Source organism: Prevotella sp. Rep29 (genome assembly GCF_019551475.1).
Classification (GTDB): Bacteria; Bacteroidota; Bacteroidia; order Bacteroidales; family Bacteroidaceae; genus Prevotella.
This window is the reverse complement of sequence record NZ_CP047159.1, coordinates 1,268,280-1,383,622: the sequence shown is the minus strand read 5'-3', so window position 1 is coordinate 1,383,622 and position 115,343 is coordinate 1,268,280. Positions and strand designations below refer to the sequence as shown.

98 protein-coding genes, 1 tRNA gene and 2 pseudogenes (2 of these 101 cut by a window edge) are annotated in these 115,343 nt (G+C 46.6%); 48 read left to right on the top strand and 53 right to left on the bottom strand.

Features of this window, described 5'->3' with window-relative positions:
• The 3 genes in view from nth to GRF55_RS05830 are tightly spaced (at most 47 nt apart) and all read right to left on the bottom strand, a layout consistent with a single transcriptional unit that may run on beyond the window.
• Positions 1-631, bottom strand: partial view of an endonuclease III gene (gene nth, locus GRF55_RS05840; protein WP_220367529.1) — the 5' portion only. 17 nt of this gene lie to the left of the window's left edge; 631 of the gene's 648 nt are visible here — the first part of the coding sequence; its start codon is at positions 629-631; its stop codon lies beyond the left edge, outside the window.
• 47 nt (positions 632-678) lie between these two features.
• Positions 679-1,311: an OmpH family outer membrane protein gene (locus tag GRF55_RS05835; RefSeq protein ID WP_220367528.1), complete on the bottom strand. Its 633-nt coding sequence runs from the start codon at positions 1,309-1,311 to the stop codon at positions 679-681.
• A gap of 12 nt (positions 1,312-1,323) precedes the next feature.
• The gene (locus GRF55_RS05830; RefSeq protein WP_220367527.1) at positions 1,324-1,539 is read right to left on the bottom strand and encodes a hypothetical protein; all 216 of its coding nucleotides are present in this window, start codon (positions 1,537-1,539) and stop codon (positions 1,324-1,326) included.
• Positions 1,540-1,662: 123 nt separating this feature from the next.
• Here GRF55_RS05830 and GRF55_RS05825 point away from each other — a divergent pair, with 123 nt between their 5' ends.
• Positions 1,663-3,120 carry an aminoacyl-histidine dipeptidase gene (locus tag GRF55_RS05825; protein ID WP_220367526.1) on the top strand — a complete coding sequence of 486 codons (1,458 nt, stop codon included), beginning with the start codon at positions 1,663-1,665 and terminating at the stop codon, positions 3,118-3,120.
• A gap of 141 nt (positions 3,121-3,261) precedes the next feature.
• Here the strand turns inward: GRF55_RS05825 and GRF55_RS05820 are convergent, their stop codons facing one another.
• Together GRF55_RS05820 and GRF55_RS05815 are read right to left on the bottom strand one after the other, a co-directional pair.
• Positions 3,262-3,933: a YggS family pyridoxal phosphate-dependent enzyme gene (locus tag GRF55_RS05820; RefSeq protein ID WP_220367525.1), complete on the bottom strand. Its 672-nt coding sequence runs from the start codon at positions 3,931-3,933 to the stop codon at positions 3,262-3,264.
• Positions 3,934-3,960: 27 nt separating this feature from the next.
• Positions 3,961-4,434, bottom strand: coding sequence for a DUF4494 domain-containing protein (locus GRF55_RS05815; RefSeq protein WP_220367524.1), 474 nt, complete (start codon positions 4,432-4,434; stop codon positions 3,961-3,963).
• A gap of 236 nt (positions 4,435-4,670) precedes the next feature.
• Here GRF55_RS05815 and GRF55_RS05810 point away from each other — a divergent pair, with 236 nt between their 5' ends.
• The 7 genes from GRF55_RS05810 (at position 4,671) to GRF55_RS05780 (ending at position 14,331) form a co-directional block, all read left to right on the top strand.
• Positions 4,671-5,273, top strand: coding sequence for a hypothetical protein (locus tag GRF55_RS05810; RefSeq protein WP_220367523.1), 603 nt, complete (start codon positions 4,671-4,673; stop codon positions 5,271-5,273).
• 111 nt (positions 5,274-5,384) lie between these two features.
• Positions 5,385-5,810: a GxxExxY protein gene (locus GRF55_RS05805; protein ID WP_220367522.1), complete on the top strand. Its 426-nt coding sequence runs from the start codon at positions 5,385-5,387 to the stop codon at positions 5,808-5,810.
• Between the two features lie 922 nt (positions 5,811-6,732).
• On the top strand, positions 6,733-7,980 hold the full coding sequence (locus GRF55_RS05800; protein WP_220367521.1) for an FtsX-like permease family protein: 1,248 nt from the start codon (positions 6,733-6,735) through the stop codon (positions 7,978-7,980).
• 105 nt (positions 7,981-8,085) lie between these two features.
• Positions 8,086-10,551: a leucine-rich repeat domain-containing protein gene (locus GRF55_RS05795; protein WP_220367520.1), complete on the top strand. Its 2,466-nt coding sequence runs from the start codon at positions 8,086-8,088 to the stop codon at positions 10,549-10,551.
• A gap of 13 nt (positions 10,552-10,564) precedes the next feature.
• Positions 10,565-10,801 (top strand): hypothetical protein, encoded by a 237-nt coding sequence (locus GRF55_RS05790; protein WP_220367519.1) that lies wholly within the window; start codon positions 10,565-10,567, stop codon positions 10,799-10,801.
• Positions 10,802-10,971: 170 nt separating this feature from the next.
• Positions 10,972-12,633, top strand: coding sequence for an AMP-binding protein (locus GRF55_RS05785; protein WP_220367518.1), 1,662 nt, complete (start codon positions 10,972-10,974; stop codon positions 12,631-12,633).
• Positions 12,634-12,654: 21 nt separating this feature from the next.
• Positions 12,655-14,331, top strand: a complete 1,677-nt coding sequence (locus GRF55_RS05780; RefSeq protein WP_220369638.1) for an AMP-binding protein — start codon at positions 12,655-12,657, stop codon at positions 14,329-14,331.
• Between the two features lie 80 nt (positions 14,332-14,411).
• Here GRF55_RS05780 and GRF55_RS05775 read toward each other — a convergent pair whose 3' ends face one another.
• Together GRF55_RS05775 and lepA are read right to left on the bottom strand one after the other, a co-directional pair.
• A complete protein-coding gene (locus GRF55_RS05775; RefSeq protein WP_220367517.1) occupies positions 14,412-15,008 on the bottom strand; it encodes a Crp/Fnr family transcriptional regulator in 597 nt (198 codons plus the stop codon).
• Between the two features lie 23 nt (positions 15,009-15,031).
• The gene (gene lepA / locus GRF55_RS05770) at positions 15,032-16,825 is read right to left on the bottom strand and encodes a translation elongation factor 4 (protein ID WP_220367516.1); all 1,794 of its coding nucleotides are present in this window, start codon (positions 16,823-16,825) and stop codon (positions 15,032-15,034) included.
• 221 nt (positions 16,826-17,046) lie between these two features.
• Here lepA and glyA point away from each other — a divergent pair, with 221 nt between their 5' ends.
• The 3 genes from glyA (at position 17,047) to GRF55_RS05755 (ending at position 20,528) form a co-directional block, all read left to right on the top strand.
• Positions 17,047-18,327, top strand: a complete 1,281-nt coding sequence (gene glyA / locus GRF55_RS05765) for a serine hydroxymethyltransferase (RefSeq protein WP_220367515.1) — start codon at positions 17,047-17,049, stop codon at positions 18,325-18,327.
• A gap of 472 nt (positions 18,328-18,799) precedes the next feature.
• Positions 18,800-19,297, top strand: a complete 498-nt coding sequence (locus GRF55_RS05760) for a cyclophilin-like fold protein (protein ID WP_220369560.1) — start codon at positions 18,800-18,802, stop codon at positions 19,295-19,297.
• A 100-nt stretch (positions 19,298-19,397) separates the two neighbouring features.
• On the top strand, positions 19,398-20,528 hold the full coding sequence (locus GRF55_RS05755; protein ID WP_220369559.1) for an alpha/beta hydrolase: 1,131 nt from the start codon (positions 19,398-19,400) through the stop codon (positions 20,526-20,528).
• 60 nt (positions 20,529-20,588) lie between these two features.
• Here GRF55_RS05755 and GRF55_RS05750 read toward each other — a convergent pair whose 3' ends face one another.
• Positions 20,589-23,003, bottom strand: a complete 2,415-nt coding sequence (locus tag GRF55_RS05750; protein WP_220369558.1) for a TonB-dependent receptor — start codon at positions 23,001-23,003, stop codon at positions 20,589-20,591.
• Positions 23,004-23,108: 105 nt separating this feature from the next.
• Positions 23,109-23,660: a dTDP-4-dehydrorhamnose 3,5-epimerase gene (rfbC, locus tag GRF55_RS05745; protein WP_220369557.1), complete on the bottom strand. Its 552-nt coding sequence runs from the start codon at positions 23,658-23,660 to the stop codon at positions 23,109-23,111.
• 163 nt (positions 23,661-23,823) lie between these two features.
• Here rfbC and GRF55_RS05740 point away from each other — a divergent pair, with 163 nt between their 5' ends.
• Both GRF55_RS05740 and GRF55_RS05735 read left to right on the top strand, forming a co-directional pair.
• Complete coding sequence (locus tag GRF55_RS05740) at positions 23,824-24,780, top strand: SPOR domain-containing protein (protein ID WP_220369556.1); 957 nt, start codon at positions 23,824-23,826, stop codon at positions 24,778-24,780.
• A 32-nt stretch (positions 24,781-24,812) separates the two neighbouring features.
• On the top strand, positions 24,813-25,346 hold the full coding sequence (locus GRF55_RS05735) for an FHA domain-containing protein (protein ID WP_220369555.1): 534 nt from the start codon (positions 24,813-24,815) through the stop codon (positions 25,344-25,346).
• 41 nt (positions 25,347-25,387) lie between these two features.
• On the opposite strand, the gene GRF55_RS05730 is transcribed toward GRF55_RS05735, so the two are convergent.
• The 8 genes from GRF55_RS05730 to GRF55_RS05695 form a co-directional block, all read right to left on the bottom strand.
• On the bottom strand, positions 25,388-26,593 hold the full coding sequence (locus tag GRF55_RS05730; RefSeq protein WP_220369553.1) for an HU family DNA-binding protein: 1,206 nt from the start codon (positions 26,591-26,593) through the stop codon (positions 25,388-25,390).
• Positions 26,586-26,879, bottom strand: coding sequence for an HU family DNA-binding protein (locus tag GRF55_RS05725; RefSeq protein ID WP_220369637.1), 294 nt, complete (start codon positions 26,877-26,879; stop codon positions 26,586-26,588). Before GRF55_RS05725 ends, GRF55_RS05730 begins: the two co-directional genes overlap by 8 nt.
• The gene (gene rimO, locus GRF55_RS05720; RefSeq protein WP_220369552.1) at positions 26,879-28,177 is read right to left on the bottom strand and encodes a 30S ribosomal protein S12 methylthiotransferase RimO; all 1,299 of its coding nucleotides are present in this window, start codon (positions 28,175-28,177) and stop codon (positions 26,879-26,881) included. The genes GRF55_RS05725 and rimO overlap by 1 nt, the downstream gene beginning before the upstream one ends.
• A gap of 3 nt (positions 28,178-28,180) precedes the next feature.
• Positions 28,181-29,134 (bottom strand): signal recognition particle-docking protein FtsY, encoded by a 954-nt coding sequence (gene ftsY, locus GRF55_RS05715; protein ID WP_220369551.1) that lies wholly within the window; start codon positions 29,132-29,134, stop codon positions 28,181-28,183.
• A gap of 464 nt (positions 29,135-29,598) precedes the next feature.
• Positions 29,599-29,988: a VOC family protein gene (locus tag GRF55_RS05710; RefSeq protein ID WP_220369550.1), complete on the bottom strand. Its 390-nt coding sequence runs from the start codon at positions 29,986-29,988 to the stop codon at positions 29,599-29,601.
• Between the two features lie 10 nt (positions 29,989-29,998).
• On the bottom strand, positions 29,999-30,196 hold the full coding sequence (locus GRF55_RS05705; protein WP_220369548.1) for a hypothetical protein: 198 nt from the start codon (positions 30,194-30,196) through the stop codon (positions 29,999-30,001).
• A gap of 44 nt (positions 30,197-30,240) precedes the next feature.
• The gene (locus GRF55_RS05700; protein WP_255563847.1) at positions 30,241-30,528 is read right to left on the bottom strand and encodes a hypothetical protein; all 288 of its coding nucleotides are present in this window, start codon (positions 30,526-30,528) and stop codon (positions 30,241-30,243) included.
• A gap of 6 nt (positions 30,529-30,534) precedes the next feature.
• Complete coding sequence (locus GRF55_RS05695; RefSeq protein WP_220369547.1) at positions 30,535-31,035, bottom strand: NimIJ family nitroimidazole resistance protein; 501 nt, start codon at positions 31,033-31,035, stop codon at positions 30,535-30,537.
• A gap of 457 nt (positions 31,036-31,492) precedes the next feature.
• Between GRF55_RS05695 and GRF55_RS05690 the strand changes: the two genes are divergently transcribed.
• From GRF55_RS05690 to GRF55_RS05680, 3 genes are read left to right on the top strand one after another with little or no spacing between them, the layout of a single operon-like run.
• Positions 31,493-32,473 carry a hypothetical protein gene (locus tag GRF55_RS05690; RefSeq protein ID WP_220369546.1) on the top strand — a complete coding sequence of 327 codons (981 nt, stop codon included), beginning with the start codon at positions 31,493-31,495 and terminating at the stop codon, positions 32,471-32,473.
• Between the two features lie 42 nt (positions 32,474-32,515).
• Positions 32,516-35,281 (top strand): hypothetical protein, encoded by a 2,766-nt coding sequence (locus GRF55_RS05685; protein WP_220369545.1) that lies wholly within the window; start codon positions 32,516-32,518, stop codon positions 35,279-35,281.
• Between the two features lie 4 nt (positions 35,282-35,285).
• Positions 35,286-36,485, top strand: coding sequence for a leucine-rich repeat domain-containing protein (locus tag GRF55_RS05680; RefSeq protein WP_220369543.1), 1,200 nt, complete (start codon positions 35,286-35,288; stop codon positions 36,483-36,485).
• A 103-nt stretch (positions 36,486-36,588) separates the two neighbouring features.
• Here GRF55_RS05680 and GRF55_RS05675 read toward each other — a convergent pair whose 3' ends face one another.
• Positions 36,589-37,779, bottom strand: coding sequence for a BPL-N domain-containing protein (locus GRF55_RS05675; RefSeq protein WP_255563846.1), 1,191 nt, complete (start codon positions 37,777-37,779; stop codon positions 36,589-36,591).
• A 91-nt stretch (positions 37,780-37,870) separates the two neighbouring features.
• On the opposite strand from GRF55_RS05675, the gene GRF55_RS05670 reads away from it, so the two are divergent.
• The 6 genes from GRF55_RS05670 (at position 37,871) to GRF55_RS05645 (ending at position 49,740) form a co-directional block, all read left to right on the top strand.
• Positions 37,871-38,824, top strand: coding sequence for a glycerophosphodiester phosphodiesterase family protein (locus GRF55_RS05670; protein ID WP_220369542.1), 954 nt, complete (start codon positions 37,871-37,873; stop codon positions 38,822-38,824).
• 7 nt (positions 38,825-38,831) lie between these two features.
• Complete coding sequence (locus GRF55_RS05665; protein WP_220369541.1) at positions 38,832-41,447, top strand: family 78 glycoside hydrolase catalytic domain; 2,616 nt, start codon at positions 38,832-38,834, stop codon at positions 41,445-41,447.
• Positions 41,444-44,437, top strand: coding sequence for a glycosyl hydrolase (locus GRF55_RS05660; protein ID WP_220369540.1), 2,994 nt, complete (start codon positions 41,444-41,446; stop codon positions 44,435-44,437). The genes GRF55_RS05665 and GRF55_RS05660 overlap by 4 nt, the downstream gene beginning before the upstream one ends.
• 106 nt (positions 44,438-44,543) lie before the next feature.
• Positions 44,544-46,760: a glycoside hydrolase family 97 protein gene (locus tag GRF55_RS05655; protein ID WP_255563863.1), complete on the top strand. Its 2,217-nt coding sequence runs from the start codon at positions 44,544-44,546 to the stop codon at positions 46,758-46,760.
• 861 nt (positions 46,761-47,621) lie between these two features.
• Positions 47,622-49,076, top strand: coding sequence for an N-6 DNA methylase (locus GRF55_RS05650; RefSeq protein ID WP_220369539.1), 1,455 nt, complete (start codon positions 47,622-47,624; stop codon positions 49,074-49,076).
• Positions 49,033-49,740, top strand: coding sequence for a hypothetical protein (locus GRF55_RS05645; RefSeq protein ID WP_220369538.1), 708 nt, complete (start codon positions 49,033-49,035; stop codon positions 49,738-49,740). Before GRF55_RS05650 ends, GRF55_RS05645 begins: the two co-directional genes overlap by 44 nt.
• Positions 49,741-49,778: 38 nt before the next feature.
• Here the strand turns inward: GRF55_RS05645 and GRF55_RS05640 are convergent, their stop codons facing one another.
• The 5 genes from GRF55_RS05640 to GRF55_RS05620 form a co-directional block, all read right to left on the bottom strand.
• Positions 49,779-50,483, bottom strand: coding sequence for an acyl-[acyl-carrier-protein] thioesterase (locus GRF55_RS05640; RefSeq protein WP_220369537.1), 705 nt, complete (start codon positions 50,481-50,483; stop codon positions 49,779-49,781).
• A 41-nt stretch (positions 50,484-50,524) separates the two neighbouring features.
• Positions 50,525-51,034: a DUF255 domain-containing protein gene (locus GRF55_RS05635; protein WP_220369536.1), complete on the bottom strand. Its 510-nt coding sequence runs from the start codon at positions 51,032-51,034 to the stop codon at positions 50,525-50,527.
• Between the two features lie 290 nt (positions 51,035-51,324).
• Positions 51,325-51,498 carry a transcriptional regulator gene (locus GRF55_RS05630; RefSeq protein WP_220369535.1) on the bottom strand — a complete coding sequence of 58 codons (174 nt, stop codon included), beginning with the start codon at positions 51,496-51,498 and terminating at the stop codon, positions 51,325-51,327.
• 14 nt (positions 51,499-51,512) lie between these two features.
• On the bottom strand, positions 51,513-51,914 hold the full coding sequence (locus GRF55_RS05625; protein ID WP_220369534.1) for a pyridoxamine 5'-phosphate oxidase family protein: 402 nt from the start codon (positions 51,912-51,914) through the stop codon (positions 51,513-51,515).
• Positions 51,915-51,929: 15 nt separating this feature from the next.
• Complete coding sequence (locus tag GRF55_RS05620) at positions 51,930-52,385, bottom strand: bacterioferritin (RefSeq protein WP_220369533.1); 456 nt, start codon at positions 52,383-52,385, stop codon at positions 51,930-51,932.
• A gap of 182 nt (positions 52,386-52,567) precedes the next feature.
• On the opposite strand from GRF55_RS05620, the gene GRF55_RS05615 reads away from it, so the two are divergent.
• Together GRF55_RS05615 and GRF55_RS05610 are read left to right on the top strand one after the other, a co-directional pair.
• Positions 52,568-53,245, top strand: coding sequence for a hypothetical protein (locus tag GRF55_RS05615; protein ID WP_220369532.1), 678 nt, complete (start codon positions 52,568-52,570; stop codon positions 53,243-53,245).
• 12 nt (positions 53,246-53,257) lie between these two features.
• Positions 53,258-53,437 (top strand): annotated as a pseudogene (locus GRF55_RS05610) (helix-turn-helix domain-containing protein); the annotation flags it as partial.
• Between the two features lie 23 nt (positions 53,438-53,460).
• On the opposite strand, the gene GRF55_RS05605 reads toward GRF55_RS05610, so the two are convergent.
• Positions 53,461-55,356 carry an amidophosphoribosyltransferase gene (locus tag GRF55_RS05605; RefSeq protein ID WP_220369530.1) on the bottom strand — a complete coding sequence of 632 codons (1,896 nt, stop codon included), beginning with the start codon at positions 55,354-55,356 and terminating at the stop codon, positions 53,461-53,463.
• A 102-nt stretch (positions 55,357-55,458) separates the two neighbouring features.
• Complete coding sequence (locus GRF55_RS05600; RefSeq protein WP_220369529.1) at positions 55,459-56,256, bottom strand: polysaccharide biosynthesis/export family protein; 798 nt, start codon at positions 56,254-56,256, stop codon at positions 55,459-55,461.
• Positions 56,257-56,436: 180 nt separating this feature from the next.
• On the opposite strand from GRF55_RS05600, the gene GRF55_RS05595 reads away from it, so the two are divergent.
• Both GRF55_RS05595 and rbr read left to right on the top strand, forming a co-directional pair.
• Complete coding sequence (locus tag GRF55_RS05595; protein WP_220369528.1) at positions 56,437-57,471, top strand: asparaginase; 1,035 nt, start codon at positions 56,437-56,439, stop codon at positions 57,469-57,471.
• A gap of 24 nt (positions 57,472-57,495) precedes the next feature.
• Positions 57,496-58,038, top strand: coding sequence for a rubrerythrin (rbr, locus tag GRF55_RS05590; RefSeq protein ID WP_220369527.1), 543 nt, complete (start codon positions 57,496-57,498; stop codon positions 58,036-58,038).
• 62 nt (positions 58,039-58,100) lie between these two features.
• Here rbr and dapA read toward each other — a convergent pair whose 3' ends face one another.
• The 6 genes from dapA to nrdD all read right to left on the bottom strand — a co-directional run bounded on the left by dapA (position 58,101) and on the right by nrdD (position 67,014).
• Entirely contained in the window at positions 58,101-59,003 is a 903-nt protein-coding gene (gene dapA, locus GRF55_RS05585; protein WP_220369526.1) for a 4-hydroxy-tetrahydrodipicolinate synthase, read from the bottom strand.
• A 68-nt stretch (positions 59,004-59,071) separates the two neighbouring features.
• Positions 59,072-59,806 (bottom strand): tRNA pseudouridine(38-40) synthase TruA, encoded by a 735-nt coding sequence (truA, locus tag GRF55_RS05580; RefSeq protein ID WP_220369525.1) that lies wholly within the window; start codon positions 59,804-59,806, stop codon positions 59,072-59,074.
• Between the two features lie 158 nt (positions 59,807-59,964).
• Entirely contained in the window at positions 59,965-62,127 is a 2,163-nt protein-coding gene (gene scpA, locus GRF55_RS05575; RefSeq protein WP_220369524.1) for a methylmalonyl-CoA mutase, read from the bottom strand.
• 19 nt (positions 62,128-62,146) lie between these two features.
• Complete coding sequence (gene mutA, locus GRF55_RS05570; RefSeq protein WP_220369523.1) at positions 62,147-63,997, bottom strand: methylmalonyl-CoA mutase small subunit; 1,851 nt, start codon at positions 63,995-63,997, stop codon at positions 62,147-62,149.
• Positions 63,998-64,439: 442 nt separating this feature from the next.
• The gene (gene nrdG, locus GRF55_RS05565) at positions 64,440-64,904 is read right to left on the bottom strand and encodes an anaerobic ribonucleoside-triphosphate reductase activating protein (RefSeq protein WP_220369522.1); all 465 of its coding nucleotides are present in this window, start codon (positions 64,902-64,904) and stop codon (positions 64,440-64,442) included.
• Between the two features lie 10 nt (positions 64,905-64,914).
• On the bottom strand, positions 64,915-67,014 hold the full coding sequence (gene nrdD, locus GRF55_RS05560; RefSeq protein WP_220369635.1) for an anaerobic ribonucleoside-triphosphate reductase: 2,100 nt from the start codon (positions 67,012-67,014) through the stop codon (positions 64,915-64,917).
• Positions 67,015-67,389: 375 nt separating this feature from the next.
• On the opposite strand from nrdD, the gene GRF55_RS05555 reads away from it, so the two are divergent.
• The 6 genes from GRF55_RS05555 to GRF55_RS05530 all read left to right on the top strand — a co-directional run bounded on the left by GRF55_RS05555 (position 67,390) and on the right by GRF55_RS05530 (position 72,136).
• Entirely contained in the window at positions 67,390-68,844 is a 1,455-nt protein-coding gene (locus GRF55_RS05555) for a Do family serine endopeptidase (protein WP_220369521.1), read from the top strand.
• 153 nt (positions 68,845-68,997) lie between these two features.
• A complete protein-coding gene (locus GRF55_RS05550) occupies positions 68,998-69,861 on the top strand; it encodes an RNA polymerase sigma factor RpoD/SigA (protein ID WP_220369520.1) in 864 nt (287 codons plus the stop codon).
• Positions 69,862-69,891: 30 nt separating this feature from the next.
• The gene (locus tag GRF55_RS05545; RefSeq protein WP_220369519.1) at positions 69,892-70,407 is read left to right on the top strand and encodes a hypothetical protein; all 516 of its coding nucleotides are present in this window, start codon (positions 69,892-69,894) and stop codon (positions 70,405-70,407) included.
• 32 nt (positions 70,408-70,439) lie between these two features.
• Positions 70,440-71,354: a hypothetical protein gene (locus tag GRF55_RS05540; protein ID WP_220369518.1), complete on the top strand. Its 915-nt coding sequence runs from the start codon at positions 70,440-70,442 to the stop codon at positions 71,352-71,354.
• A gap of 53 nt (positions 71,355-71,407) precedes the next feature.
• The gene (locus GRF55_RS05535; RefSeq protein ID WP_370626761.1) at positions 71,408-71,863 is read left to right on the top strand and encodes a S24/S26 family peptidase; all 456 of its coding nucleotides are present in this window, start codon (positions 71,408-71,410) and stop codon (positions 71,861-71,863) included.
• A gap of 3 nt (positions 71,864-71,866) precedes the next feature.
• Complete coding sequence (locus tag GRF55_RS05530; RefSeq protein ID WP_220369516.1) at positions 71,867-72,136, top strand: PqqD family protein; 270 nt, start codon at positions 71,867-71,869, stop codon at positions 72,134-72,136.
• Between the two features lies 1 nt (position 72,137).
• Here the strand turns inward: GRF55_RS05530 and coaW are convergent, their stop codons facing one another.
• Positions 72,138-72,965 carry a type II pantothenate kinase gene (coaW, locus tag GRF55_RS05525; protein WP_220369515.1) on the bottom strand — a complete coding sequence of 276 codons (828 nt, stop codon included), beginning with the start codon at positions 72,963-72,965 and terminating at the stop codon, positions 72,138-72,140.
• Between the two features lie 140 nt (positions 72,966-73,105).
• On the opposite strand from coaW, the gene sppA reads away from it, so the two are divergent.
• Genes sppA through thiL form a run of 4 tightly spaced genes read left to right on the top strand, consistent with a single transcriptional unit; the run spans position 73,106 to position 77,876 of the window.
• Positions 73,106-74,878 carry a signal peptide peptidase SppA gene (gene sppA, locus GRF55_RS05520; RefSeq protein WP_220369514.1) on the top strand — a complete coding sequence of 591 codons (1,773 nt, stop codon included), beginning with the start codon at positions 73,106-73,108 and terminating at the stop codon, positions 74,876-74,878.
• Between the two features lie 22 nt (positions 74,879-74,900).
• Positions 74,901-76,073, top strand: a complete 1,173-nt coding sequence (lpxK, locus tag GRF55_RS05515) for a tetraacyldisaccharide 4'-kinase (RefSeq protein WP_220369513.1) — start codon at positions 74,901-74,903, stop codon at positions 76,071-76,073.
• Positions 76,003-76,767 carry a purine-nucleoside phosphorylase gene (locus GRF55_RS05510; protein ID WP_255563845.1) on the top strand — a complete coding sequence of 255 codons (765 nt, stop codon included), beginning with the start codon at positions 76,003-76,005 and terminating at the stop codon, positions 76,765-76,767. The genes lpxK and GRF55_RS05510 overlap by 71 nt, the downstream gene beginning before the upstream one ends.
• A gap of 44 nt (positions 76,768-76,811) precedes the next feature.
• Positions 76,812-77,876 (top strand): thiamine-phosphate kinase, encoded by a 1,065-nt coding sequence (thiL, locus tag GRF55_RS05505; RefSeq protein ID WP_220369511.1) that lies wholly within the window; start codon positions 76,812-76,814, stop codon positions 77,874-77,876.
• A 371-nt stretch (positions 77,877-78,247) separates the two neighbouring features.
• Here thiL and tsaA read toward each other — a convergent pair whose 3' ends face one another.
• Both tsaA and glgP read right to left on the bottom strand, forming a co-directional pair.
• Complete coding sequence (tsaA, locus tag GRF55_RS05500; protein WP_220369510.1) at positions 78,248-78,943, bottom strand: tRNA (N6-threonylcarbamoyladenosine(37)-N6)-methyltransferase TrmO; 696 nt, start codon at positions 78,941-78,943, stop codon at positions 78,248-78,250.
• Positions 78,944-78,999: 56 nt separating this feature from the next.
• Positions 79,000-81,558, bottom strand: coding sequence for an alpha-glucan family phosphorylase (gene glgP, locus GRF55_RS05495; protein WP_220369509.1), 2,559 nt, complete (start codon positions 81,556-81,558; stop codon positions 79,000-79,002).
• A 179-nt stretch (positions 81,559-81,737) separates the two neighbouring features.
• Here glgP and GRF55_RS05490 point away from each other — a divergent pair, with 179 nt between their 5' ends.
• Positions 81,738-82,172 (top strand): hypothetical protein, encoded by a 435-nt coding sequence (locus GRF55_RS05490; RefSeq protein ID WP_220369508.1) that lies wholly within the window; start codon positions 81,738-81,740, stop codon positions 82,170-82,172.
• Between the two features lie 43 nt (positions 82,173-82,215).
• Here the strand turns inward: GRF55_RS05490 and GRF55_RS05485 are convergent.
• A tRNA-Ser gene (locus GRF55_RS05485) sits at positions 82,216-82,300 on the bottom strand.
• Positions 82,301-82,409: 109 nt separating this feature from the next.
• Between GRF55_RS05485 and GRF55_RS05480 the strand changes: the two genes are divergently transcribed.
• The gene (locus GRF55_RS05480) at positions 82,410-84,926 is read left to right on the top strand and encodes an endonuclease MutS2 (protein WP_220369507.1); all 2,517 of its coding nucleotides are present in this window, start codon (positions 82,410-82,412) and stop codon (positions 84,924-84,926) included.
• Positions 84,927-84,933: 7 nt separating this feature from the next.
• Positions 84,934-86,112, top strand: coding sequence for an aminoacetone oxidase family FAD-binding enzyme (locus GRF55_RS05475; protein ID WP_220369506.1), 1,179 nt, complete (start codon positions 84,934-84,936; stop codon positions 86,110-86,112).
• Between the two features lie 619 nt (positions 86,113-86,731).
• Here the strand turns inward: GRF55_RS05475 and serC are convergent.
• The 5 genes from serC to GRF55_RS05450 all read right to left on the bottom strand — a co-directional run bounded on the left by serC (position 86,732) and on the right by GRF55_RS05450 (position 93,990).
• Positions 86,732-87,799: a 3-phosphoserine/phosphohydroxythreonine transaminase gene (gene serC, locus GRF55_RS05470; protein WP_220369505.1), complete on the bottom strand. Its 1,068-nt coding sequence runs from the start codon at positions 87,797-87,799 to the stop codon at positions 86,732-86,734.
• Between the two features lie 205 nt (positions 87,800-88,004).
• Positions 88,005-89,204: a hypothetical protein gene (locus tag GRF55_RS05465; protein ID WP_220369504.1), complete on the bottom strand. Its 1,200-nt coding sequence runs from the start codon at positions 89,202-89,204 to the stop codon at positions 88,005-88,007.
• Positions 89,205-89,274: 70 nt separating this feature from the next.
• The gene (locus GRF55_RS05460) at positions 89,275-90,504 is read right to left on the bottom strand and encodes a hypothetical protein (RefSeq protein ID WP_220369503.1); all 1,230 of its coding nucleotides are present in this window, start codon (positions 90,502-90,504) and stop codon (positions 89,275-89,277) included.
• A gap of 42 nt (positions 90,505-90,546) precedes the next feature.
• Positions 90,547-93,147, bottom strand: coding sequence for a DNA gyrase subunit A (gene gyrA / locus GRF55_RS05455; protein ID WP_220369502.1), 2,601 nt, complete (start codon positions 93,145-93,147; stop codon positions 90,547-90,549).
• Between the two features lie 198 nt (positions 93,148-93,345).
• Positions 93,346-93,990, bottom strand: a complete 645-nt coding sequence (locus GRF55_RS05450; RefSeq protein ID WP_220369501.1) for a DUF3256 family protein — start codon at positions 93,988-93,990, stop codon at positions 93,346-93,348.
• A gap of 105 nt (positions 93,991-94,095) precedes the next feature.
• Here GRF55_RS05450 and GRF55_RS05445 point away from each other — a divergent pair, with 105 nt between their 5' ends.
• Positions 94,096-94,878: an EFR1 family ferrodoxin gene (locus GRF55_RS05445; RefSeq protein ID WP_220369500.1), complete on the top strand. Its 783-nt coding sequence runs from the start codon at positions 94,096-94,098 to the stop codon at positions 94,876-94,878.
• A 5-nt stretch (positions 94,879-94,883) separates the two neighbouring features.
• Complete coding sequence (locus GRF55_RS05440) at positions 94,884-96,704, top strand: M6 family metalloprotease domain-containing protein (protein WP_255563844.1); 1,821 nt, start codon at positions 94,884-94,886, stop codon at positions 96,702-96,704.
• Between the two features lie 73 nt (positions 96,705-96,777).
• Here GRF55_RS05440 and GRF55_RS05435 read toward each other — a convergent pair whose 3' ends face one another.
• The 11 genes from GRF55_RS05435 to GRF55_RS05385 form a co-directional block, all read right to left on the bottom strand.
• A complete protein-coding gene (locus GRF55_RS05435) occupies positions 96,778-97,422 on the bottom strand; it encodes an HAD family hydrolase (RefSeq protein WP_220369498.1) in 645 nt (214 codons plus the stop codon).
• A gap of 41 nt (positions 97,423-97,463) precedes the next feature.
• Positions 97,464-98,636: a GDP-L-fucose synthase gene (locus tag GRF55_RS05430; protein ID WP_220369497.1), complete on the bottom strand. Its 1,173-nt coding sequence runs from the start codon at positions 98,634-98,636 to the stop codon at positions 97,464-97,466.
• Positions 98,636-99,721, bottom strand: a complete 1,086-nt coding sequence (gene gmd / locus GRF55_RS05425) for a GDP-mannose 4,6-dehydratase (RefSeq protein WP_220369496.1) — start codon at positions 99,719-99,721, stop codon at positions 98,636-98,638. Before gmd ends, GRF55_RS05430 begins: the two co-directional genes overlap by 1 nt.
• A gap of 13 nt (positions 99,722-99,734) precedes the next feature.
• Positions 99,735-100,805 (bottom strand): mannose-1-phosphate guanylyltransferase, encoded by a 1,071-nt coding sequence (locus tag GRF55_RS05420; protein WP_220369495.1) that lies wholly within the window; start codon positions 100,803-100,805, stop codon positions 99,735-99,737.
• Between the two features lie 129 nt (positions 100,806-100,934).
• Entirely contained in the window at positions 100,935-101,225 is a 291-nt protein-coding gene (locus GRF55_RS05415; protein WP_220369494.1) for a hypothetical protein, read from the bottom strand.
• 72 nt (positions 101,226-101,297) lie between these two features.
• Positions 101,298-101,609 (bottom strand): winged helix-turn-helix domain-containing protein, encoded by a 312-nt coding sequence (locus GRF55_RS05410; RefSeq protein WP_220369493.1) that lies wholly within the window; start codon positions 101,607-101,609, stop codon positions 101,298-101,300.
• 113 nt (positions 101,610-101,722) lie between these two features.
• Positions 101,723-103,489 (bottom strand): aspartate--tRNA ligase, encoded by a 1,767-nt coding sequence (aspS, locus tag GRF55_RS05405; RefSeq protein WP_220369492.1) that lies wholly within the window; start codon positions 103,487-103,489, stop codon positions 101,723-101,725.
• A 464-nt stretch (positions 103,490-103,953) separates the two neighbouring features.
• The gene (locus GRF55_RS05400; RefSeq protein ID WP_220369491.1) at positions 103,954-104,382 is read right to left on the bottom strand and encodes a PIN domain-containing protein; all 429 of its coding nucleotides are present in this window, start codon (positions 104,380-104,382) and stop codon (positions 103,954-103,956) included.
• A complete protein-coding gene (locus GRF55_RS05395) occupies positions 104,379-104,666 on the bottom strand; it encodes a hypothetical protein (RefSeq protein WP_220369490.1) in 288 nt (95 codons plus the stop codon). Before GRF55_RS05395 ends, GRF55_RS05400 begins: the two co-directional genes overlap by 4 nt.
• Before the next feature lie 306 nt (positions 104,667-104,972).
• Positions 104,973-105,521 carry a hypothetical protein gene (locus tag GRF55_RS11710; protein WP_255563884.1) on the bottom strand — a complete coding sequence of 183 codons (549 nt, stop codon included), beginning with the start codon at positions 105,519-105,521 and terminating at the stop codon, positions 104,973-104,975.
• Positions 105,522-105,878: 357 nt separating this feature from the next.
• Positions 105,879-107,954 (bottom strand): TonB-dependent siderophore receptor, encoded by a 2,076-nt coding sequence (locus GRF55_RS05385; RefSeq protein ID WP_220369489.1) that lies wholly within the window; start codon positions 107,952-107,954, stop codon positions 105,879-105,881.
• A gap of 539 nt (positions 107,955-108,493) precedes the next feature.
• Here GRF55_RS05385 and GRF55_RS05380 point away from each other — a divergent pair.
• The 7 genes and pseudogenes from GRF55_RS05380 (at position 108,494) to argR (ending at position 114,181) form a co-directional block, all read left to right on the top strand.
• Positions 108,494-110,062 (top strand): DUF3943 domain-containing protein, encoded by a 1,569-nt coding sequence (locus GRF55_RS05380; RefSeq protein WP_220369488.1) that lies wholly within the window; start codon positions 108,494-108,496, stop codon positions 110,060-110,062.
• Between the two features lie 12 nt (positions 110,063-110,074).
• A complete protein-coding gene (locus GRF55_RS05375; protein WP_220369487.1) occupies positions 110,075-110,704 on the top strand; it encodes a YiiX/YebB-like N1pC/P60 family cysteine hydrolase in 630 nt (209 codons plus the stop codon).
• 328 nt (positions 110,705-111,032) lie between these two features.
• Positions 111,033-111,641 carry a riboflavin synthase gene (locus GRF55_RS05370; RefSeq protein WP_220369486.1) on the top strand — a complete coding sequence of 203 codons (609 nt, stop codon included), beginning with the start codon at positions 111,033-111,035 and terminating at the stop codon, positions 111,639-111,641.
• Positions 111,642-111,764: 123 nt separating this feature from the next.
• Positions 111,765-112,289, top strand: a pseudogene (locus tag GRF55_RS11705) (TlpA family protein disulfide reductase); the annotation flags it as partial.
• Complete coding sequence (locus GRF55_RS11700; protein WP_370626760.1) at positions 112,275-112,616, top strand: rhodanese-like domain-containing protein; 342 nt, start codon at positions 112,275-112,277, stop codon at positions 112,614-112,616. The pseudogene GRF55_RS11705 and the gene GRF55_RS11700, both read left to right, overlap by 15 nt.
• Before the next feature lie 101 nt (positions 112,617-112,717).
• Entirely contained in the window at positions 112,718-113,452 is a 735-nt protein-coding gene (locus GRF55_RS05360; protein ID WP_220369484.1) for a Bax inhibitor-1/YccA family protein, read from the top strand.
• A gap of 252 nt (positions 113,453-113,704) precedes the next feature.
• On the top strand, positions 113,705-114,181 hold the full coding sequence (argR, locus tag GRF55_RS05355) for an arginine repressor (RefSeq protein ID WP_220369483.1): 477 nt from the start codon (positions 113,705-113,707) through the stop codon (positions 114,179-114,181).
• 88 nt (positions 114,182-114,269) lie between these two features.
• On the opposite strand, the gene GRF55_RS05350 is transcribed toward argR, so the two are convergent.
• Together GRF55_RS05350 and gldN are read right to left on the bottom strand one after the other, a co-directional pair.
• Positions 114,270-114,878: a porin family protein gene (locus GRF55_RS05350; protein WP_220369482.1), complete on the bottom strand. Its 609-nt coding sequence runs from the start codon at positions 114,876-114,878 to the stop codon at positions 114,270-114,272.
• A 36-nt stretch (positions 114,879-114,914) separates the two neighbouring features.
• Positions 114,915-115,343, bottom strand: partial view of a gliding motility protein GldN gene (gene gldN, locus GRF55_RS05345; RefSeq protein ID WP_220369481.1) — the end only. Its footprint extends 606 nt past the window's final position; only the last 429 of its 1,035 coding nucleotides appear in the window; the start codon falls outside the window, past its right edge; it ends in the stop codon at positions 114,915-114,917.

Sequence of the window (115,343 nt, the reverse complement as noted above, 5' to 3'; positions counted from 1 at the left end):
CTAAAAGTTTCGGGCAAATCTTGTCAAATTCACATTCCTTGCATTTCGGTCGCTGGCTGGTGCATACATATCTGCCGTGTAACAGCAGCCAATGATGGGCTTTCGGAATGATTTCCGGGGGAATGTTTTTCACCAGTTCCTGTTCCACTTTATAAGGTGTGTTGGCTGTTTTTGCAACCAATCCGAGTCTGTGACTGACTCTATATACATGCGTATCGACTGCCATCGTCTGTTTTCCGAAAGCCACTGCCTGTATGACGTTGGCGGTCTTCCGCCCCACACCGGGCAAAAGCATCAGGTCGTCCAGATTGTCAGGCACCTCACCCTTGAAATCTTTCACAATCATTTGCGCCATTCTCATCAAGTGGCGTGCTTTCGAGTGTGGATAGGAAACGCTTTTGATATATTCGTACAACTCGTCTTCCTCCACTTCTGCCATTGCCTTTGCATCGGGAAAGCGGCGGAACAGTTCCGGTGTCACTTGGTTGATGCGCTTATCCGTACATTGCGCACTCAGCACGACAGCCACCAATAGCTGGAACACGTTTCCGAATTCCAGTTCCGTCGTCACCTCCGGCAGCTGTGTGTGGAAGTATTCCAGAATGTATTTGTATCGTTCTTTCTTTGTCATCAATAAAAAAGGGCAGGCTCATCACCTGCCCCAATTCTTTTTCTGATTTATTTCTTTGCAGCTTTTTCAGTCTTCGCTGCAGTCTCTTCTTTCTTTATAGTTGATTTGTAGCTCTTGTTCAGTCCTGCAATCACATCATCCGTGATGTCATACGACTTGTCTGCGTAGAGCAGGTTTTCTCCTTGCTTACTGAAGATGATGCTGTATTTCTTATCCTTATTATATTGGTCTAGGAAATGGCGGATAGAATCGCGGAGCGCTTCGTTGAACTTTTCCGTTTCTGCCTGGAACTCATTTCCCAGTCGCTGTGAGAGTGCATCAAGGTCGGCTGCCTGTTTCTGCAGGCTGGCTTGGATTCCTTCTGCCTGCTCACGGGTGTAAGCATTCTGCTGCAGTTTCTGCTGGAAGTTGACACCGGCATTCTGCAAAGCCTGCTGTTTCTGTGCCAGTGTGCTCTGGATATTCTGTCCTTTCTTCTCCAGAACCTTCGAATATTCCTTGCAGAAATTATATTGTGTCATGATTGAGTCGATTTCCACATAAGCCAATTTCAACTCTGTCGGTTTTCCGTTCGCCTGCGATTTGTTGTCTGCCTTTGAGTTTGCATTGTCGCATGATGACACGGCAATTGCTGCCACTGCCGTAAGGATCATTGTCCTAAAAAGATTTTTCTTATTCATTTTATTCTGATTTTAATGTTTTACACTTTGCTCTGCCACTCCCTTACTCTTCGTGCGCATCTTGCGGTCTTGCTCCAATACGCAGTCTATACCTCTCTCGCGCATAGCCGGATTGTCGTGAATGTGTTGCGAAGAGAAACTCCCGTTCTTCTTCAGAAGCACTTTCACCAACAATAAAATGAGCGCAATAGCAATTATTAACACGCTTAATAAAAGAGTTTCAAACATTTTTTATTAATTTTGCGCTTGCAAAGATAGTGCAAATCAAGGGAAGAACAAAATAAATTCATTTATTTTTTACTCCAATGAAGAACATCATACATTAATTATTAATTGATAAAACAACCATTTATGAACAAAAATGAATTGACACCTCGTTGCGTCTTCGAGCAATTCGAGCGCATCAATGAGATTCCCCGTCCTTCCAAGCACGAGGAGAAAATGATTGAGTTCCTGAAGGAATTCGGTACGAGTCGCGGACTTGAAACCAAAGTTGACGAAACAGGCAATGTGCTTATCCGCAAGCCGGCTACACCTGGATACGAGAATCGCAAGACGGTCATCTTGCAGAGCCACATGGACATGGTGTGCGAGAAGTTGGTTGACCTCGATTTCGACTTCCAGAAAGATGCCATTCAGACCTATGTTGACGGCGAATGGCTGACAGCCAAGGGCACAACGCTCGGTGCTGACGACGGTATCGGAGTGGCTATCGAACTTGCTATCCTCGACTCTAACGACATCGAGCACGGACCCATCGAGTGTGTATTCACCGTAGATGAGGAAACCGGACTCACCGGAGCTGAAGGGATGAAGGCTGGCTTTATGGGCGGCGACATGCTCATCAACCTCGACTCTGAGGATGAGGGACAGATTTTCGTGAGCTGCGCAGGCGGTATGACGACGGAAGCGAAGTTCCATTTCACGAAAGAGGCTGCACCGGCTGGCTATTTCTTCATCAAGATTTCCCTGAAAGGACTTGTGGGCGGACACTCTGGTGACGACATCAACAAGAAGCGCGCCAATGCCATCAAGGTGCTCACACGCTTCGTTTACAAGGAGATGAGCAAGTTCGACGTGCGCGTGGCTAACTTCAATGCGGGCAAGCTCCACAACGCTATTCCGCGCGATGGTATTGTCGTGTTTGCTGTTCCTGCCGACAAGAAGGAAGAGGTTCGTGCCGACTGGAACGTGTTCATCAGCAATGTGGAAGAGGAATTCCACGTGACGGAAAAGAACATGGACTTCGGAATGGAGAGCGCAGAGGCAGAGAATGTGCTTCCGAAAGACATCTCCACTACCCTCATCCGCACCTTGCAGGCTGTTGACAATGGCATCTTCACCATGTGTCAGGACGAGGCAATCGCATGGCTGGTTGAAACTTCCAACAACGTGGCAAGCGTCGTGACCACCGACGATGAAATCAAGATTGTCTGCAGTCAGCGTTCTAACGTGATGAGCAACCTTGAGAACCAAGCCAATACTATCCGTGCAACGTTCGAACTGGCTGGTGCGGAAATCAAGCAGAAGGATCCATATCCGGCATGGAAGATGAATCCGAACAGCGAGTTGACAAAAACGGTAGTAGAGACTTACAAGAAACTGTTTAATAAAGAGCCGAAGGTGCTGGGCATCCACGCTGGATTGGAGTGTGGTCTCTTCTCCGAGCGCTATCCGAACCTCGACATGGTGTCGTTCGGTCCGACATTGCGCGGCGTGCACTCACCCGACGAGCGTCTGCACATTCCGACCGTGCAGATGGTATGGGATCACTTGCTCGAGATTCTGAAGAACATCCCGCAGCAATAGATGCTTGCACAACAGGCGGATTCCTAATGTTGGAATCCGCCTATATATAATATGTTAATGTACGTGCGCGAGGCTATACCTGTCACATGGGCAGATATAGCCTCGCTTCTTTTATGGGGGCGGTATGATACGACCTTTGCCTCAATACTTGCGCTCGCCGAAAATCGTAGTGCCGACACGGACAATGGTGCTGCGACACTCCACGGCTATCGGATAATCGTGGCTCATGCCCCAGCTGCGTTCGCAGAATTCAGGTGAATCGCCAAAATACTGTTCCTTCACTTCGTCGAAGAAGTCGGCAGCCGCCATCAATTCGGAGCGTATCTGCTCTTCATCGTCCACGTTCGATGCCATCGTCATCAATCCGCAAATCTGCACATGCTGCAACGCTCTCCACGAGCCTTCTTCCAGCAAGTTGCGGCAAGCATCGAGCGAGAGCCCGTATTTCGTATCTTCCTGAGCAACATGAAGTTCGAGAAGCACTTTCACCACCCGGTCGTGCTTCGCTGCTTGGCGGTCAATCTCACGAAGCAGCTTCAGCGAATCCACCGCTTCAATCATCGAGATGTATGATGCGATATATTTCACCTTGTTGGTCTGCAGATGTCCGATGAAGTGCCACTCAATGTCCTGCGGCAGCACAGGCTGTTTCTTCGCCAGTTCCTGCACATGGTTTTCGCCAAAGATGCGTTGCCCGGCATCGTATGCTGCCATAATGTCTTCGCATGGGTGATACTTCCCCACAGCCACCAGCCGCACCCCGTCGGGCAGACTGGCAAGCACTTCGTGCAGATGTCCTTTTATGTCGTGCATGACTTTCCCCTTAGATTATTCTGTCCACTACCCTTCCAAGTCTTCCTTTTTCTGGATTTCCCGATGTTCAAACACATCCATCACTTTCGTCTCGGCTATGCTAACAATCGTCTCGTCTGCCAGCGAGCCGCGCATGTCGTCCTCCACATATTTCACGGCGAGCATGAGCGTCTGTGCCTGCACGAGCGAATATCGGTTCACGCGTGTTTCCTTCTCGGTCTTCTCGTTGATGGAAATAGCCTGTACCTTCACTTTGTACCACTTGTCATCAGTAGCCTTGTCGCTGAAAAGGATTTCCTTGTAAGTAGCTTTTTTGATGTCCTTCACTTCAAAATCGCCGCTGATGTACGACGACATTTCTTCGGTAATGATTGCCTCTGCCTCGGTGAACGTCAGTGCGTCAACCACATACAGCTCGTCGGTAGCCTTCTGCTGTCCGTCGTCCATCGTCTTGTCATAGCGGATTTTTACTTCAAACCAAGTTGCATCTTTTCTTATCATAGTATCTGTTGTTTTTATTTGTTGTGCAAAATTACGCAATTATTCCGAAACTGCAAAAGTGTGGTGTGATTTTAACGATGATACAGAAAATAACTGAAAAAGGGATGGCGCCATGAGAGGAAAAAACGATGTGATTATGCTCACTTCTTTTCTTTTCCTTCCAAAAAGTGTGGCTGTTTCCGATAAAATTATTAGTTTTGCACTAACAGATAAATCGGAATTTAACTAACGGCAAAATGAAGAAGATAAGAATATGTGGCATGGCAATTATTGCCTTGGTGCTTTTGGCTATTACCTTTGTGCCGACATTGTTCCTCAAAAATGGTGACAGGTTGATTTGGCAATTGAGCAATTGGACATGGATTTTCGCTTCGCTGCTGATTGCCATCATTGGCATCTTATCAACAATCCATTATTCGAAAGGAAAACATATCCTGAAGAAAATAATTTCTTGTATAGGTTGTTTCGTATTGATCATGGCATGTTTTATTAGCATGTATATTGCAATGGTCAAGCATGATGAAAAAATATGGAGTAACAAAGAATATGTCATTTATTCGCAATACTACGACTTTTTTGACCCCAACATGTTTGTCCTATACAAAAGAGATGGGCTGATCGACAGGCATATGTACCGTATGAATAACATCGGTTTCGGTGAACTGAGGGAATCCTATTTTTCTATATACAAAGAATTTGACCTGATTAAAGAAGAACTTGATGTGACGGAATTTGAAAGTGACAGCATCTATCACTGTACTGTCTTTTATAGATTAAATGATGGCTATCAATTTGAACAAGAAAAGAACGATTCGCTTTTGGAGGTCATAAGGCATTAAATGTGATTGTGACGAAGAAAAAAAATGAAAATTCCAATTTAGCGAACTAATGGAGTGTCCTTCGGACAGAAATCTTACAAATCTTTACAAATCTAACAAATATGTTTGAAGATGGACTTGATAGCAGAGTATAACAAGAAATATGAATTCTTCCGAGAAATAACAGGAATGGCAATGAAGGTACATAGAAAATACCGTTATGGACTTTTGGAATCAGCTTATGAAGCTGCCTTGAAATATCTTTTGGAACAAAAGGGACATAAGGTTGAACGTCAGGTATGCCTTCCGATTTACTGGGATGATGTGCAACTTGACCAGACTTATAGAATGGACTTAGTGATTGACGGTGACATTATTGTGGAACTGAAAGCCATCGCACATATAGATACGCCCCACCGGCGGCAGCTTTGGAACTATATGAATCTAACGCACTTGCCGTTCGGCATGCTTATCAATTTCAGTCCCGAAGGGCTTTATTCCGAATGGTATCACCGTGACCCAAAGACTGGTATCATTGACAAAGTGAAGTTGCTTTAAGAGGGATTTGTATGATTTGAATAGATTTGTAAGATTTCTCGCGAAGCGATTCTAAAAGATAAATTCCAATTTAAATTTCTGATTAAGAATCTGAGGAAGATTAATTATTGCAGAAAAACAATCTTCTCTTAGACATTTTTCGAGAGGTATTTTAGGTTTCTTTACAAAAATTAACACGCCAGAAGGCTGTATATTTCTGTCGGTGGGCTGTAATGAGGGCGGAAGCATTTTAAGCGCTCCTGCGAAAAGTTTTCTGAAAATCAACGTGTTAGAAAGCGAAAAAGCGGGGTTTATACGGAATATTTGCGCTGTCGGTTTGTGAAAGTTGAACTTTCACGTTGCGAAAGTGCCACTTTCGCATTCCAATAGTTGCCCTTTTGAACGCTAAAAGTGGCACTTTTGGAAGCAATTTTCACCGTTTTTCGATGAAAGATATGCATGTTTCGCATAATTATTCGGAAACTGCCGTATGTTTATACAAAAACTTCCGTCTCGTTTGTAAGCATTTTTCGGGTGAAATCTTTACATTTTAACAATTCGGGGAGGAGCCCCTAAACCCACCCCTACCCCTCCCAAAGGGAGGGATGAAGAATAATAAGATACTCACGCTCGATAATCCCTGCATTATAGCCGTCCCTTATCAAGGGACTCTAAATGTGTTGTTCTCACTTAATCGTATCTTTGACTGACGTCCAAGATAGGCGGCGTCTCGGAGAAATGCAAATATATTTGCTTTTTCTCTCAACTTGCACTATCTTTTCATAAGATACTCACGCTCGACAACAAAAATAAAAACAGGCTTTTATTTTGTGTTGTTCTCACTTAATCGTATCTTTGACTGACGTCCAAGATAGGCGGCGTCTCGGAAAAATGCAAATATATTTGCTTTTTCTCTCAACTTGCACTATCTTTGTCCCCGAAAATGAACCTACCTTTATTTATTGCACGGCATATCTATTCGGATGACAACGGGAAAAGGAAAATCAGCCGCCCCGCTGTCCGCATCGCCATGGCAGGTGTTGCCATCGGACTGGCAGTCATGATTATCTCCGTGGGTGTGGTGGTAGGATTCAAGCATACCGTTCGCGACAAGGTGGTGGGCTTCGGAAGCCATCTCGTCGTGGCTGACTTCATGACGCTTCAGAGCGGAGAGCAATATCCCGTCTGCATGGACGACAGCATGGTGAACGTGCTGCGCAGCATCAAGGGCGTGGAACATGTGCAGCGATATGCCTACAAGCAGGGTATGCTGAAGACCGACAGCGATTTTCTCGGCGTCATGTTCAAAGGCGTGGGACCCGATTTCGACCCGTCGTTCCTCAAAGACAACCTCGTGGAGGGCGAAGTGCCGGTGTTCAGCGACGAAAAGAGTACCAACCAGTTGCTCATTTCCAAGCCTATTGCTGACAAACTCCGGCTGAAGGCGGGTGAGAGAATATTTGCCTACTTCATCGGCGACAATGATGTGCGCACACGGCGGTTCACCATCGCCGGCATCTACGAGACCAACATGAAGCGATTCGATGAGGCGCTCTGCTTCACCGATATCTATACGACCGTGCGACTGAACAGTTGGGAGAAAGACCAAGCCACCGGAGCGGAGATGACCATCAGCGACTTTGAGCGGCTCGACGAGATGGGAACGGCAGTAGCCGCACAGGTGAACCGCACCATTGACAAGTACGGGGAAACCTATTCGTCGACGACCGTCAAGCAAGCGAATCCGCAAATCTTTGCCTGGCTCGACCTGCTCGATCTCAACGTGTGGATTATTCTCGCACTGATGACTGCCGTTGCCGGTGTGACGATGATTTCCGGGCTGCTCATCATCATTCTCGAGCGTACCCAGATGATTGGCACGATGAAGGCGCTCGGTGCGAAAAACAGCACCATCCGCCACACCTTTCTGTGGTTTGCCGTATTCATCATCGGCAAGGGAATGCTTATCGGCAACCTGCTGGGCATCGGACTGTGTTTGCTGCAGCAATTCACGGGACTCGTCAAGCTCGACCCTTCAAGCTATTACGTCAGCACCGTGCCCATCGAACTGAATCCGCTTTGGATTCTCCTGCTCAACGCAGCAACGCTGCTCGTGAGCATCTTTATCCTCATCGCGCCCAGCTATCTCATATCGCACATCCATCCCGCACGCTCCATCCGGTATGAATAAACTGGATTTTTGATTTTTTAACACGCCTGTATGCTGTATGTGAGGAAAAATACCTACATTTGCACGCTTATTTTTGAGAGTAATCATTATAAACTAGATAAACTTATGAGAAAACTTCTACTTGCAGTGAGTGTTGCCTTGCTGTCGGCATTGACCGCAACGGCACAAACAACATCATGGGATGATGGCAATTTCACATTTACCAATTCAGCGGGGTCACCAATTGTGAGCGTCAGAGCATCTTCAACTGGCATCAGTGGAGACATTGTGATTCCCTCTCAAGTCAGTCACGGAGGGAACACCTATTCTGTCGCGGAAATAGAAATGCAGGGATTTGCAGAATGCAGGGACATCACTTCCGTAAAAATACCCAGCTCTGTTACCGACATCTATGGGGGGGCTTTTTATGATTGCCAGGGTCTTGTCAGTGCAGATTTGTCAGAATGCAGTATTACAGAGGTGCTAGGTGAAATGTTTATGAATTGTTACAGACTGACTTCTGTCTCTTTACCCGAAACGGTGACGACTATTCAGATGAACGCTTTTGAAAGTTGCGGCATCACGTCTTTAGATTTTCTCCCCGTCAATGTTACAAACATTTCAGATGAAGCATTTGCTAATTGCAAGATTGGCTATATCAAGGTAGCCAACTGGACAACGATTGGCTACAATGCCTTTGCGGGACAGAGAAGCGAACTTACCGTTGATTTCAGCGATTTCCAAGACGTGCCGGATTTTGTGCAAGACCTTTGGGAATCTCCCTTTAGCTCCAGCCCCCATACAGACAGCGAGGGGCAGAGTCGGTTGGGATGCCTGCGCGTTATTGTTCCGGTAGGTTGTGTCTCCAAGTACCTTTCCAACCTGGCAATGGGGACGATTCCTTATCACAACTATCGCGTGAAATTCAAGCTCGGCACCCATTCGGGTGACACACCGGCTGCGGTGGATTACACCTTATATAATATAACACCACAGCAGCGGCTCATTGCCACCAGTTCGTGGAAGAATGACTATCTTTGTTTCCGTCCTGAAGTAATCATTGATGAAGCAACCGTGAGTTATCCTGTACCTCTTGTATCGGCGAAGCCCACTGTTTTCGAAGATGAAGGAAGCACGTCTGCCTCAGCGAAAAGCAAGCGGATTGTCAATATCTCTCCAAGTGCAGCTCCTCCAGGCGAATTTGAAGAGGAGGCATCATACGTATATAGCAACACGGTAGATGTCTGGGACGAGACTTCCCATGCAGCCACGCCCATTCTTGTGTCAAGCAAAGAAGAGGAAGTGCGAGGTGTGATGGGAGATGAAGTGGCGATAGAAAACCCGAACGCGTTCTTCACCGGCTACAGCTTCAGCGGAACCGATCCTGCCAACTATCCGCAGTCGCTCATGCCCTACTCCATCCACTCGTTCCACGCCAATGCAGGAAGTTCTGAAGTGGAACAGATCGGACGACGCCCTGTCGGTGACGGCATCGTGCCGTGTAACACGGGCATCATTATCGATTTCCCGAAACCGGCAACCTATCTCGTTCCGCCAGCCCTCTATGTAGGAGACGAAGGACCGATTATCGCAAGATACAACATGAGTTTGTCTGAAACAGAATTCGAGAATGTACTAACCAATAAGACGTGGGAACGGGTCGAGAATGCAGCAGCTGTTTACGGTGGCGATTGGAATGTCTATTATTGGGCAGACTTGCGCCATCCCGTATCAACAAATCCCCTCAAGTTCAAATTCTATGAGTGGGGAGACGGAGTACGGGTCGATCATATTCGTGACAGCATCAATAATCATCAATATCTCTCTTGCAAGGAATTGACATGGGAAGATTTAAAGAATGATAATATAACTTGGTACGCCTCTGAAGAGTACTGGCCCGATGTAGATCAGCTTTATCAAGACCAAGCTACCATCTCCGCGCATTTCAATGCAAACCACAATTCGGCAACCGACCACAACGTGATTATCGGAACGCCCGACCGCTATCCGCTGTTCCCTTATTGGGCAGCCAGCCCGTATCCTTCTGATGCGGCGCACGATGACCCGAATCATCCGGATGTGTCAGAGCGCTTCAGCGGTGACACGAGCGACCCGCTCAATTTCAAGTACGCAGAATATGGTCGCATGGGTACGGGATATACCGCAAGCAGCAATGGCAATTACGGACGGTTTTTCAATTTTGCCACTCAGAAAGATATTAACGGAAACGATGCTACCCTGGACAGCGATATAGAATACATCAACTTTGGTGTTTCGAAAGGTTATTTCGTTCAAGTGAAATCAGAGCCGGCGCTGGACGGCAGCCAATCAAAATGGACGCAGCCCAACCGCGCCTATTTCTCTATTAGTCGCTTCCACATGCCTCACCTCTTTGATAACACATCAGACGGTAAACTTGCTATCTTCATAGAAGGCACAGACAGCGAACCGACAGGCATCAGAACTATTGACGAAGTGACTCCGGCGACACATGCTGACGCATGGTACACGTTGCAAGGTGTCAGACTGGCAAAGAAGCCAACGACCAACGGTATCTATATACACAACGGAAAGAAAATAGTCATCAAATAATCACGCAAAAACTATGGACAAGAAATCATATATCAAACCAGAATCGGAGGTCATCAACATGGAAGACCTCATGGAGGGTAACGGTCCCGTGAAGAACTCCGGCACGGGATACAAATTCAATAACGACCCAGCTGATGCCGACGACCTTGAAGGAAAAGGTGTTTCTTGGGATGATGACGATGAGACGGGAGTATGGAACTACACACTCCCAAGATGGAAGAACAAAGGATGGGACAATTTTGATAAGTAAATAACCATCATGTCAGACAAAGAACCTCTTCATCGCGAGATGAGGAGGTTTTTTCTTTCTCTTTTAGCCAATATTGACAAAAAATACATTTATATTAAAAATATTGCACAGAAAATTTGGTTTTGTGCAAATAAGAGTGTATCTTTGCACAAACTTTTGAACTTTGTGCAATGCAAAACACGCAGAGCTTTAATGCTTATATACAAAAAAGCATCATAGACAATTGGGATCATGATGCGCTGACCGATTATAAAGGAGTCACGTTACAGTATAAAGACGTGGCGCGTAAGATTGAGAAACTGCATATTCTTTTTGAGAAAAGCGGTGTGGAGAAAGGCGACAAGATTGCCATGTGCGGAAGAAACAGTGCCCACTGGGCTGTTTCGTTCCTTGCCACGCTGACTTATGGTGCCGTAGCAGTGCCTATTCTCCATGAATTCAATGCAGAGCAGATTCATAACATCGTCAATCACAGTGATGCGAAGTTGCTGTTTGTGGGCGATGTTGTCGCTACGACAATCGTGCCCGACGAGATGCCTGCCCTTGAGGGTATCGTCTATAACCCCGATTTCTCGCTGCTTGTCTCCCGCTCCGAGCAACTCTCTTATGCCCGGGAGCATCTGAACGAACTCTTCGGAAGGAAATATCCTAAGATGTTTTCGAAGGAGGATGTGAGTTATCATAAGGACGAGGCGGAAGAGTTGGCACTGATTAACTATACCAGCGGAACGACAGGATTCTCGAAAGGTGTGATGCTTCCTTACAGGGCACTGTGGGGAAATACCGAATTCTGTCTGAACAGATTAGGACAGCATCTGCCGAAAGGCTGCAACACGCTGAGCATTCTGCCGATGGCACACATGTACGGAATGGCAATCGAGTTTCTGTTCCCATTCTGCTTCGGAAGCCATCTGTTCTTCCTGACACGTCTCCCCTCACCTGCTATCATTGCGCAGGCGTTTGATGATGTCAAGCCAGCAATCGTTATCTCAGTGCCGCTGATTATCGAAAAGATTATCCGCAAGAAAGTGTTCCCGAGGATTCAGACCAATGCCGTGCGCTTGATGCTGAACATGCCGGTGGTAAACAAAAAAGTGAAGCAGAAAATCTGTGAACAGGTTATCAAGGCGTTTGGCGGCAACATGTACGAGGTGATTGTCGGTGGTGCCGCGCTGAACAAGGAAGTGGAGCATTTCCTGAAGAGCATTGATTTTCCTCTGACCGTCGGTTATGGCGCAACGGAATGTGCACCGCTTATATCCTACAGCGACTATAAAGACTTCCATGTGGGCAGTTGCGGAACGCCCGTTGACCGCATGGAAGTGCGGATATTGAGCAATGATCCGGAGAATGTGCCTGGCGAGATTATTACAAGAGGTGCGAATGTGATGCTGGGATATTACAAGAACGAGGAAGCGACGCAACAGGCACTCGACGAAGAGGGCTGGTATCATACGGGAGACTTGGGAACAATGGCTGCCGACGGACACATATTCATACGTGGACGCATCAAGAACATGCTGCTCGGCTCCAACGGACAGAACGTATATCCCGAAGAAATCGAAGACAAGCTCAATTCGATGGCAATGGTCATGGAAAGCGTCATCATACAGCGGGGCGACAAACTCATCGCATTGGTTCATCCCGATTTCGACGAAGCCAGTGCAATGGGATTCTCCAACGACGACCTGAAGAATATCATGGAACAGAACAGGCAAACGCTGAACAGCAAACTGCCCGCATACTGCAAGTTGAGTTCAATAGAACTTCATGCTACCGAATTTGAAAAGACGCCCAAAAAGAGCATCAAGCGTTACCTATACCAAAACTAACAGGCAAAAAAAACAATGAACATGGAACAAATACCTTGCTTCAACTCGATCATAGAACAGAGCATCATCAGCAACTGGGACAGAGACGCACTGACCGATTACAAAGGGGCAACCCTGCAGTTTCACGACGTGGCACGCAAGATAGAGAAACTGCATATCCTGTTTGAGAACAGCGGTGTCGAGCGTGGCGACAAGATAGCACTCTGCGGACGGAACAGTTCACAATGGGCGGTAGCGTTCCTCGCCACACTGACTTACGGAGCAGTTGCCGTGCCCATCCTACACGAATTCACGCCAGACCAAGTGCATAACATCGTCAACCACAGCGATGCCAAACTGCTTTTCGTGGGCGATGTCGTTGCGACAGTTGTTGACCCGACCAAAATGCCGGGACTCGAAGGCATCATCAACAATCCCGACTACTCGCTGCTACTCTCCCGCTCCGACAAACTAACCTATGCGAGAGAACACCTCAATGAGATGTTCGGCAAGAAATTTCCTAAATATTTTAGAAAGGAACACGTACATTATTATAAAGAAGAGTCGCCCGATGAGATGGCGATGATTAACTATACCAGTGGAACGACAGGCTTTTCGAAAGGAGTGATGATTCCTTATCGCGCCCTTTGGAGCAATTACGATTTTGCGGAGCATGTGTTGGGCGACAAGATTAAATGTGGCGATAACGTGCTGAGCATCCTTCCGATGGCACACATGTACGGAATGGCGTTCGAGTTTATCTTCGAATTCCTGCACGGATGCCATGTGTTCTATCTCAACCGCATCCCCTCGCCAGCCATCATCGCACAGGCATTTGCCGAAGTGCGCCCGGCAATCATCATTGCCGTACCGCTTGTGATTGAGAAAATCATTCGAAAGAAAGTTTTCCCGAAGATTCAGAACAATCGTATGCGCCTGTTGCTCGGAATGCCTGTCGTCAACAAGAAAGTCAACCAGAAAATCTGTGACCAGGTGGTTGCAGCTTTTGGCGGCAACTTCCACGAAGTCATCATTGGCGGCGCGGCATTCAATCAAGAGGTGGAACAGTTCATGCACCGCATAGAATTCCCCTACACTGTGGGCTATGGTGCTACGGAATGTGCACCGATTATTTGCTATAGCGGATGGAAAGACTTTGTTCCCGGCTCATGTGGGCGGGCAGCCTTGCACATGGAGGTGAAGATTGTGAGCCCTGATCCGAAGAACATTCCCGGAGAAATCCTTGCGAGAGGACTCAACGTGATGCTCGGTTATTACAAAAACGAAGAAGCAACGCGTGAGGCTCTTGACAGTGAAGGATGGTATCACACGGGAGATTTGGGAACGATGGATGCCAATGGAAACGTCTTTATAAAGGGACGTTCAAAGAATATGCTGTTGGGCGCCAACGGACAGAATATTTACCCGGAAGAGATTGAAGACAAACTCAACTCCATGACAATGGTTGCGGAAAGCGTGGTCATACAGGAAGGTGAAAAGCTGGTAGGACTGGTGCATCCCGACTATGACGAGGCAAAGAACCTGGGACTGAACGATGAAGACCTGCAGAACATCATGGAGCAGAACCGGCAGGAGCTTAACGAAGTGTTGCCGTCTTACAGCAAACTTTCAGCCATCCGCCTGCGCCAAGAAGAGTTCGAAAAGACACCGAAGAAGAGCATCAAGCGCTTCCTCTATCAGAAAGCAAGCCTTTTCTAAGAGCTATAAGAAACACAAATGAAAAGTCCGTACAGACCTTGGATAGGTTTGTACGGACTTTTTTCGTGTCTGCATACTTCTTACTCCGGAGCCTTGCTTGCCCTGACGCGGCTGAGTGTCTCGGGAGTCATCTGCAGATAGCTGGCAATATAAATCAGCGGTGCACGCAAGACGACCTGCGGCATCAGCCGGCACATTTTCATATATCGGTCGTAGGCAGTCTCGAAACGCACAAGGTCGGCATGTACCTGGGAGAGAATCAGCGACTCCTCCAATATCTTACGATATAGAATCTGGATGTTCACATTGTGCAGGGCTACCTCTTCCAAACGCTTTTTAGGAAGTGCATAGATAACCGTCGGTTCCAAAGCCTCAATCTGCAGGTAGGTTGGTTCCTCGCGGAAAAGACTTTCGATACACATCACGATGGAATTGTCGATGCCGATATGTTCGGTCAACTCCTTATCCGCCTTATAATAAAATTGCCGTACAAGTCCTCTGTCAATGTGATAGATGTGCTTGCACACCTCACCTTCACGGAGAATCATCTCGCCTTTTGCAAATTTCATGGGCACGAGAATCTGCTCGAGAATGTCGAGTTCTTCATGCGTCATCGTACTGTACTTACGTGCCAGTTCGCGCGCAACATCCCGTGTATTTCTTGGCAATCTTCTCATGGTTCCCACAAAAGACTCTTGTTTTAGTCGAGTTTCAGAACGGCGAGGAAGGCTTTTTGCGGCACTTCCACATTACCAATCTGCTTCATGCGCTTCTTTCCCCGTTTCTGTTTCTCAAGTAGTTTGCGCTTACGAGACACGTCACCGCCATAACACTTCGCCGTGACGTCCTTTCTCACCTGCTTGACCGTTTCACGCGCAATAATCTTTGCACCGATGGCAGCCTGTATCGCAATATCAAACTGCTGGCGCGGAATCAGTTCCTTCAGTTTCTCACACATCCGTCTGCCGAAAGCGACGGCATTGTCGTGGTGCGTCAGCGTTGACAGTGCATCGACGGGCTCGCCGTTGAGCAGAATGTCGAGTTTGGCAAGATGCGACGGACGGAATCCCGATATATGGTAGTCAAATGATGCGTAGCCCTTTGATATGGATTTCAGTTTATCGTAGAAATCAATCACAATCTCGCCCAGCGGCAGATAGAAATGCAATTCTACCCGATTGCCGCTTACATATTCTTGCTTGATGAGTTCCCCGCGTTTATCCAGACACAGTTTCATGATAGGTCCGATATAGTTGGCATCGGAGATGACGGTCGCTTTGATGTAGGGCTCTTCGATATGGTCGATGAGTGTCTGGTCGGGAAGTCCGGAAGGATTGTGCACTTCCTTTACCCCACCCTGCTTGTCATAAACCATATATGACACGTTAGGAACCGTCGTAATCACATCCATGTCGAATTCGCGGTCGAGCCGTTCCTGGATAATCTCCATGTGCAGCAATCCGAGGAATCCGCAGCGGAAACCGAAGCCTAATGCCACGGACGATTCGGGCATGAATGAGAGCGATGCATCGTTGAGCTGCAGTTTTTCGAGTGAAGCCCGCAGGTTTTCGTAGTCAGTAGGGTCTATCGGATACACACCTGCAAAGACCATTGGCTTCACTTCCTGGAATCCCTCAATAGCTTTTTCGCAAGGGCGTGCCACATGGGTGATGGTGTCACCGACCTGTACTTCCTTTGCGTTTTTTATACCACTGATGATATACCCCACTTCGCCTGCTGACATCTCTTTGCGGGGAATCATATCCATCTTCAGAACTCCCACTTCGTCAGCATCGTATTCCATTCCCGTGTTGAAGAATTTCACCTTGTCACCTTTCCTGATGACGCCGTTTTCTATTTTGAAATAGGCGATGATGCCCCGAAACGAGTTGAACACCGAGTCGAATATCAGCGCCTGCAGGGGCGCTTCTGCGTTTCCATCTGGATGCGGCACGCGTTCGACCACAGCGTTAAGGATGTCTTCCACTCCTTCGCCAGTCTTGCCCGAAGCACGGATAATCTCGGAGCGGTCGCAACCTATCAGGTCAATGATTTCATCCTCTACCTCATCGGGCATGGCGCTTGGCATGTCTATCTTGTTGATGACGGGGATGATTTCCAAATCCTGGTCGATTGCCATGTAGAGGTTGGAGATGGTCTGCGCCTGAACGCCCTGTGTGGCATCGACCACCAGCAATGCTCCCTCACACGCAGCAATGCTTCGCGACACTTCGTAGGAAAAATCCACATGTCCCGGAGTGTCAATCAGATTCAGAATATAGGGCTCTGTCTTCCCGTCTTTTGTATAGGCATATTCCATCTGAATGGCATGGCTCTTGATGGTGATGCCACGCTCTTTCTCCAGATCCATGTCGTCGAGCATCTGTCCCTCGGTAATCTGAATCGTGTTGGTGTACTCCAGCAAGCGGTCAGCCAGGGTCGATTTGCCATGGTCAATATGCGCAATGATACAGAAATTCCTTATGTTATTCATGAGTAACTCTTGTTTTCAACACGCAAAGATAAGAATTTTTTCCGAGAATACACACCGTTGGGCGGAAATTTAGAGCAAACGGCTGTGTCTTGTGTGGCGAAAAATAAAAATAAGCCTAAATTTTAATGCTTTTCCTGCTTTATGTTAAAAATAATATGTACCTTCGCAGGCGAATTGAATCGTATATAATCATATTAAAATTGTATAACACTCAAATCACTATGAAAAGAGACAACCAGATTTTTGAACTGATTGAAAAAGAGCATCAGCGCCAGTTGAAAGGCATTGAGCTGATTGCCAGTGAGAATTTTGTAAGCGATCAGGTAATGGAAGCTATGGGTTCCTACCTGACCAATAAGTATGCTGAGGGCTATCCTGGCAAGCGTTATTATGGCGGTTGTCAAGTAGTTGACCAGGTTGAGCAACTCGCTATCGACCGCGTTTGTGAGTTGTTTGGTGCTGAGTATGCTAACGTTCAGCCACACTCCGGCGCACAAGCCAATGCGGCTGTTCTCCTCGCCGTACTGAAGCCCGGCGATACGTTCATGGGTATGAACCTCGACCACGGCGGTCACCTCTCACACGGTTCGCACGTGAACACCAGCGGTATCCTCTACAAGCCCGTGGGTTACAATCTGAAAAAGGAAACAGGACGCGTGGACTATGACGAGATGGAGCAGCTTGCCATCGAGCACAAGCCCAAACTGATTATTGGTGGTGGCTCGGCATACAGCCGCGAATGGGATTACAAACGCATGCGCGAAATAGCCGACAAGGTGGGAGCATTGCTCATGATTGACATGGCTCACCCTGCCGGACTCATTGCTGCCGGACTGTTGGAAAACCCCGTTAAATATGCACACATCGTGACATCTACGACTCATAAGACTTTGCGTGGACCACGCGGAGGTATCATCCTGATGGGCAAAGACTTTGAGAACCCATGGGGACTGACCACTCCGAAGGGACAGGTGAAGATGATGAGCCAGATACTCAATTCTGCCGTATTCCCAGGTCAGCAAGGCGGACCGCTGGAGCATGTTATCGCTGCAAAGGCAGTTGCTTTCGGCGAGGCACTGCAGCCTGAGTTCAAGGAATGGGCTAAACAGGTGCAGAAGAATGCGCAGGTATTGGCAGAGGAACTCGTAAAGCGCGGATTCGGTATCGTCAGCGGTGGTACAGACAACCACTCCATGCTGGTTGACCTCCGTTCGAAATATCCCGAACTGACTGGTAAGGTGGCTGAGAATGCACTCGTTGCTGCCGACATCACGGTCAACAAAAACATGGTTCCGTTCGATACGCGCTCTGCATTCCAGACCAGCGGTATTCGTCTCGGTACTCCTGCCATCACCACTCGTGGCGTGAAGGAAGACATGATGCCAGTCATTGCCGACCTCATTGAGGAAGTGCTCAACGCTCCTGAGAATGAAGAGGTAATTGCAAGCGTTCGCGCACGTGTCAATGAGATGATGAAAGACTATCCCCTGTTCGCTTATTAAGAAATAGGAGGTCAAAAAAAGAAAAGCCGGATTTGCTGTTGCGAATCCGGCTTTTTTGTGTTATATGGAATGTGAATCCGGCGAAAATAATCACCCAAACACACCCTGTATAAACATACGGAAAAGGTAGTATAAATATGCAGTTGAACTTTCACTTTCCAAAAGTTGAACTTTTGCACGCTGAAAGTTGAACTTTTGCGTCCTCAAAGTTGAACTTTTGCAAGCTAAAAGTTCAACTTTTGGAAAGCTCTACTTAATGTATTGAAATTCAGGAGTTTACAAAACGCGCCTTAATACCCTACCCTCTGCATAAATATACAAAAGCTGCAAGTCGCTGAACGAGTGAGATGAGAGATGTCGCATCAAACTTTCACCTATTCTTATCTTATATGAACCTACGTTATATAGGAATTTCTGCTTAAATGTCGAAAAAAAATTGTATCTTTGCATCGGGTAACAGAGATTGATTTATATGGAAACGAAGGAAATGACGAAAACAGCATTCATTCATCGCCTGATAATGTTGGTTACGGCTCTGGTTATCATCTCGTGCAGCAGTGACGAGACACAGGCGCAGACCCCAAACGATGAGACTATGACACAAAAAATGTATATTACAATCGGCGGCAAGACGGCGTCAGTGACGCTTGCCGACAACAGTGCCACGCAAGCACTTGTGGAAAAACTTCAGCAAGCTCCTGTCACGGTGACGCTCAATTCGAGCGGTGGCTTTGAAATCTGGGGTCCCCTGGGGTTCTCGTTGCCAACGAGCAACGAACGGATAAATGCCCAGCCAGGTGATGTCATCCTTTACAGCGGCGATAACATCTGTATCTTCTATGGCACAAACTCATGGACTTATACTCGCTTAGGAAAGATTGACAATCTGACAGCAAGCGAACTGACGACATTCCTCAAAGCAGGCGAGAACAACATCAGCGTCACCTTGTCGTTGAGTAGAACAACGTGAGTGCCGACAAACTTTCCTCAAATGCCTATACCCTGCAAGGCACATTGGCACAGGCGAGACAGAAAGGAATTATCATTCAAAACGGAAAGAAAATAATAAGATGAAGAAAGTATTATTTGCAGCATTGCTTACCGCCGGAATACTGACGGCTTGCACAGAAAAAGCAACAAACAAAAAAGAAAATGACAGTATGGCAAAGATTGAGTTAACACAGGAGTGGGACAAGGTGTTCCCGCTGAGTGAGAAAGTGAAGCACCAGAAGGTGACCTTTGAAACACAGTATGGTCTGACGTTGGCAGCTGACCTCTACACACCTAAAGACGGACAAGGAAAGATGGCGGCAATTGCCGTCAGCGGTCCGTTTGGAGCCACCAAGGAACAGTCGAGCGGACTCTATGCCATGCGGATGGCAGAGCGCGGATTTGTGGCGCTGGCTTTCGACCCTTCCTACACCGGAGAGAGCAGCGGAGAGCCCCGGCGTACAGCCTCGCCCGACATCAACACCGAAGACTTCATGGCAGCTGTTGACTTCCTCTCGAAGCAGGAGAACGTGGATGCCGGAAAGATAGGCATCATCGGTATCTGTGGCTGGGGAGGCATCGCCCTCAATGCCGCCGCTGCCGACACACGCATCAAGGCTACCGTAGCCAGCACGATGTACGACATGACTCGCGTCAGTGGCAATGGCTATTACGATGCTGACGACAAGGAGGATGCCCGCCATGCAGCCCGCGAGGCAATCGCCAAGCAGCGACTGGATGACCCGGCGGCGATGGCTGGCGGTGTGGTGAATCCGCTGCCAGAGGATGCACCTCAGTTTGTGAAAGATTACTACGACTACTACATCACACCGCGTGGCTACCATAAGCGTAGCGGCAACTCAAATGATGGCTGGCGCGTGATAGGAACACAGGCATACGCAAATGCCCGTTTCCTCTATTATATCAATGAGATTCGCTCTGCCGTCCTCGTGATGCATGGAGAGAAGGCTCACTCACGCTACTTCGGCGAAGCTGCCTATCACTATATGGTGGATGGCAAGGCTGAGGGATATCATTTCGTGACCAAACCTAATCCCAACCCCGAGAACAAACAACTGATTATCATACCCGGTGCCTCACATTGCGATCTCTACGATGGTGGCTGGACAAAAGCTGAAGGTAAAGGGGAGTCGAAAAACCTCATCCCTTGGGACAAACTGGCAGAGTTCTTCAATAAGAATCTGAAATAATTCCTTTATTCAAAAAAATCGGTCATTAGACTTTCGCTGGAGTCTAATGACCGATTTTGCTTAGAAATGCAATTTCAGATCTACACCGAACTGAATTGGATTTCCTCTTTGCGCAAAGCTATAGGCAGTTCCCGATATCGCGCTTTGAACAACGAATGTGCTATACTTGTTGTCAGTGAGATTCTTGACCCATGCCGACAGGACGATATTCCCAAAGTCAGCATCGGCATGCGCACCGAGAACCGCATAGAACGGTTGCGACAAGTCGTTGATTTCGTTCCAGTAAATCTTTCCCTGCGCATAGACATTGGCACCCAGCGTAAGTGATTTCAGGGCTCCGCTCAGGAAATCAAAGCGATAGTCTGCATTGGCGCTGAACGTGTGTTCAGGAACGTATGGCACCCGCTTGTCCTTGTAGTCCACAACCTCTTTCGTGAAAGATACTCCTTCTATAGTGTCTGTGTATTCCTTAAAGACCGCGTGAGTGTATGCGTAGTTCATTCCCCACGACAGATGATTGTCGAAGGCTTTGCCGCGCAATGCAAGTTCAACACCGCAGGAATAGCTCTTTCCTGCGTTTACCATCATGCGGCCATAGCCATAATTGTCTGCCATGACAGACAACTGCTGGTTGCGTATCTGCACATAGAATCCTGAGAAATCAAGTTTTACGGCATCTCCGAAAAGATTCAGATGGGTACCGAACTCATAGTTCCAACTGACTTCCGGTTTGTAGGATATCGTCTTTGCGATACGCTCATAGTCTTCGTCTGTATGGGGAACGTCGTAATCTCCGCTCATCGCATTCCGTGAGTTGGCGTTCAGCTCCGTTTGGAGAATGTCCGAGAACATCTGCATGTTGAAACCGCCGGCACGATAGCCTTTGCTCACAAGGGCATAAATATTGTTGCCGTTGTTAAAACGATAGGTCAACCCCATTTTCGGAAGTAACTGATTGTAGTGTTCTTTTTCCGTGTTCTTCAAGACGGATGTCAGTATGTATGTTGCTTCCGTTCCCATCACGTTTGCAGTCATGGCCATGCGGGCTTCCGTATCATAATCGATTTTCGTCTGCATGTAGTCATAGCGCAAACCGAGCGTGGCAATCAGGTTGGGTGTAATCTCAATATTTGATTCATGAAAAAGTCCCAAGTTGAACTGCGGTGTGCGGAATATTCCCGGCACTTCCATCTTCACGTCCATCGTTATGCCGCCACGTTGGGCAATAAATGCCGCCGCTGCTTCCCTCGCCTGCTCGGGCGTCATACCCTGAGCGATGAATCTTCCCATGAAAGAGCCAATCATAGCGTTGTACATCGCAGAATGAATACCTTTTCCGATAGGACCGGTAATGCCGTCTCCGAAATATATTGGCGCTTCAGTCTTCAGCCACTGGTAAGACCCGTATGCGCCTGCCGTCCAATGCCAAATGCCCGAGCTGTTGTTCTTGAACACAAATTCCTGTGTCAGTGCGTTCTGAAGCTGGCGCTGTGACAGGTGCATATAGTCTTCAGGCAAATAGTCCTGGTCCATCAGCATGTAGTCTCTGAGCAGTTGATAACTGGTCGTGGAATAAAAGTCAAATCCGCGTCCAGCCACTTTCATGTTGAGTGCGTTGTGGAAAATGTTGCGGCGATAGTTGTTCTGATAGGTTGTCGAAGGACTCTCAATTGTTCCGTTAGCGTCCATCACTCCGTATGGGAACGCATTCTGGCGAACATATTGGTAGTCTGCCAGATAGTCCATCCGGAAAACGTCGGACGGCTGATACACCATACGCAGCCTTCCGCCTGCTTCGTTGAAACAATCCGCTCGCTCGCCTGTTTGTTGATTGCGGAAGAATCCGTTCTGACCATTATAGAAACCTGCCAACGAGAAAGCCAACCGCTCGTTCACCTTATTATAATGTGCTACCTCTGCATTGCGATAGAAATGGGAGCCCAGCCCTAACCGCACATCGGTTCCCTGATAGGTCATAGGATTCTTGGTATAGATACGCACCAATCCACCCTCTGTGTTCTGTCCGTACAATGTTCCTTGCGGACCTCGCAGGACATCGACGCGCTCAATGTCATACAAATGGAAATTGAAGGCGCTTTTACTGATTATTGGCACGCCATCTACGTAAATACCGACCGCAGGATTGTTGACGCGCGAGCCTATGCCACGAATATACATCGAAGATGTGAGGCGCGAGCCGTAATTAGGCATAGCGAAAGAAGGAACATAGGATGAAAGTTCGCGTAGGTCGCCGATGCTCAGGCTGTTAAGTTGCTCTTCATCATACATTGACGAACTTAACGGTTGCATTCGCATGCGGTAACTTTCTTTCGGCTGTGATATCACAGTGACCTCGTCCAGGTCGAACACGCGTGATGTGTCAGGAAGAATCGGACGCGCGCCCTCATCATCCACGCCAAAAGCTGACAGCGTCATGACAACAGCTGACACTAAGAGTAATGATCGTCTATTCATAATAAATATAATAATGTGTAATCGTCTGCAAATGTAAGCAGAATCATCAGAATCCGCCATCCTCATTTCTTAGGATTTTTCGAATCCAGATGTTGACAGACGGTCTCAGTCGTCAAAAAGAACCGCCTCACTCAATGGTTTGGCGTTCTTGTCCTTCTCGCTCAAAATCAGTTGATCTTCGTCTATCGGCCATTCAATGCCAATCGCCGAATCATTCCATTTCACTGACGCCTCATGTTGGGGAGCATACACATTATCTACTTTATAGGTGAAAATGGCTTCGTCGCTCAATACGAGGAAACCATGCGCAAAGCCTCGCGGAATAAAGAATTGAAGTTTGTTGTCTTCACTCAACTCAACCATCTCATACTGACCGAAAGTTGGTGAGTTTCGGCGAAGATCTACCGCAACATCAAGCACGCGCCCCTTGATGACACGCACCAATTTTGCCTGAGCAAACTCGCCTTTCTGGTAGTGAAGCCCTCGCAAAACACCTTTTGAAGACTTCGACTCGTTTTCTTGAATAAAGTCAATCGAGCAAACATTTTCTTCAAACTCCTGTTGTTTGAAGGACTCCATGAAATAACCGCGATTATCTGTAAAGACCTTTGGCTCAATTACATAAACGCCTTTTATTTTAGTTTCTCTATAATCCATACGTACGTTTTATTAAGATTTTCTGCAAAAGTAATGATAAAAACGGAACTGAACAAATAAAAAAGAAGGGGATTACGAGGGAATTCACACTTTTTCAACATTTCTTCTCATTTTTTGTTGGAAGAGATTTGTGGATTAAGAAAAAAATCGTAATTTTGCAAACATGAAAGATTTAGCAAAACATATTGAAGTATTACTGCTTGAAAATGATTGCGTCATAGTTCCTGAGTTGGGGGGCTTTGTCGCTCACTATGTATCTGCTAAATACGACGAGCGCGACGGTTTGTTTTTGCCACCAATGCGAACGATAGGATTCAACCCGCAACTGACCATCAACGATTCTCTTTTGGCACAATCCTATGCGAAGGTTTATAATATCAGCATGACTGAGGCGACAGAGCGCATTGAGAAAACCGTGCAATGTATCAAGAGTCAGTTGAATAATGAGGGCAGATATGAGATTCACCACGTCGGACTTCTTTCAGTCAACGCCGATGGAAAGATGGAGTTTGCGCCCAATGATGCGGGAATCCTCTCCCCTTGCCTATATGCTTTGGACAGCTTCAGAATGAGCCCTGTTGCTCCGGATAAGAAGGAAGAACAAAATCTGACCGAAGATATGGGTGATGAAAAAGTTGTGGCAAAAACCATTACGATAAAACTCAGCACGCTGAGAAAAGCGGCAGTGGCTGCCGTGGCATTATTGGCACTCATCTTATTCCTCAACCCGATAGATACTACTAAACAGGAAGTCTTGATGTCAGGAGGCATCCAGAACATGATGCCCAAGAACATAACAACGGGCGAGCCAAAACTCGTATCTTCCAAGACCGTTGCCACGGTAAGTCACACTCAAGCTCAGCAGCAGGTTGTTGCCAAGAGCGAAGAACCTGCCTATTGTATTGTTCTTGCCAGTGGAACCCAACGGAAAAATGCGGAATATTTTAAGGACCACATGCACAAGAATGGTTTTAAGGAAACCCGCCTTCTGCAAGACAAAAAAGACTTGAAGGTGGTTTACGGCAGTTATAAAACCGACAGTGATGCCTATGCGGCATTGAAACAGCTTCGTTCCGACAAGAACTTCAAGCAGGCGTGGGTCATGAAGGTTAGCGATTAAATCATTTTTCTTTTTTTTGAAATAATTGCCACATGAAAAGAGTAAGATGTCCGAAATGCGATTATTTCATTACGTTTGATGAACAGAAATACACTTCTGGGCAGTCGCTCATATTCCAATGTCCGCAATGCAACAAGCAGTTTGGGATAAGAATCGGAGCGTCTAAACTCCACAACCTGAGAAAAGAAGAGCAACAGACTATCGATCAGTCAGAAAATACCTACGGACATCTGGTTGTCATCGAAAATGTGTTCCATTACAAGCAGCTCATACCATTGCGACTGGGTGAGAATGTGATTGGCAGATATATGAAGGGAAGTAAAATCAACACCCCCATTGAGACTGTTGACCCAAGCATTGACATGACCCATTGCGTCATCACCGTTGAAAAGCAGAAAGATGGAAGTCTGAAATATATTTTAAGGGACGGACCGAGCAATACGGGTACGTTTGTAGATAATCAGATTCTTGGTGACAGAGAACGCCGCATCATCTCCGATGGCACCTTATTTACTATCGGGGCTACAAGCATCATACTTCATAGCCCCGACAGCAAAGACGAATAGCATTATGCCGCATCCGGCGCAATGCTACAAAACAGTTTTTCTTATTTCGCAGATTTCTTTTTCAATTCCACCTTCGGAATGCGTATTTTCTGTCCTTCCGAAACGGTTGATACGCCATCGTTTAGCGCCTTGACATAGGCTTCTGCACCAGGACCGAGGTTAGCATCCGAGATAGCTTTCAGGGTTTGTCCGGCGCGTGCGGTAACAACCCTCTCTACTCCCACAATTCGATAGGCGCCATAAGCAACTTTCTCGTTGGCACGTTCCAATTCTTCGCTTGTAACCTGCGACATGTCATCAGAAACCTTTGCTTTTTGCGTTTCTTCTTTTGCTTCTGTCTGATTGGTTGTTGTTTGTCCTTCTTTCAATGAATCCGGTGTTTCCTCCACGACCGTTTTCGCTTTTGGAGTCTCCGTTAAGGTGGAAGTACCGGCTTTCTGACCTACGGCATATCCCAATGCAAAAGCTGCCGCTGCTATCAATAGGGCTGACAGCAATAGTTTTGTCCAACTAATCTTTTTCATATCCTCTTCGTTTTCTTCTGTATCTAATTCATTTTCTGTCTGTTCTTCTTCTGTAACCTGCGGAAGCGGTTCACTCTCTTCTTGACGTGTTTCAGCGAGCGCCTCCTCTTGAGAATCAGCCTCCTCTGTCACGGTTTCTGTTACACTCTCCGTCTCTGTTACGTTCTCGGTTTCCGTTACATCCTCTTCCGTTGTTACGTCAACATCGTCCGGCTCGTTTTCAGCCACAGGAACCTCATTCTCATTCTCGCTCTCAGGTTGAGCTGCCGGTTCGTTTTCTGAAAGCCCGACTAATGCAACGGCTTGCGGAGCTTCGTGCGTTTCTACGTCTATGATTGCCTCGCCCGTTTCCTCAACATTCTGCGTGTCTTCCACGTCAACGCTTGTTTCGATGTCCTCAAACTCTACGCCGTCGTTCACGGGCACGGTCTCGAACTGAGAGAAAGGTTTATTGACCAAGTCGCGCATGGATGTGTCTGGGAGGAAGGAGATTTTGTCGTGTCCTTCTATCACGACCGGCTCTCCGCTGTTCACATTGATGCTTGCACGCTCTTTGACCGTAGTCACCTTGAACGTTCCAAGTCCCTTGATTTTCACGACCTTTTCTTGATGAAGTCCGTCGAGCAGCACATCAACCAGCGCATCCAGGAACGTCGTCACTTCCTCTTCAGACTTATTGTGGCGCTCAGCAACAATCTTTGCCAAATCCTGAATCTTAATCATTCTTCTTCCCTCCTTTCTTCAGCTTCTCTTTGATAGCAGCAATAGGTTTGAAGCCCAATACGAGTTTTGGGGGAACCAACAGGCGCTGATGTGTTGTCGGATTTACGATGATGCGCTCAAGTCGTTTCTTCACCTCAAAGGTGCCGAGGTTGTTGATTACAACAGACTCTCCTTCCTGGAAGCTGTCTCCCATCGCACTGACAAACGACGACACCATCCGCTGTGTTTCCGCATTGGTGTAGCCGGTGCGACGAGCTAATTCTTGAATAAAATTCTTGTTGTTCATCATATTGCTTTACCATATAAATCAAACTCATCTGAAGCGGTGATTTGAACCTGGCAGAATGCTCCTATGTCGAGCGTCTTGTCTCCTGCAGGAATCAACACTTCGGGATCTACTTCCGGCGAACTGCTTTCCGTGCGTCCTACGTAGAAGTCGCCTTCTTTTCTATCGACCATTACCCGCACTGTCTTTCCGACCTCTTTGGCAGCCAGCTGCTCACTGATTTCCTGCTGAACAGCCATCAGGCGGTCGAGTCGTGACTGCTTCACATCGTCGGGCACGTCGTCCGCGTAATGCAGGGCTGCATACGTTCCGTCTTCCTCAGAGTAGGCAAATGCTCCCATCCGCTCAAAGCGTGCCCACTTCACGAACTCAACCAGTTCTTCAAAATCGTCATCCGTCTCGCCAGGGAATCCCACCATGAGTGTGGTGCGGAGTGTAATGCCGGGAACAGTTTTTCTTAAGTTTTCAATGAATTGATATGTTTCTGATTTACTGAAGTTTCTGCGCATTCGTTGAAGAATGTTGTCAGATATGTGCTGCAACGCGATGTCCAGATATTTGCAGACGTTCGGTTTGTTCTTGATTACCTCCAGCAGGTCTTTGGGGAATTGCGTCGGATAGGCATAATGCAGACGTATCCATTCCACACCCTCGATGTCTGCCATGCGCGAAATGAGCTCGGCGATGTGTCGCTTGCCGTCGATGTCAATGCCGTAATACGTCAGTTCCTGCGCAATCACCTGAAACTCCTTCACGCCTTCCGACACGAGCCATCGCACCTCACTCAGGATTTCTTCCATTGGGCGGCTCACATGGTTGCCGGTAATCAGCGGGATGGCACAATAGGCACAGTGGCGGTCGCACCCCTCTGCTATTTTCAGGTAGGCATAGTGCGGAGGAGTCGTCAGGTGGCGCTGGCCCGCACAGGCAGCCACTTCCGCCTTTCCCAAGTCTGTCAGCAGTTGTTTGTAGTCGAACTTGCCATAATACTTATCGACTTGTGGAATTTCTTTCTGCAACTCTTCGCGATAGCGTTGCGAAAGGCATCCCATTACATAGAGCCGTGCGATTCGTCCTTCCTCCTTAGCCTGTGCCAGCTCGAGAATGGTGTTGATGCTCTCCTCCTTTGCATCGGAGATGAATCCACAGGTGTTCACCACAACAATCTCCCCTTGCGGCTGACTGCTGTCGTGGGTGCATGTATATCCGTTGGCTTCGAGCTGTTTCATAATCAGTTCGCTGTCAACGAGGTTTTTCGAACACCCCAGGCTGATGATGTCTATCTGGTTGCGTATCAAGGCTTAATGGTCGAAAAGAGAGTCCACGAATCGGCGTTTGTTGAAGAGCTGCAGGTCTTCCATCCCCTCGCCCAGCCCGATGTATTTCACGGGCACTTTCAGCTGGTCGCTGATGCCGATGACGACACCGCCTTTTGCCGTGCCGTCGAGCTTGGTGATGGCGAGACTTGTTATCTGTGTGACGGCAGCAAACTGCCGTGCCTGTTCAAAAGCGTTCTGTCCCGTACTTCCGTCCAGCACGAGCATCACCTCGTCGGGCGCATCGGGCAGCACTTTCTTCATGACATCCTTGATTTTCTTCAATTCATTCATGAGTCCCACTTTGTTATGCAGACGTCCGGCAGTATCGATGATGACGACATCCGCTCCGTTGGCTTTTGCCGAACTCAGTGTGTCGAATGCCACCGATGCCGGGTCGGAGCCCATCTGCTGCTTGATGACGGGCACTCCTACCCGCTCGCCCCAGATGCTCAGTTGCTCAATGGCTGCTGCGCGGAACGTGTCGGCAGCTCCGAGATACACTTTCTTTCCTGCGTTCTTGAACTGGTATGCCAGTTTGCCGATGGTGGTGGTCTTGCCCACGCCGTTGACACCGACTATCAGGATGACATACGGACGGTGGTCGGTTGGCAAGTCCCAGTCCTCGTTGTCTTCCGTATTGTTCTCGGAGAGCAGCGTGGCAATCTCGTCGCGCAGGATGCCGTTCAGCTCTGAAGTGGAAACATATTTATCGCGCGCTACACGCTCCTCTATGCGCCGGATGATTTTCACGGTCGTATCCACACCGACATCCGATGTGATAAGCACCTCCTCCAGGTCGTCCAGCACCTCGTCGTCCACCTTGGATTTACCGGCGACGGCGCGTGTCAGCTTGTCGAATACACTTTGTTTGGTTTTTTCCAAACCTTTGTCGAGTGTCTCTTGCTTCTTTTTATTGAATAAACCAAATAATCCCATAACGCTTTTATACTTTTTGTCAAGGCGTCTCCTGCCCCGATTTTTTCTTTGCAAAGATAGCAAAAAAAATGATAAGGGCGACTAAATAGCAGAAATTATTTGCCCGAATCACACCTTGGAATAATTAAGAATTAAAAATTAAGAGTTAAGAATTATGATTAGAGATTGTTTATCGTAATTATATTTATCATTTTTCATTTGTCATTTATCGAAGCGTTTTCGCAAGCGTATAAACATACGGAAAAGGGCGTATAAATATGCAGTTGAACTTTCACTTTCCAAAAGTGCCACTTTTAGCTTGCAAAAGTTCCCCTTTCAGCTCCTGAAAGTGCCACTTTTGGAGTGCGAAAGTGCCACTTTTGGAAAGCCAATTCTAACGCATTGAAATTCAATAGTTTACAAGACCTGCTAAAGACAGCCTGCTATTGCATAAATATACAATCCGAGAATGTGGGTGTAGGCTGTTATCGTTCATACAACTCGATGGGCAGTCCGTCGGGATCTTGCAGGAAGAGGAATCGCTTGCCGGTGAATTCGTCGGTCCTCACCTCTTCGTGGGCAATACCCAGTCGGTTAAGTTCGCGCACCTCCCCTTCCAGGTTTTCCACCTCAAAGGCAAGGTGGCGAAGTCCGGTTGCTTCGGGGTGAGTTGCTCGCCGAGGCGACGACGGGAAGGAGAATAATTCTATCACATACTCATCGCCCAGGGCAAGGTCGGTCTTGTACGACTGACGCTCCTTCCGATAGTGTTCTGCGAGGATGCGGAAACCGAGCACTTGGGTATAGAAGTCGAGACTTCGCTGGTAGTCAGAGCAGATGACTGCGATATGGTGTACCTTGTTCAGATGTAACATGTCATTGTGTTTATAGTGGGTCTTGTTCTACGAGTTCCAGCCTTCTCACCGCCGTCTTGTGGATAGCCACGCCATCGCGTATGTCATAATCATCATCTAGGGCAAGAATCAGTTTCTCAATCGTCTCCTGGAGACACTTAATCTGATTCCACGGCAGTTCGCCATTCAACGGGAATGCCGTCGGTTGCGTGATATATTTGTCCGTCATGCGGTTAGGTGTCCTTGTTGTTCATATTTAGTGCCTTGTGTGGCTTATTTGTCAACCTCTCTGATGACCTTTGCCGGTATGCCGCCGACGACCGTATTCTTTCCGCAGTCGGTATGGAACGGTGGAAACAGTCCCACGCTCTTCGGCACCTCACGCCCCCAGAGTTCTTCCAACAAACCGTGAAGCTCCTCAGGCGTATGATACTTGCCGTTGATTTCAGCCGTGATGCGCAGCGCTTCCTGCGACAGCTGATGAAACATCAGGTGGACATCCGAGTCGCCGATGACGGGCTTGCCCGATGCCATGTACTCCCTAAACTCTTGTATCGTCATCTTCTTTTATTCTTTTGATTCGTTGTGTCTTACCAGTTCGATGGCTTCCTTTCCCGTCAGATGCTCGATGTCGAAACGGAGCATCTGCATGCGCGACAGACCTTTTTCCAGTTCTTTCTGCAAGCTTTCATCATCGCCGGGATTATACCGATTGCCAAGCATGCGGGCTGTTTTCAACTTCTCCTGCTCGTCGTCAATGATGTGAATCCGTCCGAAAGCAATCACGCTGCGGAAATACGTCGTGTACTCCTTCGGTTGCACGGCATCTTGGGCTACCACGCAAAACGAAGCCTTGTCGCATGCCCTGATGGCATCGACCTTATGCCCTGCCAGTGCGCTATGAAAATAGATACACCCGTCGGCATAGACATAACTGAGTGGCACGGTGTATGGATAGCCGTTGTCTCCCAACAGTCCCAACGTTCCCGAAGTGCCGTTCCGCAGTATGGCGATACTCTCCTCGTCTGAAAGTTGCTGTCGCCGCCGTCTCATTTCCCTGAAATTCATAGTCCTTCCGTTATATATATAATAATGTACGCGTTGTGAAAATGTTTAAAGCCCAAGATGATGTTCATTTTGCATGAACCTTTCTGCTTCCAGAATCTTCTGCAAAGATACGACTTTATTCTTATCTGTGCAAGTATTGTCTTTTGTACTTGTCAGTGCAAAGAATTGTTACCACTTTTTGCGGATTACAAAAAATATTCATATCTTTGTAGCGTGCTTTTCAAAGCATGGAATTTTGCTCAATCACTTCTCGAACTACCACCTCGAAAAAAAGAAAGAGCAGTATTAAGCACCTATAAGAATCGTGCACAATTTATTTGTGCAGGCTTCCCATAAGGTGTTTAGGCTGTGGTAGGCCTGAGAAGTGTATGGCGACAGTCTGCACTTTTTCTGTTTATATAGGTTAGTGCGGATATTCTCAAACGGAATAGAATATTAATTTATTAACTTTATAAACATGAAAAAGAAAATAATTACCTTATTGGTTGCCCTGATGGCAACAGTAGCGAGTGTTCATGCACAGCAAATTTCTGTAGTAGCACCGAATGGTGCAACAACCCTTTATCGCACGCTCCCAGATGCCATTAAGGGTGCAACGGCTGGAAGTGTGGTCTATCTTCCGGGAGGAGGTTTCTCCATTCCCGACAGCGTGAAAATCACTAAGAAACTCACTATCATCGGCATTGGACATAAGGCTAAGAACGACAATGTGGATGGAAATACCATAATTAATGGTAACCTTTGGTTTAACGAAGGAAGTAGTGGTAGCGCTGTGATGGGATGTTATCTCACTGGACGAGTGATAATTGGAGAAAATGGAATCGTTGATAATGTTTTGGTAAAATTATGTTTTCTTAATGGTGTTGATGTTAGGAATAGTAATTGTGTCGAAACTGTTGTGAACCAAAATTATGTTGTTGATCAGTTGCGAATGGGCAATAGTGATGTCATTATAAAAAATAATATTGTGAGATTTACAAATACAGGATATGGACCATGTATAGTAGATGTAGGCTCTGGCGTAATCCAACATAATATGCTTTTACATGGCACCCATTCTCTTATTAACGTTAATGCGACAGTCACAAACAATGTTATTACGGCGTCGGACGGTTTGAGCAATTGGAGCAGCACTATAATCTCTTCTGGAAATATGGGCACTATAGCACTCGGAGAAGATGCAATAGTTATTCAGCCAGAAAAAGGTTGGGATGATGTTTTTGTGAATTATAACGGAGGAGCCGTCTCTACCGCATCTAATTTCCATTTCAAAGACGAATACAAGGAATATGAAAACCAAGTCGGCATCTATGCCGGTGATGGCTTTAGCGATGGTGCATTACCTCCTGTGCCTTATATCGTTGCGAAAAAAATAGATGACAAGACCGACGCTGCAGGCAAGTTGAATATCAAAGTGCGTGTGAAAGCCAGCGAGTAATCTTTCAGAATACACATTATTAATATATTAGGAACAAAAACTATGAGTAGGAAATATTTATATGGTCTATTGCTCGGGTTGCTGTTTCTGCTTCCTCCGACGTTGTTCGCACAGTCGCTGAGCCGATATGAATACTGGTTCGACGACGATTTCGCCAATCGGAAGACAGGAAGCCTGAGCGGTAAAGTTGCCACGATAGACACCAGTATCGAAACGGAATCGTTGGAACTGGGGATGCACAGGCTGAACCTGCGCGTGCTACAGTCCGACGGAAAATATTCTGCTGTCACCATGTCGCATTTCATAAAACTTTTCTCCGGCGAAGCCAAATGGCTGGAATACTGGTTTGACGGCAACATTCAGAACAGTAAACGAATTGCCGGGACAAAGGCATCTACTGGCAACGACTATGTTTTTGTGAGTGAGCTGGATATTGACAGCCTGTCGCCCGGGCATCACCGTCTGTATTATCGCGCCGTAAGCGACGACGGACAACTGAGCTCTGCAGTCTTGAGCGAAGCTGTGATAGTGAAGTCACAATACAACATCGCCCCTGAAAATGTGAAGATGAAAGCATTTACGATAGCCGTAGATAACGAGGAGCCACTAACTATCCAAGTGAACAAGGAAGACGAAGTGATTCTGAATCCTTACACATTGAATCTGCGTGACCTGAAAGCTGGTAACCATACTTTGAAAGCACACTTTTGGAATACAGCCAATGCTGGTGTAGCACTGGAGCAAGCGTTCACAGTCAGCCCATCAACAACACCTTCTATCACCCTCTCTGCTCAGGAAAACGATGGTCAAGTGAGATTGAAATTCAACTCCATCCCTAATGATGTGAATTGGAAAATAGCGAGGACAGATGCAAATGGTGTTAATGTCAAAATTGACGGAAAAGAGCAAAGTTGCTATCCTTCAGAGATTACCTCTATAGACAACCCACCGGCAGGTTCGTACACATATAAAGCACGTGGTTACTATATAGATGCCAATGGTGAAAGAAAGTCTGTAACTTCTAATGAAGTAAAAGTCAACGTGGCAACTTCCAAGAATGGTCCGTTTGGAAAAATCTGTGGCGACATACGCGTTGGTGGAAATCCTCTTTGGGGAGAAAGGTGGATTGTAATATTCTCAGATGGAGACACCCTCAAATCTGACGGTTATGGCTTATACTATCGTGATAAGATACCCGTAGGTACAGTTTTGGAAATTAGAGCTCAAGCACGAGACTATCACTGTGATCCTGTTACCGTGACTATCAAAGAGGGAACAAACACAGTGCGACACAGAGGCATTTTCGATAAAGAACTGGTAAAATCGCGTTATACCAATGATTTAGTATTCGACTCACATGTGGAGTTTGAACCAAGGTCACATATGAAGTTTAAGGTAAGAAACCGAACTCGTCTGCCATGGAGAGGAAAGCTACGCATCGTTACCGGTAGAAAAGATTATGTGGACAATCCTCCACAAAACCCACTTGAACAGACGAATTGGACGCAAGGGGCTCAACAACTGGCTGGTAGCGTGGCACCGTTTGCAATCAATGATTACCTTCAATACGATTATTCTGAGGAAATTCATCTATTGGCAGACGAATCAAAAGAAGTGTATATTAAGCACAATATTCCCCTGACCTCTCCACCGACGGTTAAAGATGAACTTTACTACTTCTTTGTAGAAAGCCAAGATGAGTATGGTACCAAGCTGGTAGCTACCAATGATGACTATAACATTAAGGAAAATCCTTTGGTTCAATTGGTTAATAATGGACAATATGATGCCGAAAAACAAGGCGAAGAAGATGTGGAGACATGTATTGCGATGATCATGGGATTATGTAGCACAGTCAAAGAGTTTGACGGCAGACTGGGCGACATGTCCAGATGTATGGAAGAGTTGCAAGAGTCACTGGGCGATGCTCTGACATACGATGACTTGGCAGGAGTGATACAACGCAGCGGTAGTTATGTTTATATACGAGATAGGGTACCGTCTTGGCGATTTATGAGAAATCTTTATGGAGAAGACCGCCGTTATCTTGGCATGGTTAATTCCGTACGTGACAACATCTCAAAAGAAGTCCGTGCTTGTAAAAACACCCTGACTTATCTCAAGAAAGTCCAGGAATGTATCGACATGGTAAAATCATATAATCAGTGGGCGGACATGACTGAATTGGAACGCACAGGAGCAATAGCAGAGAAAATTATCAACTTGTATGAAAATCAATTAAATCAATTCCCGTTTGCTAAGATACTTAAAATGTACCTTGATGTAACAAGGACCACCATCCATAACATCAACAACCTGGCTGAAAAATGGTACGCAAACCATGATTACGATACGTTCTTCAATGGACGTGGCGAAATCTATGCGGGAAGCGACTTTAAATTTGACATTAAGGTAAAAAAGAAGACATGGATAACAACCTATTTTTCTGCAGAAGATATAAAAGAACGTATCTCGTCTGTAGAAATTAATTGTATTGGACACATTACTGGTAATGCACCTTTAAAATGTACAGCAACTTATATACCTGAAGTCGAAAATAAAACGCTGAGGCTGCGACGTACCAAAATAATAGGAGAATCCTCTAATGTCGGTGGTGTAGTGCCTATTGAAGATATGTGGATGACTATCTGGTGGTCTAATGGACGTGTGTCACACGTTCCCATCAGGAACGGTAAAGACATGAAAGGAAATGGAGTGAAGCATGACAAGAACCATTACACAATCACATTCCAATCAGCAACATGTGAGACAGAACACATGGCAGACATTATTTTCTTAGATGATTAATATTATGAAACGGATAATACAAATAATAACATTGTTGCTGATAACAATACCAATATCGGCACAGAACGTAACTTTTTTCTCACCAGAATTTGAGGAAGGAATAAAACGACATCTATGTATAGACGAGAATACTCCCGTGATACAACTGCAAACTGATACAATAACCGATGTGGACCTCTCAGGGTTAGGTATCAAAGATATTCGTGATGTTATTTATCTTCCCAATGTCAGGACATTGGATTTGAGCTTCAATGAAATCAGTGATGTGAGCCCGCTACTGTCATTAGACTCTTTGCACAATGTTGACCTACGTAACAATATGTTGGAAGATGTCAGTGAACTTTCTTTTGCAAGCTCGGATAGCATGATAGTGAATATAGCCTACAACTATATCACGGATTTTAGTCGATTTTATCTTCCTTCAAATTGCAATATTCGCATGATTGGTATGCCTGTTCAGAAATCCAAAGATGTCAGATACATGGACATTTATCTGTTGTATGCAGATGTGGAAAATGGACAAAATGTTATTAATTATCGTGGTTATTCTGACTCTACAGAAAGTGCTTCTTTGAATTGTGCTGGTACGCATGTTAATGCTGTGCTAGATGGAAACCATAACACAGTGAGAATTGCAGAAAACCCGATTGAAACATCACTGGCGATTCTTTCAAACGGAGAATATGGCGATACAACATACGTTATACCGCCCACAACATTGATTGCAGATAGTGGTGATGAAATTGCAATTGACACGAAACTACCAGGGAGTTATCGCATTGGTTACCTTCGTGCTTTACATGGAACGGTGAAAGAGGAAGGGGGAATTCTGCATTATACAGCTCCCTCTCCTATTGTTACAGACACACTCTATATGAGCTATTATGAAGGTAGTCGTATTAGAGGATTTGGACAACTCTATGTCATGTCGCAGGATTTATACAATGACATAAAAACTCTTCAGACGGATTCACTTCTGAAGGTATCGCTTCACAATGGCATACTTAATGTCACATGTACAACAAGTACAGGAAAAGGTATGACTGACGTTAAAGTTTATGACGCTATGGGGCGCATCCTTACAACGCAGACACCTGACAACCAGCAAAGAATTAGCATTCAAGTGCCGAAAACTTCTCACATAGTCATCGTGGAAATTACGTATGCAGGGCAACAATTTGTAAAGAAAGTGATTGCCAAATAACAGAGACTCAATAATAAAAGAAGGGGATGTACTCACGATGGTACATCCCCTTCTTGGATGTTATAGCATTTTATTGAAAATCGTAGTATATTGACATATTCATCTATCGCAAGTTCTCCAGCCGTTCAACACTCGCTTTGATGCGCTGCTGTGCCTTCTCGTCGGTCTCTTGTTGGAGTGCGGCACGCATGTCTTTGAGGAACGTGAGGTAATGGATGTCTGCGATGTATTCAGCGGCAGCAGCCCGCACTGCGGGACTGGCATCGAAGAGCGCACCTTGTATCCAGCGTTTGGCATCCCATGAGTGGTGTTGCTTGAGCCAGTCAAGTGCTTTCAGCTTCTCGTCGTCTGTTCCATAGACCAGCTTCTTGAAGCAGTCGGACTCAACTTTCAGGTCGTCGGTGCTCATCAGGATTTCCCTGTCAGCCAGTGCTGCGTTCTTCACATCAGGGCTTTCGCTGAAGCGTTGATTCTTTACGAGGCGTTGCTGTTCGGCGTCGCTGTCGTCGGTCACGGTCCAACGCACCATCCGTGCTATCATCCACATCTTGCCGGGCGTGGATTCCGGATGGGCTATAACGGAAAACACTTTACCCTTTCCGTAACGATTGCCGATGGCGAAGGGCTTGTTGTTGGTCATATTGGCGGGCGCCCCACCCTCCTCGTGTACGTCGCTGAGCATGGTGGCAAACTCCACATATTTAATGCTGTCGTCTGCAGCAGGCACAAAGACGGGACCTTCGTAATACATACAAAAGAGTGTGTCTTGGTCGGCATACTCTCCGAAGACTTTCTTTCCTTCTTCCGTCAATGAGAAGCCTACCACTCCATGTCCGCGGTTGTCATGCTCAATGTCTATCGCTTGGGCACCGTTGATTGCCATGCAGGAATATTCGGGCGTGTTGGAGAAGAGGTAGGCTCCTGCACAGATGCCGACGGCACCGCCTCCCCGAGCTATGAATTCCTTGATTCGCTGCAGATTTTCCTGCCCGAGGTTCTGATACTGACGTGTTCCCCCTCCGCCTGGAACCACAATGACATCGAGGGAGTCGAGAACGCCAGCCGCAATGTCTGATGTCGTAATATACCTGACACGCATATCGCGGTCGAGCGTGCATGCTGCATAGGCTTCCCAGATGCACGTCTGTGCTCCTCCGTTGCCGTTGAACACACCCACGCGGATTTCTGTCATCTGCCCTCCCTCTGTCTCTTGTTTCTGACTACATGACGAATGCATGGCGAGCATGACTAACATTAATAATAAGGTGGTGGATGAATAGATTTTTCTCATCATACATTTCATTTTTTTGATATCTTCTGCAAAGATACGACTTTTTTTCGTAACTTTGCAAAAATCAAGCTAACATCACTAGACATTTCTATATATGAAGTATTCAGATAACACGATAAGGAGATTGCTTCTGTTGGCAGTGTTGTCCGTGCTGTTGCTGCCGGCTTACGGTCAATATGCAAGTGGCGCATTGAACAGGGCTAAGCGTGTGGTAAGGGAGTTGCACGACCCTCGTTCGGATTATGTCGTGGTTGTAGCTCATCGTGGTGACTGGCGCAACTACCCAGAGAATTCCCTCCCCGCCATTGAATCGGTTATTCGCATGGGTGTCGATGTGGTGGAGTTGGACGTAAAGATGACGAAAGACAGCGTGTTGGTGCTTTGCCATGACCAGACGATTGACCGCACAACTACAGGAAGTGGGTATATACGTGATTACACGTATGAGGAACTGCTCGCTTTCGACCTGAAGCGAGGGCACGGCATTGCCATTCCCGGCATGAAGATTCCCACCTTGCGTCAAGCGCTTGAGGTGTGTAAGGACCGCATTGTGGTGAATGTTGACCATGGGTATGGCTATTACGACGAGGTGCTTGCCATGACGGAGGAATTGGATATGACCGACCAAGTGTTGATTAAAAGTGGTAAGCCACTGAGCGAGGTGCGGAAGAACTTTTCGGAGCATGCACGCAACATGATGTATATGCCTATCATCAGCGTCGGGAGTAGTAACGGGTGGCAGTTGTTTAAGGAATATCTGACTGCACCTCCATTGGCGTTTGAAATCTGTTTCGACACGTTGGACGAACGCGTGGAATCGATGGCGTGGGACGTGAATGCTGCTGGCTCGAAACTGTGGGTGAATACCATCTGGGCGTCTCTCTGCGGAGGCTATGACGATGACCGTGCCTTCGATACGGATGCTGCGACAGTATATGGCAGGATTCTTGCACTCGGAACGTCAATCATACAGACTGACCGCCCTGAATTCCTGATTAGGTATCTGGAGAAAGCTGGACGGAGAAAGGAAAAGACAAATAATAATTGATAAGTATATGAGGAGATATTGGAAGTATTTTGGTTTGGTTATTGCCACCTTGCTGTTCGGTAGCGTAGGAACATTGGCTCAGGTAAGTGTGGGAACACGTGTACAGGCGTTGGAGTCGTCAGCATGGAGCGTGTCGGAATGGATTTCGGTTGTGAATGCACCGATAGCCAAAGGTCGTGCCGATCAGGTGAAACGTGCAGCTGACGGTTCAAGTTGGTTTGTACTCTCTTTGAAGAATGAGAAGAAGGTGAAGTCTGCAAAATGGATGACTGCTGGCTTGGGGGTGTATGAATTGTATGTGAATGGGCAGCGTGTCGGTGAAGAAGTGCTCAAGCCCGGATTCACACATCCTGCGAAAACAAAGCGCTCGTTCACATACGACGTTACGGATGCTTTCAACAAGAAGAAAGGCAAGGAGAATATTCTTTCCGCACAAGTGACTCCGGGCTGGTGGGCAGACAAGATTGTCACACCAGGTCACTATGAAGGAACACGCGGAAAGAAATGCGCTTTCCGTGCCGTACTTGAGTTGACGTTCTCGGACGGAACGAAACGACTTTACGGTACCAACTGCGATGACTGGAAGGCTGGCATTGCAGGTCCAGTGAAACACGCCGGCATCTTCGACGGTGAAGAATATGATGCGCGTGAACCATTGGGACACAACTGCATAGAACGCCTTTCAAGACCGGAAATCAACAAAGAATTCAACGGCGAAATCCTTCCGTCTGAGGGCGCTGAAATATATCAGCGTACCGACTTGACGCTGCATCCCGTTAAGGCATATGTCTGGGAAGAGGTGAAAGGAGCAAAGAGTGCTGCGGAGAAGAAGGATGTGGAATATGGAACGGTTGTCATCAAACGCGAATATCAATCGGGAGAACCCATCGTGCTGCATGCCGGCGAGACGTTGGTTGTGGATTTCGGTCAGAACTGTTCTGCCGTTCCGTCTTTCGTGTTCAATGCCAAGGAAGGCACCAAACTGTCATGCCTTCCAGGTGAGATACTGAACGACGGCAACGGTGCGGAGCGCAGGGGAATGGACGGTCCCGAAGGCAGTGTGCATCGGAGAAACCTTCGCGCAGCCAATTGCTTTCAAATGCACTATACCTTCGGAAACAGCAATAAGTTTGTTTCTTACACCCCGCGCACCACATTCTTTGGATACAGATTTGCATCGATTACTGCAACCGACGAGGTGACTATACGTGAGATAACATCTATCCCCATCACATCGATTACAAAGCAAATGGATGCGGGAAAGATTACTACCGGCAACGCGTCGATCAATCAGCTTATTTCGAATACGATATGGGGACAGCGCTCCAACTATCTATCCGTTCCGACCGACTGCCCGCAGCGCGACGAACGACTTGGATGGATGGCAGACACGCAGGTGTTTGCCGAGACGGGAGCGTTCTTTGCCAATACGCGTAGCTTTTTCCACAAATGGATGCGGGATGTGCGTGACACGCAAGGCGAGCATAAAGGATTCCCCGGTGTCGCTCCAGAAGCAGAATACGGTTCGGAGCCAAACTCCATGATGCGTTTGGGATGGTCGGATGCCGGTATCATTGTTCCGTGGACCATTTGGAAACACTATGACGACAAGGGGATTATAAATGAGAACTGGGAGGCGATGGACCGTTTTATCCAGCACGTCAACGAGACGAAATACTGCCATGACTCCTTGCATGCAGAAAACGGCAATTACCAATGGGCGGACTGGCTGAGCTATGAGGCACTTGAGAGTTGTATCAATTTGGCTTTCAAAGATGCTCAGTCGCGCAAAGATGCTGCCCATTATTGGAATTATCTGGGAGCGTCTTATTGGGCGATAGATGCACAGATGATGGCAGACATGGCTGCAGCAACAGGTCGTGATGCCGCTCCATATCGGGCAATGGCAGCAAATGCAATAGCACACTTGAAGGAGAATTTCATAGACGAGAACGGAAGGTTTAAGAACGAGGTGCTCAACACAATGCAGACCCCTGCCCTGTTTGCCTTGAAGAACAACCTGACGGAAGGGGCAGCACGGGAAAATCTGATTGCCCGCCTCAAGCAGAACTTTGCCGACCACGGCAACTGCCTGCAAACGGGATTCTTGGGAACATCCATCCTGATGACGACATTGACCGAAAACGGAATGGTTGACCTTGCTTACGAATTGCTCTTCCAGCGCAAAGACCCCAGTTGGCTCTACTCTATCGACAACGGTGCCACGACCATCTGGGAACGCTGGAACAGCTACACCAAAGAAAAAGGGTTAGGTCCTGTTGACATGAACAGCTTCAACCATTATGCGTATGGTTCCGTCTGTGCATGGATATGGAGGACTGTTGCCGGCATCGCTTCCGATACTTCTGCGCCCGGTTTCCGCCATATTATCATGCGCCCGATACCCGACAAGCGACTCGGTTCGGTGAGTGCAGAATACCCTTCTGCAGCAGGAATAATCAAGAGCTCTTGGAAGTATGAGGGTGACAAGTGGATATGGGAGTTTACAATCCCTGAAGGGGCAAAGGCTTCCGTCACGTTGCCAGGCGAGAAAGTGTCGAAGGAATATGGAAGCGGCACATACACGGTAACAAAAGATACTAGGCTGGAAAGTTTTTTTTGAATCCACCCGAGGAGGCTCGTCCTCGGGTGTGGTGGCACTGGATGAATGGTAACATCACTAAAGATGGTATCCGCAAAGACCTTGAATGGATGAAGCGGGTCGGCATTGGCGGATTCCATCATTTCGATGCTGCCCTTGACACCACATCCGTCGTGAAAGAACGTCTTGTTTACATGTCGCCGAAATGGAAAGATGCCTTCCATTATGCTGTCCAACTCGCCGATTCTCTGGGAATGGATATGGCAATAGCCAGTTGTCCCGGTTGGAGCAACACCGGTGGTCCGTGGGTGAAACCCGAGCAAGCCATGAAGAAACTTGTCTGGACAACGCATGCCGTGAAAGGCAATCGCAAGGTGTCGCTCAAACTTCCCCACCCCGATGCAACCACCTATCCTGCGAAAGGTGGGAAACCATGGTATCAGGATATTTGTGTGGTAGCGATGAAAAATGCAGAAAAGGGAACTGCGATGAGTCTTACTGCCGAGAAAAACGGGGAATCTTCTCATGTGGTTTTTCCCATTCCCTCTTCTTATCCAAGCGGTATCAAAGCGCTTTCCATTAACGACGGGTTTTACCGCAGCATCTGGGCAGCGCAGCCAGCCCCTGTCAGCAAATGGCTTGAGGGCAGCGATGACGGCAAAACTTACCGCCGAATCTGCGACATTCCTCATGGGAGTATATCATGGCAGACCATCAATATACCGACAACGACGGCAACCTACTTTCGGATTGTATATGACAAGCAGCCGCCACGCACTCCACAGATAAGGCTTTTTACCGCCGCACGCATCAATCATGTAGAGGAGAAAGCCGGTTTCGCTACACCATCGGACATGATGGACCATCCGACGATGGCTTCTATGGAAGATGCCGTGCCACTGACAGATGTCGTTGACCTGACGGACAAGATGGGACCTGACGGAAAACTCACATGGAATGCGCCTGAAGGAGATTGGCTGATTCTGCGTTTCGGCTATACCCTGACGGGAAAGGAAAATCATCCTGCGCCTCGCGAGGCAACGGGACTGGAGGTGTCGAAGATTGACAAAGATGCGTTCACCGCATTCCTGGAACATTATTTAAATATGTATAGGGACGCTACTGCTGACAATATCGGGAAGAAAGGTATTCGTGCGCTGCTCATCGACAGTTACGAAGCTGGTTGGGAGACATGGACTCCACGCATGGCAGAAGAGTTTGAGCGCCGACGTGGCTATCCGTTACTGCCGTGGATGCCTGTACTCACGGGGCAAATCATCGGGAGCGCTGAGCGGAGCGAGAATTTTCTCTTTGACTGGCGGACGACTATTGGCGAACTCATAGACGAGTGTATGTATGAGAATGCTGCTGACATAGCTCATAAAAAAGGGTTGGAAACCTATTTCGAAGCCCATGAAAACGGCAGACTTTATTTGGTTGACGGGATGGCAGCGAAAAGTCATTCGGACATTCCCATGGCTGCCATGTGGACGATTATTACAGACAAAAAACTCGACAACTCATCGGCAACTATGGCTGAGAGCGATATCCGCGAGTCGGCATCCGTCGCTCATCTGTACGGAAAGAAATTCGTTGCCGTTGAATCGATGACTGTCAACGGGCAAGCCGGGGGCGCATACTCTTACTATCCAGGCAGCCTGAAGCCTACTGCCGACATGGAATTGGCGTGCGGAGCCAATCGGTTTGTGATACATGAGAGCTCACACCAGCCGGTTGACGACAAGCGGCCTGGCTTAGGACTGGGCATCTACGGGCAGTGGTTTAACCGACACGAGACGTGGGCGGAACAGGCTAAGCCATGGCTTGACTATCTCGCACGGAGCAGTTATATGATGCAGCAGGGACGGAATGTTGCCGACATCCTGTTCTATTATGGCGAGGACGATGTTGTGACAAGCCTCTACGGGCGGCAGCATCCCGATATTCCTTTCGGTTTTCAGTTTGACTATCTGAATAAGAAGGCATTGCTCGACTTGATTACTTTTGACGGAAAACATTTTGTCACGCCTTCGGGAAACCAATATAAAATACTCATTATCGGCAAAGGCTGCCAACACTTCAGCCCTGCCGTCGAGCAAAAGCTCAAGGCTTTGAAGGAACAAGGCGCTCCCGTCTTTTACGAAGAGAGGCAACCTATAGCGCAAATGACGGCTCAAATCCAGCCAGACTTTCGTGCCGACGATGCGCGAAATCTGCGATTTGTGCACCGGCAAACGGACGATACGGAAATCTATTGGGTGAACAATCGGGAAAATGCTCCCCGCACACTGAACGCAACCTTCCGTGTCAGCGGAAAGAAACCTATGCTTTGGAGGGCGGAAACGGCACAAATAGAAGACGTATCCTACGACATTAGCGCGGACGAAACGCACGTTGTCTTGCCATTGCTTGAAAATGACGCCGTCTTCGTCGTGTTTAAGGGGGAGGCAGAATCACCCAAAGTGACGTTAGAGAAGCAGAAAGAATCCCTTCTGTGCACCATCAATACCCCATGGACGGTGGCGTTCGATGAAGAATGGGGAGGACCGAAAGAGGCGGTTTTCCCGCAACTCATCTCCTACACGGAATCGGCTGACAACGGCATCAAGTACTATTCGGGAACCGCTTGCTACACAAACCACGTGACCATTGACCAAATCAATCCTCAGCAAGAACGCTTCTTGCTTGATTTAGGCGCCGTGGGATGTATTGCCGAAGTGACAGTCAATGGCAAACAGGTGGGCACGCTTTGGAAGACACCTTATAAAATAGACGTCACCGACGCAATGAGAAAAGGACGGAATGAATTGGAAATACGTGTCACCAACCAATGGGCAAACCGCATTATTGGCGACCAACAGCCTGATTGTAAGAAGCAATATACCTACACACCCGTCAAATTCTACAAGGCAGACGACGCTCTCCTGCCTGCAGGATTGATGGGGCCTGTAAGGATTTGGGTGAAAGAGACTGAGTATTCACAAACAATTATAAACCATAAATCAAAGTAACATGAACAAGAAAAAATCAATCCTGACAACAATTACCGCATTGCTGATGTGTGTTGGCAGTCATGCTTCAATGCTTTCAATAGAGACGAAAGAGAGGATTGTCGTGATGCCGGAAGATGCCATCGTGCTGCAAAGTCCTGACAAGACCATGGAAATGAGGTTTGCACTCATTCACGGCTACCCCTATTATGAGCTGAAGTGTTCGGGTAAATACGCCGTCCTTCCTTCACGACTGGGCTTTGAACTTGCCGAGATGGACGATCTTGACACAGGATTCGTGCTGGCAGGCACTCAGACCGACACGTTTGATGAGACCTGGCAACCCGTTTGGGGAGAGGAATCCAGCATCCGGAACCATTACAACGAACTGCTCGTGCAGCTCCGTCAGCAACCCTCCGACGACCAGCACAAGAGTGCCGTGATGCATATCCGTTTCCGTCTCTACGACGACGGCTTGGGATTCCGCTATGAATTTCCTTTGGAGAACAAGCTGACCTACTTCAAAATCAAGGAAGAACTGACCGAATTTGCCATGACAGGCGACCATACGGCATGGTGGATTCCAGGTGATTACAGCACGCAGGAGTTCAATCCTACGGAGTCGCACTTGTCGGAAATACGCCATCTGTCGGATGCTCCGAGAAAGCGTGGCGGATGGCCTCACCAGGGCTTCTCGCCTACTGGTGTTCAGACAGCCCTGCAGATGAAGACGGCAGACGGACTTTACATCAACATCCACGAGGCAGCCGTCTTGGATTATCCGACGACCAACCTCAATCTTAACGACCGCACTTTCGTCTTCCGCACATGGCTCACTCCTGACGCGGAGGGCTTCAAGGGACGCATGCAGGCACCTTGCAAGACACCTTGGCGCACGGTCATGGTATGTAAGAGCGCTACCGACGTGCTCGCATCACGACTTGTGCTCAATCTCAACGACCCCTGCAAGATTGAAGACACCTCATGGATTCATCCCGTCAAGTATATGGGCGTGTGGTGGGAAATGATTTCCGGAAAGAGCCAATGGTCATATACGAATGAATATCCTTCCGTGCAACTGGGCGTGACCGACTATGCGCACTCCAAGCCACACGGACAGCATGGAGCGAACAATGAGAATGTGCGCCGATACATTGACTTTGCCGCCGAAAACGGCTTCGATGCCATCCTCGTGGAGGGATGGAACGAAGGATGGGAAGACTGGTACGGCAAGCAGAAAGACTTCGTTTTTGACTTCATCACTCCCTACCCCGACTTCGACCTGCCCGCACTCAACAAATATGCTCACGAGAAAGGCATCCGGATCATCATGCACCACGAGACCTCTTCGTCAACCGTCAATTACGAGCGGTGGATGAAACAGGCTTACGACCTGATGAACCAATATGGGTACAACGCCGTGAAGAGCGGATATGTGGGAAAGATTATTCCTTACGGGGAATACCACTACAGCCAGCCGCTCATCAATCACTACCATTACGCCATCACCGAGGCTGCCAAACACCGCATCATGGTCAACGCACACGAGGCGGTACGCCCGACAGGTTTGTGCCGCACTTGGCCCAACATGATTGGCAACGAGAGTGCGATGGGTACAGAATTCAGGGAGACCATCAAGCCCGGACACACCACCATATTCCCATTCACGCGCCTGCAAGGAGGACCGATGGACTACACGCCGGGTATCTTCGAGCAGGACATGTCAGTCACAGCGCCGGGCTCATCGGGAAAGATGAACCACACAATATGCAATCAGCTTGGACTCTACGTCACATTCTACTCACCGCTGCAGATGGCTGCCGACCTCCCCGAGAACTACGCGCGCTTCATGGATGCCTTCCAATTCATCAAGGACGTGGCTGTTGACTGGGAGAAGACCATCTACATCGATGCCGAGCCCAACTCGCATATCATCACGGCACGCAAACCGAAACTCTCGACGCTGAACAAAGCATCGGAGAGCACCGGGACTCTGAAAGACGGCAAGAAAGGCGTGGTGAACAATGCCACGAAATTTGTCTATGCCCTGCCTGACGATGCGACCGCCAGCGACCTTGCAAAGGCAACGCCGCGCGATGTGTGGTATGTCGGTGGTGTCACGGGAAAGAACGCCCGTAACGTGTCAGTCAAGCTCGATTTCCTCAAGCCGGGCATCAAATACGAAGCCACGATTTATGCCGATGCGCCCGACGCCGATTACGAAACCAATCCGCAGGCATATACCATCACGCGGAAAACCGTTAACTCGAAAAGCGTCTTGAAACTGCGCATGGCACGTGCCGGCGGATTTGCCATCTCGCTGAGAGAGATTAAATCCAAGTAAGACATCGGGAAAAAAGACGACAGTCAACGCACCAAAAATCCGCCCCGGAATCACCAACGAAAGAGTTGCATAAACATACAGTAAGGGGCGCATAAATATACCGTTGAACTTTCGTTTTCCAAAAGTTGAACTTTTGCGCTCTAAAAGTTCAACTTTCACCTCCTAAAAGTTCAACTTTTGCAAGCCAAAAGTTGAACTTTTAGAATGGTACATGTAAAGGGTTGAAAAACAAACATTTACGAATTGACGAACAAAACCTATAGTGTTGAATAAATATTCATTCATGCGGTTCTCATTGATTGGTGCATTTGCTGTAAAAAAACAGTCATAGGATTCATAAAAAATGCTTTTTTATATTCTGATATTTTAAGGATATTTACATGAAAAAGGATGTCCATTTTTTGTTCTACCCTCATTTTTCTACCAAAAAATATTCTGAATAAGCAAATTATTATTATTTTTGCATTTGTGTTTAGTTATGAACACAAATATATTTTTGCGTTTGCTATCGTTCGGATCTGTCAGGAATGTGAGAAGTTTCTAAACAATATACACCGAAAGAAGTTAGCAGATGCCACGTTTAAGCGTGGGTCTGACTTCGGTGTATTGGCACTTCTCACAGCCTCTGGCAAAAGTTAAGACTTGCGCTTAATTTTTTTCCAACGATTACTAAATACCGGAAAGTCTCCACACATAAAGTCTGGTAAACAAATATGTACAAGGAGATAGACCAAAAAAAGTTCGCACCTATTGGCGTGGGCTGTTCGGTTTGTCAGTTGTACGCGGTTTACCAGAGCCATTGTGTCTGTCATATCGGCAGTCTTGCCATAGGTGTTTTTGAGGAAACAAAAGCACTAAAATATGGAAAAGGCACGCAAACAGCATGGACGGGTTTACACCCCCGATTATTTAGTAAAACTTATTCTTGATTTTGGAGGATATGATAACCCGAACATTTTACGAAAGCATGTCATTGACAATAGTTGTGGTGATGGTGCTTTCCTTAAAGAAATTGTACGGCGTTATTGTTTACAGTACCTTAAAGTAAAAAAGAATCTGCATGACTTAAAGCATGAATTGGAAACATTTATACATGGAGTTGAATTAGATACTTGTGAGTGTAAGTCATGCATCAGTAATCTAAACGCCATAGCAGAGATGCATGGAATTACAGATATTCAATGGGACATCATTAACGCTGACACTCTGAAGATAAACTACTTCGATGGAAAGATGGACTATGTTTTTGGAAATCCTCCGTATGTCCGTGTACATAATCTTGAAGACAATTATGAAGCAGTTAAAAAGTTTTCATTCGCAGAGAGTGGTATGACCGATTTGTTTATTGTATTTTTTGAGATTGGTTTTAACATGCTATCCGAGAATGGAACAATGTGTCTTATAACGCCAAACTCTTGGTTATGTAGTAAAGCAGGAAGTAAACTTCGGAAGTATATTAGAATATATAACAATTTGTCAGGCATAATAGATCTTGAACATTTTCAACCTTTTTCTGCAACGACATATACTCTGATTTCCAGATTTCAAAAAACAAAATCCCTTAATAAAATAGAATATTGCAATTTTGACAAAGAAATACAGACAAAAGTATTCAAACATTCTCTTTCGTTAAAAGAAATGAGTATTAGGGATAACTTCTATTTGGCAAGCAGTAAGAAGCTTAATGATTTAAGGGCAATAAAAACAGAACGTTCACATCCTTATGTATCTGTAAAAAATGGCTTTGCAACTTTAGCTGATAAAGTCTTTATTGGTGACTTTCATTTCAAGAGTGGTACAATAGACATTTTGAAAGCCTCAACTGGGAAATGGAGCAAGTGCATATATCCCTATGACTCTAATGGAAAACCCATACCATTTGATATGTTTATGCGAAATAAATCTGCATATAAACATCTGTTAGCGCATGTAGATAAATTAGCCAACAACAGAAATATAGAAAACAATAAAGGATGGTATTTGTTCGGCAGAACACAAGCATTGAATGATGTTTCAAAAAAGAAATATGCTATCAATACAATTATTAAAGACAAGGACAGCATCAAACTCGAAATAGTACCTGAAGGTAAAGGTTTGTATAGTGGATTATATATACTCACAGAAATAGAATTTGAAGAAATACAAAAGCTAATTGTTTCAGAAGATTTCATCAACTATATCAAATTGTTGAGAAACTATAAAAGCGGTGGGTATTATACATTTTCATCCAAAGATATAGAACAATACTTAAATTATAAATTAAGCAAAAAATATGGACAATCAAGACTTCCTAACAGTAGTAGGGAACTCTTTTAAGAAGTTCCTAGAAACAGGCTCACGGAGCAATGAAAAGTTAAAAATCCTGCATGGAGCAATTGCTAAAGACATGAAAGAACGATTGGGAGATCACTATCAAGTACAATCATTAGGTATTGGAAATGGCAAGGAGATGAAATTAGACGGGCGCTATATTGATAAAGCCGTTGATATTACTATCTTGCACAATTATAAGCCTATCGCAGGTATCGGCGTAAAATTCGTCATGCAAAATTACTCCCAAAACTCTAATAATTATTTTGAAAACATGTTGGGAGAAACTGCGAATATACGTTGTGCAAATATACCGTATTTCCAAATATTTATCATCCCCGACAAACTCCCATATTATAAAAATGACGGGACTTTCCAAAAGTGGGAGGAATTTACGGCTCATAATTCGGAAAAGTACCTAATGCTCTCCAAAGATGATATCCAAACGTCAATACATACCCCTACTAAAACATTATTATTTGTCGTGCATTTACCTGATATTGAAAAAAAAGTTCACGACAAACATGAATACGCACAGTATTATGAAGAACAGAAAGACTTCCAAGTGTGTGAATCTATAACTGAATATGGTGATTTTTCCTCCGCTGTCATTCATAACGATTACGAAAAATTTGCAGAGAAAGTAGTCCATTACATTCGTTTTTTATAAAGTCTTTATTTGGATGTGACAGGCAGATGGACCACCCACTATTCCGTGAACTCTACAAGCATGGCGATGTCGTTGCCGACCGACAATGCTACAAGAAAAGTGTTCCCCTGATGGTAGAGCGTAGGCATGAGTGTGTCGCCATATCTTGCTGGCACGCGATACTCCATGCGCAAATGATGGGGCTCAAATGTGTCGGGCAGTAATTCTGTTGCCATGCGGATGTAGTTGGCATTGTTCACATGTCGGTTGTAGTCGATGTCGCTGCGCTGCACCTTCACGGGTTCTGCCGCCACTCCACCCTCCTTCGGCAGGATGATGCGGCGGTCGCCATAAACCATTTCAAGCTGTGGTTCAATCTTCATGGAGGCGATGACAGGCTCCTCTACCCGCTTCAACTTGCCCGTTGCCTTATCGACGAAGGCTCCCATGCTCCACGTCTTATAGCACGGACGTCCCTCCGCATCATAGATGAACGTGTTACGGAATCCGAACATGGGTTTCATGCCATAAACGGAGGTCGTCACGGTCAGCTCCTCTTTGAAGGTGGGCACCCGTATAATCTCCACTTGTCGCGACGCCAACAGCTGCGCCATGTTTTGCTCTTCGAAATAGGCTTTTACGCATGGCTCGCTGTCTATCCACATTTCCGAACAGTCTTGCATCATCTGCAATGCGGAATAGAGCTTCAGCCGTCCTTCACTGTCACATGTACTTGTCGTTACTTTATAGTTGAGTGTGAACATTTTTTATTAAATTACTTGTATTCCACTTTTCCTGACAAATGCTATTTCGCCCCATTCACCGCCTTGGGTGTCCAGTTGCGGAAGAAGCTGAGCACTTTTTTCTTGTTATAACTCTGCCCTTCTTCCAGATAACCGGAATCCTGCGTGTGAACAACTTTGCCGTCAGCATCGAGCACGACGAAAACGGGGAAGCCGAATCGTGCGGGATTGCCGATGCGTGCCATCATTTCTTTCGCGAGCTTGGCTTTCTCCGGGTTGGCTGAGCGGCGCGGATTGTAGTTGACGTGGATATAGACGAAGTTGTCGTTGATGAGTTGCATGATTTCGTCGTCCTTTGTGATGTAATCGGCAAAGCGGAGACACCACGGGCACCAATTGCCTCCCACCTGTGCGATGACAAATTTGTCTTCAGCCTTAGCCTTTGCCAATGCCTCGTCAATCTGTGTCATGGGATTGATATTGGCATCATACACTTTCTTCAACGCTTCTTGGGCGTTTGCCATTACTGCCATCATCATGGCGAGCAATGCTACTGTCATTCTCTTTTTCATAGTCGTTTTCGTTAATAATGTGTTTGCAAAGATATGAAAAATCCCAGACAATGAGCAGATTGTCTGGGACTTTTTCGATGATATTTTATTAATATTTCGCAAATTGATATTTCTCTCTCAGTTCAGTTTTCTTTTCTTCTGACTGCGAAGTGAAATATGCTTTCCAACCTGGGCAGAAGTTGATGTGCCACCGCCAGAAGCGACCTAACACGGAGTGAGGCTTCGCATCATAGTGCGCACGAAATCTGCAGTTCTCACAGTTGTGTGCCATACTCAGTGGGAACTTAATGTTACTTGGCGGGTTCCCACTTGCAGCGAACAGGAGAGACAATGGCGCCTTCCTTCTTCAATTCGGCGAATGCCTTATCTACTTCCTTGCGGTCGGCACCCAGTGCTTTCGTCACGTCACCAGCCGAAACAGGCTTTCCTGCCTCTTTCATTGCCTTTAATACTTGTTCTTTCATAAATCTTTCTGTTTTTAAAATGTTATTGTCTCTACCAGTTCCATCATCTTGAAGAAGTCAGCCTTGGCATCCTTCAGATAATACATCACGCCGTTCTCGCCGTTCTCGCCGAGACCGAGATTCTTCAGTACGGGCATCTTGTCCACCAGCGCCTTGCCCACCTCGGGACGGTTGTCCTCCACGAGTGTGCACGCAATGCGTAGCGTCTGGCCCTTGAAGGCGCAAATCTCCGCTTTCTGATTGGCTGCAATCTGGCGGGTGGCATTAGTCTTGCCAAATGCCATGATATAGATTTTGTCCTCGAAATAGAGCATAGCTCCGTAGGGACGTACACGTGGCTGATCGCCTTCTACTGTTGCCAGATAGAATGTTCCTGCTTTCTCCAGGAAATCATATACTTTTTTTACGTTTTCCATTGTAGTCTTAGTTTTTTATACCTGTGTAAACAACCAGTTCTGAGCACCGATGCACTCAATCATATCCAGTGCGCCCTGACTCCAGTAGAGGTCTTCTTCCTCGTCAGCCAGATAAGCCTTCATGATGTCGTAAGTGGTAGGATCGTTGATAAGACTCTCGCAGCACTTGTACAGAAGGTCAACACCAGCCTTCTGGATGTCGAGGTCAGCCTTGATATAGTCAATGGGGTTGCTGATGAGTTCGCGGCTCTTCGCTCCGTCGAACTTCACCTCTCCACCGAGATCAAGAATGCGCTCAACGAATTTCTCTACCCATTCCATTTCTTCAGTGAAATGGTTGATGTACTTCTCGCCGAGTTTTGTGAAACCTTGTGATTTGAAAATCTGACCTTGCATTTTGTGAACCAATGCACCTTCAGTCAGTCCTGTTGCAAAGAACTGCAACGCTTCGATTGATTTTTTTGTGTCCATAATTTCTGAATTTGATAATTAACTTTTTACAATTAAAGGTTGATTCTAATAACCTATTTTGCTTTTGACACTGCAAAAATACGAAAAACCGACAATTCCATAAAATCTCAAACGACACAAAACTTGTCTGAAACGATACAGGTGTGAAATAAAATATGTATCTTTGTCCCGTTATGTACAATATGACAGAAGCATGGATGGTCATGCATGGAGACTTGCCTGACAAAGGTTGGAACGGAAAGATATATTGCACGGAGACTGACGCTGCAATGACTTTACGCTCCAATGAGACGCATGGCTTCATGGCAGTCTATGCGTTTACACTGGTTACAGAAGGCTGGGTGACCATTGTTTATAATGGAGAAGAGATGACCCTCCACCCCAACGACCTATATATTTATTCGCCCGGACTCGCTGTCACGATTATTGCTGCGTCCGAAAATTATCGGGGACTCTGCCTGCTGGCTGACGAGAATGTGACTATCGAATCGCCTGTCGTTCACGACCTCGTGTACATCGCTTACCTGCCAATTGTTCAACTGCACGCACCGAAACAAGCGCTGCCACACGATACAGCCTTGCAGCTTGCTGAGAAAATGCGTGAAATTATCGGATATCTTCACTCTGACCATATTTATAAAGAACAAATCCTGCACATGCTTTACGCAGTATTTCTACTTGACCTGCAGAATGCTCAAAACCAAGCTATCACACACCGGCAAGTACCCCAGCGTGTAGAAGAGATATTTATGGGATTCATTCGCTTGTTACCGCAATATTTTACCGAACACCACGACATTTCTTTCTACGCATCCTCCCTGAACATCAGTCCTGTCTATCTCTCCCGTATCGTGCGCTAGGTCACAGGAAGAACAGTGGTCGATTACATCAACCAGATGTTGCTGATGGAGGCATCGTTCCTGTTGCGTACCTCACAGCTTAGCATCAGTCAGATTGCAGACCGTTTGCATTTTGCAGACACTCCGTCGTTCAGTAAATTCTTTTCCCGACTGAAGGGCGTATCCCCCAAAACGTATCGGCAAGAAATCTGAATACGTCGCAGAAAGCTTCTTTCCTAAAATTTCCGCTCGTGCTGATAGTAGGTCTCCACGTAGTTGATGAAAGCCTGATTACAGAGACGCGTTCCTCCAGGGGTGGGGAAATTACCAGTAAAGTACCAGTCCCCCTGATGGTTGGGAATAGCTTCATGAAGACCTTCAATGGATTGGAATACCAACTCTATTGGCGTCTTCACACCTTCTGGTCGAAGCATTTCTACAATCTTTTCGTTTATCTCACTGATTGTAAAATGCTTATATAACTCCCGAACGGCATTACTAATCTCTGCGTTAGGTTTCAATAACTCCTGTTTGCAATGGTGATAGACGTCGTCTATGACGTGGTGCAGACCACGGTCTTTCAGTAGTTCAATGGCTGCACGGAACACGCAAAACTCTTCCAAACGCGGCATATCAATACCATAATAATCGGGATAGCGTATCTGCGGTGCACTGCTCACAATGACAATCTTCTTCGGGTGGAGCCTATCCAATATTTTAAGGATACTTTCCTTTAAAGTGGTTCCGCGAACAATGCTGTCATCAATCACAACCAGATTATCCACATGAGGTCTGATACTCTCATATGTAATATCATATACGTGGGATGCCAAATCATTTCTGGAATTTCCCTCTGTTATGAATGTCCTGAGCTTGATATCCTTCCATGCCACCTTCTCACACCGGATATGCTGGGAAAGTATGCGTTGCAAATCTTCATGCGTCGGCGTATGTCCTAACTGCTCAATATCGCGAATCTTCTTCTTGTTGATATAGTCCTTAAATCCTTCCAACATGCCATAGAATGCGACTTCGGAGGTGTTCGGGATGAAAGAGAACACGGTATGTTCAACATCGTTGTCAACTGTTTTTAAGATGCTTTCAACCAATTGTTCACCAAGTTTTTTCCGCTCTTTATAGATGTCTCGGTCATTTCCACGGCTGAAATAGATACGTTCAAACACACATGGGGCATCGCCACGCTGCTCTATGATTTTATCAATACTGATTGTTCCATCCTTTTTTACAATCAAGGCATGTCCCGGCTGCAGTTCCTGAACATCATCGCTGCTCAAGTCGAATGTCGTCTGCAAGACAGGACGTTCACTTGCCAACACGACGATTTCCTCGTTCTGATACCAAAACGCAGGGCGGATACCCCACGGGTCGCGCATGGAGAACATCTCGCCGCTTCCTGTAATGCCACAAACCACGTAGCCTCCATCGAAATCTGTCATTGTCGTCTTCAAGACATTACTCATGAGAACGTGCTCTTCAATGTACTCTGTGATAGCTTGATTTGTCAATCCTAATGCCTGAGCATCCCTAAAGTTCCGTTCCACTTCGCGGTCAAGCCGATGCCCCATAAATTCCAACATGATATAACTGTCGCTGTATGCTCTCGGAACCTGTCCTTGCAGAGTGAGCTTTTGGAAAATCTCATCAATGTTAGTCATGTTGAAATTGCCACATAGGCATAGGTTCTTTGCCTTCCAGTTGTTGCGGCGCAAGAAGGGATGAACGTAGGATATGCCTTGTTTCCCAGTTGTAGAATAGCGGAGGTGCCCCATATATAGTTCTCCGGCAAAGGGCAGGTGCTTTCGTGCGTATGACACGTCGGCAAGTTGCTCTGGCGAAACACCCTTGAAGTTTTTCTGAACATTGCTGAATATCTCTGTGATGGCTGACTTCCCTTCTGCCCTCTCACGAAACATGTATTCGGTTCCCGGTTCAGTCATTGACTTCACGCAGGCAAGTCCAGCACCCTCCTGTCCGCGATTATGCTCTTTCTCCATCATCAGATAGAGTTTGTTCAGCCCATACATCCATGTACCATACTTCTGCTGGTAATACTCCAATGGTTTGAGCAGCCTGATCATCGCTACTCCGCATTCATGCTTTAATGGTTCCATAAATTTATTTTTGTACAAAAAAATAGGGACGTGCTTTCATGCACATCCCTTTGATATCATGCTTGTCGTATGTTAGATAATTGCTGCATAGTGTCTGTAATCTTAGTTGCGCAAAACACTAACGAGCAATGATGCTACTGACGTTACGATTCCAATGAATGAGAACCACAAAGAAGTAGAAGCTCCCAAGTCAGCACCTTTTGTTTTAACAACACTGGGCTCAACGTAGATAATATCGTTCTGCTGGAGGTAGTAATAAGGTGAATTGAACAGGTTAGCATCTGTCATGTCAAGACGAACATGGTGTTTCTGACCACTCGCATCCTCACGGATAAGAAGAATGTTCTTACGCTTACCATGAATACCCAAGTCACCGGCTGAAGCCAATGCCTCTACGACACTCATTTGTTCTGTTGCCACAGGAATAACCTTTGACCCACCAACTTCACCGATTACCGTCACACGGAAGCTAGCCATTCGCACAGAAACAACGGGATTCTCCGTAGCTGACATGTATGGTTTCACTTTCTCGCGTATCAAATCTTGACATTCGCTTTTTGTCAAACCTTGAACATGAATCTTTCCAATTATCGGGAAGTCTATATTTCCACTATTATCGACCAAATACGTCAGCAGACTGGAACCAGTGGACAGATTTCCTGCAGTTCCTGTTGTGTTCGAAACAGAAAGGTTGAATGGCTGTGCCGCTTTGGGATCACTTGTACTAACCGTGATGGTCAGAAGGTCTTTCGGCATAATGTGTACTTCATAATGTCCTTTTGACTGTGACAAATCAACAGTATCAATGTTCTGCCAATAAGGAACCTGCTTATATGCTGTACAACCGGTAAAAGCAATAAGCACTACACTAACAATAAAGGGGATAAATAATTTTCTCATTTTATACATTTTATTTTAATCTTCTGCAAAATTAAGTCTATTTTTTTAATTTGACAAATATTTAGGAAAATAATTGCATCGAAACTGATACTTTCATGCATTTATTTTGTCAAAAGCAAAAAATAAAGTATATTTGCAATGTTATTTAGAATTATCATTCACTATTTGAAAGATACTATAATGAAACGAACCGACAAGGTACTTCTTATTTATACGGGCGGAACTATAGGTATGGGATGTAATCCTATGACAGGAGCGCTTGAACCGCTGGATTTCATCCACCTGATTGATAATGTTCCGGAATTTGCGTATCTGAAAACAGAAGTAGATACTTACCAGTTTAGCCCGCCGATAGATTCGAGCGACATGTCTCCGGAGATGTGGGTAAAGATTGTCAAACTTATTTCTGAGCGATACGATCAATATGATGGATTTGTTGTCCTTCATGGAACGGACACTATGGCATATACGGCGTCTGCCTTGTCATTTATGCTTGAAAATCTTACAAAGCCTGTGATATTGACAGGAAGTCAGTTGCCTATTGGACAACCACGCACCGACGGGAAAGAAAATCTGGTTACCAGCATAGAACTTGCCGCAGCACATCATGAGGACGGAACGGCAATGGTTCCTGAAGTGTGTATCTATTTTAGCGGAAAGCTGTTGAGAGGCAATCGGGCAACAAAGCAGAATGCTGAGATGTTCAATGCGTTCAACTCATTCAATTATCCCTGTCTGTGTGATGCCGGTGTCAATTTTGTTTTCCATGAGCACAACATCCTTAAGCCCGATTTCAGTAAACCGATGATTCCGCATCTGGAAATTGACCCGAGTGTTTTTGTATTTTCACTATTCCCGGGAATTGAAGAGAATATCGTTCGCCACATGTTGCAAATGCCTGATGTGCGTTCTGTCGTCATGCGTTCTTATGGAAGCGGCAATGCTCCTCATGCGCCGTGGTTGGTCAAGCATTTGAAAGAGGCATGTGAACGTGGCGTGGTTATCGTCAACATCAGTCAATGTATGGCAGGTACTGTGGAGATGAGCCGTTATGATGCTGGCTACCAGATGAAAGAGACTGGTATCTTGAGCGGATATGACAGCACTGCGGAATGTGCTGTTACCAAACTGATGTTCTTGCAAGCGAAATATGACAATCCGGAAATCATCAGAGAATATATGAAACGTCCACTTTGTGGGGAAATTACTATTTAATCATACATTTAAAACATTAGCATTATGAAATCACTGAAAGGAACTAAGACGGAGAAAAACCTGCAGGAAGCATTTGCAGGAGAATCCATGGCGCGTAATAAATACACTTATTATGCGTCAAAAGCAAAGAAAGACGGTTATGTACAGATTGCAGCCCTTTTCGAGGAAACGGCTAACAACGAGAAGGAACATGCAAAACTATGGTTCAAACTTTTGCAAGGCGGTAGCATAAAGACAACGACAGAGAATCTTGCAGATGCAGCTGCCGGTGAAAACTTTGAATGGACAGACATGTATGAGCGCATGGCACGTGAGGCTGACGAAGAAGGATTTCCTGAAATCGCGGCGAAATTCCGTGGCGTCGGTGCTATCGAAAAAGAACATGAGAAACGTTATCGCAAATTGTTGAAGAACATTGAAGACAAAGTCGTGTTCTCACGTGATGGCGACTGCGTTTGGCAGTGTCGCAACTGCGGACATATTGTTGTTGGCAAAAATGCTCCCGAAGTATGCCCTGTATGCGATCATCCGCAGAGTTATTTCGAACTCCATGCAGAGAACTATTGATTGCCTGGTGCTTATATGACGAAAAAAGGACGTGGTTTGCTCTTAAACCACGTCCTTTTTATTTAATTGTTATCAAGGGATAACCTTAATTTTCGTAGTGCAAGCGATATCCGTTCTATTGTTGTCAAACGGGTTGACACTAATGGGAGGCGAAGTACATTCTCAATATATCCCATTTCGTGAAGCAAGGCTTTCACACCTGCCGGGTTTCCGTCCACAAAGAGCAAATCGTATAAATCGGTAAAACGGTGATGGAGCTTGCGGGCACTTTCGTAATCGCCATCCAGTTCAAGATGCACCATGCGTGAAAATTCCTTCGGCAAGGCATTGCCTATCACCGAAATGACTCCTACCCCACCATTGGCAAGTATCTGATAGGTCAGACTGTCGTCACCGCTAAGGACATCAAACGTATCGGGCTTGTGTTTGATAATCTCATCCACTTGTTCCAACATGCCACTTGCCTCTTTTATGGCAACGATGTTTTCGCAATCATTTGCCAGTCGCACTACCGTTGCAGGGAGCATGTTTACGCCCGTACGTCCCGGCACGTTATACAACACTACAGGCAATTCTGTCGCTGCGGCAATGGTCTTGAAGTGCTGATACAATCCTTCCTGTGATGGTTTGTTGTAATATGGACAAACGCTTAATATCCCGTCAATTCCCTCCAAGTCGGTAGTTTTCAGTTCTTCAACGACAGTCGCGGTATTGTTCCCCCCCAGTCCCATCAATATGGGGATACGGCCTTTTGTCAATTCAACGACCGTGTTCTTGATGTAGTTTTTTTCTTCGGACGAAAGGCATGGAGTTTCGCCTGTCGTTGCAAGAATGCAGAAAAAATCCGCTCCATTGTCTTGCTGATAACATACCAAGCGTCGCAAGGCATTCTCGTCTATTGTTCCGTCTTTCTTGAATGGTGTAGCAAGGGCGACGCCCATTCCCTTAAAGATGTTGTTTGCCATATCTGTAGATCTTTGTTTTGCAAATATAATTGTTTTTGGGCAATGCACAAAAAAATATTGAAATAGAGTCAATATCTGACGTCTTCCAAAAAGAGTGCGTGTGCCGGCATACTTTCCCCTGCATCTGTGCGCCGTCCGCCTTCTATAACCTGGCAAAACTCTTCCAACGTGATGCGATGGCGCCCTACCTCAACAAGTGTTCCGACTATCGCGCGTACCATGTTACGAAGGAAGCGGTTTGCCGTGATGCGGAAATGATATGTCGTGTCGCCATCTTTCGACCAATAGGCTTCCGTAATACGGCAGAGGGTCGTCGCCACGTCAGAACCGCTTTTGCAGAATGCACCGAAATCCTCATATTCCATGAGTAGTTTACAGGCTTCGTTCATCAGTTCGTAATCAAGGTCGTAGTGTATCTCGAACGAATACTTATCCCGGAATGGGTCTTTGCGCGTATGTATATAATAATGGTACGTGCGCGCGAGGGCGCTGAATCGTGCATGCATATCTTCCTCTACCGGTTCCACTTGAAATACAGAGATGTCACGCGGCAACAGTCGGTTGAGCTTGTATGTCAGTTGCTCTCCGTCCAGCGGGCCCTCTATTTCGAAGTGAGCAACCATCTTTCTGGCATGTACTCCCGTATCCGTTCTTCCGGCACCTACCACCGATACTTCCTGTCGGAGTATGGTTGAAAGGGCTTTTTGCAGCTCTTCCTGAACCGTATTGGCGTTGGGTTGAACCTGCCAACCATGATAGGCAGTGCCGTCGTAAGCGAATGTGATAAAATAGCGTTGTTTCATCGTGCTACAAAGATACAAATAAACTGGCAACTGGCAAATTTTCTCTCTCCATTTAACTTGAATTGGTCATTAGATGGACTTAGTCTGCCTGTCAACAAAAAACCCTTCACGACAGGAACACTGTCATAAAGGGTTTTCTTACTGAAGTTTTGGATATATTATTTATCCAAAAGGATGTTCATCATTTCAACGGCTGCTTTAGCAACGCTGGTTCCAGGACCGAAGATTGCAGCCACACCTGCTTTATAGAGGAAGTCGTAGTCTTGTGCGGGAATCACACCACCGGCAATGACCATGATGTCTTCACGTCCAAGTTTCTTCAATTCCTCAATCAGTTGTGGAATCAACGTCTTGTGTCCAGCTGCAAGTGAAGATGCTCCGACGATGTGCACGTCGTTCTCCACAGCCTCGCGTGCTGCTTCTTCAGGAGTCTGGAACAATGGTCCCATATCCACGTCGAAACCGCAATCGGCGTAGCCGGTCGCTACTACTTTTGCACCGCGGTCATGTCCGTCCTGTCCCATCTTCGCAACGAAGATACGTGGGCGGCGACCTTCTTTCTTTGCAAATTCGTCGGTCAGCTTGCAAGCCAATTCGAATTCGTTGTCGTTTTTACTTTCTGATGAATACACGCCTGAAATTGTTCTGATTACTGCTTTGTAACGTCCTACGATTTCTTCGCAGGCATCACTGATTTCACCTAACGTACAGCGGAGTCCTGCTGCTTTAACGGCAAGTGCCAAGAGGTTGTTCTTCGATTTCTTACCCTCGTTGAACTCACGTACGCATTCTGTGATTTCTGCCAATGCAGCCTTGCATGCGGCTTCATCGCGGTTAGCGCGAAGTTCTTTGAGGCTTTCTTCCTGCTGCAGACGTACGGCTGTGTTGTCCACTTCGAGGATATCGATAGGATCTTCATGCTCGAGGCGGTATTTGTTTGTACCGACGATGGTCTGTACGCCAGAGTCAATACGTGCCTGAGTGCGGGCTGCTGCCTCTTCGATACGCATCTTTGGAAGTCCAGTCTCGATAGCTTTAGCCATACCGCCGAGCTTCTCGATTTCCTGAATGTGCTCCCACGCCTTGTGCATGAGTTCATTGGTCAGTGTCTCCACGTAGTAAGAACCTGCCCATGGGTCGATTTCCTTGCAGACTTTTGTCTCGTTCTGGATGTAAATCTGCGTGTTACGTGCGATACGTGCAGAGAAATCGGTCGGCAAAGCAATTGCTTCGTCAAGCGCATTGGTGTGCAATGACTGTGTGTGACCGAGTACGGCTGCCATTGCTTCGATACATGTACGTCCGACGTTGTTGAACGGGTCTTGCTCTGTGAGCGACCATCCTGATGTCTGTGAGTGGGTACGCAGAGCGAGTGATTTCGGGTCTTTTGCACCGAAACTCTTGACAATCTTCGCCCAGAGCAGACGTCCGGCACGCATCTTCGCAATCTCCATGAAGTGGTTCATGCCGATTGCCCAGAAGAATGAGAGGCGCGGCGCGAATTTATCGACAGGGATTCCTGCGTCAACACCCGTGCGGAGATAGTCCATACCATCGGCAAGTGTGTATGCCAACTCGATGTCTGCCGTTGCTCCTGCTTCCTGCATGTGGTAGCCGGAGATGGAGATAGAGTTGAATTTCGGCATGAACTGCGATGTATATTCGAAGATGTCAGCAATAATCTTCATTGAGAATGCTGGCGGATAGATATAGGTGTTGCGCACCATGAACTCTTTCAGAATGTCGTTCTGAATGGTTCCTGCCATCTCTTCGAGTTTGGCACCCTGCTCAAGTCCGGCGTTGATGTAGAATGCGAGTACAGGGAGTACGCCGCCGTTCATGGTCATCGACACCGACATCTTGTTCAAAGGAATACCTGCGAAGAGCACTTTCATGTTTTCAAGTGAGCAGATGGAAACGCCAGCCTTACCCACATCGCCTACCACACGTGCATTGTCCGGGTCATAGCCGCGGTGTGTGGGAAGGTCGAACGCTACGGAAAGACCTTTCTGTCCGCTGGCGAGGTTACGACGATAGAACGCGTTTGACTCTTCTGCGGTAGAGAATCCGGCATACTGACGGATAGTCCACGGACGGAAGGGGTACATCATTGAGTACGGGCCACGAAGGAAAGGAGGAATACCTGCTGCAAAGTCGAGATGTTCCATTCCCTCGAGGTCTTCTTTTGTATATACCGGACGCACGTCGATTTGCTCGGGTGTCTTCCAGTTGTTCTCTATGTGATTGTCTTTAATCCACTTAGCACCATCTTGAGCCTTGATGCCTGCATAGATGTCAATATTCTTAAATTGTTTACGCATAATTCAAGTCCTCCTTTGTTTAGATACCAAGTTTCTGATTGTATTCTTTCAAAGTCTCAAGCACATTGCACTTCACGTGGATGAAGTTCTCAATGCCTGCAGCTTTCAGGTCGTCCATGCATGCCGGAGCACCTGCCACAACAAACATTGCGCGGTTGTCAAGGTACTTGAATGCAGGAACGGCATATTCTGCATATTCGTCATCGCTTGAGCAGAGAACGACGATGTCGGCTCCAGCTTTCAGAGCAGCATCTACACCCTCTTCCACTGTTTTGAAACCGAGATTGTCGATTACCTTATAGCCTGCACATGCGAGGAAGTTGCAAGAGAACTGTGCACGTGCCTGGCGCATAGCCAGATTGCCGATGGTCAGCATGAAAGCAGTAGGTGTCTTTGCACCTTCTGTGTGGATGCGAAGGTCTTCAAAGTCGGCAGCCAGACGTGTGCTGTTGATGGCTTTGAATTCAGCAGCTTCAGCCTGTCCACAGCCACATGCGCATGTGAGAGGTTTCTTTCCTTCCGACACTTCCGTGAAGTTGGGGAACTGGTTGGTTCCGAGAAGGAACTCTTTGCGCTTGGCAGCATCGCCATGACGCTTGGCATTGGTGGCGTTGATATCATCCTGAATGCTTCCTGCCTTGACAGCTGCGAGGAATCCACCCTCATCTTCCACCTTGAGGAATATCTTCCAGGCTTCAACTGCCAGACTGTCAGTGAGATATTCAATATAATATGAACCTGCTCCCGGGTCAACAATCTGTCCGAAATGGCACTCTTCCTTGAGGAGGAGCTGCTGGTTGCGGGCGATACGCTCAGAGAAGTCGGTCGGAACTTCATAGGTCGCATCGAACGGAACGACTACCATCGAGTGAACTCCGCCAAGGGCTGCACTCATTGCTTCGGTCTGTGAACGCAGAAGGTTGACATAGCTGTCGAAGAGTGTCTGGTTGTAGCATGAGGTTGTTGCATTGACAATCATTTGACATGCACAGTCGCACTTCGGTTCGTATTGCTTAACGATTTGTGCCCAGAGCATACGTGCTGCACGGAACTTGGCGAGCTCCATGAAGTAGTTCTCAGACACACCCATGTTAAATTTGATTTTCTTTGCTGCAAGGTCAACGTCCACGCCAGCATCTACAAGTTGCTGCAGGTATTCGTTACCCCATGCAAGTGCATATCCGAGTTCCTGCACGATGTATGCGCCGGCGTTGTTGAGCGCCTCGCTGTTGACCGTGATGCAACGGAAGTTAGGATAATCTTTCAGTGTCTCGATGAGTTGCGGTGCGGTGGCAAGAATCGGTGTCACGTCTTTGCCCTTCATCACCATCTTCTCCATCGGGTCGAAGTCAACAGAGCCTACGACCTTTTCTTTGTCATAGCCTTTCTTCTCGAAATAAGCAACAAGCAGTTGTGCGAGTTCGAGGGTGTGGCGCTTGCAGGTGTTGAAGTTGACTTCGACGATGTCGCAGCAGATTCCGTCGAGCAGTGTCTCAACGAATTCAGCATTGACCTTGTCGCCCGGGATGCGGAATCCCAGCGAGTCGATACCCTTGTTCAACACGTCTTTTGCCTTGGCATTGGCAGCCTTGGCATCATCAGCAACAATGTCCTGGCGGATATACCAGATGTTGTTGTCTTTTTTGTTACCACGCACGAAGGGGAATTCACCCGGAAGTGCTTCTGGAGTCTTCAGTTTCAGCACGTCTTCCCTACGATAGAAAGGCTGAACCGTAAAACCTTCATTTGTTCTCCATACGAGTCGTTTCTCAAAGTCGGCACCTTTCAAGTCAACCTGAATCTTGTCAAGCCATTCTTGTGTGGTTGGTGCCTGAAACTCGGTAAGGAGCTTTTCTCTTTTGTTTGACATAGTTTTGTTACGCTTTATTATATAAGTTGTTTAAACATCTTTTGACGTGCAAAGATACTTCTTTTTTCTGATATGTGAAACAAATTGATGAAAAAAAGCTTTTTTCGATAAAAAAAGATGTCGGAAAAGGGGCGAAAAAGATGCCAAAATAGTACTGCATAAATATGCGCATATTGATGCATAAAAATGAAAGCCCAACTATCGTTTTTCAAAAGTGCCACTTTTGCGTTCCAAAAGTTGCCCTTTCAGCTCCTAAAAGTTCCCCTTTTGCAAGCTAAAAGTGGCACTTTTGGAAAGTCGTACTTAACACGCTAATATTCAACTGTTTACAAACAATGAAGAAAAACGGCAGGAATGGTATAAATATACAGTTTCCGAAGCGCCAGTAACTGCCCGCTTGTTAATTATCTTTACAAAAAGATGAACACGAATCACCCCATCTTCATTTCCAAAAACGAGAGGTGATGTCTTCAAATGTATTGTCTGCCTTCCTGCGGTATAGACGTTGGTTGGTTGTGGGCTCCCGCAAACTGCCAAGATGTCGTAGGTATGGTCCCACCTTGATGTAGTCGAAATCAGCCTTTTTCACCTCTTTCGGAATGCGGATGCGCCCGCTATACCACGCCACTTTGTACTTGGGAAAGGCATCGTGCAGAAATCGTGCCAATTCGTCCACGCGCTCCGGTTCTGCATCGCCTCCCATGAAAGCGATGCAGGTCATGTCGTCACCATATTCGTCAATGAAGTGTGTGAGCGCATCTTCCGTCAGCGGTTCACCGATATCTCCCCAGAGAAACTGGCTGTGGCAACCCGGGCAGCGACACGGACAGCCGGATATGTTGATGGCAAGCGTCACTTCATCGGGTATTTCCTGAAAGACGATGCCCGTGTTTACGTATTTCAGCATATCCCGTGCCCTACTCCGTCAGTCGCGTTGATTCAGCGTAATAGCGGCGATGCTCCTCTTGCTGACGGGCTTCGGAGAAGTTGCTGACACGTTTCAGGTAGCCGATAATACGCGTCATATAGTCGATGTTTTTTGAATGGCAATGGGGACACTCTTTCAGATAGCGCTTGTCGATGTGTCCGCAGTCGTTGCAGATGGTGTTCGGGATGTTGAACGTGAAGTAGTTGCACCCTTCCTGAGCTGCCACTCTCAGCAACTGGCGGTATTGCTCCTTCGAAAGATGCTCCTCAAGGTTCATGTGGAGCGCCGAGCCGCCCGTCAGGTGCTCGATATAGGGCGCGCCATGCAACTTGAACTTGTCGATAATGTTCAGCGAATCGTCCTCCACGACATAGAAATAGCTGTTATAGCAGTCGCGTGGCACGAAATAGCCATCTTCCCTGTCCCACTTCGCATGCTTCACGCCTACGTTCTCTGCAGGAATCATCTCACAGTTGAACAACACATCCTTTGTCCTGTACTCCTTATTATATTTCTCGATAAGTCCCAAAATCTCCTGTACGAATGCGAGGTATTCGGGATTGTCGTTGATTTTCAGCCCCATAAACTCTGCGGCTTCCACCATTCCGTTCACACCGATGGTCAGATATTGTCTGCCGATGTTGATATATCCGGCATCGAACAGTGGCAACATGCCGTTCTTCTGCAACTCTTTCAGGTTTTCGTTGTATGCAAGTTGCACCTTGTGGCACAAGTCGATGACGTGTGAGAGGTATTCCTTGTAGTCCTGTCCTTTGTTGACTGCATATTGAATGCAGCGGTTCAGGTTGATGGTCAGCACGCTCTTCGAGCCCGTTGACACGCCTCCCGCACCGAGCGTATAGCTGAATCCGTTGTCTTGAATCTCGTTTCTCAGGCGGCAGCAGCTTGAAAGCGAATCGGCATTGTCGCTCATATAAGTGAAGAACGAATGACCTTCGGCGTACATCTCCGCCGTGAAATCGCCCCACTCTTTATCCATCACGTCGCCATTTTTCGTCAGCAGTGCCATTGTTTCCACTGGGAAAGTGAGCACCGTCTTGGTGCGCTCGGCGTTAAACCACTTCATAAACCGCTTCTGCAACCAGGAAAGTCCCTCCCAATCGGGTTGTGAGCCGTCGGGGAAATAGAAACTTCCGAAGATGCTCTCGAAATAATAGCGGTCATAGTAAGCCACGTTCCAGAATACAGCCTGGTAATTGCGCGCACCGGTCGGTTGATTCAGCGTATAGACGATTTGCTCGAAACAGTCGGTAATCATTTTGTCTATCGTCCGCTGTTTTACCGACAGATCGACAACCTTATCGGGTTCTTTCCAATAATCCTTGCCATATTCCATTCCGATGAAATAGTTCAGATACATCAGGAATTCAGGTGTGGCACAAGCTCCGCTCAACATGCTCGAAACCATGAACACCATATTGACAAAGCCACCACAGAAACTCTTCAGGTTAGTGGGTGCCGTGGAATTGCCACCAATCGAAGTCGTTCCGCCAATGAGCCACGGATACATGGTGATGGAAGCGCAATAATTGGCAAGACTCGTCTCGTCGTTCTTATATATAAAATGATGTGTAAGCATGTCAATATACTCATCGGCAAGTGCCTTTCCATACATTTTCTTGATTCTATTGGTCAGAAGCCGACGATTCAATCTGATGAAGTTTGACTTGGGTAACTCACCTATCAGTGTTGCAATATTTTTATGTTCGACATTTGCATTCGCATCATACTTCGAACCGGAGGCTGCATTCTTTGCATCGCAATAGTCTGCCAAAAAGTTCAACTTCTCCATCGTCTCCCTGTCCTCCGTGTGGCGCTGACGATAGAGCATGAATGACTTGGCTACGTCATAATAGCCTTCCTTCATCAAAGCCACTTCGACTTGGTTCTGTATATCTTCAACCTTTATGTCATTGAAAATATCCAAATGACTGATTATCTTAGATATAGAACCCAAATCAATGGGCACGTCAACAGACTTGAATGCCTTCAGGATGGCATTCATAATTTTGTCCAGAGAGAACTGGTCGCGCGAACCGTCACGCTTCGTAATGGAGAAGTTTTTCATCATAATAATATTTCTTTTTGGGAAAACTTTTTCAAGAAATAGTTTGTAAAAGTTTTCCATTTTGGACAACCTCGACTAATATTTCCGGAAATAAAATTTTCTATTTTGTTTATTTGATTCGTTTGCAAAGATAAGAAGTTTTCCATAAACGGCAAAAGAAAATATCTACTTTTTTATGATTTCAACGAAAACAGCTGAAAAATAAACGAATGTAAATTTGTCTCGTCTATGGTTTAAGAGCCGTTAATATGTTAAAATCGAGTGTTAAAATGGAATAAAGATGACCGACAAAATGTCATAATAATGATTTTTGACCTTATATTTGCAGAGGTTTTCAAGAACAAAACAAAGTTGAACTTTTAAATAAGAACGAAAATGAAAAGAATTTCAAAGTATTTGGGAATTGCATTGAGCGTTATTGCCATTGCAGTTGCAACAGGAGCCTTCATTAAAGCAAACGCATCTTCTCCGGTGGTTGCCGGTCAGCCTGTTGATTTAACTTATGCTGCGGAGAAATCATTGCCCGCCGTTGTTCATATTAAATATGTACAGAACTCGAAAACTCAGACTGTAGAAGTGCAAAGTGATCCGTTCAGCGATTTCTTCGACCCGTTTGGATTTTTCGGTAATCCGCGAGGGAATGGAGGTACACAAAAACGCCAGATTCAAACACCGAAGCGCACAGCCATGGGTTCAGGTGTCATCATCTCTTCTGACGGCTACATTGTTACAAACAACCATGTCGTTGCAGGAGCAGACGAACTGACCGTCACGCTAAATGACAACCGCGAGTTCTCGGCACGTATCATAGGCAACGATGAGACGACCGACCTTGCCCTGATTAAGATTGACGGCAAAAACCTCCCCACCCTTCCCGTTGGAGACTCTGACAAGTTGAAGGTCGGAGAATGGGTCATTGCCGTAGGTAACCCCTTCGGTTTGAACAACACCGTCACTGCAGGCATCGTCAGTGCAAAGGCCCGTTCTATCGGAGCGAACGGCGTCGAGTCGTTTATTCAGACAGACGCTGCCATCAACCAAGGAAATTCGGGAGGTGCGTTGGTGAATACACGTGGTGAACTCGTCGGTATCAATGCCATGATCTATTCGCAGACAGGTTCATACGCCGGATACGGTTTTGCCATTCCGACCACTATTATGAATAAGGTGGTAGATGACTTGAAGAAATATGGAACCGTGCAACGTGCCATTCTCGGTATCATGGGTAATGATGTTCACGCCTACATCGACAGACAAAAGGAAGAAGGAAAAGAAGTTGATCTGGGCACGCATGAAGGTGCATACGTGGACAAAGTGGAAGACAACAGCGCTGCTGCTGATGCCGGAATTGAAAAAGGTGACGTGATAATCGCCCTCGACGGCAAAAAGATATCAAAATGGGCAGAACTTACTGAAGCCATCGCAGGAAAACGTCCTGGAGACAAGGTTACGGTAACCTTCCTGCACAACAAGAAAAAGACAGAAAAGACCGTCACACTCAAGAATACGCAAGGCAATACGAAGGTAGTGAAAGGTGCCGACCTCGACTTGCTGGGTGCAAACTTCCGTGAGATTACCAACGCCCAGAAAGAACAGCTCGACATCAGACATGGACTTGAAGTTATCAAGGTGAACAACGGTGCCATGAAAAATGCCGGAATTACCAAGGGCTTCATTATCCAGACCGTGAACAATCAGGCTGTACGTACGATAGAAGAACTGCAGAAAGCCGTCAAAGAGGCTTCGGTAAGCAAAGAGCCCGTGCTCTATATACAGGGTATTTATCCTACGGGAAAGAAGGCTTACTTTGCCGTTTCTTTGGAAAATTAGTCCAACCTGTCGGTTAATCAAGATAAAGGCTGAGGGTTTTGTCCCCCAGCCTTTTTTCGACCTCTACCATTATCAGTGGCGAAATAAATTCTATTTTATTTGTGAATACACTAAAAATATCGTATTTTTGCATTTGCTAAAAAATAATCGTGCATGAGACAACTGAAAATAACAAAGTCGATTACAAACCGCGACAGCGCAGCACTGGAGAAGTATCTCCAGGAAATCGGCCACGAAGAACTTCTCACTGTTGAAGAGGAAGTGGAGCTGGCTCAGCGCATCCGCCGTGGTGACCATGAAGCATTAGAACGTCTGACCAAAGCCAACTTACGTTTTGTCGTGTCAGTTGCCAAACAATATCAAAATCAAGGATTAAGCCTTGCAGACCTGATTAATGAAGGGAATTTGGGACTGATTAAGGCAGCCGAGAAATTTGACGAGACACGCGGTTTTAAATTTATTTCCTACGCAGTTTGGTGGATCAGGCAAAGCATATTGCAAGCGATAGCAGAACAAAGCCGCATCGTACGCCTCCCGCTTAACCAAGTGGGTTCCGTCAACAAAATCAACAGGGAATTGCATCGCTTCGAACAAGAGAACGAACGGCGACCAAGTGTCAACGAGATAGCAGACAGGGTCGATATTCCTGAGGATAAAATCAAGGAAGTTCTTAAGGTTCCCAATCGTCACACATCAATCGATGCACCATTCTCCGAAAGTGATGAAAGCAGCTTGCTGGACATCCTCCCTAATGACGATTCGCCAATGGCGGACAACGAGCTCGTTGCGGAATCTTTACGCAATGAAATCACCCGCACGCTTCAAGTGTTGAATGACAGGGAACGCCATATTATTGAGGCATTCTTCGGAATCAACCAGCCAGAGATGACATTGGAAGAAATCGGAGAGAAATTTGGATTGACGAGAGAGAGAGTGCGGCAGATCAAAGAAAAAGCAATCCGCCGTCTGCGAAACAGCACGAAAAACAAATTGCTGAAATCCTATTTGGGACAATAATTATATATGTAAATAAACAAAGAAAAAGAAATGAAACGGTTATATCAGATATTACTCCTTGCATCTTTGTTTGCCTTCATGGGGACAACACAGATTCATGCGAAGAAGAAATGCGTCGGTAAGATGTACATTTGTGGCGTGTCCTATTCATTCACGGATACAGTCGTGTATATCACCTCTGTTCAGGAAATAGACAGTGCATGGGTAGATGCAAAAACAGATTTCCTGTCCGATCGCAATTATTACAGCTATCAACTGAAAGACTATTTCATCAAAAAAGGTGAAGACAAGCGCGTTTGCACCGTGTTTTTTGCTCAAAAGCGTAAAGACTTGAACAAAAAATACGTCAAGATGATGAAAAGGTTTTCAAAGAAAGGTAATGTTGAAATCAAGCAGATTCCTGATGCTGAATTTAGATTTAAGACAGAGATCCCGGATCCGGAAAGTTTGATAGAACAACCCGAATTGACGAAAGCGGAACGGAAAGCGTTAAAAGCCGCTGCAAAAAAGAAGAAAAAGCAGTCTTCTGAGAAATCAAAGGAATAAACAGCTGCATTACAAACACTGATACATCATTCATGCAAGAGCAGAGTAAAGCCCATATCAGCAATTTTCGCATTGCTGATTTTGACATACGAATCATTTTTGAGGATGCGCATGTCAATAACATCAGCCTTATTCCCTCGTTCATCCCATTCATCTCAAACGAAACAAGCGAAAACCTTTTCTTTCAGATGACGGTGGACGACACCCTCTCCCCTGTTCCAAAAGACCAGCGCGAACGCATTCGCAAATTTGACACAGGGAATGGCGAGACGATTGTTGATCTCTTGTCTGATGGCGGTTATCAGTTTATCATAAAAGACATCACAAACGCAGAATGTTGCCTCCTGATAACAGACAAGGATTTTTCAACATGCCGATGTGCTTTGAACGGAACAATGAACATGCGCCGCTATGGACTTAACAGTGCACTTATGTTGACATTTGCATTTGCAGGATGTACTCATGACACACTACTTATCCATGCCTCACTTGTCCGTCACAACGGATATGGCTATGCCTTTATTGCAAAAAGTGGAACGGGAAAATCCACCCAGGTGTCAATGTGGTTGAGACATATTCCGAACTGCGACCTGATGAATGACGACAATCCCATCATACGAATTATCGATGGTAAACCATACATTTATGGTGGTCCTTGGAGTGGAAAGACGCCATGCTATCGCAACGTGAAAGCTCCTTTGGGAGCAATTACCCGAATCGACCGGGCAAAGAGCAACAGCATAGAAAAACTTTCGGCTATTGAAGCCTTTGCGTCAGTATTGCCTGCCTGCTCGTCGATGAAATGGGATGTAGATATTTTCGAGCACATTTGCGATTCCGTCACAAAGATTGTTGAGACGACAAACATCTATACCCTGCATTGTCTTCCCAACAAGGAATCTGCCTTATTGTGTAAAAACCATATTACTGTTAATAATAAAGAATAAAATTGAGTCAAGTCCGTGAGAAAAGTAGCGAAAAAAGACAGTATCTAAAAGAAATCAAATTAGAGAATGCTGTTTTCCTTCCAGAGGTTGTAAAACTACTGGAGGAAGGACATACTGTAACGCTGCGGCTACGAGGATTCAGTATGCGTCCATTCCTTGAAGACAATCGGGACAAGGCTCTATTAACGAAACCAGTCAATCCAAAAGTTGGAGACCCAGTCCTTGCTGAAATAGAGCCCAAGCATTTTGTGCTCCACCGCATCATCAGGATAGAAGGAGAAAACGTGACGCTCAAAGGAGATGGTAATCTGGGGGTAGAACATTGCAAGTTGAAAGACGTGCAAGGTGCCGTTATCGGATTTTATCGAAAAGGCAGGAAAACATTAGACCGCACAGACGGATGGAAATGGCGTCTTTATTCCTGGATTTGGATGCGCCTCTCTCCCATTCGCCGCTATCTGCTTGGCTTCTATCGACGCATTTGGCTGAAATATTTTAAACCAATATAACTTATGAAAACAAAAGAAGGATTTAATCTTCGCTCCGTTTGCGGCGAATCAATCATTGTTGCAGAAGGAAGAGAGAATATCGACTTCAGCAACATCATCAGCATGAACGAAAGTTCTGCTTATTTGTGGACAAATGTCGTGGGAAAGGAGTTCTCCGCAAATGATCTTGTCGTGCTTTTGACCGAACAATATGACGTCGATGAAGAAACCGCCTTTAACGATGCTCAGGTGCTCATCCAACAATGGCTTGAAGCAGGAATTATTGAAGAATAACTTATTGCTTCGACTTCAGATGGAACAGCGCCGCACCTATTGCCGTGCAGAACTCCGAATATTTCGGTATGCGGAAATGAACATTATATAGCCTTTCCAACAGCGGAAAGACATCACGGCATTGCGGTAATAATGTCATATTGCCAATCAACACAAACTCTCGGACGTCACTGTTAAGCGCGGAGAGAACAGACGCACTTCCTATGCTTTGAAGCACCATGTGTATCAGTCCCAGCGCAATATCCTCTTTCGAGGCATCAGCCGCTGCATTTCCGAATAGCGAGGCAGTCGCATTCATCGGGAGTCCTGGTAAGGGATTAGCGCTGATGTCACCGATAAGCAAATTGATATTCTTGATATCTCCATTCATGGCAAGTGCTGCAACTTGTTTGATATCAGATGTTTTCAACAGGACACGGGAGAGACCTGCCAACGTGCCTCCCCCAATTCCAATACCTCCGATGTGTCGAATATCATCACCATCACAACGGACCAATGAAGTACCCGTCCCCATGCTGACAACAATGATGTGGTCTAATTTTGATTCAAACCTTGCTCCCAAACCATCAGCAACAAACTCATCCGCCTTATGCGTAGGAAGACCGTAAATAGGTTTGTCAATATATGCACTGCCTACTCCCGTCAGCATCACACAATCAATGTCCTTTAAGTCAATCTTGTTGTCGTGAAGATATTTCCCGAATGCCCCATAAAGTGACGTAACGGGGTCTATTGCGGATATACGCAAAGGCGAGAACACCTTCATTTCCCTGATGCCGACAATCTTAGTCGTGCTGATACCAACATCAATGCCTATTACAATTCCCATGCTTTTTGTTTTTCAAGTTTAGGCTGCAAATTTACTTATTTTTTCAGACGTGAGAAAGAAAAACAAGAAAAAAACTCAAATCTTTGGTATTTATCCCTTTTTTCTTTATATTTGCAACATAAATAAATAATATTCCAAACATGAAAAGTTTCTTTAAAACAGTGTTAGCAACCATGGTAGGAATGATTTTGTTCAGCATTCTTGCATGCTTTATCGGAATCATGTGTGTCGTTGGAATGGTTGCCTCATCGAGTTCAACAAAAAATGTAAAAGACAATTCTGTCCTCGTTCTTAATTTGTCGGGAAGCCTTGAAGAGCGCTGCGAGACAAGTGTCATGGACAAGTTCAAGGGCACTGCTGGCAACATTATAGGATTGGACGACATCCTGAATGCAATAAAGAAAGCAGAAGAGAACGAGAACATAAAAGGTATTTATATTGAGGCGGGAATGTTTGTTCCCAATTCATATGCCTCGCTGCAAGCCATACGCCGTGCTTTGACTGATTTCAAAAAAACAGGAAAGTGGATTATTGCCTATGGCGATACGTACACGCAGGGCACTTACTATTTAGCTTCCGTTGCCGACAAGATTTATTTGAACCCACAGGGACAAATCGACTGGCATGGCGTTGCTGCCCAGACATTCTACCTGAAAGACCTTATGGCGAAGTTTGGTGTGAAAATGCAGTTGGCAAAAGTCGGAGCCTATAAGAGTGCACCGGAAATATTCACGGCTGACAAGATGAGTGATCCCAATCGCGAGCAAATGACTGCATATATCAATGGCATCTGGGAAAATGTGTGCAAGGACGTTGCTTCAAGCAGAAAGATCAGCGTGGATTCGCTAAACGCATATGCTGACAATCTCATCACTTTTGATGCGACTGAAAACTATAAAAAGTACAAGTTGGTTGATGGGTTACTATATACTGACGAAGTCAAGAAAGAAGTAAAGAAGCTGTTGAAGATTGATGAAGACGAGCGCATCAATCAGCTGAGCATCGCTGATATGGAAAACGTAAAAGGCAAAAAACACAAAGGTGAGGAAATTGCTATCTATTATGCATACGGGGACATCGTTGATGGAGATGCCCAGGGGATGCTTAGTGACGGACATGTCATTGATGCGCAAACAGTCTGCAAGGATATAGAAAGACTCATGAATGATGATGATGTCAAGGCGGTCGTTCTGCGTGTTAATTCTGGCGGTGGTAGCGCCTATGCATCGGAGCAGATTTGGCATCAAATAGAAATGCTGAAAAGGAAGAAGCCTGTCGTTGTCTCTATGGGTGGAGCGGCAGCATCGGGAGGCTATTACATCAGTTGCATAGCCAACTGGATTGTTGCAGAACCGACAACACTGACCGGAAGTATCGGAATCTTTGGCATGTTTCCTGACATGAGTGGACTCTTGACAGAGAAACTCGGCGTGAAATTCGATGAAGTCAAGACCAATAAACATGGAACATTCGGAACGAACGCACGTCCGTTCAGCTCGGAAGAAATGGCTTACCTCGAGAAATACATCGACAGAGGATATAAGCTCTTCCGCAGCCGGGTTGCCATGGGGCGTAAAATGTCTGAGGACGATGTTGAAAAGATTGCCCAAGGACACGTTTGGTTAGGCCAGGATGCCCTGAAGCACAAGCTCGTTGACCAGTTGGGCGGATTGGACGACGCTGTAAAGAAGGCTGCACAGCTGGCAAAACTTGACGAGTATTACACCTATAGCTATCCTGCCGTTAAAGGCTGGTGGGAACAGCTGACTGCCGAAATGGCTGGAGGCAATTACCTTGACGAGCAAATGACCATGTTCCTAGGCGAATATTACAAGACTTTCATGCTGCTCAAGACGATGAATCGCCAGAATGCCATCCAAGCACGCTTGCCTTTTAATATAAGTGTCAAATAGACAACAATGTAACAAGACAACAATGAACGAGGGGTTCGTTAAAATCAACAAATGGCTATTGCCGTTCAGCTGGCTTTACGGAGTCGGTGTGCGTATCCGAAACAAGCTTTTCGATTTCAATATCTTGAAGAGCAAGGTTTACGACATACCCGTCATTGCTGTCGGAAACATTTCGGTTGGTGGAACAGGAAAAACCCCTCATGTCGAATACCTCATACGATTATTAAAAAGCCAAGCCAAGGTTGCTGTTCTTAGTCGGGGATACAAGCGCAAGACGAAAGGGTTTGTGCTTGCCGACGAGAATTCTACAGTCAGAGATATCGGGGATGAACCTTTTCAGATGAAGCGGAAATTCCCGGACATTTATGTGGCTGTTGATGAAAAAAGATGTGACGGCATTGAACGATTGATTACTGACGAGCAGACGAAAGAAACTGACGTGATATTGCTTGATGATGCTTTCCAACATCGGTATGTAAAACCAGGAATCAATATTCTGCTTGTTGACTACCATCGTCAACTTATTCACGACAAACTCTTGCCTGCTGGCAGCATGCGGGAACACAAGGAAGGGAAAAACCGTGCAGACATCGTGATTATCACAAAATGCCCGGAAAGCCTTCGCCCCATGGATTTCAGAGTCATCACAAAGGCGATGAACCTTTATCCGTATCAGACACTACTGTTTACGACCATTGAATACGACAACCTTCAACCGATGTATTGCGGAGAAAGCCGTCCGTTGGATGGCATTGAACGAAACGAACACGTTCTTTTGCTCACAGGTATTGCATCTCCACAACATCTTATGAGTGATTTGGAGAAATACAGCAACCATATCACTCCCCTCTCGTTTGGAGACCACCATCAGTTCACGCCAAAGGACATCGAAAAAATCAATCAACAATTCGACGAACTGCCTTCTCCGAAACTCATTATCACAACGGAGAAAGACTCGGCAAGGCTCTTGGGCATGGAAGGATTAAGCGACCAAGTTCGCCACCACATCTACACATTGCCGGTGCGCGTGAAATTCTTATTGGAACAAGAAGAAACATTTAACAATAAAATTACAAGTTATGTACACAAAAATTCAAGACACAGCATCCTGGTTAAAGCAAAGGATGACCACAAACCCAAAAATAGGAATCATTCTGGGGACGGGACTCGGACAATTAGCTTCAGAAATAACTGATACCTATGAGTTTGCATACGAAGAAATCCCCAACTTCCCACTCTCCACGGTAGAGGGACATGCGGGAAAGCTTATTTTTGGAAAGCTCGGCGATGTCGATGTACTTGCCATGCAGGGACGTTTCCATTTCTATGAAGGGTATGGAATGCGAACCGTGACATTCCCCGTACGCGTAATGTATGAGCTGGGCATAGACACATTGTTCGTTTCCAATGCAGCCGGAGGTATGAATCCCAATTTCAAGATTGGCGACATCATGATTATTGAAGACCATATCAACTTATTCCCGGAACACCCACTGACAGGAAAGAATTTCCCGACAGGCCCGCGTTTCCCCGATATGCACGAGACTTACGACAAGCAACTGATTGAAAAGGCTAAAGAGGTTGCGAAAGAAAAAGGCATACGGGTGGTTCAAGGCGTATATGTGGGAGTACAGGGACCAACGTTTGAGACACCTGCCGAATACAGGATGTATCGCATACTTGGTGGAGATGCCATCGGAATGAGTACCGTACCGGAGGTCATTGTTGCACATCACTGCGGAATCAAGACTTTCGGCATTAGCGTCATTACCGACTTGGGCGGTTTCGATCCTCCTGTAGAGGTAAGCCATGAAGAGGTGCAGATTGCTGCCAACAAGGCACAACCCATTATGGCTGAACTCATTCGTGAGCTGGTTCAGCGCACATAATCGCAGTTTGCATGATACACCTCTTAAATAATTAAATGTAAGATATGGAGATTGCAAAACTCGGCGAATTCGGACTGATTGAGCACCTGACCAAAGACATAAAACCAAAGAATCAGGAGACGGTGTATGGTGTCGGCGATGATTGTGCTGTAATGCACTTCCCCGACAGGCAGGTTCTCGTTACTTCAGACATGCTTGTCGAAGGCATTCATTTTGACTTGACATATATCGGTCTTCAGCACCTCGGCTATAAAGCTGCCATGGTGAATATCAGCGATATCTTTGCCATGAATGGGACACCAAGTCAGATGCTCGTCAGCATTGCCTTGGGGAAACGTTTCACTGTTGAAGACATGGAAATGTTTTATGCGGGAATTAAACTTGCATGCGACAAATGGAACGTTGACTTGGTTGGAGGAGACACGACAAGCTCCTTGACAGGCATGACAATCAGCATCACCTGCATCGGACACGCAGAAAAAGATGCCATCGTCTATCGGAATGGCGCAAAAGATACTGACCTGATTTGCGTTTCCGGTGATCTCGGTGCATCGTATCTCGGACTTCAACTGCTTGAACGAGAGAAAAGAGTGTACTACATGCAAGTGGATGAGGCAAAGCAAAAGAATGACGAAAAGGCATTGAAGCTGTTAGAAAACTTCCAGCCTGACTTTGCAGGAAAGGAATATCTTCTTCAGCGCCAGCTGAAACCTGAAGCGCGTGGCGACATCATCCAACAGCTGCGCGATGCTGAAATCGTACCGACTTCAATGATTGACATCAGCGACGGACTGAGCAGTGAGATTCTACACATCTGCAAACAGAGCGGATGCGGCTGTCGTCTCTATGAAAAGAATCTCCCCATCGATTATCAGGCTGCTGCCATGGCTGAAGAACTCAACCTGAACGTTACGACCTGCGCACTGAATGGCGGCGAAGACTACGAGTTGCTTTTCACCGTTCCTATCGGCGATTACGAGAAGGTAGAGGGCATGAACGACGTCAGGGTTATCGGACACATCACCAAAAAGGAATTAGGCGCAATGCTCATAGCCAGAGACGGTAATGAGTTTGAACTGAAAGCGCAAGGATGGAATCCATTGCAATGACAATATGAACGAGATGAACGGGAGGCTTCAATATAAGAAGTCTCCCGTTTTTTATGTTCATGAACAACATCAACGTGGTGCTGACTTTTTTCCACCTTGACACCCCACCTGTCATCTCGTCGTGACTGTATATTTATGCAATAGCAGGTTGTCTTTAGTGTGTTTTATAAACTCCTGAATTTCAATACGTTAGAATAGGCTTTCCAAAAGTGCCACTTTTAGCTTGCAAAAGTGGCACTTTTGGAAAACGAAAGTTCAACTGCATATTTATACGCCCGTTTCTGTATGTTTATGCAAGTGATTTCTCGTTGTTTCAAGAACCTTGATTGCACTAAATCCTTTCATCCGAAAACACTTGCGTTGACAGTGCTTTATGACGAACGCGCACTGTCATTTTTTACCACATCTACAACATGCAGGGTTCCGTCTTCAACATAAAAACGCACGTCATAGCCGAATATGGGCATGCCATAGTTCTTTTTCAAGTCATGTTGGTAAGTCGGACGCGGATCTTGTGCGAGAACCTGAATCACGACATCCAGTTCATCGGGCGTGAAAAAACGCCGCAATGATTCGGGAAAATCCACTTCCACTTCTTTCCATTCATGCGTGTCAACGAAGCCACTGCGCACTCCGTCGTGACAATCTGTGTAGGCGATATAGGGTTTGATGTCGTAAATCGGCGTCCCATCCATCAGGTCGGCACCCTTCACATAGATGACGGGAGCGTTCTTTCCGTCGAGCACAATCTTCTCTATGCGAACGGAAGACAAGCCTAAAGCATTCGGACGGAAAGGGGAACGCGTGGCAAAGACACCAAGCCGCTTATTGCCTCCCAACCGAGGTGGGCGGACAACAGGACTGCTCACTTCATGAGGATTGGCAGAAAATCCCCATATCAGCCAAAGATAGTCGAAATCTTCCAAGCCACGAATATAGTCGGCATTCCGAAACTTATCCTCAAATACTATTTGTCCGGGCAAATTCTCAACCACCCCACTCTGCTTTGGTATTCCAAACTTTGAACTGAAAGGCGATTTGAACGTAGCAATTTTTTGTAAAAGCATATTGTATTATAAATGAAAATGGAGTATGCCCTTTTGAAGACATACTCCATTTTTTCTTAGTCAAGCCATTTCACGTAACAGAAATCCTGGCGATGTGGCAGTTTTTCATTCTTCGGATACATGCGCACAGCAGTCTTGAATGTTCCGGCATCGTCTGGTTCTATCTTACATTCAAACGTATAGAGATTTCCGTTCTTCCCAATCTTCTTGAACGGATGAACGCTATAGATGTGATTCGTACCGTCATTATCGGTATGCAACACGACATATTCCAAACCGATAGCATCATCCAGTCCCTGTTCGTCTATCACATATCTTAGGACATATTGGATTCCCATTTCTGCTCCGGTTTCGGGTATAGTAGTTTCTTTCGACACCACATGTATGCCATCCCACTTTTCTGCCACGCTCTCTTTCCATGCTGCAATTTCTTTTGCCAGCTGATTGTTGTTTGCAGAAAGTTCCTTGAAACGTGCAGCTTCTTTTACATAGAACTTGGAGAAATAGTCATCCAGTTGGCGTTTCATGGTATAATGCGGGGCAATCGTTGCTATTGAGTTCTTGATGACTTGAATCCATCCTTCACTGTAGCCTTTTTTGTTTTGGGCATAGTAAAGCGGGATTATCTCGTTTTCGAGCAGTCCATAGATGGTCGCAGCGTCTAACTGGTCTTGATATCCTTGGTTTTCATAGGTACGCTTTTCCGTCAAAGCCCAGCCGGCACCTTCACGATAGCCTTCCAGCCACCAACCGTCGAGCACCGAGAGGTTCACCACTCCGTTCATCTCTGCCTTCTCGCCTGACGTTCCTGATGCTTCAAGCGGGCGAGTCGGAGTGTTCATCCAGATATCAACTCCGGAAACCAACCTGCGCGCCAAGAGGAAATCATAATCTTCGAGGAAAATGATTTTGCCCAAGAACTCCGGGCGCTGGCTTATTTCGAATATTTTCTTAATCAATCCCTGTCCAGCCCCGTCGGCAGGATGCGCTTTCCCTGAGAATATAAACTGTACGGGATGCTCCGGGTTGTTGACTATCCTTGACAAGCGTTCAAGGTCGGTAAACAGAAGGTGCGCACGCTTATAGGTGGCAAAACGACGGCAGAAGCCTATCATCAACGCATTCGGATTTATCTTTTCCAAGAGCGAAACCACTCGCGACGGGTCGCCCTGATTCTTCAGCCATGTCTCACGGAACTTGTCACGTATGTATTTGACGAGCTTCTCTTTTAGCGTCATGCGCGTAGCCCATATCTCTTCGTCAGGAACTTCATAGATGGCATGCCAAATCTTCTCATTACTTTGGTCATTCATGAAGTTCTCATCGAAGTATTTACCATACAGCTGTCGCCATTCTGTTGCTGCCCAACTGGGGAAATGCACGCCGTTGGTCACATATCCCACATGATTCTCCTCCGGATAATATCCACTCCAAATGGGGGCAAACATCTTCTGGCTGACCCACCCATGCAGCTTGCTCACACCGTTCACTTCCTGACAGGTGTTGCATGCGAAGGTTGACATACAGAAGCGCTCTGTCTTGTCTTCAGGATTCTCGCGTCCCATACCGACAAACTCATCCCAAGTAATGCCGAGCATTGCCGGATAACCACCCATGTATTTCCCAAAGAGTGATTCGTCAAAATAGTCATGACCGGCAGGAACCGGCGTGTGACAGGTGTAAAGCGAAGAGGCACGTACGAGCTCCATTGCCTGATTGAACGTAAGCCCCTCCTTCACATAATCACAGAGGCGCTGCAGATTGCATAACGCAGCATGTCCCTCATTGCAATGATATATTTCTTTTTCAATACCGAGTTTCTTCAGTGTCAGCATACCTCCTATGCCTAAAAGAATCTCCTGCTTCAACCGGTTCTCCCAGTCACCTCCGTAAAGTGTGTGCGTGATAGGACGGTCATATTCAGAATTCATCTCGTTGTCAGTATCGAGCAGATAGAGCGAGATGCGTCCGACATTCACCCTCCACACGTTGGCGTGTACATAATAGTTCATGTAAGGCACGTCCACCACCATCGGATTACCGTCAGAATCCATCTGTCGGACGATGGGCAAAGAGTTGAAATGCTGTGCCTCGTAGTTTGCTATCTGTTCGCCATCCATGCTCAACGATTGCTTGAAATAGCCGAAGCGATACATAAAGCCGACGGCACACATATCCACATTGCTGTCGGATGCTTCCTTCAGATAGTCGCCTGCCAGCATACCTAAGCCGCCAGAGTATATCTTCAAAACATGATTAAGTCCATATTCCATGCTGAAATAAGCTACCGACGGACGTTTCTTGTTAGGCTTCACGGACATATATTTCTCAAATCGTCCATATACGTCTTTCACCTTTTTCATGATAGCCTTATCCTTAACGATTGCTTCCTTACGGTCGTAGTTCAAACGCTCCAGCAACAACACGGGATTATGATTCACCTCTTCGTATAGCTTTTCATCAAGGCTCTTCCACAAATTACGAGCTTCATAGTTCCAAGCCCACCACACATTATGCGCCAACTCATCCAGGCACTTCAACTCCTCAGGAAGACGCGACTTCACTGTCAGCTCCTTCCATTGAGGCAAATTACTGCAATCTGTCTTAATTTTCATAACAATCTATTACCTATGTTTATATATCGGAAAGAATTCTCTCACACAAATCTGTGCCCAATTCTTTTCCCTCACGTTGTTAAAACGATGCAAAGTTACAAAAAAATCTATATTCTGAATGCTAATTACCTATCTTTTACTTATCTTTGCAGACATAAATACGTTTTAGCTTGACACCCATGAAAAGACTTCATACCCTACTGATTGCAGTGTTAGTAGCATGTTGCGTGCATGCGCAGCATGATCAGAATCCGTTCCAGGCATCTCTTTACAATGAGCAAAATGAGATTAGCATGGAAATTGATTTAGTGAAAAAGAACATTCTTGTGCCTCAGCAGGAAGTGCTTGGTGAGGTTGCAGGATATATTTCCATAAAGAAAGATTTCCGCAAGTGGATTGTCATTGATGCAGAAATGATTCGTCCCAACACTGCCCAGCTTTCGGTTGTCAACGACTATGGAAGCGAAGATTTCGTTGCCCTTCTTACTTTCAACCCCGACGGCTCTTACACGTGGAAGCACCAATCAGGCAGTCCCATGAAATTTGTCATCAACAAGAAGTGGAATAAGATGCCAGGCACCTTGTCATTCAAAAGGCAAGAGCCGAAAAAATAGGCACAAAAAAAGAGAAATCCCAAGCAGGATTTCTCTTTTTTAGCGGAGAGAGAGGGATTCGAACCCCCGGTGCCTCTCAGCACGACGGTTTTCAAGACCGTTGTAATCGACCACTCTACCATCTCTCCTTGCTTAAATGGTCTAAAAGCGGTTGCAAAGTTAATGTCTTTTTTGTTATCCCGCAAATTTTTCTTTTATTTTTTTGCTTGTTTGCTGATTTTAGTTTAATTTCGCAACATGATTTATCCGCATGATTTCGAGGAAAAGATAGGCTTTAGGGAGATTAAGCTCCTGCTGAAAGAGAATTGCCTCTCTTCGTTAGGGAGTGAATTGGTTGACAGCATAGCGATGTCGAAAGATGAGCGCATGATCAACGAGCAGTTGAGTCAGATTGTCGAGTTCCGGCGCATCGAAGCGGGCATGGACAGTTTCCCGTTGCAGTATCTTTTTGATGTTCGTGAGGGTGTCAGCCGACTGCGCGTGGAAGGCACTTACATGGAAGCCGAAGAAGTTTTTAACCTCCGGCGCTCATTAGATACGATCAATCAATGTGTTACTTTTCTGAACCGGCGCGAAGATGCTGACGACGGTCCCTTTTCCTATCCTACGCTGCAACGGCTCACAGAGGGCATCCGTTCCTTCTCGGGCATCGTGAAGCGATGCGACCAGATTGTGGACAGATTTGGAAAGATTCACGACAACGCATCTCCCGAACTATTGACGATTCGGAGAAATCTGTCTAAGGCTGAAAGTTCCGTCGCACGTACATTATATAAGATATTACATGCCGCGCAGAGTGAGGGTGTCGTGGAGAAAGATGTCTCTCCCACCCTTCGTGACGGTCGCCTGGTTATTCCCGTTGCCTCTGCTTTGAAGCGGAAAATCGGCGGTATTGTTTACGACGAGTCGGCAACGGGAAAGACCGTTTATGTGGAGCCGACCGAAGTGGTGGAGGCAAACAACCGCATACGGGAGTTAGAGAATGAGGAGCGTCGCGAAATCATGCGCATATTGATTGAGTTCTCTTCAGACATACGCCCGCATGTTGATGAAATCCTGTCTGCCTACCACTTCCTTGCTGCGATTGATTTTATACGGGCGAAAGCGCATTTGGCTTCGGCGATGGATGCTTACGAACCCACTGTGGGACAGACTCCGGAGATTGACTGGATAGAGGCTCGCCACCCGCTCCTCGAACGCTCGCTGAAAAGGCAAAACAAAAAGATAGTTCCACTCGAAATCACTCTAAAGAAAGAACAGCATATCCTTATCATAAGCGGTCCTAACGCCGGAGGAAAATCTGTTTGCCTGAAGACGGTCGGACTGCTGCAATACATGCTGCAATGCGGATTGTCCATTCCTGTCAGCTATCGCTCAAAGACGGGCGTGTTCGACGAGATCATGATTGACATTGGCGACGAACAGAATATCGAAAACGACCTGAGTACCTATTCCAGCCATTTGCTCAACATGAAAAACATGCTCAAGCGTGGCAACAGTCGCACGCTCTTGCTGATTGACGAGTTTGGCGGTGGCACTGAGCCGCGCATCGGAGCGGCTATAGCGGAAAGTATATTGAAGCAGTTCTGCCTGAAAAAAGTCTTTGCCGTGATAACGACCCACTACCAGAACCTTAAGCAATACGCTGATATTCAGGATGGTGTTACGAACGGCGCCATGCTCTACGACCGACACGAGATGCGCCCCTTGTTCCAACTTGAAATCGGAAAACCAGGAAGTTCGTTCGCCGTCGAGATAGCCCGAAAGATTGGCATTCCGGAAGAGGTCATCAAAGATGCTTCGGACATCGTCGGGTCGGAATATATCCAAAGCGACAAATATCTTCAGGACATCGTTCGTGACAAGCGCTATTGGGAAAACAAGCGAAAGAACATCCATCTGCGCGAAAAGGAACTTGAGGGCATCATCAGCCAGTATGAGAAAGCGATGACTGAGCTGAAAGAAAACCGAAAGGACGTGTTGAGAAAAGCCAAGGAACAGGCGGAAGAACTGCTTACTGAAAGCAACCGAAAGATAGAGAACACCATTCGTGAGATACGCGAAAAGCAAGCGGAAAAGGAAAACACGCAACGGCTGAGACAGGAGCTTGAGACGTTCAAACAGGAAGTGGCTTCTTTCGAGAAAGACGATGGCGACAAGTCCATCGAGCGTAAGATGCGGCAGATTGTTGAGCGTCAGGAACGACGCAGCAAACGGAAAGAAAACAAGAAAAAGGAGCAAGCGGCAATGTCGCAGAAAGCACCGAAAGAGAATGCGGAAAAACGGGAACTGGCGGTCGGCGACTACGTTCGTATCAAAGGAAATCAGACGGTCGGCATCATCGAAAGTATGGACCGCAACATGGCGGTGATTGTTTTTGGCAACATGCGCACAAAGATGGAGGTCGGGCGACTGGAACTTGCAAAGGAGAACAAGCAGCAACAGCTCAGCACAGCGCCGCAAACGATTCGGAAGACGCTGGAAGATATCAACAAACGGAAACTGAATTTCAAGCAAGACATCGATGTGCGGGGCATGCGCGGCGAGGAAGCCGTCACGGCTGTCACCTATTTCATAGACGATGCCATCATCATCGGGATGCCACGCGTGCGTATCCTGCATGGAACGGGCAATGGTATCTTGCGGCAACTGATTCGCGACTATCTTGCCACGGTGCCCAACGTTTCCGGCTTCCGCGACGAGCATGTGCAGTTCGGAGGCGCTGGCATCACGGTGGTAGATATAAAAGTTTGAGTGTAGCATGAAACGGATAGCTGTCATCGGAGGCGGAGCAGCAGGCTTCTTCTTTGCCATCAACCTCAAGGAAATGGCTCCTGACGCCCACGTCACCATCTTTGAGAAGGGTAAACGGGTCTTGAGAAAAGTGGAGATTTCCGGCGGCGGACGCTGCAACTGCACCAACACATTCGCACACGTGAAAGACCTCTCTGCCGTTTATCCACGTGGACACCGCCTCATGAAACGCCTGTTTAACGTCTTTAATCAACACGATGCTATGCAGTGGTTCGAGAGACACGGCGTGAAACTGACCATACAGCCTGACGACTGTGTGTTTCCTGCCTCGCAAGACGCGCACACCATCATCGATTGCTTTCTCCGCCTGGCACGCCAACACGACATCAACATCGTCTGCAACAGCAAGATTTCTTCACTCGACGAGCTGGACGGGTTCGACGATGTGCTTGTCACGACGGGCGGTGCGGCACAGCCAAAAAGCCTTGAATGGCTGCAAAGAGAGGGAATTGAGACACAACCGTCACTCCCATCACTCTACACACTGAAAATCGACGATGACGCCCTACACGAGCTGATGGGAACGGTCGCAAACAGTGTGACTGCATTCATTCCCGGAACGCGCATCAAGTCGGAAGACACACTCCTCATCACGCACTGGGGAATGAGCGGACCTGCCATCCTCAAACTGTCAAGCCATGCCGCCCCACTCCTTCATAGCAGGAATTTTCAATCCCCACTCGGAGTCAATTGGTGCAACCTGCCAGACATGGAAGTGATGCGCCTGTTAAAGGAAACGGCTGCGCAAAATCCGAAGAAGAGCATCGCGTCATTCTGCCCCATCAACATTCCGCAGCGCCTCTGGCGATATTTAGTGGGAAAGACATTGAACGACAGCGACCGCAGGTGGTGCGACATCGGGAAGAAAGATTTATCCCGACTTGTCAACACGCTGACGAACGACCACTATCAGGTGACAGGGAGAGGCACACACAAAGACGAATTCGTGACCTGCGGAGGAATTGCCCTGTCGGCTGTTCACCCGAATACGCTCGAAAGCCGCGTGCGTCCACACCTGTATTTCGCAGGAGAGGTGCTCGACATCGACGGTATCACTGGCGGCTTCAACTTCCAGGCGGCATGGACAACGGCATACGTCGTGGCGAAGCACCTCGCATCAGAATGACCCGTATCGGGCTTTTTTGAGTCACTCCCCTATCCATTTCCAGAGCAAACGGTTTTAACATTTCGCATCATTTTAGTTGCATGACGACAACTAAAACGGATGTTTGGGAAATGTGAGTTGAACGAAAATTTCGCCAAACTTACCAAATTTGAGTCTCCGAGTGAAAAAAATGAGTTTTTTGAGCAAAATTTTAAAACATTGAAAATGAAGTATTTAGAAAAAGTTCCTGTTTTTCCGTTTTCCAAAAGGGGAACTTTTGCATGCTGAAAGTGGCACTTTTGGAGTCCAAAAGTACCACTTTTATCGGGCAAAAGTGCAAGTTTTTTAGAAGGATGCGGAATATTCGTCGGTTAAAAATGCAACTTTTGGGCAACAAACGTATATTTTTCTCATACTCATTCGATTTATCCGACAAGACGCTTCCTGAACGAACACGACCTTTGTAAAGTTTTCTGCCTTAAAATTCTTTTCCTTTTAACTTAATTGCCGGCTAAATGTGAAAACCGTTTTTTTGATATTTTGAGAGGACAAAAAAAATCCGATTTAAGACCTCTGCGCAAGTGAAAACCTGCAAGCAGCGTCTTAAATCGGACGGTTAGTCAATCAGCTGACAGCAATTTTAGTGCTGAGCTTCGAAGTCTTTCATGCACTGAACGAGTGCCTCGCAGCCTTCGATGGTCATGGCGTTGTAGGTACTTGCACGGAATCCGCCTACGCTGCGGTGTCCCTTGATACCAACCATGCCACGCTCTGTAGCGAAGTCGAAGAACGGTTTCTCGAGTTCAGCATATTCGTCGTTCATCACGAAGCAGATGTTCATCAGTGAACGGTCTTCCTTCTCAACTGTTCCGCGGAAGAGTTTGTTGCGGTCGATTTCGTTGTAAACGATTTCTGCACGCTGCTGAGCCAGCTTGTCCATAGCCTTCAAGCCACCCTGCTCCTTGATCCAGCGCAGGTTCTGCATAGCGCAATAGATAGGAACAACAGGAGGTGTGTTGAACATAGAGCCTTTATCTACATGTGTGCGGTAGTCGAGCATCGTAGGAATCTCACGCGGAGCACGTCCGAGAACATCGTTCTTCACGATGACAACAGTCACACCTGCCATAGAGAGGTTCTTCTGTGCACCTGCATAGATAGCGTCATACTTAGACACGTCAACCGGACGGCTGAAGATGTCTGACGACATATCGGCGATGAGACGCACGGGAACGTCGAGGTCTTTGCGGATTTCAGTTCCGTAGATGGTGTTGTTGGTTGTGATGTGCAGATAGTCAACGTCTGTCGGGCATGTCCAATCCTTCGGGATGAATGTGTAGTTGGCGTCAGCTGAAGAAGCGACTTCCACTACCTCGCCGAAGAGTTTTGCCTCTTTCATGGCTTTCTTAGCCCACACACCCGTGTTGAGATAAGCGGCTTTCTTGATGAGGAAGTTGTAAGGAATCATGCAGAATTCCAGAGAGGCACCACCACCCAGGAAGAGTACAGAGTATCCTTCAGGAACTTCGAGCAGCTCTTTTACCAAAGCTTCTGCTTCGTCAATAACAGCCTGAAAGTCTTTTGAACGATGGCTGATTTCTGCAATTGACAATCCCATACCGTTGAAATCGAGAATTGCCTCAGCTGTTTTCTCAATGACCGTGCGATTCAAGATGCAAGGTCCTGCTGTAAAATTGTACTTTTTCATAAAACTAAATTAAGATTTTATTAATAATGTGTTTTCATACTCTTCTAAAACGCTGCGAAATTACATTTTTATTTCCAAACCCACAAATATTTAGCGGTTATTTTATCGATTCACCGCAAAAAACGCCTTTGCCCGTGTCTCCTACTTACATTTTGTCACGCATTTGTTAAAAAGACGTGTGGAAACATTCCGCACAGCGTGTCGGTCAGCGCATCCGCAGCTTGTTGATTTCATCAAACTCCTCACCCATGTTCAGGTTCAGGTATATCGTATATAGCACCGGGCGCCACTTTCTCTGTCGCTGAGGCGCCAAAGTGCGGTAGCGCTCCATGTAAGGGCGGCTCTTTTCGTAGAGTTCACGTATCTTTCGATGCACGGCACGGGAGTGTTGGGACTTCTTGTCCAGCTCGATTGCCTGTGTGAAATATGCCAATCCCAGATTGTAATAGGCGTCGGCAAGACTGTCGTTCTCAGCTATCAACTCCTTGCAGATAGCGATGCACTCATTGAATTTTCCCGTATTGAGCAGCACCGTGCTCTTGGCAAAACGATAGATGGAGTTCAGGCTGTCTATGGACAGCGCCTTGTCGATGATTTTCATTGCCTCATCCATTTCCCCTCTCCTGTTGTAATAATCTGTCAGACGGGGGAAGAAATAGGGGAATTCAGGGCTGTGCTCAAAACCCTTCAGCAAGGTGGCGACATAGTTGGCTGTATCTTTCTGTGAGAGATAAGTCTCGGCAACGTATTGATAGACGAAATCGATGTGCACCGTATCTTGCAAAGCGAGTTCCTCGTGTGCAAAGACGAGTTCCGGTTTCTCCAGTTTGTATCCACAATACAGTGCCCCATAAGCTGCTTTGGGCATGATGCTGTCGCTATTTTGATAATCATAGCCCTCAAATAGCGGCTGCGTGGCACAATCGAGGTAGGTTTTATAGAACTGATAAGCCCGCGAAAAGTCCTGTTTCTGGATGTAATATCCACCGCCATTATACAAATTCGGGCGATAGATATTGAGGAATTCTGCATGTTTGGCACGATATTTCGGCTTGACCTCCCCTTTCTTGTCAGGCAGCATGTCCAAACTGTCTATTGCCTCCAAGATGTGAAACATTTTGTAGGTATGGGTGAACAACGCCGCCGTATCGTATTTCTGTTTGAGATAGAGTTTTTCGTTTCCTTGTTCATACTGTTTTTTCACCGCCTCAAACTGTATCAGACGAATCTTCATGTTGCCACGGTTGGCAGAATCAGCCAACAGGTCGTTCATCAGTTTTTCCGCCTTGTCGAAATCTTTTCCACTTTTAAGGTAGGTGCGTGCCTGTGCCATCACTTTTTTCTGTGCCGACAGACACGTAGGAAAAAGTAAGCCCAAACAGAGAAAAAGTATGATCCGTCTCATTGTCTCTACCTATAAATGATAGGGGAATCCTGTTGCAAGAGACTCCCCTATCATCTGTTCAAAATAGTTTTTATTTAGTATATGTCTCTGCTTCTTTCGTGCGCTCATCATTTGCACCATACAGACGATAGTAGCATCTGTAGAGCGGATAAGCCCACTTTGACTTCTCGCGTGCAGGATCTACGCGACGTGCATTTTCCAAATGCGTCTTAGCCTCTTCGAAGAGAGGAAGAATCTGTGCTTCAGCTGCAGGAGCCAGACGACCGGTCTTGCCCAAAGCGCGCTCCTCTGCCTGTGTGGCACGGTCAAGGAGACAAGCACCAATCCAAGTAAGAATCTGTGCGTTCTCCGGCTGCTTCTTCAGCGCCTTGTGGAAGTGACCGATAGCTTCGTCCAGTTTCTGGTCAATCATGGCACTCTGACCACGCATCGCCCATACGGTGAAGTTGTCAGGATCTGCTGCAAGTTTCTCAGCGAAAATAGCATCCTGCTTATCGTTCATACCCATCTGCGAATACATAATGGCGAGGCTCTCGAAAACGATATCGTTGTTTTTGTCGGTTGCGTAGAGTCCTTCCAATGTATTGATATAGTTCAGAGAGTCTTCCTTTGTCTTCAGATTCTCCTGTGCCACAGCAATCTTCAGGTTCAGAGCATCCTTACCGCGCTCAGGGTCATTAAGTGCGATAGTCGCATATTTGTCCACGTTTGCCATATCCTTGAGCTGATAAGCGAACACGGCTGCGTAGAATGCAATCTGTGTCAGGTTGGCGTCCTGAGCCTTGTCGAATGACTTGAACAGGGGTGCATCTGCAGAATCCACATAACGTGCGAGATACTCAAATCCTTTCTTCAAATCATCTTTTTCCTGATAATAGATTCCACCATTGATGAGGTTCATTCGCTGCGGATAGAGTCTGTCCTTATTGGCATCGAACTTAGGCTTAATCTTTCCCTTAGCGTTTGGCATGTTGTCGAATTGGTTGCAGAGCAAACCTGCTTCGATTGCAGCGTTGGTTGCATCATAGAGTCCCAACGTGTCGAAAGGAACATTTTCCTTCTTCACATCGTTAGATGCCATAATGTTTTGCTCTTCCTGAATCTTCTCAAGAGCAAGGTCAACCACCTTGTTGTAACATTTCGCTTTCTGCTCAGCATCCATTCCGTTCAGGTTTGAATTCAGAAGATTAAGAGCCTGCTTGTAGTCTTTCAGCTTGAGAATCTGCTTTACTACATCGTCTTGTGCAAAGGCTGTTGAGGCGGTTACCGCCATCAAGAGCATCATCAGTAATTTTTTCATAATCATTATTTTTAAAAGGTTTATAATCTAATTAACGAACACTTATTCTTTTTCTGATATTTCACTATCATTATTTTCGGTGTCTGATTCATCCGTTGCCGGTGTAGCGGTCGTGTCGCGCTGGATATCTTCTTTCTTTTGAGTCCATTGTGCACGGCTCTCTTCCTCGACCATCGCTTCCAGCTCGGAACTCATCACCTTGCATACACTAGCTATGACGTCGTTTTTCTTAGAAAGATTAATCAGGCGCACACCTTGCGTGGCACGTCCCATCACACGACAGTCGGAGACGGCAAGACGGATGGTGATACCACTCTTGTTGATAATCATCAAGTCATTGTCGTCTGTCACGTTCTTGATAGAAACGAGTCGTCCGGTCTTTTCGGTGATGTTCAATGTCTTCACACCCTTAGCTCCACGGTTGGTCTTCCGGTAATCCTCAACCTGAGAGCGTTTACCATAACCGTTCTCACTGACTACCATGATGGTTTCATTCTCCGTGTTTCCGGCTACAATCATGCCTACCACCTCATCGTCGCCTCCGTCAATCTTCATACCGCGGACACCTGTTGACGCGCGTCCCATCGTGCGAACGGCATTCTCGTCGAAACGAACGGCACGACCGTTACGGTTGGCAAGAATCAGTTCATTCTTACCATTGGTGAGGCGAACATCAACAACTTCGTCTCCTTCCAGCACGTTAATGGCGTTTACACCATTCGTGCGCGGACGGCTATATGCTTCCAGACAGGTCTTCTTCACAACACCTTTCTTGGTTGCGAATACCACGTAATGGGTGTTGAGGAATTCCTTATCGTTCAATCCACGCAGACGGAGGAAGGCATTCACGGCATCGTCCGGTGCGATGTTGAGCAGATTCTGTATCGCACGGCCTTTCGATGACTTGTCGCCTTCAGGGATTTCATAGCACTTGAGCCAATAGCAACGTCCCTTTTTCGTGAAGAACAGCATCGTCTGATGCATCGTTGCCGGATAGATATATTCCGTGAAATCCTGGTCACGCGTCTTAGCTCCAGTAGAACCGACACCACCACGTGCCTGCTCACGGAACTCGCTCAGCGGTGTACGCTTGATATATCCGAGATGACTCACCGTGATAACGACAGGATCATTGGGATAGAAGTCCTCAGGATTGAATTCCTCGCTCGAATATTTGATTTCCGTGCGACGGGGATCTCCATATTTCTCCTTCACCTCCTGCAATTCGTCTTTCATCACTTTCTTGCAAAGTTCCGGATCGTCAAGAATCGACTGCAAGTAAGCTATCAACTTCTCCAGTTCCTCAAATTCCTCATGCAACTGATCGATGCGGAGTCCTGTCAACTGCGCAAGGCGCATGTCAACGATAGCTTTCGACTGCAATTCGTCAAGGTCGAAACGTTTTTCCAGATTGCGCTGGGCATCGGACGGTGTCTTCGACGCACGAATGATGCGCACCACTTCGTCAATATTGTCGCAAGCAATAATCAGACCTTCCAGAATATGTGCACGCTCCTGCGCTTTCTTCAGGTCGAACTTGGTACGACGGATGGTTACATCATGACGATGTTCAACGAAATATTTAACACATTCTTTCAATGTAAGAAGGCGCGGACGACCTTTTACCAAAGCAATGCAATTCACTGAGAACGAGCTTTGTAGGGCGGTCATCTTGAAGAGTTTGTTCAGGATTACGTTGGCGTTGGCGTCGCGTTTCACGTCCACAACGATTCGCATACCCTGACGCCCTGTTTCATCGTTCACATTGGAAATACCGTCAATCTTGCCATCTTTCACAAGTTCGGCGATATATTCTATCAACTGCTGTTTGTTGACTCCATAAGGAATTTCCGTAACAACAATCTTGTCGTGTGTCTCATGACTTTCAATTTCAGCCTTGGCACGCATTACAATCCTGCCACGACCTGTCTCATAAGCGTCTTTTACGCCCTGTATTCCATAGATATATGCACCTGTCGGGAAATCCGGAGCAGGGATGTATTGCATCAGTCCGTCTGTATCAATGTCGGGATTGTCAATATAAGCACAGCAACCGTCAATCACTTCGCCCAAATTGTGAGTGGGAATGTTGGTTGCCATTCCGACGGCAATACCATTACCGCCATTCACCAGCAGATTTGGCACTTTTGTGGGCATCACGCTCGGCTCCGTCAACGTGTCGTCGAAGTTGCTCACCATATCGACGGTGTCTTTCTCCAAGTCGTCCATGATATGCTCACCCATTCTCGACAAGCGGCACTCTGTGTAACGCATAGCTGCAGGTGAGTCACCATCGACTGAACCAAAGTTTCCTTGTCCGTCAACCAGTGTGTAGCGCATATTCCACTCTTGTGCCATACGCACCAGTGCTCCATACACCGATGAATCGCCGTGTGGGTGATACTTACCTAACACATCACCAACGACACGTGCACACTTCTTATAAGGCTTGTCGCTCGTATTGCCCAAACCGTTCATTCCGTAAAGAATACGGCGGTGAACCGGCTTGAATCCGTCACGCACATCAGGAAGTGCACGAGCCACAATCACCGACATACTATAGTCGATGTATGACGACTTCATTTCTTCCTCGATGTTGATCTTAATAATTCGATCTTGATCAAATGTCTGATTTTCGTCCATTATTTTTTTATTGTTTAATACATTCGTTTTTCAGGAAAATCGCCAGAAATGCCATTTATTTTCATTCTGAGCGATTTTAGGTCTGATTTCAAGGGTCAAAATTACAACAAAAAATCGATTCCTAAAAGCAAAACAGAGAAAATATTCGAAAATTTAAAGTTTATTAGAAATCAAATATGGAAAATGGCAGGAATACCATCATTTTTCTGAAGGAAGCAACTCCGAAAGCGTCCGCCTCCGCGTTGTCAGCAGGTTGGTCAGCCACTGCTTGTCTTCCTTGGACATTTCCGGCAGACTCACCTGCTCCACAAACACAGAATCCTGTTCTGACAGATTGACTGTGGTCGCTATGGGAAACGCGAGAAGGGCAGCCTTCTCCTGCATCTCTTGTGACAACGTATCTGGCAGAAAAGCCTGGAGGTTATCTGTCAATGTCAGTGTCTTCATCTCTGTCCAGTTGGGAAGACCTATCTGTACAATGCTTTCAGAGACACCTGCCACCAAAGTTTTGACGGCACACAATCGCGTTTCACCCGCATCGGTCTTGAAAAGTTTCAACTCCACGCGCGTCGTCTTCCCCATGACCGCCCGCAAATAGTCATCCGTGATTCTTTCCAATTGGCAAGTTCCCTTCAGCAGGTTGTCCGTCTTCTCGGGCAATCCTTCCTCTACTGCTTCCAACATCCTGACACGCATGCTTTCGGTCAGGTAGGGAGCATATTGCTCTGGCATGGACAGCCACACGTCACGCATGGTCTTTTGTGCGTAAAGACTCATCATGCCCGACAGCAGGCATAACATTATTAATATATATCGTCTGGTCATGTTACTCTCTTTTTCCATGCAATATTAACCATTTTCTTTGACATTGACAACATTTTCCCTGTTTTTTATCCCACGATAACTGGAAAAGTTTGGTAAATAGAAAAATTGTATTAATTTTGCAGCATGATATTCTATTTCTCCGGAACGGGAAATACACGTTGGGCTGCGCAGAAAATCAGCGAGGCAACCGGCGAAAGACTGTTTTTCATACCTGATATGGAAAAGGAAAGTTGTGTATGGTCGCCCGAGAAGGATGAACGCATCGGCTTTTGCTTTCCCGTACACGGATGGCGACCGCCGAAAAATGTCCGCAGTTTCATTGAGAGACTGACGATTGAGCATGCCGACAAGCATTACTGCTATGCACTATGCACCGCCGGCGACAACATCGGGGAGACAATGCGGATTTTCGAACAGGATCTGGCTGAGCGGAACATCCATTTAGATGCCAAGTTCTCACTCATCATGCCAGAGTCATACGTGGGACTGCCATTCATGGATGTGGACACACCGCAAAAAGAAGCAGCGAAGAAAGCTACAGCCAGTGTTGAACTGGAGAGATGTATCCAAGAGATTATCGGAAGAAAGAGAAGTGCAGAGCGGCTTGTCATTGGCAATTGGCCTCGCATCAACAGCCGTGTGCTGGGAGGATTTTTCATTAAACATCTCATCACGGACAAGAAGTTCCGTGTGGAGGAGCAGCGCTGCACGAAATGTGGTACATGTGTCTCCGTCTGCCCTGTCAGGAACATGGACGGCGGGAAAGGACACCTCCCTACATGGAAACATACCGGCGACTGCCTGACGTGTTTCGCATGTTACCATCACTGCCCGCAACACGCTATCGAATTTGGCAGACAAACAAAGAAAAAAGGACAATATTATTATAAAAACGCAAACAAATGAACGCGATGAAAAAGGTATTCATGATTTTGTGCTTGCTGACGATTGCAATCAGCAACTATGCCTCAAAGGTATATCCGTTTCCTGTCACTGTTACTCAGAAAGACGGGACACAACTTACGATTATCGGTCATGGAGATGTGGACTGCCACTGGTTTACGACACTTGACGGAGTGCTCCTCTACCAAGACGGAACAGATTACTATGTTGCAAGAGTTGAGTCTAATGGCGAACTCGCTTCCACGAACATTCTTGCCCATAACGCTGACAAGCGCAGCCAAGCTGAACACTTCGCTGCCAATGCGCAGAACAAAGAACTGTTTATGAGCGGAGTGGCGAAGACTAAAAAGAAAAACGCCATGCGCCGTGAGCCTGTCTCTGGGACAAGGCTATTCCCACACACCGGCACACCACGTGTACTTGTTGTATTGGCTGAGTTCAGCGACACGACATTCTCACTTCCCAACCCTAAAAAGTCTTTCAACCAATACCTGAACAGTTCAAGTCGCTCACATGAAGACTATGGAAACAGCGAACACAGGAACATGGGAAGCGTAAAGCAATATTTCACCGATGTCAGCTTCGGAAACTTCTCGCCACAATTCGACATTTACGGACCGGTAAAACTGCCAGAAGGTATGGCGACTTACGGAGCAGGAAGAAACGACCGGATGGATCTCTTCATTCGCGACGTCTGCAACGCTATTAACGACAGTGTCAACTTCGCTGATTACGACCAAAACGGTGACGGCTATGTTGACCTTATCTATGTCATCTATGCAGGCTATGGTGCCAACACTGGAGGCAATTCAGAAAGTTGTATCTGGCCGAAATCAGGAGGACAAACTTTTTCTGGAACTTATGACGGGAAAAAGATTTACAGGTATGGTGTAAACTGCGAACTGATAGGTAACCCGACTGCATTTTCCGAACCTCCATACAAGCGCATCAACTCTATCGGTATTTTCTGCCACGAGTTCTCACACTGTCTGGGACTCCCCGACTTCTATCCAGCTCACAACACCAACGCACAAACAGATAATCAGGGAATGGAATACTGGAGCCTGATGGACAACGGCGAATACCTCCGCAATGGTTACTATCCGCCAGCATATACAGCCTGGGAGCGCGAAGCGATGGGATGGTTCACTATCGATACGCTCCAGTCGGATGCCGACATCGAGATGATTCCCATTGACGCTGGAGGAAAAGCATATCGGATCATGAACGACAATGACGCTTCTGGAAAGGAGTATTTCATTCTTGAAAACATTCAATATTATCAATGGAATGGCGGACATTTCGGCAAAGGACTGGTGGTGAACCATGTAAGCTACGACAGCAACGCATTCTCGCTTGCGTCCAATTCCGTGAACGACGTTGTTGGAAAGCCAAAGATGACAATTGTACCTGCCGATGGTATTCTCGGCTCATCCTATAAGATTGGTGAGGCTGCTTCATGGGCAACAGCTGCAGACGGCAAAGCCACTCAAGCCGATTACAGGAACCAGCATGCTGGCGACCCGTTCCCTGGAACGACTAACACGACTGAACTTAATGACACACTCAACTTCACTAACTTCAAGGTTTACAAAGGAACCAAGCTTAACAAGGCACTGGCAAACATCCAGGAAAACAGGGGTGTCATCAGTTTCAAGTATATTCACGATTTCGATGATCATGTGACAGGCATCAACACCATCACGACTCAAGCGACTGTTTCCGACGGGCGCATCTATACCATTGACGGGCGATTCGTCGGAACAAAACTGGAGAATCTGCCAAAAGGAATTTATATCCAGAACAAGAAGAAAGTCATTGTCCCATAAGGCAATGGTCTTGAAATAAAAAACTCTGCGACTTCAATCATCGCAGAGTTTTTTATTATAGATTTCTCGCAAACTACCCTAAAATCTGTTCCGGGCGCTCTACAAAGCATGTTGCTCCATGCTCTTCCAGGAAAGGACGGTCGCGGAATCCCCATAGCACACTGATACAGGGAAGTCCGGCATTTCGAGCGGTTTCGATATCCACCTCGCTGTCGCCCACATACACAGCCGAACTTTTGTCGGCACGCAACTGTGAGAGGGCTTCAAGCACGGTGTCTGGTGCAGGCTTCTTACGAATGTCTGCCCGCTCACCGATGGCTACCTCTACTTGCTGTGCGAAAAAATGACGGCATAACTGCTGCGTGGCAGCATAGAATTTATTGCTGACAACGGCAATTTTCTTGTTTCTGCGTCTCAGTTCATCCAACATCTGGATGACACCCGGATATGGCTGGGTGGTATCAAGGCTGTGCTCCAGATAATGTGCACGGAATTTCTGCTCCACCTCATCCACCAAAGGGTTTTGCGCACCGCCTTCCACGGCACGCTCTATCAACTTGCGGGCACCGTTACCCAAAAACCGGCGGATGTCGTCCGTAGAATGCGTCTTCAGGTTCAGTTCCCGCAGAGCATGGTTGACACTTGCAGCTAAATCGTCCAACGTGTTGAGCAGCGTGCCGTCCAAGTCGAAGATATAGGTCTCGAATGTTTCTTTCATGACTGATTCCTAAATCGAAATGCCAAGCAAGCACCACGTCGTCATGCGTTGATGCTGTCGCGATACCACTCAAAAAGTTTCACAACTCCATCTTCGATTTCCACCTGATGCTTCCATCCGAGACGATGAAGTTGAGAGACATCTATCAACTTCCGGGGCGTACCATCAGGCTTGCTCGCATCAAACTCCACCTCACCTTCAAACCCGACAGCCTTGACGACCAGTTCGGAGAGTTGGCGGATGGTGAGTTCTTTTCCCGTTCCCACGTTGATGTGGCAGTTGCGAATCTCCCCCAAGGCAGGGATAGCTCCTCCCCTGCCCGCCGAATTGTCACGATCGACAGCGCCATCGGCTGCCGTTCCGTAAAAGACGGAGGAATACTTTTCGATTCCGATGATGTCACTGAAGTTCACGTTCAGCAACACATGGACGCTTGCGTCTGCCATGTCCTCGCTCCAGAGGAACTCACGAAGAGGACTGCCCGTGCCCCACAAGACCACCTTATTATTATATATGCCGTATTTCGCCAGCACATCTAAGATTGCTTGCTCATCCTGCTCGCCCGTAACACCTTCCACTGGGCGCTTGTTCAGGTCGCGTCGGATAGCATCCCAGTTGCCGTCATGTATAAGTTTTGCGAGATAAATCTTTCGCATCATGGCAGGCATGACGTGACTGTTTTCCAGATGGAAGTTGTCGTTCGGACCGTAAAGATTGGTCGGCATCACGGCGATGTAGTTCGTTCCGTATTGCAGATTGTAGCTTTCGCACATCTTCAAACCGGCAATCTTTGCAATGGCATACGGTTCGTTGCTGTATTCCAACGGCGAAGTCAGTAGCGCGTCTTCACTCATCGGCTGCTGTGCACTCTTCGGATAGATGCAGGTACTGCCTAGGAAAAGTAATTTTTTCACGCCATGGGCATAGGCTTCGCTGATGACATTGCATTGCATTTTCATGTTCTGCATGATGAAATCTGCACGATAGAGCCAGTTTGCCATAATGCCTCCCACGAAAGCTGCTGCCAAGACGACAGCATCGGGCTTTTCCTCATCGAAGAACTTCCGCACGGCATCGGCATTTGTCAAATCCAGTTCCGCATGGGTCTTGCCCACGAGATTGTGATATCCCCGCTTTTGGAGATTCTTCCAGATGGCAGAGCCGACAAGTCCGCGGTGTCCTGCCACATAGATTTTACTATTCGTGTCTAACATCAGTCTTCAATTTGTGCTTTCAAGTGCAATTTCTTCACAAACCGCATGTCGTGTTCGACCATGATTTTCACCAATTCGGGGAATGTGGTCTTGCGCGGATTCCATCCCAACACTTCTTTTGCCTTCGTCGGATCACCGAGCAATTGGTCAACCTCTGCCGGACGGAAATATTTCGGATCGACCTCTACCAGTGCTTTTCCCGTAGCCTTGTCGTATCCTTTTTCATCAACGCCCTCACCTTTCCATTCCAGTTCGATACCCACTTCATGGAACGCCAGTGTTGCGAACTCGCGCACCGTGTGATATTCGCCCGTTGCAATGACGAAATCATCGGGTTGCGGTTGCTGCAATATCAGCCACATACACTCCACGTAATCCTTCGCATATCCCCAGTCGCGCAATGAGTTGAGATTACCCAGATAGAGCTTGTCCTGATATCCTTGTGCGATGCGGGCAGCAGCAAGTGTAATCTTACGGGTCACGAACGTCTCGCCACGGCGCTCACTCTCGTGATTGAAGAGGATGCCGTTACAGCAATACATATCGTATGACTCACGATAGTTTTTCATGATCCAATAGCCATAGAGTTTGGCTACGGCATAGGGAGAGCGCGGATAGAAAGGCGTTGTCTCTTTCTGTGGCACTTCCTGCACCTTTCCGTACAACTCCGATGTCGAGGCCTGGTAGATGCGGCACTCTTTCTCCAATCCGCAGATTCTGACAGCCTCCAGCAGTCGCAACACGCCTACTGCATCGGCATCGGCGGTATATTCAGGCACATCGAAAGAGACTTTCACATGGCTCTGCGCTGCCAGGTTGTAGATTTCCGTCGGCTTGGTCTCACCGATAATCCGGATAAGCGACGAGGAATCGGTAATGTCTGCCCAATGAAGGTCCACCAGGCGCTTCTGCTTCATGTCGCGCACCCACTCATCCAGATAGAGATGCTCTATGCGGGCGGTGTTAAACGACGATGAGCGTCTAAGCAAACCGTGTACTTCATACCCTTTTTCCAACAAAAACTCAGCAAGATAGGAACCGTCTTGTCCCGTGATACCGCTGATCAGTGCTACTTTTCTTTCCATAGTTATATCTTGTTTATTTTGTTTCTTCTGAATATTGTTTGATTTTCTGCTCTTCCGACAATTTGCAAATCAGAAGCGCATTGTCCTTTTCCGCAACGATATAGCCGTCCAGTCCCTGCACAACCACCTTTTTTTCTTCCGTAGCATGTATGATACAGTTCTTGGTATCGAAAACTGAAATGTTTGGTCCGATGACGCTGTTGCCATGCATGTCGTGCTTGGTCTGCGCGAGCAGTGAGCCCCACGTGCCTAAATCGCTCCAACCGAAGTCTGCCGGACAAACGAACATCTCTTCTGCCTTTTCCATGATAGCGTAATCGACACTGATATTCTCGCATTCGGGATAGCGGCTGTCCAAGACGGCTTGTTCCTCCGGAGTTCCATAGACACCGGAGATATCTTCGAAAAGTTTTGCCAATGTCGGCTGATACATGCGATAGGCATTGACGATTGTCCGCACGTTCCAGATGAAAATACCGGCATTCCAGAAATAATTCCTGTTCTGTATGTATTGCTGGGCTGTTTCCAAATCAGGCTTTTCCCTGAAAGAATCCACCCGGAATATCTCCTTGTTGCGCACTGAGCTTGAACCGAGGTCGGCTTGTATGTATCCGTACCCTGTTTCCGGGCGCGTCGGCTTCATTCCCAGTGTCAGCATGGCATCGCTCTCACTGCAAAATGCCAGACATTGGGTGATGACGCGCTTGAACTCAGGAACATCCATCACGATGTGGTCACTCGGAGCTACCACGATATTTGCATGCGGGTCGGAAGCCTTGATGCGCCAGCTGGCATAGGCGATACAGGGTGCCGTGTTTCTTCTGCAAGGCTCGCAGAGCACGTTCTCTGCGGGAACTTCGGGCAGTTGCCGGCGAACGATGTCGGCATATTTCTGATTGGTCAATATCCAGATGTGCTCCGGTGCACAGATGCCGGAAAACCTGTCAAACGTCAATTGGAGCAAAGAGCGCCCCACGCCCAGCACATCAATAAACTGTTTGGGATAGTCTTCTGTACTCATTGGCCAGAAGCGGCTGCCGACGCCTCCTGCCATAATAACAAGGTGATTGTTTGATAATGCCATGATTGTTCAAATAACAGATGATGTGATTTTTTTGCAAAGATAATAATATTTCTTGAAATAAGTAACTTTATTTGCAAAAAGGTTAATAAATCAACATAAAAATAGTGTTCGTTAACAGACTCACCGCATCTATTCCGCCAGAGTGTCCTGCGCGTCGAAGTCTATTTTCAGCTGAGCGGTTGCCGACGACGACGGATTCAGACGGTAAACACCGCGCCTATACATTTCGACAAGCGAGTTTTTATTTTTCACATTCCGCCTGATGTACGCCCTGACTTTGTTATACACCTGCGTGTAGTCAGACGCTTCAAAGAGCGAGTTACACGAGTTGTGCACGTGTTTCGCTATCTTGTGTAGCGGAAGCCCTTGTTCGCCAGCCTCAGCCAATACTTTCAATATTTCTTTCTCGTAGGTCGTCAAACCACTTGCCTCTTTTAATAAATAAAAGGGCGGTACCACTATGATACCGTCCTTTTATCATTCATTTTTTGCTTAAGCCAATGTAATCTTGCCTGCCTCGTCCTTCACTTTTCCTTCTTTCAGGAGCCATCCTGTTCCGAGGAGGACTTCTTCTTTCGTGATGTTTGCGGCTTTAGCGATTTCGCTGACTGTCAGAGCTTTCTTTGCGGTAGCCAGTGCCTGATACACGTCACCTGCCTTGAATCCGACATTCTCTGAGTTGATTACAGTCTTCACGGCTTTCTTTTCTGCTACCTTCTTCACAGCTGCTTTCTTAGGTGCAGCGGCAGTTTTAGCCGGAGCCTTCTTTACGGTAGCCTTTTTTGTTGCTTTCTTTTCTGCCATAATCTTGTTATTACATTAAATCATCAATGGTCAAAAATCATATTCTAACCGCTGCAAAGTTAGTGATTCTCACGATAATAGCTATTCTTCCCGACCATTTATTTCCGATTTCGTTACTTTTCTTGATGTATATCAACTTTCAGCATCAACTCGTCCAACTGCTTGTCGTCGAGTTCTGAAGGTGCATCGAGCATCACGTCGCGCCCCGAATTATTCTTCGGGAAGGCTATGCAGTCGCGAATCGAATCAAGCCCAGCCAAAATCGACACGAAACGGTCCAGTCCGAAAGCGATGCCGCCATGTGGGGGCGCGCCATACTTAAAGGCGTTTATGAGGAATCCGAATTGTGCCATTGCCTTTTCGGGAGTGAATCCGAGTATGCGGAACATCTTCTCTTGCAACTTGCCGTCGTGGATACGCAGACTTCCTCCACCGAGTTCGACACCGTTGCACACGAAGTCGTATGCCTTTGCCCTGACTTTCTCGGGATGGTCCTCCAGCAAGGGAATATCATCCGGGTTGGGCATTGTGAACGGATGGTGGGTTGACATCAGGCGCTGCTCTTCATCGCTCCATTCAAACAGCGGGAAGTCAACAATCCACAGGCATTCAAACTTGTTCTTGTCGCGCAAGCCAAGCCTGTCGCCCATTTCCAGACGGAGCGTGCTGAGCTGGACGCGTGTCTTATTGGCATTCTCGCCACTCATCACCAGCACGAGGTCACCGTCTTTGGCGCCCACTTTGGTTTTTAGATTTGCCCAGACGTCGGGAGTATAGAACTTGTCGATGCTTGTCTTGACGGTGCCGTCTTCATTGTACTTCACATAGACCAATCCCTTTGCTCCTACCTGCGGACGCTTCACGAAGTCGGTCAGTTCGTCCAGCTGCTTGCGGCTGTAATTGGCACATCCCGGCACACAGATACCGCCAATATATGCGGCATCATTGAATACGGGGAACGTGCCTGTTCCTTTCAGCACGTCGTCAAGTTCCACGAACTCCATGCCGAAGCGCAGGTCAGGCTTGTCGCTTCCATAAAGCCGCATGGCATCGTGCCATGTCATCTGCGGAAGTTTCTCGGGAAGTTCCACGCCCAACACCTCCTTGAACAGGTGGCGAGACATGCCTTCAAAGATGTCGAGCACGTCTTCCTGGTCAACGAAACTCATCTCACAGTCAATCTGTGTGAACTCCGGCTGACGGTCGGCACGCAGGTCTTCGTCACGGAAACACTTGGCTATCTGGAAGTAGCGGTCGAAACCGCTGACCATCAGCAACTGCTTGAGTGTCTGCGGACTTTGCGGCAAGGCATAGAACTGTCCGGGATTCATGCGCGAAGGAACGACAAAGTCTCTTGCTCCCTCGGGCGTGGAACCTATCAGGATAGGTGTTTCCACCTCAATGAAGTTTTGCGCATCCAGGAAGTTGCGGATGAGAATCGTCATGCGGTGGCGCAGTTCCAGATTGGAACGGACGGGAGTACGCCGCAAATCCAGATAGCGATATTTCATGCGTATGTCATCGCCGCCATCCGTCTGATCCTCGATGGTGAACGGCGGTGTCATGCTCTCGCTGAGCACGTTCAGTTTCGCCACCTTTATCTCGATGTCGCCCGTCGGAATATTCTTGTTCTTGTTTTCGCGCTCGGAAACTTCGCCACAAACCTGCACGCAAAATTCGCGTCCCAGCTTGTTGGCGCTGTCACAAAGTTCCTTGTCCGTCGCCTCATTGAATACCAATTGCGTCAAGCCATAGCGGTCGCGGAGGTCAACGAAAGTCATTCCTCCCATCTTTCTGACACGCTGAACCCATCCTGCAAGCGTCACTTGCTTGCCTACGTCTGAAATGCGGATTTCACCGCACGTATTTGTTCTATACATATCTACACTTACTTGAAAAACAATGCAAAGTTAGACTAAAAACGGGAGATAACAAAATAAAAGCGTGTTTTTTCGCATTTTCCCACCTCGTTGAAAGAAAATTATCCGACGAAAAAAAGCGCCCTCTTGTTGTATCATTTATCCTTTATTATTTTTCATTTTGCGGAAGCGCATAAACATACAGAAATGGGCGTATAAATATGCAGTTGAACTTTCGTTTTCCAAAAGTGCCACTTTTAGCTTGCAAAAGTTCCCCTTTTAGCTCCTAAAAGTTCCCCTTTTGGAGTGCAAAAGTTCCCCTTTTGGAAAGCCATTCCTAACGCACTGGAATTCAAGAGTTTACAAAATGACTTTTTAGAGCTCTGCTATTGCATAAATATACAAAAGCAAGAATCCGCCGAGACTCTTGGAAAGAGAATCCCGGCGGATATCTTTTTAATCAGGTCTTTCGGTAAAAGATTGTACTATTTTTGCAAGTCAGGAATCCAGTTTTCTATCTGTATGCCATTGATATTCTTGAAATCTGTCACGTTTTGTGTCACCATTACCATGTCCTCGGCAACAGCAGTACAACCGATGAGAAGGTCGAAGTCGTCGTGTGCAGGAGTGCCTGCCAGTTCGAGCCGTGCCTTCTCGTCAGCATAAAAATCGAAGTAAGGCTCAATTTTCAAGACATTAATGTCCTCGAAAAATTGCTCCAGATGCTGGTCCTTATACTTCGGACCGCCTTTCAACCTGCCATACGCCTTGCCAAACTTCAGTTCAGCAACGGTGACTTCGGAGATGTAGCAGTTCTCCATGCCCACGGTATTGATGCGATGCTTCACATCGAACTTATCGCGCAACCAGTATGCACAGATATTGGTGTCGAGCAGATACTTTTGCCGTTTCATAGTTCATCCCAGAATTTTGTGCGGTCTTTGAAATGGCGTGCGCTGTGCATTCCTTTCACCATTTCATCAGCATCCATATATTCCTCGTCACTCCAGATGCCGGCATAGTCGCAGGCATCAAGCTTCTTCTTCGGCTTAGCCTTGACAGTCTTCACGCTACTGACAAGCATCGTGACGAGCTCCAACTTCTGGCTGTCGTCCATATCCTTCACCAAACCCCAATAATGACTAATGGGGTGAGAGGCGTTGCGTGTTTTTGGCGTCTTTGCATCCATAATTTTCATTGTTTTGTGATTACGTCTGCAAATATAATCAAATTTTGTGAGATTCGGATGTCTTCGGCGATAAAATCTTTATCAGAAAAATCGCTTTTCCTTCTGACTGGCCTAGTTTCTTGTTTAGGCAAGCAACCGAAGTTTTACAGTGGTTCTTGTCCGTCCAACAACACAAAAAGAGCCTGAAAGCCATGAGAGATGTTGCTTCCCATGAGGCTTTCAGGCTCCTTTCTTGTTTATGCAGAGGTTGTGATTGAAGTAAATCCTTAGGCTTGCTCACGCCTGGAAGACATCAGGCAAGCCAAGGGGTTCTGCTCACTTCAGAACGACCTTCTTACCGTTCACGATGTAGATGCCCTTTGTAGGCTTCTCTACACGGCGACCCTGCAGGTCGTAGTAGATGCCATTCGCACTATCATCGGCAGTCTTAATACCGCTGATGCCTGTCGACGTAGCATAGCCATACACCTCAATCTTTTTTATACCTTTAGACGTGTATGCCAGAATGGGGGTGCCATTTACTTTCGGTGTCTTATCCTCTTCTGTGGTTTCTACTACAAAGGGAGCTTCGCTGTCTGTAGCAGTACGATTGGCGTCGTCATAGAATATACATTTGGTGATGGTATATCCTTCGGCAGCATTGACGGTGGCCGACCAACCGTATCCCCACCATCCCCAGTTAGCGAGGTATGCTGAGCTCCCTCCTGCAGTATAACTGAATGAAACGGTTGCCACATTCGCCGTACTGTAGTTTGCTTGCTCTTTGCCTGTTGCCGTAATCGTGGTCAGCAGCGTTTCCGTCTGTGCCACTGCGCCCGTAGCTGTCATCAGCAGGGCAAAAATAGAAAGTAGTTTTGTTTTCATAAGCTTTTTGTTTTTAATTAGTAAATAAATGTTTAACTATACAATACGATGCAGCTTCCCGTGAGGCATGCTCACAGGAAGCCGTAAGTGTTGAGGCGTGCGGAAGTGCGCACCCTCAAATATGCTATTATTGGCTAATTGTAGAGAGAGAGAGAGAGAGAGAGAGAGTAACAGAAAGATTGGAATAACCAAGGATTTCGGTCATTCTTTTCCACAGTGTTAACTATATTTCCATCTCTCGTCATCATCTTGTTTAAATCATGTGTTCGCCCGCAAAGGTACACCTTTCTATTAATACGCACAAATAATTGTGAAGAAAAAATGCAATCGGGGTTGCCCCTGCCCTATTCTTCGGTGCTATAAGTCAAAGCGATATTTCACGCCGGCAATGAACCATGCACCCGGCTGGGGCACATTCCCGTAGTCCACATACTTCGCACCAAAGAGGTTGTTCGCCTCTATGAAGAAACTGTAGGTCGGCTTCTCCCACGCCATCCGGCAATCGACCACCGAATAGCCCTTGTATTCCTGCACCACGCCATTGACATCGGTATAGGTTCCGGCACGGTCCTGAAAGCGGTAGTTCACTTCGACGGTGAACGACCTGAAGGGGTTCAGGCTGACGTTTGCCACCAGTTTGTGGCGCAGATACTCGAGCGTTGATTGCGTCTTCACATTCTCCCGCACATCGTCTTTGTCCTCATTCAGGTAGGTATAGGCAACGGTCAGGTTTCTCAGCACCGCCCGTCCGGAAAGGATATGGCGGAAATCGAAATGAAACGTCGTCTCGAATCCCACCGTGTTCACTTTCGTATAGTTGACGCTCTCCCACACAGGGTCGTCGGCAGACGTGTCCATCACCCAGTCAATCATGTTCCTGCAACGGTGATGGAAGAGGCTGGCTGATGCCGTCAGGAAGGGCGAGAGATACTTCACGCCCGCCTCGTAGGCATTCAGTTCTTCCGCCTTCAGATATTTATCCGCCTTATGTCCGCCCACGCTGTAGTAGAGTTCCGTGAACGACGGCATGCGGAGCGAGGTGTTGTAGGAGGCATACAGCTTCCAGTTGTCCTCAATCCGTACGGAGGCATCGATGCCTGGATAGAACGTGAAGGGCATCTTGTTCCATGTGTTCTTCACCAACACAAACCCTGCCGACAACGTGAAAGAGCGTAGCAGCAGGTTGTGCTCGGCACTGAAACTGATGTTCGAGCGGTTCAGTCCGAAGAGATAGTCGCGCCCGGTGCCATGAATGTGAACCGGCTTGTCGAGCGGTTCGCCCATGTTTCCGCTCACAATGTCTTCGTTCCGAAACTCCGCACCGACAGCCGTGCGCCCGAATTGCCAGTCGAAATAGGCGTTCAGATGGGCACCCAGCACGTCCGTGCGGTGATAATTGAACGGGACGTTATCTTCAGAGCCTCGTATCAACTCAAAGCGGTCGTGGTTCCTGTTCCAATATACCGACGGCTGCACATGGAACCTCCCCCAATCAAACTCACCCTTCAGCGCCGTATAGAGTTTGGTGGTCTTTTCATATTGCTCATCGAAGCGGGCACTGTAGAACGTGTTGGCTCCGAAACCTTTCACGCTCATGCCGGCATGCCAGTTCAGCCGCATCCGACCAGCATCGTAACGCCCCTGATAAAACAGCTTTCCGCCCGCATAGTCAGCATTCAGGCTTCCGGCTTTCGAACGGCTATAACCGTCGCTGCGCGTCACGTTTCCGCTGAACTGATTGTTCCACTTGGCGTCCGCGGTCAGATTGATGCGGCCGCCTGCCGACAAGTAGCCGTAACTGCCACCCTCCGCATGCAAATCCACACTCCCCTTCTCCGGCATCCTCGTCACCACATTGATGGCTCCGAGCAGCGACGAAGCGCCATAAACCCTGCCAGCCGGTCCTTCCAAGACCTCAATCCGCTCTATCTCGCTCAAATCAACGGGCAGGTCGAAAGCGTTGTGTCCCGTCTGCGGATCGCAGATATTGATGCCATTGAGAAAAATAGCTATCTGCTCCTGCGTACCTCCACGAATGCTGATGTCCGTCTGAGAGCCGATAGCACCTCTCTGACGGACATCTATTCCTGACACATATTTCAGCAAATCATTAACACTTTGCACTGGGGCACAGTTAATCTGTTCCCTGTCCAGCACAGTTACGATGCGCGCCGCCTGTCCTGTGGACAGCGGAGCACGCGAGCCCTTCACGTCAATATCCTCAAGGCTGATTTCCCAAGTGGCTTGGCGAACGGTATCGCTCTTCAACTGCATCGTGCTCATTCCGCTTGCCGAGGCATGAGTCAGCGTTGCGACACTGAGTGCACCAATCAGCACCTCACGTCCCAAGCAGTTGAACAGCGAATAGCCCTTGCGCTGAAAGCACTTGAACCTAACAGGGCACTCGCGCATGTTGTACTTCGACTTATACATTATTATATTATATAGATAATCAAATCATATTTCATTTTTACCCATCTCCGGCTTCATCAGTAAAACCGCATGCCGCCAAAGACTCGGCAAAGTTACGATTAAGCGAGTGAAAAAGCAAATTTATTTGCATTTTTCCGAGCGTTAGTAATTTGGGCATCAGCCAAAGTTACGATTAAGTGAGAACAATACATTTAGAGTCCCTTGGTAAGGGACGGCTATAATGCAGGGATTATCGAGCGAAAAACTTATCCAAAGTTACGAAAAATCTCGGCAAAACGAAATAAATTCATTTATTTCTTCTGCCGAGATAAAGAAGTCACCTTGAACTATGCGATATGCCGAGATGGAGAAACTTATCTTAAGTTACTCGTTCCACACGCCCCCTTTCCAGACGTTGTTACCCCAATCGCTGTCGTACCGAATGTTTTTAATAAAGCTGGAATACAAAATAAAATGCTTATCTTTGCCACGCTAATATCAGGATAGAGATCTATGACTTGACTCTAATCCTTTGTAGCAAAAATAAATATATCAACAATATGAAAAGATTATTCATTATTTGGGGAAGTTTGATACTTTTAGGTAATCCTATCTGCCTCGCAAGAGTCATAATACAAGAGGGAGACACTATCACATACGTACACTGTGAATCAAACTCTAATATTACTGACTACATCGAAGAAGAAAGAAATGACTTCAATAAAAAATATACGAACATACTTCTGTCGTCTCCATTTGATTCCCTGGTTTTTATACAACCAGTGAAACAGCGACCATGGCTGGCTGCTGCAGAGACTGTAGGCTTCCATTTTGGATTATTGGCATTTGACCGTTTCGTCTTAGATGGTGCATATGCACATGTTACCATGAAAACAATTAGGCGTAACCTTAAAATGAACAAATGGTATTGGGATAGTGACCTAATGCGTACTAATCTCTTCAATCATCCCTACCATGGAATGCTAAATTATAATGCTGCACGTTCCAATGGTATGAATTTCTGGCAATCATCTCTATATGCTACCGCAGGAAGCTTACTGTGGGAACTGATTGGTGAGATGGAATTACCATCCGTCAACGATTTTCTTTCAACCACATTTGGCGGTATTGCAATAGGTGAAGTGTCCCAAAGATTAAGTGATTTAGTAATTGACGACACTCAAACAGGAGGGAATCGCATTGTGAGTGAATTAGCAGGAGCTGCCATCAATCCTATGCGTGGACTTACTCGCCTACTAACAGGTGAAGCTTGGCGCCGAAACACTCGCCGTACAACTTTTGTTCCTACAAAATTTGAAATGGCTGTCAATACAGGTTTTCGCCACTTATCCGTATCTGGAAAAGAACAGGGAAACTTGAACACTGCATATTTAGACATTGATATCAACTATGGAGATGCTGTTGTTGAAGAGAGGCGAAATAAACCTTTTGAGCATTTTGTCCTTTCATTAGGTTTTGCACCAGGAAGACATCAACAACTCCTGAACCATCTCAAGTTGCGTGGACGACTTTTTGCACTACCTTTATTGACAGATTCATGGAAAGTAGAATGTGGTTTTTATCAACACTTTACATATCTTTATAGTGACGGTGTCAATGGTGGCGAGGTACCATATAAACTATCTGAAGCTGGATGTCTCGGACCTGGTATAGTTTGTGAACGAGAACATGATGAAAACGGTTATTTCCGCCAAGAATTATATGTGAATGGTATTATTTTGGGCGGTGTGATGAGTGATTATTCCGGCAATTTAATTGATCGCAACTATAATATTGGCAGTGGCTTTTCACTGAAATCCTATACTAATTTTGGAATCTACGATTGGCTTCATGCAGGAGTTGAGTTGTCGTATTTCCGCCTTTTTACATGGCTTGATTTCCGTGATATTAACACGAACAAAGATCCTGTTGACTGGAGTACTCAGGGGGATGCAAGTGTGGCAGGGTTATGGTTATTCTCACCACACATTGAAATTCGAATACATAAAAATCTAGGACTTCGCATGTCTGGTAACTATTACAACCGGCATACGCGTTATCGCTATCAACAAAACTGCCATTCCCACACATGGGAATGGCGTTTAGGAGTGAATTACACCATCAAATAAAAACATATAGAAATGAAATGGATTATTATTTTTCTGTGTTCCATCTTTAGTTGTTACTCGTTTGCGCAACAGCCGGACAGAATCTGCGATGTCTCACTTCTGAAAGATGGCGACTTGCTGTTTGAAGTGTCTCCGTCAGACAATGCCATCACGGATGTTACGCAAGGATTTGACAGAATGAAAATCGACCACGTGGCGATTTATTGGAATAAACATGTGATTGAAGCAACAAGAGTGAAAGGCGTGGCTATTAGTAGTTTAGAACAATTCATCGAACGCAATACACAGGACAGTGGAGAGGTGCGGGTGCTCGTCGGTCGCATCACTTCCGACTATCATTTGCGGAAGACCATAAAGAGGGCGAAAAGGTTTCTCGGACTCCCCTACGACTCGCTCTTCCTGCCCGACAACAACGCAATTTATTGCAGCGAACTGGTCCAAAAAAGCTATGTTGACAAGAAGAACAGACTGATATTCTCGCCCATCCCCATGTCTTTTCATGATGCGTCCGGCAATGTGACAGATTACTGGAAAACATTCTACCGCCGTTTCAACATGGATGTGCCGGAAGGAGAACCCGGCACCAACCCCGGAGAGCTGTCCAGACGAGAAAACGTAAAGATTGTATATCGCTTCTTCTGAAAAAGTCGGGTTGATTTTGCACATATCAGAATTTTTATTATCTTTGCAAATGCAAAACACGCCTCGACAATCAGAAGCAAAGATTGACAGGCGCAGTTGTAAAAAACAGAGGTCGTGCTGATTCAGATCGGGATACTCATCAATAGAAACTGAAAACCGAGATGACTTCTCTTGCTAATGGCGGGCCACATTTCCTTTCGGAATAGCTGTAAAGCCGGTGGATTACAAAGGTGGAGAGCTCTCAAAACTTATGAATAAGGAGTTTTCATCACATCATCAGTACGACCTTTCTTATGTTTAACCTTCAAATAGAATAATAAGACCAAACATGTTTTCGGGAATTGTTGAAGAAATGGCTACCGTCGTGGCAATTGAGCGCACCGGCGGGAATGTGGATTTCACGCTAAACTGCTCGTTCGTTGACGAACTGAAGATAGACCAGAGCGTGTCGCACAACGGCGTCTGCCTGACTGTAGTGAAAATCGTGGACAACACATATACAGTCACTGCCATGCGGGAGACGCTCGAACGTTCCAACCTGGGACAGCTCGAAGTGGGCAGCCGCGTGAATGTGGAACGGTCGATGCTGATGAACGGCAGGCTGGACGGGCATATCGTGCAGGGACATGTGGACTGTACGGCACTTTGCACGGATATGACCGATGCCGATGGCAGCACCTACTTCACGTTTAAGTATGAAACGAGCCGAGAGATGGTCGGGCGCGGTTATTTCACGGTGGATAAAGGCAGCGTGACGGTGAACGGCGTGTCACTGACGGTATGCAATCCGACGGAAGACACGTTCCAGGTTGCCATCATTCCCTACACGATGGAGCACACCAACTTCTGTGACATTCGGCTCGGAACGGCAGTGAATCTGGAGTTCGACATCCTGGGCAAGTATATTGCACGGCTCTCTACCCTATCCAAGGATTGACGCAGACTTCTGCCCGGGACACGGAAAACAATCAGAAGAAACAAATCAATCCACCCATCGGAGAATCAACGATGCGCCCGCTCAATTCCATCGACGGACTTATATATAATAATGTATAACGACATGAAAAAGAAAATCCTTTTCTTCATTGCCATCCTGACATTTCAGGTAGCAAGTGCACAGGAAAATGTGCAGCCGGACGCCAATGGATATATCGTCTATGAAGGCGAGAAGGCACCCGACTTTGAAACAACTCTCACGAACGGACAGCGCGTGCGCCTTTCTGACTTGCGCGGAAAGCTTGTGATGCTTCAGTTCACAGCCAGCTGGTGTGGCGTATGCAGAAAAGAAATGCCGTTCATCGAAAGCGACATCTGGCAAGTGCATCAGCAGAACAACAACTTTGCACTCATTGGAATCGACCGCGACGAACCACTTGAAAAGGTCGTGAAATTCGCTGAAACGACAAAGGTCACCTACCCTCTGGCGCTCGACCCCGGTGCAGATATATTTGCACGATACGCGCAGCGCGAGTCGGGAGTGACCCGCAACGTGCTCATCGACAAGAACGGAATTGTCATCAAGCGCACAAGACTTTATGAAGAAAATGAGTTCCAGTCGCTTGTTGAGACCATCAATCAGATACTCGACAGCACAGCATACACCACTTTCGACACGCAAGCGTTCCAACGGCTGTTGGCAGCAGATGTGGCTGCATTGATTGACGTGCGCACTGAAGCTGAATTTGATGAAGGCCATCTGCCCAAGGCACGACTCGTCAACGTGATGGATGACAAGTTTATTGAGACAATAAAGCAGCTCTACGGGAAAGGGCGTCCGTTGGCGGTGTACTGCCGGAGCGGAAGACGCAGTGCACAAGCAGCCAAACTTCTTTCAGAAGAAGGCTATCATGTTTACAACCTGAACGGCGGATTCTTGCAATGGGAAAAAGACGGCAGGGAAATCGTACAGTAAATATTCCGAAAAATGTTTTGGACAATCAAATAACATATCGTATCTTTGCAGACAACAGAGAACATCACTGAATATCTTTTACTTTAATAAATAGTAGAAAAATGAACGAAAAGAATTGGGAACAAATGGTCAGAGAGAAAGAACGCGTCGGTTACGACAAGATGGAAATGGCTTCCTTGGCTTTTCCGGCTTTGATGCGAAAAGTATATTTGTGGATGACGCTGGCTTTGGCAATTACCGGCATCACCGCCTATGGAGTAGCCAACAATTCAAGTCTCATCTGGACTTTAATGGAAAATTCATGGATGCTGTGGGGACTGCTCATTGTGGAACTGGCATTGGTTTTTGTCATTAGCGGGATGATAAAAAAATTGTCTCTCACTACGGCAACCATCCTTTTCATCATCTACTCACTCCTCAACGGCGTGGTCTTTTCGAGTATCTTCCTCGTCTATACAGACGCATCTATCAGCAAAGTGTTCTTTATTACCGCAGGAACATTTGCCGCGATGTCGCTCATCGGCTATACCACCAAACGCGACCTGTCGTCTATGGGAAGAATCCTGTTCATGGCACTCATCGGTCTTATCATTGCCACTATCGTGAATATATTCCTGAAAAGCAGTGGTCTGGACATGATTCTCAGCTATCTCGGCGTGCTGATTTTTGTCGGACTCACAGCATGGGACACCCAGGAAATCAAGAACATGCTACTCGAATGTGAAGAACCCAACGAAGAGGCGCAAAAGATAGCTCTCCTCGGTTCTTTGTCATTATATCTGGACTTTATCAACTTGTTCATCTATCTACTGCGCATATTCGGAAGCAGAGAGTAGAAAAGAGCATGAGCATATTCGAAGCGAACAGGAATTTTTCATGGAACAAAATTCCTGTCCGCTTATTTTATATTTATAAGACAAAATCATTACAATTATACTTCAAAGCAATCAAAAAGACACAAAAAAAACACTTATTTTCCAAAAAATGAACAAAAAAACGCGATTTTAAAGACGATTTTTTTTGTTTTTTTCTTGGTTTTGTAAAAAAAATTATATATTTGTACCGAATAACTAATAGAAAGTATTGAGATGAAAACGAAAAATGAGAGAATAGAAACGATCAAGATGCTTATTTCCAGCAAAGAGCTTGGAAGTCAAGAGGAAGTCTTGAAGGCATTGAAGGATGAGGGGTACAAAGTGACCCAGGCGACATTAAGCCGTGATTTGAAGCAGCTTAAAGTTGCGAAGGCTGCAAGCATGAACGGTGCATACGTCTATGTGCTACCCAATGAGACGATGTATAAGCGTGTGACAACACCGCGTACTGCAAAAGAGATGTTGCAACACTCTGGTTTCATCTCAGTCAATTTCGCCGGTAACATTTGTGTAATCAAAACACGACCAGGATATGCGAGCAGCATCGCTTATAACATTGACAACTGTCATATCCCCTACATTCTCGGAACAATTGCGGGTGATGACACAATCATACTGGTCATCAAGGAAGGAACACCTAAGAAAGCAGTTATTGAAGAACTCGGAGTCGTTATTCCGAACATTCACTAAATTTGCTTAACACTTCGCTATATAGAGAAGCGCCACTCTCGTGTGTCAGACGAGAATGGCGCTTCTTTTTTATCTGCTTATCAACTGCTTAGAAGTAATAAGCCAGTGAAATTTGCCATACATTTGCATTTGCCTTGTCTTTAATTCCATCAATGAGTTCTATTTCGCCTGTCTTTCCGCAAGCAATATTGTAGTTTGCAGAAACTTGCAAATGACCTAACAACATCGCACCGAGTCCCGCATTGATACTGAAGTTCGCGGTTTTCAACTTCCACTCCGCCACCTCATCGAACAATTTCTTGCTCTTGTCACCGAGATTAAAGCCAAATTGCGGACCTGCGAAGAAGAAAATACTGGCTGTCTCTCCTAACCCAAAACTGAATCGTGCATTTACAGGGATAACGATTTGCTGTTGCTTGATGGTCTCCTTTGCCAGAGTCTCTGACATCATATAAACCGACAAGTCAGCCGAACGCTGGTCATAAAGTGCGGAGATGTCAAATCCAACGACAGGGAGTGAAAACTTTACGGTCGGACCGATGAAGAAACCCGTCTGATTGGATTTGTCAAAGACTTTTTTATCAAACGAAAAGTTGGAAATGTTAAGACCACCCTTAACACCAAACTCGATTTGCGATTTCGCCGGCACGGAAATGAACAAAAATGCCACCAGTGCAATGATATAAGACTTTTTCATCGTTTCTGTTATTTTAATTTGTTAATCAACTTCGTTTTAATGACGCTCGCGGCGTACGGAAACGCGTGGAGCCGAACTGCCTGAAGAGCCTTGCGAGCGACGTGTCTTTACAGTATTTCTGCTTCGACGCGTTGCCTTTGTTTTCACTTTCTTATCGCCATCGACATTCACTTTTGCTATGCTGTCGAGAGAATCTTTCAAGGCTGGGTCGCCGTATATCGTCTTCTCGAAATCCTGCAATTCTTTCTCAATTCGCCGCTGCTCACGTGCCATTGCCGAATCTGTCGGACAATATTGTGCAAGCGTGCGTCCGAGCATGTTGGTCGTCTTGTAGATTTTACCCTTATACATGTTGCGGGTAAAGTAGTCGTCGATACTCATGGTTGCAGCATTATTCAGATTGCTGGTCATGATCATCTGCTTGCTGAGGAACGGAGCGATATCGTCATAGCGTATCCAGAACAA

Excerpts from the sequence above, each read along its gene's own strand:
- glyA (WP_220367515.1), top strand. The coding sequence starts at position 17,047 with ATGAAAAGAGACAACCAGATTTTTGAACTGATTGAAAAAGAGCATCAG.
- GRF55_RS05630 (WP_220369535.1), bottom strand. The coding sequence starts at position 51,498 with ATGAAAGAACAAGTATTAAAGGCAATGAAAGAGGCAGGAAAGCCTGTT.
- GRF55_RS05375 (WP_220369487.1), top strand. The coding sequence starts at position 110,075 with ATGAAATGGATTATTATTTTTCTGTGTTCCATCTTTAGTTGTTACTCG.
- GRF55_RS05695 (WP_220369547.1), bottom strand. The coding sequence starts at position 31,035 with ATGAATTTCAGGGAAATGAGACGGCGGCGACAGCAACTTTCAGACGAG.
- lpxK (WP_220369513.1), top strand. The coding sequence starts at position 74,901 with ATGAACGAGGGGTTCGTTAAAATCAACAAATGGCTATTGCCGTTCAGC.
- GRF55_RS05800 (WP_220367521.1), top strand. The coding sequence starts at position 6,733 with ATGAACCTACCTTTATTTATTGCACGGCATATCTATTCGGATGACAAC.
- GRF55_RS05815 (WP_220367524.1), bottom strand. The coding sequence starts at position 4,434 with ATGATAAGAAAAGATGCAACTTGGTTTGAAGTAAAAATCCGCTATGAC.
- serC (WP_220369505.1), bottom strand. The coding sequence starts at position 87,799 with ATGAAAAAGTACAATTTTACAGCAGGACCTTGCATCTTGAATCGCACG.
- GRF55_RS05730 (WP_220369553.1), bottom strand. The coding sequence starts at position 26,593 with ATGATTAAGATTCAGGATTTGGCAAAGATTGTTGCTGAGCGCCACAAT.
- GRF55_RS05640 (WP_220369537.1), bottom strand. The coding sequence starts at position 50,483 with ATGTTCACACTCAACTATAAAGTAACGACAAGTACATGTGACAGTGAA.
- GRF55_RS05555 (WP_220369521.1), top strand. The coding sequence starts at position 67,390 with ATGAAAAGAATTTCAAAGTATTTGGGAATTGCATTGAGCGTTATTGCC.
- GRF55_RS05755 (WP_220369559.1), top strand. The coding sequence starts at position 19,398 with ATGAAGAAAGTATTATTTGCAGCATTGCTTACCGCCGGAATACTGACG.
- GRF55_RS05475 (WP_220369506.1), top strand. The coding sequence starts at position 84,934 with ATGAAACGGATAGCTGTCATCGGAGGCGGAGCAGCAGGCTTCTTCTTT.
- lepA (WP_220367516.1), bottom strand. The coding sequence starts at position 16,825 with ATGAATAACATAAGGAATTTCTGTATCATTGCGCATATTGACCATGGC.
- GRF55_RS05615 (WP_220369532.1), top strand. The coding sequence starts at position 52,568 with ATGACAGAAGCATGGATGGTCATGCATGGAGACTTGCCTGACAAAGGT.
- GRF55_RS05620 (WP_220369533.1), bottom strand. The coding sequence starts at position 52,385 with ATGGACACAAAAAAATCAATCGAAGCGTTGCAGTTCTTTGCAACAGGA.
- GRF55_RS05760 (WP_220369560.1), top strand. The coding sequence starts at position 18,800 with ATGGAAACGAAGGAAATGACGAAAACAGCATTCATTCATCGCCTGATA.
- GRF55_RS05675 (WP_255563846.1), bottom strand. The coding sequence starts at position 37,779 with ATGATGAGAAAAATCTATTCATCCACCACCTTATTATTAATGTTAGTC.
- GRF55_RS05820 (WP_220367525.1), bottom strand. The coding sequence starts at position 3,933 with ATGCACGACATAAAAGGACATCTGCACGAAGTGCTTGCCAGTCTGCCC.
- GRF55_RS05645 (WP_220369538.1), top strand. The coding sequence starts at position 49,033 with ATGGACAATCAAGACTTCCTAACAGTAGTAGGGAACTCTTTTAAGAAG.
- GRF55_RS05530 (WP_220369516.1), top strand. The coding sequence starts at position 71,867 with ATGAAAACAAAAGAAGGATTTAATCTTCGCTCCGTTTGCGGCGAATCA.
- GRF55_RS11710 (WP_255563884.1), bottom strand. The coding sequence starts at position 105,521 with ATGAAAACAAAACTACTTTCTATTTTTGCCCTGCTGATGACAGCTACG.
- GRF55_RS05450 (WP_220369501.1), bottom strand. The coding sequence starts at position 93,990 with ATGGAAAAAGAGAGTAACATGACCAGACGATATATATTAATAATGTTA.
- GRF55_RS05710 (WP_220369550.1), bottom strand. The coding sequence starts at position 29,988 with ATGTTACATCTGAACAAGGTACACCATATCGCAGTCATCTGCTCTGAC.
- GRF55_RS05805 (WP_220367522.1), top strand. The coding sequence starts at position 5,385 with ATGGACTTGATAGCAGAGTATAACAAGAAATATGAATTCTTCCGAGAA.
- GRF55_RS05835 (WP_220367528.1), bottom strand. The coding sequence starts at position 1,311 with ATGAATAAGAAAAATCTTTTTAGGACAATGATCCTTACGGCAGTGGCA.
- thiL (WP_220369511.1), top strand. The coding sequence starts at position 76,812 with ATGGAGATTGCAAAACTCGGCGAATTCGGACTGATTGAGCACCTGACC.
- GRF55_RS05395 (WP_220369490.1), bottom strand. The coding sequence starts at position 104,666 with ATGAAAATTATGGATGCAAAGACGCCAAAAACACGCAACGCCTCTCAC.
- GRF55_RS05670 (WP_220369542.1), top strand. The coding sequence starts at position 37,871 with ATGAAGTATTCAGATAACACGATAAGGAGATTGCTTCTGTTGGCAGTG.
- GRF55_RS05595 (WP_220369528.1), top strand. The coding sequence starts at position 56,437 with ATGAAACGAACCGACAAGGTACTTCTTATTTATACGGGCGGAACTATA.
- aspS (WP_220369492.1), bottom strand. The coding sequence starts at position 103,489 with ATGTATAGAACAAATACGTGCGGTGAAATCCGCATTTCAGACGTAGGC.
- GRF55_RS05795 (WP_220367520.1), top strand. The coding sequence starts at position 8,086 with ATGAGAAAACTTCTACTTGCAGTGAGTGTTGCCTTGCTGTCGGCATTG.
- GRF55_RS05420 (WP_220369495.1), bottom strand. The coding sequence starts at position 100,805 with ATGGCATTATCAAACAATCACCTTGTTATTATGGCAGGAGGCGTCGGC.
- GRF55_RS05785 (WP_220367518.1), top strand. The coding sequence starts at position 10,972 with ATGCAAAACACGCAGAGCTTTAATGCTTATATACAAAAAAGCATCATA.
- GRF55_RS05750 (WP_220369558.1), bottom strand. The coding sequence starts at position 23,003 with ATGAATAGACGATCATTACTCTTAGTGTCAGCTGTTGTCATGACGCTG.
- GRF55_RS05725 (WP_220369637.1), bottom strand. The coding sequence starts at position 26,879 with ATGAACAACAAGAATTTTATTCAAGAATTAGCTCGTCGCACCGGCTAC.
- GRF55_RS05690 (WP_220369546.1), top strand. The coding sequence starts at position 31,493 with ATGAAAAAGAAAATAATTACCTTATTGGTTGCCCTGATGGCAACAGTA.
- scpA (WP_220369524.1), bottom strand. The coding sequence starts at position 62,127 with ATGCGTAAACAATTTAAGAATATTGACATCTATGCAGGCATCAAGGCT.
- rbr (WP_220369527.1), top strand. The coding sequence starts at position 57,496 with ATGAAATCACTGAAAGGAACTAAGACGGAGAAAAACCTGCAGGAAGCA.
- GRF55_RS05810 (WP_220367523.1), top strand. The coding sequence starts at position 4,671 with ATGAAGAAGATAAGAATATGTGGCATGGCAATTATTGCCTTGGTGCTT.
- GRF55_RS05540 (WP_220369518.1), top strand. The coding sequence starts at position 70,440 with ATGCAAGAGCAGAGTAAAGCCCATATCAGCAATTTTCGCATTGCTGAT.
- GRF55_RS05775 (WP_220367517.1), bottom strand. The coding sequence starts at position 15,008 with ATGAGAAGATTGCCAAGAAATACACGGGATGTTGCGCGCGAACTGGCA.
- GRF55_RS05705 (WP_220369548.1), bottom strand. The coding sequence starts at position 30,196 with ATGACGGACAAATATATCACGCAACCGACGGCATTCCCGTTGAATGGC.
- GRF55_RS05440 (WP_255563844.1), top strand. The coding sequence starts at position 94,884 with ATGAAAAAGGTATTCATGATTTTGTGCTTGCTGACGATTGCAATCAGC.
- nrdG (WP_220369522.1), bottom strand. The coding sequence starts at position 64,904 with ATGCTGAAATACGTAAACACGGGCATCGTCTTTCAGGAAATACCCGAT.
- GRF55_RS05830 (WP_220367527.1), bottom strand. The coding sequence starts at position 1,539 with ATGTTTGAAACTCTTTTATTAAGCGTGTTAATAATTGCTATTGCGCTC.
- glgP (WP_220369509.1), bottom strand. The coding sequence starts at position 81,558 with ATGAAAATTAAGACAGATTGCAGTAATTTGCCTCAATGGAAGGAGCTG.
- GRF55_RS05605 (WP_220369530.1), bottom strand. The coding sequence starts at position 55,356 with ATGGAACCATTAAAGCATGAATGCGGAGTAGCGATGATCAGGCTGCTC.
- GRF55_RS05410 (WP_220369493.1), bottom strand. The coding sequence starts at position 101,609 with ATGGCAGAAAAGAAAGCAACAAAAAAGGCTACCGTAAAGAAGGCTCCG.
- GRF55_RS05360 (WP_220369484.1), top strand. The coding sequence starts at position 112,718 with ATGAACGAAAAGAATTGGGAACAAATGGTCAGAGAGAAAGAACGCGTC.
- tsaA (WP_220369510.1), bottom strand. The coding sequence starts at position 78,943 with ATGCTTTTACAAAAAATTGCTACGTTCAAATCGCCTTTCAGTTCAAAG.
- GRF55_RS05380 (WP_220369488.1), top strand. The coding sequence starts at position 108,494 with ATGAAAAGATTATTCATTATTTGGGGAAGTTTGATACTTTTAGGTAAT.
- GRF55_RS05685 (WP_220369545.1), top strand. The coding sequence starts at position 32,516 with ATGAGTAGGAAATATTTATATGGTCTATTGCTCGGGTTGCTGTTTCTG.
- GRF55_RS05825 (WP_220367526.1), top strand. The coding sequence starts at position 1,663 with ATGAACAAAAATGAATTGACACCTCGTTGCGTCTTCGAGCAATTCGAG.
- GRF55_RS05400 (WP_220369491.1), bottom strand. The coding sequence starts at position 104,382 with ATGAAACGGCAAAAGTATCTGCTCGACACCAATATCTGTGCATACTGG.
- GRF55_RS05625 (WP_220369534.1), bottom strand. The coding sequence starts at position 51,914 with ATGGAAAACGTAAAAAAAGTATATGATTTCCTGGAGAAAGCAGGAACA.
- GRF55_RS05780 (WP_220369638.1), top strand. The coding sequence starts at position 12,655 with ATGGAACAAATACCTTGCTTCAACTCGATCATAGAACAGAGCATCATC.
- truA (WP_220369525.1), bottom strand. The coding sequence starts at position 59,806 with ATGAAACAACGCTATTTTATCACATTCGCTTACGACGGCACTGCCTAT.
- gmd (WP_220369496.1), bottom strand. The coding sequence starts at position 99,721 with ATGGAAAGAAAAGTAGCACTGATCAGCGGTATCACGGGACAAGACGGT.
- GRF55_RS05385 (WP_220369489.1), bottom strand. The coding sequence starts at position 107,954 with ATGTATAAGTCGAAGTACAACATGCGCGAGTGCCCTGTTAGGTTCAAG.
- sppA (WP_220369514.1), top strand. The coding sequence starts at position 73,106 with ATGAAAAGTTTCTTTAAAACAGTGTTAGCAACCATGGTAGGAATGATT.
- GRF55_RS05735 (WP_220369555.1), top strand. The coding sequence starts at position 24,813 with ATGAAAAGAGTAAGATGTCCGAAATGCGATTATTTCATTACGTTTGAT.
- GRF55_RS05740 (WP_220369556.1), top strand. The coding sequence starts at position 23,824 with ATGAAAGATTTAGCAAAACATATTGAAGTATTACTGCTTGAAAATGAT.
- GRF55_RS05490 (WP_220369508.1), top strand. The coding sequence starts at position 81,738 with ATGAAAAGACTTCATACCCTACTGATTGCAGTGTTAGTAGCATGTTGC.
- GRF55_RS05370 (WP_220369486.1), top strand. The coding sequence starts at position 111,033 with ATGTTTTCGGGAATTGTTGAAGAAATGGCTACCGTCGTGGCAATTGAG.
- GRF55_RS05680 (WP_220369543.1), top strand. The coding sequence starts at position 35,286 with ATGAAACGGATAATACAAATAATAACATTGTTGCTGATAACAATACCA.
- rfbC (WP_220369557.1), bottom strand. The coding sequence starts at position 23,660 with ATGGATTATAGAGAAACTAAAATAAAAGGCGTTTATGTAATTGAGCCA.
- GRF55_RS05465 (WP_220369504.1), bottom strand. The coding sequence starts at position 89,204 with ATGAGACGGATCATACTTTTTCTCTGTTTGGGCTTACTTTTTCCTACG.
- GRF55_RS05480 (WP_220369507.1), top strand. The coding sequence starts at position 82,410 with ATGATTTATCCGCATGATTTCGAGGAAAAGATAGGCTTTAGGGAGATT.
- mutA (WP_220369523.1), bottom strand. The coding sequence starts at position 63,997 with ATGTCAAACAAAAGAGAAAAGCTCCTTACCGAGTTTCAGGCACCAACC.
- GRF55_RS05790 (WP_220367519.1), top strand. The coding sequence starts at position 10,565 with ATGGACAAGAAATCATATATCAAACCAGAATCGGAGGTCATCAACATG.
- GRF55_RS05460 (WP_220369503.1), bottom strand. The coding sequence starts at position 90,504 with ATGAAAAAATTACTGATGATGCTCTTGATGGCGGTAACCGCCTCAACA.
- GRF55_RS05350 (WP_220369482.1), bottom strand. The coding sequence starts at position 114,878 with ATGAAAAAGTCTTATATCATTGCACTGGTGGCATTTTTGTTCATTTCC.
- gyrA (WP_220369502.1), bottom strand. The coding sequence starts at position 93,147 with ATGGACGAAAATCAGACATTTGATCAAGATCGAATTATTAAGATCAAC.
- GRF55_RS05655 (WP_255563863.1), top strand. The coding sequence starts at position 44,544 with ATGCCGGAAGATGCCATCGTGCTGCAAAGTCCTGACAAGACCATGGAA.
- dapA (WP_220369526.1), bottom strand. The coding sequence starts at position 59,003 with ATGGCAAACAACATCTTTAAGGGAATGGGCGTCGCCCTTGCTACACCA.
- argR (WP_220369483.1), top strand. The coding sequence starts at position 113,705 with ATGAAAACGAAAAATGAGAGAATAGAAACGATCAAGATGCTTATTTCC.
- GRF55_RS05700 (WP_255563847.1), bottom strand. The coding sequence starts at position 30,528 with ATGACGATACAAGAGTTTAGGGAGTACATGGCATCGGGCAAGCCCGTC.
- GRF55_RS05635 (WP_220369536.1), bottom strand. The coding sequence starts at position 51,034 with ATGAAAAAGAGAATGACAGTAGCATTGCTCGCCATGATGATGGCAGTA.
- GRF55_RS05510 (WP_255563845.1), top strand. The coding sequence starts at position 76,003 with ATGACCACAAACCCAAAAATAGGAATCATTCTGGGGACGGGACTCGGA.
- GRF55_RS05600 (WP_220369529.1), bottom strand. The coding sequence starts at position 56,256 with ATGAGAAAATTATTTATCCCCTTTATTGTTAGTGTAGTGCTTATTGCT.
- GRF55_RS05650 (WP_220369539.1), top strand. The coding sequence starts at position 47,622 with ATGGAAAAGGCACGCAAACAGCATGGACGGGTTTACACCCCCGATTAT.
- GRF55_RS05445 (WP_220369500.1), top strand. The coding sequence starts at position 94,096 with ATGATATTCTATTTCTCCGGAACGGGAAATACACGTTGGGCTGCGCAG.
- GRF55_RS05545 (WP_220369519.1), top strand. The coding sequence starts at position 69,892 with ATGAAACGGTTATATCAGATATTACTCCTTGCATCTTTGTTTGCCTTC.
- GRF55_RS05430 (WP_220369497.1), bottom strand. The coding sequence starts at position 98,636 with ATGTTAGACACGAATAGTAAAATCTATGTGGCAGGACACCGCGGACTT.
- nrdD (WP_220369635.1), bottom strand. The coding sequence starts at position 67,014 with ATGAAAAACTTCTCCATTACGAAGCGTGACGGTTCGCGCGACCAGTTC.
- coaW (WP_220369515.1), bottom strand. The coding sequence starts at position 72,965 with ATGGGAATTGTAATAGGCATTGATGTTGGTATCAGCACGACTAAGATT.
- GRF55_RS05665 (WP_220369541.1), top strand. The coding sequence starts at position 38,832 with ATGAGGAGATATTGGAAGTATTTTGGTTTGGTTATTGCCACCTTGCTG.
- GRF55_RS05550 (WP_220369520.1), top strand. The coding sequence starts at position 68,998 with ATGAGACAACTGAAAATAACAAAGTCGATTACAAACCGCGACAGCGCA.
- GRF55_RS05435 (WP_220369498.1), bottom strand. The coding sequence starts at position 97,422 with ATGAAAGAAACATTCGAGACCTATATCTTCGACTTGGACGGCACGCTG.
- ftsY (WP_220369551.1), bottom strand. The coding sequence starts at position 29,134 with ATGGGATTATTTGGTTTATTCAATAAAAAGAAGCAAGAGACACTCGAC.